Raw genomic sequence first — 114,274 nt, 5'->3', positions numbered from 1 at the left:
CTGATCAAGGGCGCAAGCCGTATCGCCATCAACCCCGTCGATCAGAAGGCCCGCATATCGCACGATGTCGATATCATGGTGCCCAGGGAGGACCTGAGGCGTGCCGTGGGTCTTCTGAAGGCCGATGGTTGGGAATCCGCCTCCGGCCATAGCATGACCCTTGTGATGGCGCGGGCCGATTGGATCCGCTCTGCGAATTTCATGCTCGGCCATTTCGGCGATATCGACCTGCACGGCTTCGCCTTCCATTCTCAGAATGCCGACCCCGTACAGGACGAGGCGATCTGGTCTCATGCCCTCAAGGCAGACTTCTTTGGCGTTCCGGTTCTCGTCCCGGATGCCGCCGACCGTCTGGCGATCGCGCTCGCCCATGGCGGTCTGGACGCACACACGCACAGTGACTGGCTGGTCGATTGCGCGGCCGCGATCCGCGATGGTGCGGTCGATTGGACGCGGTTTCTGGAGATTGTTGCCGTGCGCCGGCTGACGGTCGTCGCCGAGGTTGCCTTTACCTACCTTGCGCAAAGAATGGAGGTTTCCATTCCCGCCCATGTGCTGGAGAGGTTGGCGTCAACCGGCGGCAGGCATTCCCTGTCGCGCTATTCGGCCCTGCTTCAGGTCAAGCCGCGTTCGGACTGGGGGCGCATGTCAGCCTTTGCCAGGGGCGTGGCAAAGCAGCTGCGGCTTCGCTCCGATCGGCGCCAAGTCGCGAGTACGTTTCCGAGAATCCCGAGGGGACGCCTTGCATGGCGTGGCATGCCGTCACCTGTGGAAGCCGCCGCGGATGTCACCACCGGCCTGTCGGTCGTAAACATTCCAGCCGGTGGCGGCTGGTTCGATCTGGTTGCGGAGATCGATGTGGAGGCCCCGGCGGTGCGCAGGCGCATGGAACTGGAGCTCAATTCCGCCACCCGGCACGTCGTTCGCCTGCGCGCCAGAAAATGGCGTCGATCGGAAGGATGGCTTAGAATTCGCTTTGCCGGAACCGTGTGGCTTGCGCCGGACGACGGCGAACTCACCCTTGAGTCCCGCCCCGGCAAATTCCTGCGGCAGGGCGAGACCGGACCCCTGGCCGACCGCTACCGCGCGTTGCCATTCGTTGTACGCCGTTTTGGGCTGACATTCGTCATGGATTGATTGGCAACTATGGAAATCGTTGCGTTGAATTTTGAATTCAACTCCTAAGCCCGCAAATTGAAGTAGAGAGGTTTGCTGTCTAGCTATTGCAGGGGCTGTATTGGGCATTCACCAGATCATCTAAAAAGCGGCGTCAGCTCTGACTGCAGTAGATATGATCGATGACGCTCCCTCAATGGAACGTGCAGTCGTAACCAGAACTCTTTTGTCCAGCCTTTCGTCGATATCTGTGCCCTTGAATTCGTCATACAGGTAACGCTGGAGCGCATTGATTATTGGTCAGATGGACGAGGATTTCACTTTGGTCTAGTGTCGTTGGCTTCTATTCCCGCCAATTCGAAGGTCCCCTATGCGACTGCAGAGCAGCACAAATCTCGCCGATGTTTTTTACGCTCTCGCTTCGCGTTATCAAGACCGGATCGCAATAACATCTGCGGGGAGGCAACTGTCTTTCGCAGGATTGACAGAGGAAGCTGCCCGATGGGGCAGGACATTGAGTCAAGAAGGCCTGGGGCCCGGCGACCAGATTGGAATCGCACTTCGCGACGGTCTGGAAACGATCGTTGCAATTCTCGCTACCTGGATGATCGATGCTGTTGCCGTTCCAATTGACTTTAGGACGCGCGGTGAGGAGCGGACGCGCTTGATGTCCGAATTCGATCTTAAGATCGTCGTGGAAGACAGGCGCCATCTGGCGGCCGATTATCAATCAATTTTATGCGACAAGGATTGGGCCGCGAGAGTGGCGAAGCAGTCTTCAACTCCTTTGGAAAGAAATTCTGATCAAAGTTATCCTGCGTTTATCTCGCTGACCTCAGGGACAACCGGTCGGCCGATCGGCATTGTTATGGGGCATCGAACTCTTTTGCTGCGGTCACTTGGTTATGGCCTGGAAACAAACTATCCCGCCGATGGCGCATTCCTGAATGCTTATCCACTTTCTTTTTCCGCATCGCGCAATCACACCCTCGGACAGCTTTTGCGTGGCGCTACAGTTCATTTCCACCCGCCCATATTCAGTCCGGGTGAATTGATCGAAAACGTCAATCGGATCGGTGCGACATTCCTGTTTGCAGTTCCGGCGACCGTCACGGCCATGCTTGGGGTAGCTAATACGACCAATGTGCCCGTGATGCCGAGTTTGCAAGTGCTATATTGTGGTGGGTCAGGAATGCTGCCAGATGAAAAACGAAGGGCTATTCAGGAACTCAGCCCTGGATTCCTGCACTGCTTTTCTTCAAGCATATCGGGCACCTGCTCCGTATTGTCCGGTCAGGATGTGCTAACGCACAGTCATACGGATGGCCGCGTGCTTCCTTCTGTGAGATTGGAGGTCGTGGATGAAGAAGATCGAGTCATGCCACCTGGTGAGGTTGGATCGATGAGGGTGCGAAGCCATGGAATGGCGGAAGGACTCTACCACAACACCGTACGCGACACCGGCGACAAACTAAGAGATGGTTGGGCATATACGGGAGATCTTGCCCGCCTCTCTGGAGATGGCTTTCTTTCCGTCGTTGGACGAACAACGGATTTGATTATCCGAAGCGGCGCCAACGTTCATCCCGCAGAGGTAGAGTATGTCCTTTCCGGCATGGATGGAATTCGGGAGGTGGCTGTCACTGGATTTTCCGTTGGGTCTGGGAATGAAGAGATTGCCGCTTTTGTGGTTTGCGATCCGGAACTGTCTCAGGGGGCACTTGAAGCCCATTGCCGAGTGCAGCTTGCCCCGGACAAGCGACCGAGGCATTTTATTTTTGTCGATACTCTTCCCCGCAACGCGAATGGTAAGTTGCTGCGCCGCGATCTTCGTGAGCGATTGGAAAAAGATATGCGCTCGGCGGATTGAAATCAGGGCGCTTGAAGGATTGCATCCATTCGAGCGGCAACCTCTTTCGCATTCGCATCGCCAATGTCGCCATGCTTGCGCGCAACAATCTCTATCGTCCGATTTGGAATAAGGCGATCCCAGATGGATCCTGGCGATTTTATCCTGCCCTCCCGTTGTTCAGACGCAAGAACATGAACGTGGCCATGATAGGTTGAAGGCCAAATGAACCGATAGGCAGCAATCAGCCATACGCGTGGTGCCAACTTGAGCTTAAGGTGTTGATATCGAGCCAGATCGCCGCGTCGAGCTATGTGCAATTTCCAGTGTTCCTGAATGTAATATGCAATGAAGCGTAAGGTCATTAGCAATGCGTCTCTGAGCCGGTCGAATAGATTGTTCTCGCCTTCCCCCAGAGGTCCATAATTAAGCCGGTACAGGATCTTCGGTGCGATCGCCTCAGGATTGCTCTCAACTTTGCGAAGAGCCTTGTGACGGTCGAGCAATCGTTCAGGGACCCGTGGATCCAGCAGCACAATGCCCGCGATATCTCTCTCCAGTGCCTGCAGCTGCCTCGCCATTTCAATTGCGATCACCCCGCCGACACAAAATGCAGCCAAGCGGACCGGTCCCACGGGATAATCGCGCTCAATCTGGGCCACATAGGCCTCGGCAACGTCACGTATCGTCCGAGGAGACTTTTGGCCACCATCGAGGCCCGGCAATTCGAACATCACCAGCTTCGTGCTCTCACTCAGGCCAGAGTAAAATTGTGGCCTTGGCGCCGTATAGCCACCACGTCCGTGAACAACGAAAATGACCTTTTTGTCTGCGCTAGTGTCCGCTTCAACAGTTTGACCACCCGCCAGAAAGTTCGAAATCAACCGGGGTGTGGGGCACTCGAACAATTTGGACATCGGAAATTCGCGGCCGGCCAGACGTTGGATTTCCATGCTTATCTGTTCGCCCATCAGGGAGTCGCCACCGAGATCGTAGAAATCGTCATCCATTCCTACCGGGGCAACCCTCGAGATATCGGAGATGATCTTGCAGACCAAGCGATCAACTTCGGTTTCGGGTTCCGAGTAAGCATTTGGCAGCAACAGTTCCGAACGGCTTGCCACGGATGCACGGCCAGGAGAGGAGATAACTTCGGATGCCATTTATTCAATCTCCCACATGTTAGCTGGTCCGTAGAAAAGCGTGATCAGAAAACAATGACACGCTTATATTTTTGCAGGGGCAGGACGCAATATGGACTTACGAATTTGCCTATAATAGACGTCAAATAGAAGTTGACGTGAGGCGTAAATGCCAAAAATTTCTTAATGGATAGATCAGGAAAAGTCGGATGATTTCACGTTTTGTCTGCGCTTTGATGGTTGCATCAATAGCATATGTAAACAGTGCTTGGGCAGAGCCTGTTACAATAGCAAGTGCTGGTCAAGGTTCTTCCACGTATAATTTCGCTGTCGCCATCAGTAAAGCCGTCAGTGAATACGCTGGCGATGTTGATCTGAGGCCGCAACCTTATGATAGCACCAGTCAGGCGAGTACATTCGTCAACGGTGGTCAGGTAGATTTTGGTTTGGAGAATGCGATCGCCATTCGGCAGGCCATGCTCGGGGAGGGGCGCTTCAAGGATCACAAATTGTCGGATCTGCGGCTCGTGGCGCGTCTGGTGCCACTCAGAATGACGCTGGCGGTTCGGGCGGACAGTGGCATCAAATCCCTCGCTGACTTAAGGGGCAAAAGGTTACCTGCCGGCTTTCCACAGGCCGTTACGGGGGAGGCGCTTATTACCGCTATGCTGTCAACGGGTGGACTTGGGTACGGCGACGTGCAGTCTGTACAGGTCGCCAATTTTACAGCAATGGCGGAAGCGTTCGTCGATGGGGATTTGGACGCCTTCATTCACGTAATCGGCACTCCACGCGATGAGCAGGTCTCGCGCGACGTCAACGGAATCCGACCATTACAGTTGGGGTCAACTAATAGTGCGCGCAGTGGCGTGAAGATGGTTTTGCCAGTAGCGGACCTTTATCTCCTTCAGCCCCAGCCTGGCTTGACGACGATCAGCGAAGCCACTGAAATCCTTCAATACGACTATTTCGTATACACAAATGCTGGAGAGTCCGAGGCCAATGTTATGGCTCTGCTAAACTCGCTTTATGATGGCAAGGCGACGATGGTACAGTCTGTCGCCAGTCTCAATTGGTTTCAGCCGGAAGACATGTATCTCGACATAGGTCTCCCCTATCATCCCGCTGCAGAAAAGTTTTACCGTGAGCACGGTATGCTGCAGTGAAGCGCGACAGTACGCCAGCGCAGAAGGGCGTTCGCGCTTATCACCCCCTTCCTGCGCTTTCGACTGCCGCCGGTGTCGTTCTCGGATTGCTGCCCTGCATATGGGCGGTTGATCCCTTTGGGGTGGTGCGTGCTGGGCTGGTCGAGGATCAGTTTCTTGCCGTCGAACTGTCCACCGCTTTTGCATTCCTGTTCTGGTCCATAGCGGAAACTGCGTCTTCTTTTGCCTACCGTGCCACTTTTTTCGCGGCAGGCCTCGTCTCCGTGGGGTTGGGCATATTTCTTTTCGGCTATTTCGGTAGCGAAGATGCGCTCTTCATTGCACCGACCGTAACACTCGTCGCGGTATCTTTGGCCGTTACGCTTCTATCTGTTGTCGGCACACGGCTCTCTAGTGGACGCGCGATGACGCTTTTTTTGATCGGAGTCCTCGCCTCTGGTTATGCGGCTCAATATTTCCCTTCGCCTTTCGATGCTCCGAGTATCGGTCTTGACCGGTACCTGGTTTATCTCGTTTTCGGTGGAAACGGGCTTATAGGCAGAGCTTTAGACGTCATCGCCGGTACCGTCGTCATCTATATGCTTTTTGGTGCGGCATACGACGTCTCGGGTGGAACGGAGGCGATTGATCGACTGGCAAGGCGATTGTCAAGCCGAGGAAACGGTGTGGCGATCCGTGCCACGGTGGTTTCCTCAGGTCTGTTTGGAATGGTTTCCGGGAGTGCGACGTCGAATGTGCTAACATCGGGAGCATTCACCATCCCTGCAATGCAGCGCCTTGGCTTGTCAGCGAACATGGCAGGTGGAATTGAGGCTGTCTCCTCGACGATGGGGCAGGTGACGCCGCCGATCATGGGGGCTGCGGCGTTTCTCATGGCAGATCTTACCGGTTTGTCCTATGGACAGATTGCTTTAGCTGCTGCGATCCCCTCCTTCATTTGCTACGCGGTGATGTTCCAGCAAGCGGGATGGATGGCACGTAGGCTGGAGCGGAATCCGGGAAGTTCGTCGGCACTGTTGGAAGAGGATTCGCTCCAGAGCGCTAACGCACGACTCCATATTACTGATTTGTGGCATGTGCTTCCCTTGGCAGTCATAGTGCTGCTGATGCTTGGCGGCGATAGAATGACGGAGGTGGCCGGCATCAGCGGGATTTGTGCGGCGCTTTTAAGTGGTCTCTGCCTGCACGGGCCAAAGGCACTTGCAGCAAGAATTTCTGCATCTTGGCAAAATTTCTGCAAGTCAACAGCAACGCTTGTCGTTGCTGGATCCGCGCTTGGAGTGGTGGTCGGAATTCTGGGTATGACGGGCTTGGACGTCCATCTTACTCTGGCTATCCGTGAAGTTGGCCAGGCAAGCCTGCTTCTTTCGCTGCTGCTGACGGCCTGTGCGTCACTTCTGCTTGGGGCCGCGATGGCAACCACAGGCGTTTATATTATCGTTGGCACACTTTTGGCCCCGGGATTGGTAGCCTTGGGCGTACAGCCGATTGCCGCACATATGTTTGTTTTCTATTATGGAATAGTGTCAATGGTCACGCCTCCCGTTGCGTTCGCGGCGCTGGCGGCAAGCGGCATATCCGGCGCTTCCTTCGTTGGGACTGCTTGGGCGGCTATGCGATACGGATGGATAATTTATGCAGTTCCGTTCGCCTTTGTTTATGCGCCGGAATTGCTCCTTGAAGGGGCGGCGACGGCTATTCTGGCTCGCATTGTTGCGTCGCTGGTGGTGATCGCTGCCTTCGGACGTCTCATTCAGGAGCCGGGTAGACGATTCTTTTACGCAGCGATTGCGTTTTTCGTCGGGATAGCGGCCTTCATCAGCGCTGGTGACGAAGACATCCTTTCAGTCATACTCACAGCCGCCGCCTTTCTGATGGTCTTCCTATCCTGCAGATCCGGCTCAAAGATGGTCCTCTAATCTGCTTCGTAAGCCGCCGATTCACCGGTGAATAATCTCGTGTGCAGCGAAAGTTTTACTTCCTTGCCTCTGAAGGCATCGACAAGGTTGATCGGAACGCGCTTGCGGAAATAGTAAACGCCGGACTTCGGATGTTTCCAAGGGGTAGCCATTCTGAGGCTCATGTGTACCACCTCTGTGTGCAACAAAGGAAGGTCAAAGCCCTGAATACGCAGCAAATAATTGATTTTCTTGGGAGAAAAATGGTGCTGCTAGAGAGATTTGAACTCTCGGCCTCTCCCTTACCAAGGGAGTGCTCTACCCCTGAGCTATAGCAGCTGACTGTGAAGCAGATTGCTTCGTTCCTTGCGGACGGGGCGGCTATTGCCACAGGTTTCGGGTGAGCGCAAGCCGCAATTTGTGCTTTGGGGGACAATTTTCGTTGTGGCGGTCACTTTCGGCAATCCTGATGTGACGTCTTTTGCCTGGCCGAATAATTCGCTAGAACGTCGCCAGGATAGGCGGTCCGGCCCCGGCGGCGCGGGCCTTGGGATTGGCAAATGAGGACGAAGCTTGGTGTCTTCGAAAAACGCAAAAAATGATGGAAAACCTGTGAAGACGGCGGCCGAGCGGGCGGCGGATGCGCGTAAGGCGCGCGCGGCGGCCAAGCTCAGGGAAAACCTGATGCGTCGGAAGACCCAGGCGCGCTCGCGCCGGGCGGGCGATGCCGACGAGACGGACGGGCTTCCCGCCGTAAAATCGGACGAATCGTGACGGACAACCGTGCCGCTTTCAATTGAATGCGCGGACTTAATCATCTAAAGACCCATCCCAATCTTTATGAATTAGGAAAGGCGGGCGCGAGAAACGGCCCGTAGGTTTACATGGATCGCATCAGGATCATCGGCGGCAATCCGCTCAATGGAATTATTCCGATCTCGGGCGCCAAGAACGCTGCGCTGCCGCTGATGATCGCCTCGTTGCTGACCAGCGATACGCTGACGCTCGAGAATGTCCCGCATCTCGCCGACGTCGAGCAGCTGATGCGCATTCTCGGCAATCATGGCGTCGACATAGCCGTCAACGGCCGCCGCGAAAGCCAGGGGGAGACATATTCCCGCACCATCCATTTCACCTGCCGCACCGTCGTCGACACGACCGCGCCCTACGATCTGGTCTCCAAGATGCGTGCCAGCTTCTGGGTGATCGGCCCGCTGCTCGCCCGTGAGGGTCAGGCCCGGGTTTCGCTGCCGGGCGGCTGCGCCATCGGCACACGGCCGGTCGATCTCTTCATCGAGGGCCTGACGGCGCTTGGCGCGGAAATGGAAATCGACGGCGGCTACATCAACGCCAAGGCGCCGAAGGGCGGTCTGGTCGGCACCCGCTACACCTTCCCGAAGGTATCGGTCGGTGCGACCCATGTGATGATGATGGCCGCGGCGCTGGCGCGCGGCACGACGGTGATCGGCAATGCGGCCCGCGAGCCGGAGGTCGTCGACCTCGCCAACTGCCTGAATGCCATGGGCGCCAAGATTTCCGGCCACGGCACCTCGACGATCACGATCGAGGGCGTCACTTCGCTCTCCGGCGCGCGCCACCGCGTCCTGCCCGACCGCATCGAGACGGGCACCTATGCCATGGCCGTTGCGATGACGGGCGGCGACGTTACGCTGGAAGGCACAAACGCGCATCTTCTCGATACCGCGCTTGAAGCCATCCGCCGCGCCGGCGCCGAAGTCACCGAGACGGCATCGGGCATTCGCGTGGTCCGCAACGGCGGGGGCATCAAGCCGGTCGACGTGGTGACCGATCCCTATCCGGGTTTCCCGACCGACCTGCAGGCGCAGTTCATGGGCCTGATGACGCGGTCCTCCGGCGTCTCGCACATCACCGAGACCATCTTCGAAAACCGCTTCATGCACGTCCAGGAACTCGCCCGTCTCGGCGCGCGGATTTCGCTCTCCGGCCAGACCGCGAAGATCGAGGGCGTCCAGAAGCTGCGCGGTGCGCCGGTCATGGCGACCGATCTGCGTGCTTCGGTGTCGCTGGTCATCGCCGGCCTTGCGGCCGAAGGCGAGACCACCGTCAGCCGCGTCTATCACCTCGATCGCGGCTTCGAGCGGCTGGAGGAAAAGCTGACCAATTGCGGCGCCACCGTCGAGCGGGTCAGCGACTGATCCGCCGCCACATTTCCACCTCTTGCCGCCTCCTGCTGTTGCGGTTTGCGCCGCAGCATCCTATGTGCTTCGCTAACGGTAAGTGACACGATGGAAACCTTGCAATGAGCGAATTGAAGCTTCTGGCACTGGATGAGGACGACCTGAAGGTCATCTCCGCCTGCATGCAGGATGCGGTGTTCAAGATCGGCGACATGTCCTTCGAGGCGAAGGCTGGGCAGTTCACGCTGGCCGCCAACCGTTTCGTCTGGGAAGAAGAGACGAAGAGGCGCAAGACGCACGAGCGCCGTCGCGCCGCGCTGGTCTTCAAGCGGGTCAGCGCCGTCCGGTCGATCGGCTTCAGCCGCAAGGATCGCGATGGAGTGCTTTCGCTCCTCGCCATCCGCTATGAGCGGGACGGCGAGGGGCCGGAAGGCTGGATCGAACTGACGCTTGCCGGCGGCGGTTCGATCATGCTGCAGGTCGAAGTGCTGGAGGCCCAGCTCGCCGATATCGGCGGCGCCTGGGAAACCGCGCACAAGCCCTTCCATCCGGAAGCCGGCTGAGGCACGGTTCCCTTTGACCGGGACCATTGGGGGAATGGCCGCCTTGCGGCCGGACATGAAAGGAAGACGACGTGGCAATCTGGCTTGAGGGCTCGGCGGCGGATTTCGAGGCGCGGTTCGCAGCCTTCCTGACGACGAAGCGCGAGGTCTCGCAGGACGTCAACGATATCGTTGCGCGCATCATCGCGGACGTCCAGGCGCGCGGCGACGCGGCGCTGGCCGAATACACCTCCCGCTTCGATGGTGTTGACGTGACCGCTGTCGGACTTGCCGTCTCCGCCGCCGAAATCGACAAGGCTTACGCAGACGTCGAACCGGCCGTCATCGGGGCCCTGACGCTCGCTGCCGAACGCATCGAGAAGCATCACAGCCGCCAATTGCCGAAGGACGATCTCTACGAGGACGCACTGGGTGTCGGCCTCGGCTCGCGCTGGACGGCGATCGAGGCCGTCGGTCTCTACGTCCCCGGCGGTACGGCTAGCTATCCGAGTTCGGTGCTGATGAATGCCATTCCGGCCAAGGTCGCCGGTGTCGAGCGCATCGTCATGGTCGTTCCGGCGAATGGCGGCAAGCTCAATCCCGCCGTTCTCGCCGCCGCCCGCATTGCGGGCGTCTCGGAGATATACCGCATTGGCGGTGCGCAGGCCGTGGCCGCACTCGCCTATGGCACCGAGACTATCCGTCCCGTCGCCAAGATCACCGGCCCCGGCAATGCCTTTGTGGCTGCCGCCAAGCGCCAGGTGTTCGGGACGGTCGGCATCGACATGATTGCCGGCCCTTCGGAAGTGCTGGTCATCGCCGACCGCAACAATAATCCCGACTGGATCGCCGCCGATCTTCTCGCCCAGGCGGAACATGATGCCGGCGCCCAGTCGATCCTGATGACGGATGACACCGCCTTCGGCAAGGCGGTCGAAGACGCGGTCGAGCGGCAGCTGAAGACCCTGTCGCGTGGCGAGACCGCGGCGGCCAGCTGGCGCGATTTCGGCGCCATCATCATCGTCGATACGCTTGATCAGTCGCTGCCGCTTGCCAACCGCATTGCCGCCGAACATCTGGAACTCGCCGTCGATGATCCGGACGCTCTGCTGCCGGGCATCCGCAATGCCGGCGCCATCTTCGTCGGCCGTCATACCCCGGAGGTCATCGGCGATTACGTCGGCGGCTCAAACCACGTCCTGCCGACAGCGCGTTCGGCCCGCTTCTCCTCCGGCCTGTCGGTTCTCGACTACATGAAGCGCACGTCGATCCTGCGCCTGGGACCGGAGCAGCTTCGCGCGCTTGGTCCCGCCGCCATCACGCTCGCCGAATGCGAGGGGCTCGACGCGCACGCCCGCTCGGTCGGCATCCGCCTCAACCTGGAGAGCTAGGCGATGGCGGGGGAGAAAAGGCTTTGCGATGTCACGTTGGACGAAAGCATCGGCCGCTCCACCCCCGATGTCGAGCACGAACGCGCCGTCGCCATCTTCGACCTGATCGAGGAAAACAGCTTCCATCCCGTTGGCCATGCGGGCGGCCCGTACAAGCTTAACCTGTCGCTGGTCGACGCCAAGCTGGTCTTCGACATCAAGACGGAAGCTGGCGATCCCGTGGCGACCCATATCCTGTCGCTGACGCCGTTCCGGCGGATCGTGAAGGACTATTTCATGATCTGCGAAAGCTATTACGAGGCGATCCGCTCCTCGACGCCGAGCCAGATCGAGGCGATCGACATGGGCCGCCGCGGCATCCACAATGACGGCTCGCAGACCCTGATGGATCGCCTGAAAGGCAAGATCGAGATCGATTTCGATACCGCTCGCCGGCTGTTCACCCTCGTCTGTGTGCTCTACTGGCGGGGATGACGGGCATGGCAGACCCGTCCGACGCCAAAGAGAACAGCCGGGCGCCGGGCGCGATCCTCTTCATGTGCGGCATGAACTCGATCCGCTCGCCGATGGCCGAAGCCATTGCCCGTTCGCTGCTGCCGCGCGGCACCTACATCGCCTCGGCTGGCGTGCGCACCGGCAAGCGCGACCCCTTCGTCGATGCCGTTCTCGAGGAAATCGGCCTCACGCTCGGCCGCCGCCAGCCGCAGACGCTGGAAGAGCTGGAAGACGACTATTTCGACCTCGTCATCACGCTGGCGCCGGAGGCCCATCATGCGGCACTCGAACTGACGCGCGCCAATGCCGTCGACGTCATGTACTGGCCGACGCTCGATCCGACGCTTGCGACCGGCACCCGCGAGCAGATCCTCTCGGCCTATCGCGACGTTCGCGACCACCTGACCCGTCAGATCAAGGCCCATCTCTCAACGGGCCGTGCGGCGGATCTCGCCTGAGGCGTGGGACAGGTTGGTCTCCCGGCGGTGCGTTGCGCGCAAAAAACAAAGTTCACCGTTTATTCCATCAAAATGGTTCACAAATGAACGGCGAGGGTGTAGTTTCCGCCGCAATTTCCGGAGGCTGCCGCTTCCGGTTCTTTTCAAGACAGGAAGAATACCACTAGATGGCTAAAGAAGAAGTCCTCGAATTTCCCGGTGTCGTCACCGAACTTCTGCCGAACGCGACCTTCCGCGTGAAGCTGGAGAACGACCACGAAATCATCGCCCACACGGCGGGCCGCATGCGCAAGAACCGGATCCGCGTTCTGGCCGGCGACAAGGTCCTCGTCGAGATGACGCCTTACGATCTGACCAAGGGCCGGATCACCTACCGCTTCAAGTAACCGGTTTCCGGTTTCCTCCTTCCGAAAAAGGGGCTCCATGGCGCTCAGGGAAAAGCTCATTCTGGCCTCCGGCTCGCCGCGTCGCGTCGACCTGCTTGCGCAGGTTGGGGTCACGCCCGATCGCCTGCTGCCGATGAACATCGACGAGACGCCGGAGAAGGGCGAGCATCCGCGCTCTCTGGCCAAGCGGCTGGCCGCCGAAAAGGCGTCGGCTGCCCATAAGGCCGTGAAGAGCGATCCGGAACTGCAGGGAAGCTACATCCTTTCCGCCGACACGGTGGTGGCCGTCGGCCGGCGCATCCTGCCGAAGGCGGAGACGGCCGGCGAGGCGACGAGCTGCCTGCATCTGTTGTCGGGACGCGCCCACTGGGTGTTCACCGGCATCTGCCTTGTCACGCCGGGCAATGCCAGCCGGATCAAGGTTGTCGAGACGAAGGTGCGCTTCAAGCGTCTCTCGGCACGTGAGATCGACGCCTATCTCGCCTCCGGCCAATGGAAGGGCAAGGCGGGCGGCTATGCCATTCAGGGGATTGCTGGCAGCTTCGTGCAGAAGCTGGTCGGTTCCTATTCCAGCGTCGTCGGCCTGCCGCTCCTCGAAACGGTGCAGCTGCTTTCCGGCGAGGGTTACGACGTGCAACACACATGGTTGAACGGATAGACTGAACTCATGCCGCGCGATGAAATAAAGGTGGGCGCCAAGGTGGAGCCCTTGAGAAAGACGCGACCGTGCCCCGAATGCGGGCGCTCGTCGTCCCGTGAAAACTATCCCTTCTGCTCGGACCGCTGCCGCAACATCGATCTCAATCGCTGGCTGAGCGGCTCCTACGCCATACCGGTCGCGGAGGATGAGGCGAAGGCGGACGGAAGCGACGAAGACTGACCGGATTTGCGCCCGTTTTTCTTGTGAATTCAGTTATTTGAAATTCTTGTCAAAAAAGTTTTGTTTGACGCTGGACATGGGCGAGCAAGATGCTATAACCCCGCTCGCTTCCGGGGCACACCAACTGCCCGACGCGCCAGACGGCAGGAAGCGACAAGGTTGCCCAGGTAGCTCAGTTGGTAGAGCAGCGGATTGAAAATCCGCGTGTCACTGGTTCGATTCCGGTCCTGGGCACCACTCCAAGCTTCAGCTGTACTTGATCTTCTCCATTTTTCCCGCTTTCTGGTTCGCAACCGTTTGCGCCGCGGCATCCTCGATCTTGCGCGAGCGTTGGGACGGGGGCAGCCGGATCTCTGCGGAGCTTCGAGGCTTGCTTTGGGAGAGCTTGAACTGTCGCAGTGACGATGATGGCAGGGGCCGGCTTGGGCATGAGGTTGCCCACCGTTCCGATGATGGCGAGAGAGTTCTCGTGTCAGATGACCGGATCCTTAGGCCGGCCAGGGAGCCCCGCCAACACGCCTCAAGGATAAAAATGCCTTCGGTGAGGCGTGGCCGTTTCCCATGTTGCAGAGCGGAGGTTTGGCATGGCGGCCTGTACCGGAGATGATCATCAGCCTCGATCGCGTCTGGGACGTCGCCCGCATCGTTGTTTCCTCAGGGAAAGGCGACATGCCCCGTGTTTCCTTTGCTCGCTGAATGCGGCCGTTCCTTGAAAGCCAGAAGAAGGGGGCTGGTCTACGGCATGGTGGGGCGTGAGGATTCGAAAAATGATGTGGACAGACGGGTTTGATGGCCCCGCAAGAAGAAGCGGGTTTCCTCGCGCGGTTTTGCGAAGGCTTTATAGAGCAAGTCCAAGAAGGTCGCATCGACAGGCCGCTCAGAGAAGCAGATCGTCAGGGCACACCAAGACTTACCATTGATTTTGCACGCATTGCGATTGGCAAACTGAACTGCTAGCAAACCGCCACTTGTGTACGGTCATCGGCGCTCGTCTCGTATGAGTCGGGAGCTTGTAGTGCGGTAAAATGATGAAGGCGGGGATAAAGCCTATGAAGGCGCTGCTGATCGGAAGCAGTTTCAGTGCAATGCCCATGTTAATGGCGCTGAAGGCAAGAGGCCTCACTGTAACGACGATAGGCAAGTTCGGCGATGATCCATGCCACAAATTTGCCGATGATGTCATTCTCGAAGATTATTCGGACGGTGCCACTCTTTACAGGATATGCAAGGATGGCAATTACGATTTCATAGTTCCGACCTCTAACGACTATTCATACCTTGCCGCAGCGTTCGTTGCAGACAAGATGGGTTTCCCGGGGTTTGACAATCCGGAAACCACTCAAATTTTGCATGTCAAAAACAAGTTCCGAGATTTTTGCAATCAAATCGGCGTGCCTGTTCCCCAAACCTATGGCAGCCTGAGCGCTGACCAACCATTCCGGTTGCCGGAGTTCGCCGGTCGGGCGCTCGTAAAGCCTGTCGACAGTTTTAGCGGAAGAGGTGTCAGTCTCGTGGCCAGTGCCGAAGAGGCGATGTCGGCGGCCGCGCACGCATTCACTGTGTCCAGGACGAGTTCCGCGGTTGTTGAGCAATTTGTGGACGGCGCGCTGCATAGTCATACCGCATTCATCGCGGACGGCGAGGTGATCTGGCATGATTTTGTGGATGAGTTCTGCGAGGTGTACCCCTACCAGGTTGACAGATCCACTTATCCCTCGCTTTTGGACGGGCGCAAACGTTCGGCGGTACACCAAGCAATAAGCAAGATCGTATCCGCTCTTCATTTGCAAACCGGCTTGCTGCACACACAATTTATCGCTTCCGAGAGGGACTTCTGGATCATTGAATGCATGCGACGCTGCCCGGGCGACCTTTATGGGCATCAGTTCAAATTTTCTTTCGGCTTCAATTATGAAGCAGCGTATGTTGCGGGCTTTCTTGGAGAGGTCGCCCAGTTCCCAGAGGTTCAGGGCCATTTGACCGCCGTGGAACGATGCGTCATCTCCACAGATGTCGAAAGTCCGTTTTTTGCAGCAGGTTTGCGAACCGGTGGCAGGGAACTGCGGTATGTTCCGCTGAAGGAAAGCGGCCAGAAACTGGGCGCGGCGCCGTTCGACAAGGCGGGTATTGCGTTTCTTACGGGAGACGCTGCACATCTCAAGACCGGCATGAGTGCCGATACGATATTTCTTGCCGGCTATGACGGATTTTGATCCGCCAAAATATATTTGAATTCATATGGGATGACATAATGAATGAGTTTGAAGGCAGCTGGAGCAGCCGTGAACGCGACGAGGCTGTCCGGTTTTGCCTAGATTTCCAGGCGGCTCCCCAGGAGAGACGCTTTGCTCTTGGACGGAATGTCTATTCTCGAGCGATCGTCGACAGGATCAAGATTGCGGCGCTTGTTGACGATTTTACGAGTGACCGTGAAATTGCCGGTGTGCCGATTATTCGCGCCACGGACTTGCCTGATGTCCACTCTGGCTGCAAGGCGCTCTTTAAGCTTTGCATCGAGTTCATCGACGCAACTGTGATGTGTTTGGTTCGGTACAGGGAGGCGTAAAAAGTGCCTGTAGAAGATTGCCGCATTTTAGACCTGCCGATTTTTGCCGATGCACGCGGCGACCTCGTCGTGGTCGAGGGTCATGAGCACGTGCCCTTTGACATCAAGCGCGTGTATTACCTCTGCGACGTGCCGGCCGGTTCCGTCAGGGGAGGGCACGCGCACAAGCAGCTGGTGCAATTGCTCATCGCCGTCAGCGGCGGTTTCGACATCACCTTGGATGATGGGCGCAATCGCAAACGGGTAAGGCTCGACAATCCGCAGCAAGGGCTTTTGATTTGCCCGATGATCTGGCGCGAGATTGACAATTTTTCGCAGGGGTCGGTCTGCCTGGTGCTGGCGTCCCTGCATTATGACGAAGCCGACTATTATCGCGACTACGACGAATTCATCGCTTCGGCAAAGGATAGAGCCCATGATCCCCTTTCTTGATCTCGGCGCGGCCTACAGGGAGCTGGAAGCGGAGATCAATGACTCCGTCAAACGGGTCCTGCAAAGCGGCTGGTACATTCTCGGGGAGGAGGTCGAGGCCTTCGAAAGCGAGTTCGCGGTCTATTGCAATGCAGCGCATGCCGTCGGCGTCGCCAATGGTCTGGATGCCCTGATTCTGTCCCTGCGTGCGGTCGGCATATCCCCGGGCGATGAGGTGATTGTCCCTTCCAACACATTCATCGCCACGTGGCTGGCCGTTTCGGCGGTCGGCGCAGTCCCAGTCGCCGTCGAACCTGATCCGCTGACACACAACATCGATCCGACGCGGATTCAGACGGCCATCAGCCCACGAACGAAAGCAATTATTGCGGTCCACCTATACGGCCAGCCGGCGGACCTGGATGCCATTTTGGATGTCGCGCGGCGCCATAAGCTGTTTCTGATCGAAGACGCGGCGCAAGCGCAAGGTGCCCGCTACAAGGGGCAGAGGATCGGCGCGCATGCCGATGCCGTTTGCTGGAGCTTCTACCCTGCCAAGAACCTTGGTGCGATGGGAGACGGTGGCGCCGTCACGACAAACAGCAGCGATGTCGCCGATGCGATCCGCATGCTGCGCAACTACGGCTCGCGCGAGAAATATAAAAATGACGTCAAAGGCCTGAACAGCAGGCTCGACCCCATACAGGCGGCGATCCTGCGTGTGAAGCTTTCATGCCTGGATGAGTGGAACGGGCGCCGCAAGGCGATTGCCAAGCTATATCTCGAACAACTGGCTGGCCTCGACCTGATCCTGCCTGCGGTACCGGATTGGGCCGACCCCGTTTGGCACCTGTTCGTCGTCCGGGTGCGAGAGCGGGAACGTTTGCAGGAGCGGCTTGCCGGCATGGGTGTATCCACGCAGATCCATTATCCGCTCGCTCCATTTCAGCAAAAAGCATATGCGGAACAGGCCCATGCATATACCGGGCTTGAGATCGCCGAGCGCCTTGCCGCTGAAGTTCTCAGTTTGCCGATCGGCCCGCACCAGGCGATCGAAGACACCAAGGCAGTTTTGAATTCCATTCGGAAGGCTGCGGAGTTGTAACCATGTTTAAAGCTGGTATTCCGTTATATCCCTTTTTGAGAACGAGTGAATATAAGTTGCGGCGTATTCTGTCTTCGCGCAATTATAGACTGTTGCCAATTTCAGAATTATTCGCTGATGATAATAAAAATGAGATTTTTACTCCTGAAAAATGGAGGGTAGAAGATGCATATTTTTTTGGGTCGAAAGAAAAAATTGATGAGATAATCAGCTCGGATGATTTTGTCTCCCCTAAGATTTTTTTCGGTACTGTTGAAGATGTCGAGGTGATGGGCTGGACGGATTTTGTTTTCCGAAATGATGTCGCCTACTATCCAGACGCAGCCAATCCCGCGGACGATATGTTTGTGGCCGAATTAGAGGGCCGTGCTCGTCTCTCAGGAAGTAAAAAAAAGATAAATATTCACGGTAGATCAGAACCTATACACTCTAAGCGCGCAGTATCATTGTTGGGACAGAGTTCAACAAACTATGCGCATTGGGTAACTGAGGCGTTGCCGAGGCTGATGCTATTGAAGGAAAAAATCGATACGAAGGAATGGGACGTTATAATAGATTATGATCTTCACCAAAATCACCTATCCGCTTTTGCTTCATTGGGTGTTGAGTTTAATAAGATCATTTTCGTGAAGTCTTGGCAGAGAGTTAAGGTGAAGGAGCTGTTGTACATTTCTTCGCCGGCATATACTCCGGCCGATAGTCGTATCCGCTTCCAGACTGGCGCCTTTCCGCAGCCTCAAAATCGAACCACATTTTGCCCCCCGCTGCTTCGCGGGTTGTCGTCACTGTTTCGAGAGCGAACTGGGCGTTTTGATGAACCTGCAAGGGTGAGGGAGATCATACGTCGCCAGGAAATCCTAGGTAGGCGTCAGGAGTGGTCGAGTTCGTCGCATATCGCCCGTGGTCGCCAGATGTCTGGGCAGATTTCAGGAGTTGAAGGACGCTCCTTGAATCCAGGCAGGAGGGGAGGGGCAAATCCTCGGCGGCTATTTCTGATGCGCCCATCTGATAGTCATAATGGCCGACAATGTGAAAATTTTTCGGCGCTTATACCTATTCTGGATGAGTACGGATTCTGTAAGGTCAATATTTCATCTTTGATGTTTGATGAGCAGGTGGCATTGATGCAGAATGCTGAATGTATAATTTCACCTATTGGTGCCACTTTGGCCAATCTGGTTTTCGCTCCTCGTAAGACCAGCGCCGTGATATTGGCGCCGATATATAAGAATGCGGATTTTTCTTATTTTCGTCATTTGATGTCTGCTCTTGATCACAAGGTCGCCTTTGTGTTGGGGGAGCAGATACCGTCTCCTAATCGCACTCAACTCACCAGGAATTACAAGATCGAGCCGGCTTGTTTGAGGGATGCGTTAGCAAAATTATTAGAGAATTAAAGGGAGGGTTGATCCAATGAATTTAGGCAAAGGAAGAAATCTGATCATCCACATTGGCAGCCCGAAGACCGGAACAAAGGGAGTTCAGGAGTGTATTTTAGAAAACTCGATTTATTTAATGAAGAATTTTGAGATATATTATCCATTTGAGCATGTTTTGCAGAGTGATCGTTCCTACAGGCCCGCGAACGGCTCTTTTTTATTGCCGGAGCATTTTAGTAGGCCATATGTAAATAATTATTTATTTAATTGTTTCTCTAAGTCAAAAAACATTTTGCTCTCTGAAGAGGTTTTGTTTGTTGATTATAATTCATCGTCATTATGTTTTTTGAATAACAACAAGATAGATTATAATATTTCGGTAGTTTGCTATCTTAGGGATGCGGCTAGCTACATTTGTTCTTTGTGGGCGGAATTCAATAAGTTTGAAAATGGAATGGATGTCGGTTCATTCGATGAATTTATGAGGGGCAATGTTTTATTCCGAAGCATAGGTGCGCTTCTAAGGTTGGTCGACCGAAATCCAGATTTTAATTTCTATTTTAGGCCTTATCCCGGCATTCGCGATGGCGGGGATGTGGTGAAAGATTTTCTGACACTTTTGAATGTCGAAATTGGGGGTGACGGAAAGAATAGAGAGCGAGCGAATTTATCCCTTTCGCGTAAGGTTGCCGACATAAGGCAACTACAGCTTCGCAACAACTGGCAATATTCACCGTCGCTAAACAGTCTGACGCTTCCCGCTATCGCTGCAGAAATCGAGAGTGGAGATGACCGTTCCGTAATCGAGACGCTCCCCGATGAGATGATAGAAAAACTGTGTCTCGAACATGCGCCTTATCTGAACCATTTGCTGAAGATTTCCGGAATAGATTATTTCGATTTTTCAAATGTATTTCCGAGCTGTTACGGTAAAGAGCGGCCCCCATACAGAGAAATTGACGTCTCAGAGTATGGTAAAATTCAAAAGTTGTTGAAAGAGGGCCTTTAGCAATTTGATCACAGATAAGACATATGAGAGCTGCGCCATGAAAAGCAGAATCATCCTCTCCGGACCGGGCCTTATCGGGCGACGACATGTGGAGTTGGTCGAGGAAAGGCCTGACTGCACGCTGGTAGGGATCGTCGCGCCTGATCGGCCGGAACATGTCAACTTCGCGCAAGATATCGGTGCTGCGTTCTTTTCCGATCTTTCCGAGGCTTTCGATGCGGTTGAGGCCGACGGTGTCATCATCAGTTCCCCAAACCGGTTTCACAGTGAGCAGGCATTGCTCTGCCTTGAAAGGGGAGTGCCCGCACTTGTTGAAAAGCCGGTCGCCGACAGTCTCGAAAGTGCAAGGGTTCTCGCGGAGGCCGTGGAAGAGAGCGGCGTTCCCATTCTCGTCGGCCATCATCGGACCTACAGTCCCTTGATCGAGGTGCTGCTCGACTATGTCAATTCGGAACGATTTGGACGTCTGGTCGCATTGCAGGGTTCGGCACTGTTCTTCAAGCCCGATCATTATTTCGAGGACGGTCCGTGGCGAATGCTAAAGGGTGGCGGTCCCATCCTCATCAACATGATCCACGAGATCGGCCTCATGCGAACATTTGCCGGCGAAATACGGTCGGTTCAGGCCGTCGCCAGCAACAGTCAGCGGCATTTTGAGGTCGAGGATACCGTTGCCATCGCGCTTGAGTTCGAGAGCGGTGCATTGGGCACATTTCTCCTGTCGGACGCGGCGGCGAGTTCGAAGAGCTGGGAGATGACGGCCGGTGAGAACCCCGCCTATCCGTTCTTTCCGGACGAGGCCTGCTATCATCTCGCTGGCACCATGGGGTCGATCGATTTTCCCAGCATGACCGTGCGCTCCTATCCGGATGCCGCGGATCGCTCATGGTGGAAGCCGTTTGAACTGGGCCGGAAGTCCATCCAGCGAGCCGATCCGCTCGAGAGGCAGCTGTCCCATTTCCTTGATGTGATCCGTCAGGAGGCAGCGCCAAGGGTGTCGGCATATGACGGCCTTCAAAACATGCGGGTCCTGCAGGCGATCTACGATGCGATTGAGACCAGGAGCTCGGTTTTGGTCAGCTAGGCGTGGAGATGCCGGCACCGGGCTTCAAATACAGCCTGGCGATCGCCAGCCTCGCGCGAAGCCGAAGAGACCAGGGGTGCTCGCGACAGCTCGCAAACGTTTGCAGAAAGGTCCTGTCGCCGCGCCTTCGTGCCTTCCGGATGGCAAGCCGGTCGGTGGTGTCGATCAGGCCTCTTGCATTCCTGTCTCCCAGGTACGCCTTGCTCAGGCGGTCAGCCTGAAGAAGGTCTTCGTGGTCGACGAAGACAACGCCATCCCAGGCAAAGTTTTGCCAGTAACGTTCTGGAACGAGGCCGGAGACGACCTCGATGATTGAGCGGAATTGCCGCATCGGATTGCGATGGATATTGTTGGAATGCAGCCTGTAATGCCAGGAGCTGTTCTCGTCAAAGAAGAACCGGTTTCCTCGATCGCGAAGGTGATCGAGCAGGCGGAGAACGAAAGCGTAGTCGTCCGCAATCATCCCCGAGTCGAACCCGCCCATATCTTCGATGGTCTGCCGGCGTATGACGCATCCTTGTACAAAGATCCGGGACACCCGCCGATAAAGATGGAGCCGGCAAAGGGTTTCGGGATCCGAGCTGCGTAGACCTTCAAGCAGGTTCCTGTCGTAAATTTCGGGCGGGGAGGCCGCTTGCCCGGACAGTAGAAACCGCAGCTTTGGAATGACGACATCTGCTCGCGGTTCGGTGTCCAGATGTGTCACAATGCGGTGCAAGCTGTAGTCTTCGGCCAGGAGATCATCACCAGACATGAAGAGAATATAGTCTGACGCAGAGGCATCTATGAGCTTTTGCGTGTTGACCGCAGGATTTCCCGAATTCTGTTGGTTGACGATCAGGTTCACATGCCGACTTGAAGCGCAAATATCTCGCACGACGTCTGCGGTGCGGTCTATCGATTTGTCGTCCAGGACCAAAATCTCCAAATCCGGAAAATTCTGAGCCTGAATGCTGCGGATACAATCAGCGATATAATGCTCGTGATTATAAGTCAGTACGATTGCTGTGACCTTGTTTTGATGGTCGGACCGCTTGTGGTTGCTCATGCCTGTTCCGCAAGCCTTTCCTGCATATGCTTTCTAACCAGTGCTCGGGCTCAAGGGTGTGGCATCGCAACATCCTGCAATCCGCCAGCGCCGGTCGGCCCGCATCTCGCCAGGATTTCATCGGCGAGATTCGGTGGGAAGCTCAAATAGCCGCCCTTCACGAGATATCTATTCCATAGAAATCCGAGAAACTGCCGGCGCAACCGTTCGTCCGGCAGCCAATCCCTCATCTCCAGTGCCTTGTTCAATTGCTTGCGATCGGGGGTATGGAGCACGAGATCCTGAATATTGTAACAGGCATCGCCTAAGGTAATGACCTGTTTTCCCGATAGCAGTGCTTCAATTCCCACGGTCGAATTCAAGGTCATCACCGACCTCGAATTCATGATCAATTGGCCAGTCGGATTGCCATTTGCAAAAATGATTCGAGGGTGCGATGGGCGCGATCCCACGACCGACAATTTGAAGCTTGGATGCTCCTTGATGACAAACGTGTCGTCCGGAAACGTCTCAGCCTGCTCTATAACCAGATCATAGAACTGATACATGTCCCGGATCCAAGGGGAGTGAACTGTAACCTGCATGTCGGAGGGGACTTGAAAGGGTACAAAAACATAGCCGGGTCGCATGTCTCTGGCGGGGTATTCGCGCTTGGGCCTGCGGACCGCCACAGTGTTTGGCGGCAAGCCGGCGGATGCAAAGTCCGGACCGGACAGGTAGAATTCCTTCGTTCTCGGTACGGAGTTTGCCGCATTTACCCCCTTTGCATCAATCTGAAGCGTATTGGGAAAGAATCCGCTCTCAACGAAAACGCGACGGAATCCGTGGGTAGCCCGCCCGAGAATGCTCTCCGGAAACAGTGATCCATTGAAGATGATCGCAACCAATTGATCCTTGTCCTGATGAGCAAGCCTGTCGGTCAGAACATCCAGAAGCAAAGTGGCCTGCACGCCTTTGATTGCGGCATAGAAGCGCGAAATCAACGGATTACCGAAAAGCGCGGGCAACCGTATCTTTTTCCGCAAAACGTTGCCGGCGACCAGCGAGACGATTTCGTCATTCCTGCGCACAACGGCAGAATATAGAGCTCGGGCTGCGTAGATCGGACCATGACGCTTCACAAGCGCGCTTAGGATGGCGACGATCGACGTATGCACCGTTTCGCAGCGTCCGCATAGCGCCTCGTCGAACCGTTCGATCACACGCGTATCAAGTTTAATGAAGCGGATGTTCTCGCTGTGCATGAAACTGTCCTTCGATGATTTCACGCAGGCGCCTTGCGACGAATCCTGGTGTCATCATCATCCCATTGCAATATCTCCCGGCGTATGACCGGTTCAACTCTATCAAGATAGCCGCCATCTATGATTTCTTTTCGCTGGATGACGTAGTTCAGATCTCTGCTCTTCTTTATGAAGGGTGACGAAAGTTCTCTTATGAATATTAATGGATGGGAATCTATGAAGTAATATATAAATCTACTGCCCAGTATATTTTTTCTTAAGTCGGATTGTTTGAAAGAATCGGTATTTTTAAAAATTGAATTATAGTTTATATTAAGATATGTTAAGTATGACTTATAAAATTCGCAAATTTCACTCAATTCCCAATCGTTTAGGCGGGTAATTGCTTCCTCGATGCTCTTTGAGCTGTGAGTGTAATCTATCGTGAATCCTCTTGCTTTAAGCTTGCCGGTTATTTTTTTCTCGAGTTTTATTATGACGTCCTGCTTTTTGTTCAGGAGCGGCATATTTTTCCACAAGGCGCGGAACTTTTTGCTCGAGACTACGGTGTGATTAAAGCGGTAGAAGTACGATTGCAGATGGTGGTGGGAATTCCGCTTGCTCTTGTCATTGTAGAAGATTCCATACACGTCTGCGTCGGAGGCGCGGGCTCTTTCGAGCACATCGCAGTCTCGAGACAGGGGGAACCAAATGCTATCGTTCAGCACAAAGAGATTTCTGGGCGGCTGAGGTTCGCTCAGGAGGAATAGAATGCCGTCTCGATATCCGCCAAAATCGTACCCGATATTTGGTCTCTCAATAATCTTCCAACAACGACCCCTTAACTCTTCACGGTATTCGGCTTTGAGTTCGTGATTGCACACGAGAAGAATGCCGATTTTCTTCGAATTCAAAAAATCCAATTGGAATAAAAGCGATTTAAGAATATGATTTGGCTGATAAATTAAAACCACAGCCATATCTTCGTGCTTCTCGCCGAAGCCATCGGTTACATGCATGGATGAATGCGATGTCGCATCGTAATGCATACGTCTCAGTAAGCCGAGGACAGGGCCTCCAATATTAAGTAGCTGCCATCCAATTCGCTTTATTTCACGAAGAATTTTGGGGCGGGAGTTCATACTCGCAGCCTCAGACGTAGAGTTCTGTCGTGAGCTTGCGCAAGTAATTTCCGTAATCGCCTTTGCCCGCTCGGTCTGCCATCTGAGCAAACTCTGTTTTGGATATGAAGCCTTTCGAGAGTGCAACTTCCTCGGGGCAGGCGATTTTGAATCCCTGGCGCTTTTCCAAGGTCCGAACGAATTCCGAAGCTTCAAGCAGGCTTTCGGGGGTTCCTGTGTCAAGCCAGGCATATCCTCGCCCCAGCACGGACACTTTCAGCTCGCCACGCTCAAGATAGACGCGATTGACGTCGGTGATTTCATATTCCCCTCTGGTGGAGGGCTTCAGATTGGCCGCGATATCCACGACGCCCGCATCGTAGAAATAGAGCCCTGTTACCGCCCAGCTCGATTTCGGCCTTATCGGCTTTTCCTCGATGCTGCGCACATTCATGTGCCTGTCGAACTCGACCACACCGTACCGTTCGGGATCGTTCACATGATAGGCGAAGACGGTGGCACCACTCTGCCTTTCCGTACCCTCCTTCAACAGCTCCGGCAAACCGTGCCCATAATAGATGTTGTCACCCAGAATGAGACACGACGATGAGCCGGCCACGAAATCGGCTCCGATGATATAGGCCTGTGCCAGGCCTTCGGGTCTCGCCTGAGTTTCATAGGCCAGAGAGATGCCCCATTGCGAGCCGTCTCCCAGGAGTCTTTGAAACAAAGGCAAGTCATGGGGTGTGGAAATGATCAATATTTCCCTTATGCCGGCCAGCATAAGTGTGGTGAGAGGGTAATATACCATCGGTTTATCGTAAATCGGAAGCATCTGCTTCGATACACCTGCAGTCATCGGATGCAGGCGCGAGCCGCTTCCTCCTGCAAGGATGATTCCCTTCATCGATCGTTCCCCGTCAACAACTTCAACACCACCTTGCGAGATGAACGCTTCCAATCCGGCAGGCGAAATCCATATAGGTTCAGAAGTTTGCTGCAATCAAGGCGAGAATTTGAGGGGCGATTTGCTGGTAAATTCAGTTCCCGAGATGTGATCTCGTTAACCTTTGTCGTCCTGCCGGTGATTTCCTCGGCGGTGGAGACTATGTGCGTCGCCAACCCCGCCCAACTGCACTCTCCTGCGCCGGCGACGTGGAATATTCCGCGCAGTCTGGGCGACGGATCGGACCTGAGACGCTCTGCGATCTGAAGGATCGCACCTGCGATGTCGTCAGCTGAAGTCGGGCAGCCAACCTGGTCGGAAACGACCCTCAGTTCGTCCTTTTCCCGACTAACGCGCAGGATCGTTTTCAAGAAGTTCTTGCCGTAAGGCGAATAGATCCACGCTGTTCTGAGTATGGCATGGTTGGGATTTGTATTGGCGACAGCCAACTCGCCTGCAAGCTTCGAGCGCCCATAGACCGAGATCGGGCCAGTGGGATCGCTTTCGTCATAAGGTTGTGGCTTTAGTCCATCAAAAACATAGTCGGTCGACATGTGTATGATGGGTATGTTCAAATTTGCCGTTGCCTCTCCAAGTGCGTGGGCAGCATCTCTGTTTACGGCAAACGCTCGGTCGCTATCTGTCTCGGCTTTATCGACATTGGTATAAGCAGCTAGGGAAATGACGATGTCGGGGGACAGCGCCGCCAACTGCTCCGTCAAATTCGTAGCCTTCTCCAGGTCTATTTCCGGCCGCCCAAGCGCTAAGACTTCAGTGCTCGTCCATGAAGCCGCTGTCTTGAGGGCAGTGGCGACCTGCCCTTCTTTGCCGGTTATGACAATTCGCATCACATCAACAATCGCTGAAGGCTAACGGCTGAGCTGCTGCATGTTGTCACGAAGTGGACGCCACCACCACGCATTCTCCAGATACCAGTTAACAGTCTTTTGGATACCTGTGTCAAAGGTCTCCAACGCTGTCCAACCAAGCTCGTTCCGAATCTTGGTCGCATCGATCGCGTAGCGCGCATCATGGCCAGGGCGGTCTTCGATGAATGTTATTAACTCGGAGAAAGACGAGGTGGATGGACGCATTTGGTCCAAAAGTTCACATATTCGCTGCACCACATCGATGTTGCGAACTTCGTTGTTCCCGCCGATGTTGTACTTTTCGCCGATTGTCCCGCGATTGATGATCAGCCAGAGTGCTCGAACATGATCGTCGACATAGAGCCAGTCACGAACATTCTCACCGGTGCCGTAGACAGGCAGCGGCTTTCTCTCGAGCGCGTTGAGGATGACAAGGGGGATCAATTTTTCCGGAAAATGGAATGGTCCGTAATTGTTGGAACAATTCGACACAATCAAGGGCAAACCATAAGTCCGATTCCATGCCGTGACCAGATGATCGCTGGCGGCTTTCGAGGCGGAGTAGGGGGAGGAGGGGTCATACGCCGTCGTTTCGACAAACTGTCCTTCCGCTCCAAGAGAGCCATACACCTCGTCCGTCGAAACGTGCAGCATTCTAAATGCTTTCCGCTTGTCGCCGCTCAATTTTTCCCAGTACTCCTTGACGACTTCGAGGAGGGTAAAGGTCCCCAGAATGTTGGTGTTTATGAAGTCAGCCGCGCCATAGATCGAGCGGTCGACGTGACTTTCTGCTGCCAGGTGCATCACCAGATCTGGTGAGAAACTCTCAAAAGCCTGCTTCATGGAGGCGCGGTCGCAGATGTCCGCCTTCAAAAAGCGATGGTTCGGCCTGTCCTCTATTGGCTTCAACGATGCGAGGTTGCCGGCATAGGTCAACTTGTCCACCGTGAGCACTTCCACGCCGACACTGCCGACCAAATAGCGTACCAGAGCGGAGCCAATAAAGCCCGCGCCGCCCGTTACCAAAACTCGCATTCGGTTACCTCGAAATCAATCTGCAAAGGGTGATGGAAGCTCTCTTAGCGGTGGCTGCTTTCTGTCCTTGTCAGATAGAAAATAACGCTCCAGCGTCGGCCACGTTATGCCAATTGCTGGGTCGTCCCACTTCACACCCCTATCGTGAGCCGAACTGTAGGGAGCTGTGACCTTGTAATTGATGATTGTGTCCGGCTGCAATGTCATGAACCCGTGGGCGAAGCCAGGCGGTATCCAGATTTGCTCCCCGGTTTCCGACGAAAGCTCGGTGGATACCCATTGTCCAAAGGTGTCGGAATCCGTTCTCAGATCCACGGCCACATCGTAGATCGAGCCACGCGAGCAGCGGATCAATTTGCCCTGCGAGTAAGGGGCGACCTGAAAATGAAGCCCACGGACTGTCCCTGCGCGGATGGAAAGCGATTCATTGTCTTGAACGAAATTCACGTTTGCGACGGTGCGTTGGAACCAATCAAGCTTGAACATCTCGCTAAAGTAGCCGCGTTCGTCGGACAGGATGTCCGGTATGATCCGCTTCACGTCCTGTATGGCAAGAGGTTCACATTCCACGATTTCTCTCCGAAGGCTCCCGATATTTCGTTGATACTGTAATGGTTCGATTCATCCTGCTTTTTCGAAATTTGCCGAATTTTGCTATTCCGTGCCTCGGAGCAATTGAAGCTCATATAATTGCCGATAGGGGCCGTCATTCCTGAGGAGCGTATCTGGAGGTCCCTGCTCTGCTATCGAGCCTTTCTCAATGAAGACAATGTAATCCGCGGCTGTAATCGAAGAAAGCCGATGTGCGATCATGATTGTGGTTCGATCTTTGGTGAGTTTCAGCAATGCCTCACGAATTTGAACCTCTGACTTGGAATCCAGGGAACTGGTCGCCTCATCGAGGATCAGAATCTCGGCATTTCTGAGAATGGCTCTTGCAATGGCAATTCGCTGCCTTTGGCCTCCGGAAAGATTCCCGCCATTTTCGTCCACATCGCTTTCGTAGCCATTCGGCAGATTGACGATGAATTCGTGAGCATTGGCTGCCTTTGCGGCGGCCACAATGTCGTCATCAGTCACATCTTCGTCCCCAAGGGCAATGTTATGCCTTATGGTGCCGCTGAAAAGAAATGTGTCCTGTCCCACATAGGCCATCCGCCGTCGAAGTGATGCCAAGGTGACAGTCTTTATGTCGTGTCCATCAATGGTCACGCTACCTGCGTCAGCGTCATACATTCGCATGATCAGGTTGATGATCGTGGACTTTCCACCTCCGGATGGCCCGACCAAGGCTGTCGCCTTGCCGGCAGGGAATGTCAAATTGAAATTCTTGAAGAGTGGGGGCGCACCCTTGTAGCCGAAGGTCAAGGCATTAAAGCTGATCTCGCCCGGGCCGACTGGCAAATCTACGGCCTGTGGATCGTCCTTGATGTCAATTGGGTGATCCGCCAGTTCAAACATCATTCGGACACCGATCAATCCGGCCTCCAGCGATATCCGCATGCGCGCGAGCCGCTTCGCCGGCTCGTATGCGAGCAACAAAGCGGTGACGAATGACATCAACTCGCCGGGCGTGTTGCCTTCCTGGAGAACCCAAATCCCGCTGAGGGCAAAAATGGCGGCGATCGCCAGCCCTGACAATGTCTCCATGATTGGACTTGATGCAGCCTCGAGGCGAGCAATGCTGTTTGCCCTCATTTCGACATCGCCGACGTATTTTTCCATGCGTCGCCGCATGTGTTCCTCAAGCCCGAAGGCCTTTATCACCTTTATGCCGGTCGATGTTTCTTGAACGCTGCGAATGATCATGGCGATGGATGCAAGCTCCTGCTCCATGATCTTCCGAACTTTCTTCGTCAGTATTCTGACGCCAAATATCGCTCCCGGGCCGATAATCAATGAGGCGAGGGATAGGATTGGCTGTTGAATTACCATAACGCAGATCAGGCCAATAAGAGAAAATAGATCTCTCACAAGGGAGGTGGCGATCAATTCAATTACGGCTCGGGCTGACTGTGCGTTGTTGGTTATACGCATCAGCAGCTCGGAAGAAGGGAACTTGGAATAAAAGGCTGCGCCCTGCTTCAGTATGTGCTCATACAGATTCTTCTGCGTTTCTGCGATGATATTGTTTCCAGCCTTGCTCAAGAATATCGACTGGACATAAGACGCGACGCCCTTAACAATGAAAATTATGGCGACGACGGCGGAGATTTCAAAGACGCGCTGAAGATCCTTGGAGACGACGGTCTCATTGACAATGTCCTTCATAATCCAAGCGCTGGCCGACGTCATAGCCGCGACCACAACCATCGCGGACATCGATATTGCGTACCAAGGCGCCTGGGCGCGGAAGTTCTCAGAAATCAACCTTACTAGAAGGCCTTTATTGGCTCTAGACAGGAATTTTTCTAACATTCAAACCAGTCTCTCGTCACATGTTTGGGTTCTGCGATCGCGTGCCGGGGCGGCGATTTGAAGAAATTTCTAGCGATAACAATTCGGCCCCTTTTGGACGCCAGCGTTTGGAATTGCAACAAACGATTGTTACCTCAAACATATGATCCCCGCTGCTGCCATGGACGCCGTTTGCCAGATAAACAAAGCCATGGCAGGTCTGGATGCAGATAACCTCCCGATCGCATACATATTCGCCCGCCAAGTGCTGCGGGAGGATTGCGCCGGGGGATTGCGTTGGTTTCCGGCAAATCGCATAGTGCCGCCTTCAATCCAAAGCCTGACGAGTACCGCGTGCATCACTTCGATCTCGACACACTTGCAACCTTCCTGGCGATCGTCGACACGGGCAGCTTCACCATGGCCGGCGAGCGTGTCGGCAAGAGCCAGGCGGCGGTTTCGACCTCCATTGCCAGGCTCGAGGAGCGGCTGGGCGTGCGCCTGTTGAACCGCACCGCGAGAACCGTCTCTTTGACGCCCGAGGGCGATCGGCTCTGCAGCCGGGCGAGGGAGCTGCTGGCGCTGGAGCAGCAGGTGCTGGAGGAACTCGGCAGCCTCGGCGACCGCAAGCATGTGCGGCTCGGCATGCCGGATGACTATATCGGCCTTTTCGGCGCCTGCGTCATGGAGAAGTTCTCAACGCGGTTCCGCGACATCTCCGTGGAAGTCGTCTGCGAGTTTTCCCATGACCTGGAGCCACTGGTTGCAAGGGGCGACATCGATCTGGCGATCGTCACGCGCCGCGACGGCGATACCCACGGCGAACTGCTGAAACGCGAAAAGCAGATCTGGTGTGCCTCCGTCAATGCGCAGCCGGAAAAGGCGGACGAGCTTCCGCTGGCCCTGTTTCCGGAAAACTGCCGGGCACGCCCGCACATCCTGCGGGTGCTGCAGGAGGTCAACAGGCCGTGGCGCATCGTCTGGGTGTCGTCGCACATGCAGTCGATCCAGTCTGCCGTCATGATGGGGTTCGGCGTCACGGCGCTGCCCCAGTCGGCATTGACCTTCGAACATCGCGTCCTGTCGGAAGCTGATGGCCTGCCGCCGCTGCCGGAACTCGAGCTGGCGCTGATCATGGCGCCCGGGGTCAGCCTCGCCGGGCGCAAGCTGGCATCCTTCCTGCGATCGGAATTCAGCCCTCTTGAAGCGCTGTCGCCGCCAGCCGGATTGCGCCTTCCATCTGCTCGATGACGGCGTCGTCATGGGCGAAGCTCAGATAGAGCCGACCATACCCTTGCGGCATGGTCATCACCCCTTGTTCCCTCAAGGCATAATGCAGCGCAAGCGACTTGTCCGGGCGGATGGTGGCCGCAGCCGCCTCGTAGGAGCGGGGGGCTTCTCCTGCGAACCAGGGCGTGAAGACCATGCCGAGACCTGAGGTCGAGATCTGCTGCGATTGGGCCGCAAAGGTGCTGGCGAGTCTGGCGCGCAACCGTTCGCCCCGGGCCGCGAGTGCCTCGTAGTCTGCCTTTGCCAGCTGCTCCAGCGTCGCCACCACGGCGGCGGTTGCCACCGGGTTGCCGCTATAGGTGCCGGCGCGCACCGCCCGGCCGTCGGCTGCGGCCGCCATGACTTCGGGCTGGCCGAGGACGGCGGCGACGGCAAAGCCGTTGCCGATCGCCTTGCCCACGGTCGCCATGTCCGGGTTCAGTTTCATGCCGTGACTGGCGAGTCCGAAGCGCGACCGGAACCCCATCAGCACCTCGTCGGCGATCAAGAGTGCGCCATGCCGGCGTGCGGTCGCCTGCAGCATTTCCAGATAGCCGGGTTCCGCCACCACGCAGCCGGCATTGGCGAGGAGGGGCTCAAAGATGACGGCGGCGATGTCGTCGTTTTCCTGAAACAGTCTCTCCACATCCGCCATATCGTTGTAACGCAGCAGCGTGACGCCGTTGCGCACCGGCCTCGGTCCGTTGCCAAGCAGGGCTTCGGCAGAGCCGGCATTGCCGAGCGCGACCGGGTCGAACCAACCGTCGAAACCGGCGGCGATCTTGGCAATCGTCCCGCGGCCGGTCACGGCACGCGCGATGCGGCAGGCCATGTGCACCGCTTCGCTGCCGGAATTGGTGAACATGGCGGAGGTGAGAGGACCGCAGGCTGCCGTCAATGCGTCGGCTGCCTCTTCCTCGGCGCGATGGGCGAATGCCGGCATCGATCCGCGCTCGATGGCGGCGCAGACCGCGGCATTGACCACGGGATCGGCATGGCCGAGCAGGATCGCGCCGAAGCCCAGCGCGGTATCGATATAGCGCCTGCCGTCATCGCCGACGAGGTAGGGGCCGAAGGCGTGATCGACCCGGAACGCCCGGTCGTTCAGCGCCGGAAGAGCCCGCCCGGCGCTTGAAATGCCACCAACAAGATGCTGCATCAGGAATTCCCAAAAATGCCCGGCAGCCATTCGCTGAGACCGGGGAATGCGACCAGAAGAACGATGACAACGAGGCTCGCGATCCAGAACGGCACGAGCTGCCGGGTAACGGCGCCGATGCTCACGCGGCCGACATTGCACACGACGAAAAGGTTGGTGCCGACCGGCGGGGTGTAAAGGCCGACGCCGAGTGCGACGGTAAACAGCACGCCGATCTGCAGCGGCTGCAGGCCGGCCTTGGCAAGCAGCGGCGCGAGGATGGGCGCGAGGATCACGATGGCCGGCCCGAGATCCAGCCATGTGCCGACGAACAGCAGCACGGCGAGGACAAGCGCAATCGTGCCGACCGGTCCGGCGCCGGTATGCTGGATGAAGTCGGTGGCCATCTGCGGGATCTGCTCGACGGTCAGGATCCAGGCGAAAGGTGTGGCGACGGCCACGATCAGCATCACCGAGCCGGTACCGGACACCGTCTCGACCAGCGCCGATCCGATCTCCTTCCATGTCAGTTCGCGATAGATGAACCCGCCGACGACCAGAGCATAGACGACCGAGAGAGCCGCCGCTTCCGTAGCCGTCGCCAGTCCGGACAGGATGGTGCCGAGGATGAAGATCGGCATGGCCAGCGCCGGCAGAGCTTTGACGAGGTCAGTGAGGAAGGCCCGCATCGACAGTTGCGACTTGTGGCCGCCATAGCCGGCGCGCTTGGCGACGATCCAGGAGGTTACCATGAAAGCGACTGCGATCAGCGTTCCCGGCACCACGCCGGCGAGGAAAAGTCCTCCGATCGAGGTGTTGGTCAGCACGCCGTAGAGAATGAAGATCACGCTCGGCGGGACGATGATGCCGAGCGTTCCCGACGCTGCGGTGATGGCCGCCGCATAGCTGCGGGGATAGCCCTGGCTTTCCATCGCCGGGATCATCAGCTTGGCCACCGCGCTGGTATCGGCGGTCGCCGAGCCGCTGATGCCGCCATAGACGAAGGCCGTGACGACGTTGACGAAGCCGAGCCCGCCGGTGAAACGTCCGAAGACGAAGTCAGCGAGATTGATCAGCCGTCGGGTCAGGCCGCCGCGGTTCATCAGTTCGCCGGAAAACAGGAATAGCGGGATCGCCGCCAGATAGATCGAGTCCGCGCCGCGTACGATCTGCTGCGCCAACCATGCAGGCGGCATCGAAACGTCGCCAAAGGTCAGGGCTGCGATCGTCGAGACACCCATCGCCCAGAGGATCGGCAAGCCACCCAGGAGGCAGAAGAGGAAGGTAGCAAACAGGATGAGAATGGTCATTGCGCCGCCTTGCCTCCCAGGCCCTGGAGGATGCGGAGGAAGGTGATCAGTGCGATGCCGCCGGCAAAGGCGATGAAGGGCAGGATCTGCACGAGGCGCGGCAATCGCAGAAGAGGCGTCGGCGCCATCCCGGATCGGGCCGCAAAGCCGATGCCGCTTCGCGTCAGCTCGATGGCGAGCCAGAGTGTCAACAGCGAGCAGATGAAGGCGGGGATGCGACCCCATCGGCTGTCGAGCTTGTCGACGAGAAAGGTGAAGGCGACATTCTCACGCCGCAGTTCGGCGACGATGACGCCGAAGAAACTGGTCCAGAGGAACAGGATGCCGGTGACTTCGAACGTCCACTCGACACCGCGCAGCCCCAGATAGCGGGCGGCAACACCCAGGAGCGTCGTGATCGTCATGCCGACGAAGGCGGAAACGGCGATGCCGGTGGTCAGCCAGCCGAACCAGCGCAGCAGCGTCGGGTCGTGAGGATGGGGGAGGGATGTGTCGTTCATGAACCGCTCGGATCGAAGAGCGTTCGCAGGGCGGCTGCCCCGCGAACGCATGCGCCTTGGGAGGCTTTGAAGGCTTAGTTGCCGGCAGCCGCGCTGCGAACCTTGGCAACCAGATCGTCGCCCCATTCCTTACCGAACTGGGCATAGACGGGACCGACCATGTCGCGGAACGGCGCCTGGTCGACGGTGTTGAAGGTCACGCCGTTTCCTTCGAGGGTCTTCTGGACCTCTGTGTAGGTGTCCGCCAGCTTGCCGCGATACCAGGCGGTCGTCTCGACAACGGCTTCATCGACGGCAGCCTTGTCCTTGTCGGACAGGCCTTCGTAACGGTCGTTGTTCATGAACCAGTAATTGGGCGTCCAGACATAGTTCGACAGCGACATGTACTTCGTCGTCTCATACCATTTCTGGTCGGCGAAATCGCGCATTTCCGGCTCGGTGCCGTCGACGACGCCCGACTGCAGGGCGGTGTAGACTTCGCCGAACGGGATGGACTGCGGCAGGGCGCCGAGCGCGTTCATCGTGGCCAGCAGCACGGGGTTGCCGGGCACGCGGATCTTGACGCCCTTCAAGTCCGCAGGCGTGTTGACCGGACCCTTGGTCAGCGCGAACTGGCGAAAACCGGAGTCGAGTGCGCCGAGCATGTGGAAGCCGTTGTCCGCGCCGGTGCTGAAGACTTCCTTGCCGACCGGTCCGTCGAGGAAGGCGTGTACGGCATCGAGATCCTTGAAGAGGAACGGCAGGGTGATGACATTGAGCTTCGGGTCGATGGGATCGACGACGCCGCCGAGACCGATATCGATCGAGCCGTTGCCGACGCCGTCGGCAATCGCGGCCTCATCGCCGAGCTGGCCGTCGGGGAAGACCTGGACTTCGATGTCGCCGCCGGACTTCTCCGCGACAGTTTTGGCGAAGAGAAGGCTCGCTTCCTGGATCAGGCTGTTGGACGAGGATTCATGCGCGAGACGCAGGGTTTCCGCATGGGCTGCGGTCGAAAGCAGCAGTGCGGCGATGGTGACGGAGAGATAGTTCAATCTTGATTTCATGGTTTCCCCTCGTTGTTCTTGGATGTGGAACTGATGATCCAATGACTACGAAAAGAGCGTCCCGCGCCAACGCAAAAAAGTTATGCATCCATCCGCCCCGCTTATGCCGTCAGTGAGCCGATGGATGTGATCCCTTCGATACCGGCTTGATCTCCGCCAGGTCGTTCAGGATGGGGCAGTCGGGACGGTTGTCGCCGGAGCAGCAATGGGCGAGGTGCTTCAGCGTTCCGACCATGTCCTGCAGTTCGGCGATCCGGCTTTCCAGCGCGTCGATGTGGGTCTGGGCCACGCGTTTGACTTCGCGGCTTTCACGCGTCTTGTCGCGCCATAGGCCGAGGAGCGTCGCCGTCTCCTCAAGCGAGAAGCCGAGGTTGCGGGCACGCTTGATGAAGCGCAGCGTGTGCACGTCATCGTCACCATAGACCCGATAGTTGTTCTCCGTCCGGTGTGCCGGGCGGATCAGGCCGACGGTCTCGTAGTAGCGGATCATCTTTGCCGATACGCCTGAAGCGCCGGCGGCGTCGCCGATATTCATCCTCTTCTCCCGGATTGTCGCGTCGGTATCATCTGATGCTGTGCATCATAGACCTTCCCATCGTGGCAAGGTCAAGCATGCTGCCATTTGGGCCGCGATCGTCGGTTTGCGGTTGCCAAACGCGGTCATCATGTTAACTTTTTGCGATGCAGCAAGAAACGCCTCCGCCAGATGCCGCCATGCCCGCTTCCGAAAGGACGGCTCCCCGGCGCCTCCGGGAGGGAATTCGGGTTCTTGCCAGCTCCATCTATCCCGATCTCGATGCCGACCTGCTGACCGACCAGATCGTCTCGGCCTTCTGGGGCACGGAACACAGTCCGCGCAAGCGGGGGCGTATGCTCCAGAACAATACGGTCTGGAACGAGCGTGACGCCTATGTCATCACCTACGGCAACAGCCTCGTCGATGGCGAGCACAAGCCGCTCGACCTGCTCTACGACTTTCTGCGCCGCTATCTGAAGGGCACGGTGAATGCGGTGCATATCCTGCCGTTCTTTCCCTATACCTCGGACGACGGCTTCGCGATCACCGATTACAGCGCGGTCAACAGCATTCTCGGCGACTGGGAGGATATCGAGCGCATTGCCGGCGAGTTCCGGCTGATGTCGGACCTGGTGCTGAACCATTGCTCCAGCCAGTCGCACTGGTTCAACGAGTACCGGCAGGGACATGCGCCCTACGACCGCTTCTTCTTCGAGGCCTCTCCGGAGGATGATCTTTCCGAGGTCGTGCGCCCGCGCGCCCATCCCTTGCTGCGCGAGGTCGAGACGGCGAACGGCATCCGCCATGTCTGGTGCACCTTCAGCCACGACCAGGTGGATTTCGACTTTTCCAATCCGGAGGTTCTGCTCGAATTCCTGCGCATCATGCGCATGCACATCGACAAGGGCGTACGCACGATCCGTCTCGATGCGGTGGCCTTCGTGTGGAAGGAAGTCGGCACGAGCTGCATCCATCTACGCCAGACCCACGAAATCGTCCGCTTGATGCGGCTGCTTGCCGATTTTGCCGAGGAACAGCTGGTCCTGATCACCGAGACCAATGTCCCCAATGTCGAGAACCTGAGCTATTTCGGCAATCGCAACGAGGCGCATGCGATCTACAATTTCTCGCTGCCGCCGCTGATCCTGCATGGATTGCTCAACGGCACGTCACGGTCGCTGAACGCCTGGCAGATGGCGATGCCGCCGGCGCAGCTCGGCTGCGCCTATTTCAATTTCACCGCCTCGCATGACGGCATCGGCCTGCGCCCGGCCGAAGGTCTGGTCCCGGACGAGGAGATCGCGGGGATGATCGAGACCGTCAAGGGTTTCGGCGGTCTCGTCAGCATGCGCAAGTTGCCGGATGGCGGCGTCAAGGCCTACGAGCTGAACGTCTCGCTCTATGATGCGCTGAAGGGCACGGTGAAGGGCGAGGACGAGTGGAACAGGGAGCGCTTCCTCTGCAGCCAGGCGATCACCATGGCGCTCGAAGGCATTCCCGCCTTCTACATCCACTCGCTCTTGGCAACGCCGAACGACTACGAGGGCGTCGAGAAATCCGACCACAACCGGGCGATCAACCGCCATCGCTGGCATTATCCGGATCTGCGTGACGCGCTCGCGGACGAGGGGAGCCGGCATGCGCAGGTGTTTGCGGAGATGAAGCGCATGCTTTCGATCCGCATCCGCCAGCCGGCCTTTCACCCGAATGCGACGCAGTTCACCCTGCATCTCGGCGAAAAGCTGTTCGGCTTTTGGCGTCAGAGCATGGACCGGTCGCAGAGCATTTTTGCCGTCAACAACATGACCGACGAAGAGGTCATAATACCGGCCATGTCGCTGAACCTGATCGGCGGCGCCAATTGGCAGGATCTGCTGTCCGGCGAAACGATCCGCGCGCAGGGCGGCGATATTGTCTTCGCGCCCTATCAATGCCGATGGATCACCAATCGCAGCGGGTAGGGGAGGCCGGGGCCTGCTGCTAGCCTATTTGCAGACGTCGATCCATTCCGCCCCTGTCAGATCCGCCATGCGGTTCGGCTCGATCTTGACGGCGGCATTGATCGCCCCGGCGGCCGGCACGACAATGTCGTAGGCCTTGAGCGACAGGTCGCAATAGACCTTCATCTGGTGCGGCAGACCGAACGGGCAGACGCCGCCGACCGGATGACCGGTTTCCGCCTCGACGTCCGAAAGATCCAGCATGCGCGGTTTGGTGCCGAACATCGCCTTGAATTTCTGGTTGTCGAGACGGGCGTCGCCCTTGGCGACGAGAAGGATCGTTCCGCCGTCCAGCTTCAGCGCCAGCGTCTTGGCGATCTGCCCGGGCTCGACGCTGTGTCCCTGAGCGGCAAGTTCGACGGTCGCCGTGCTTTGCTCCAGTTCGATGACGGAAATATCGGGGGCGTTTTCGGCAAAGAATGCTTTGACGGAAGTAAGGCTCATCTTGAAATACCTGCCATGTGAAATGTCGCGCGGACATTCCCAAGCAGGGCCGCCGATGTCAATTGCCCGACATCCGGCGGCAGACGTGCAGGCGGATCAGAAAATGTGAAAGCCGGGCAGCTCGCGCTTGCGCTCGATGCTGATCAGAAGCGTCATCGCGCCAAGCGTAGCCGCCGAGAGAATGAATGCTGCGATACCAAGAACAACCACCGTTACAACCCCCGATACTGTCTAACTGACATGCCCTTCTTGTCTGGATACAGCGATAAGCTTGCTTCTGGCTGTCGGTGCCTCCCTGCTGGAAAGTGACGAAGTGGTTAAATCTGACTAGTTCGGCAGAGGGCACCAAAAATTAACCTTCAAGCAAGGAATTAACCATAATGATTAGCTTGTACGTCGGGATGGGATATCTGCTGCCGAAATTCCCATAAGGCATGACGCCGCACCGTCGGAACCGGATCTGGGCCGGTATGTAAATCAAGCCAATATTTTGCGAGCATTTTGCGTGGTCGGAGACCGTTCCCCTCTGGAGCGTCCCCTCGACCGCCGGATTCCGGGATTTGGTTTATTCGGCCGACCGGCCATGGGCGATTGCGGGGACTGGACTTGAACAACAAGCCGACGACAGAACAGGCGAGCGGAGCGAGGGCTGGAAGCCTGCGCGAGCGCCTGCGTTTTGCCGGCTTGGGCGCCGATGAATGTGATCTCCTGCGCCGTCACCGTCCCCAGATGCAGGCGAGCGTCAACGCCGGCCTGCGCGATCTTTTCCACCGTTTCCAGTCGATTCCTGAAGCCTCCGCGAATTTTTCGAGCGAGCGTCAGGTCGAACGGCTGCACGACCTGCAGGCGTCTCATTGGGACGTTCTGACGGACGCCCGCTTCGACAGCCTCTACGCCGAGCGCGTGAAGGTGCTTTCGGATGCGGAATCGAAGATGGGGCTGGATCCGCGCTGGCACGTCGCCGGCCACGCGGTCGTCCTCGAACACCTGCTGTCTGCAATCATTGGCGAAGCCTCCGGCCGCTCGCTGCTCTCCTCGGGCAAGAAGCGCGCGCAGGAAATGTCAGAGCTGGCCGCCGCAATCATTCGTCTCGTTCTGGTCGATGTCGAGATCGCTGTCTCCCTGCGGTTCAACGCCCTGCGTGTCGAACACAAGCAGCAGCTCGCCGCACAGCGCAAGTCAGAGCAGGCGCAGGTCGAAGAGGTTTTCGGCTCCGTTCTGGCGGCACTGTCCCAAAATGACCTGACCGCCCGCGCCGATGTCGAAGACGCCGGCAACTATGCGCACCTCGCCTCGCAGCTGAACACGGCGATGGAAGCCCTGCAGGACAATTTCCTCCGCTTTTCCGGCGCGCTTGAGAAGACCGAGCAGCAGACCGGTTCGATCGCCACCGATGCCCGTGTCTTCGCCGCAAGGGCGCTCGACCAGTGTCAGTCTCTCGAAGGGTCGGTGCAGGCGCTTGGCGACCTGACGGCCGATGTCCGCCGCAACGCCGAGATGACCCGCGGCGCGGAAGAGGCCGTTGCGAAGACGCGGCAATCGGCGGAAACCAGTGGTCAGATCGTCGGCCAGGCGATTTCGGCCATGTCGGGCATCGAAAGTTCAGCAGACGAGATCGGCAAGATCATCGGCGTCATCGACGACATCGCCTTCCAGACCAATCTTCTGGCGCTCAATGCCGGCATCGAGGCAGCCCGCGCCGGCGAAACGGGCCGTGGCTTTGCGGTCGTCGCCCAGGAGGTTCGCGGCCTCGCACAGCGCTCGGCCGAGGCCGCGCGCGAGATCAAGGCGCTCGTCACCAATACCAAGGCCCAGGTCGACGAAGGCGTCGAAATGGTCGCCCGCACGCAGACCGCCATCGGCGAGATCGTCACCCAGGTCAACGGCATCAGCGATTCCATCGCCGGCATCGCCCGCGACACCGGCAGCCATGCAAGCGAATTGAAGCGCCTGTCGGACGAGCTGAGTTCCGCGCGTTCCGCCATCGCCCGCAATACCGAAGCTGCGGCCCGCTCCGGGCAGGGCGCCGAAGATCTGCACACCGTCATCGTCGAGCTCGGCGCGACGGTCAGGGAATTCCGCTACCAGCGGCAGTTCGCTGCGCCCCGGCCGACCGCACGCGTGGACATCGCGCCCGCCCGCGTCACCGAGGAAGCGCAGGACACGCTGGACAGGGAACTGGATTGGGAGGTCGCCGCGATGCCGGCGATCGCCATTGCCGGCGCTGCCGGAGGTTGAAGCACGCCGTCGCCGGCGAGCGTCGGGAACATGAATGCGGTCTGGAACAAGGAAGGTTCTGATGACGAAGAAAAAGAGTGAGACTGCGGAGCTGAAGCTGTCTGCCGTGCTCGACCTCAACGAAGCTTCCACCCTGCACGGGAAGCTCATGGAACTGCGTGGCAAGGACCTCGCTCTCGACGCATCTGGCGTCGAGCGGGTCGGTGCCCAGTGCGTCCAGGTGCTGATCGCCGGTTCCAGGGCCTGGGAAGAAGACAAGAAGGCCTTCGTGTTCAACAAGGTCTCGGACGTATTTTCAAAGACGCTGCAGCTCATCGGCGTCAACATTGATCACCTGCTGGCTAAGGAGATTCAGCAATGAAGAAGAGAGTGCTTACCGTGGATGATTCACGGACCATTCGTAATATGCTCCTCGTGACGTTGAACAACGCCGGATTCGAAACGATCCAGGCCGAAGACGGCGTCGAGGGACTGGAAGTCCTCGAAAATGCATGCCCCGATGTCATCGTCACCGACATCAACATGCCGCGTCTCGATGGCTTCGGCTTCATCGAGGGCGTTCGCAAGAACGACAAGTACCGCGCCATTCCGATCCTGGTCCTGACCACCGAAAGCGACGCCGAGAAGAAGAACCGCGCCCGCCAGGCTGGTGCGACCGGCTGGATCGTGAAGCCTTTCGATCCGACCAAACTGATCGATGCGATTGAGCGTGTAACCGCCTAACGGGATACTTCCTATGGATATGAACGAAATCAAAGAGATCTTTTTCCAGGAGTGCGAGGAGCAGCTCGCCGAACTGGAATCCGGTCTCCTGAAGATGAATGATGGCGATCGTGATCCCGAAACGGTGAATGCCGTGTTCCGGGCCGTCCATTCGATCAAGGGCGGCGCCGGTGCGTTCGGCCTCGACGATCTGGTGGCGTTCGCGCATGTTTTCGAGACCACTCTTGATTGCGTTCGATCCAACAAGCTTGAGCCAAACCTGGACGTCATGAAGGTGATGCTCAAGTCGGCCGACGTGCTCGCCGATCTGACCGCCGCCGCCCGTGACGGCGGCAGTGTCGATCCGAGCCGCAGCGCCGGGCTCGTCAAGGAGCTCGAGGCGCTCGCAAAGGGGGAAATGCCAGCACCCTCCGCCGCCGCGCCGACGCCTGTACCGACACCCGCCCCAGCTCCGGCCGCTGCTCCACAGCCGGCTGCTGGTGAGGAAGGTTTTGCGCCGATCCCGTTCTCCTTCGACGATTTCGGTGGCGAAGAAGAAGCTCAGGGACCGCTTCCCTCCTTCGATGTGAAGTTCAAGCCGCGTGCCGAACTGTACAACAAGGGCAACGAAGCAGCGCTTCTGCTGCGCGACCTGTCGCGCATCGGAACGATGAGCATCCGTTGCGACATGGAATCCCTCCCGGTCCTCGACCAGATGGATCCGGAAGGCGCCTACTTCCATTGGGATATCTCCATCGAAACGGAAAAGGGCGAAGAAGGCATTCGTTCGGTCTTCGAATTCGCCGAGTGGGATTGCGACCTCGAGATAACGGCGCACGCAACCGACGCCGAAGGCGACGCATCCGAATTGCCGATGATACCGGTTCCCTTCGACCTGTCTGCCCTCGACGGCGTTGACGAGGCGGATGAAGAGCCGGTCATGGAAACCGTTGTCGAGCCGGTGCGCCCGGCCCCCGCTCCGGTCATCGCAGCCCCGATTGCCGACGCCATCGCAGCCGCCCAGACGGCCCGCGACGTCGTACGCCAAACCGCATCCTCGACCTCCGAGGCCGAAAAGGCCGCCGCCCTTGCGGCTGCGGCCCAGGCACAGAATTCTGCCGGCGGCGGTGTCGCTCAGACGATCCGCGTCGACCTCGACCGCGTCGACCGCCTGATCAACCTTGTCGGCGAGCTCGTCATCAACCAGGCCATGCTGTCGCAGAGCGTCATCGAGAACGATGCCTCCGGCACCAACTCCATGAACATGGGTCTCGAAGAGCTGCAGCAGCTCACCCGCGAAATCCAGGACAGCGTGATGGCCATCCGCGCGCAGCCGGTCAAGCCGGTCTTCCAGCGCATGTCGCGTATCGTTCGCGAAGTGGCCGACATGACCGGCAAGCAGATCCGTCTGATCACCGAAGGTGAAAACACCGAAGTGGACAAGACGGTCATCGACAAGCTGGCCGAGCCGCTGACGCACATGATCCGCAACGCCGTCGATCACGGCGTGGAGACGCCGGAAAAGCGCGAAGCCGCCGGCAAGAATCCGGAAGGCACCGTTCGCCTCACTGCCAAGCATCGTTCCGGCCGCATCCTGATCGAGCTGGCCGACGACGGCGCCGGCATCAACCGCGAGCGCGTCCGCCAGAAGGCGATCGACAACGATCTGATCACCTCCGAAACGCCGCTTTCCGATGAAGAGATCGACAACCTGATCTTCCTTCCGGGCTTCTCGACTGCCGACAAGATCTCCGACATTTCCGGTCGTGGTGTCGGCATGGACGTGGTCAAGCGCTCCATTCAGGCGCTCGGCGGCCGTATCTCGATCTCGTCGACGCCGGGCAAGGGTTCCGTCTTCACCATGAGCCTGCCGCTGACGCTCGCCGTCCTCGACGGCATGGTCGTCACGGTCGCCGGCCAGACGCTCGTCGTGCCGCTGACGGCGATCGTCGAGACGCTGCAGCCGGAAGCGAAGTCCATCCACTCCTACGGCTCCAACCATCGCCTGCTTTCGATCCGCGATGGCTTCTGCCCGCTGGTCGATGTCGGCCGCATCCTCAACTACCGCGCCACCAGCGCGGATCCGGTCGAGGGCGTCGCGCTTCTCGTCGAATCCGAGAGCGGCGGCCAGCGCGCCCTCATGGTCGATGCGATCCAGGGACAGCGTCAGGTGGTTATTAAGAGTCTTGAGGCAAATTACTCCCACGTTCCGGGGATCGCGGCAGCCACGATCCTGGGAGACGGCCGGGTGGCTCTCATTCTCGATGTTGACGCGGTATGCGCCGCATCGCGGGGGCAGCCGCTCAGCCCGAACGCGGCATTGGCAGCGGCAGGTTAATATGCGGATGGTCTCGACGTCGGCAATGAGAAGCAGCAGTGCCTCAGGGCATCGCTCCAGGGTGTCCCGGACAACGTCCGGAGCAGGGGAGCTGGCTGTCGCGACCAGAAACAGACCTGCAAGCTGCCGCATCGGCAAAGACGGCATGGGAAGTGTGATCGTATGAGTTTAATGCGTGCTCCTGATTCAAGGCAGTCGGCGGACGATGTTCTGGCCAGTGGCGAATATCCGCTGACCCGGCGCGACCTGACCGAAATCGCCGCAATGATCTACGCAGATGCCGGTATCTTCCTCAATGAGACGAAGGCGTCGCTCGTCTATTCGCGGCTATCCAAGCACATCCGCAATCTGGGCCTCAGCGGCTTCCGCGAATATTGCGAACTGGTGTCGTCCGAACAGGGCGCACCCGAACGTCGCGAAATGCTGTCGCACCTGACGACGAACTTCACGAAGTTCTTCCGCGAAAACCATCATTTCGAGCACCTGAAGGCCGATGTCCTGCCGGATCTCATCCAGCGCGCCAAGTCCGGCGGTCGGGTACGCATCTGGTCGGCTGCCTGTTCTGACGGGCAGGAGCCCTATTCGATCGCGCTCACCGTTCTGGCGATGGCGCCGAATATCGCAGATTACGACTTCCGCATCCTCGCGACGGATATCGACCCGAAAATTCTGGCGATCGCCCGCGCCGGTGCCTACGATCATTCGTCCGCCGACACCATTTCGCCGGAAATGCGCCGCCAGTGGTTCAAGGACGTCGACGTCAACGGCCGCCGCAAGCTGCAGATCGACGACCGCGTCAAGAAGCTGATCACCTTCAACGAGCTGAACCTCATGGCGCAGTGGCCGTTCAAGGGCCAGTTCGACGTCATCTTCTGCCGCAACGTCGTCATCTATTTCGATGAGCCGACACAGGTGAAGATCTGGAACCGGTTTGCCGGCCTCATGCCGCTGGGCGGCCATCTCTATATCGGTCATTCCGAACGCGTGTCGGGTCCCGCCAAGGACGAGTTCGACAATATCGGCATCACCACGTATCGCTATATCGGCAAGAGCGGGAGGAAAACTGCATGAGCATGCCCGCTCGCGTCCTCGTCGTCGATGACTCGCCCACCATGCGCGGTCTGATCACTGCCGTCCTGAATGCCGATCCGGAAGTCTCCGTCATCGGTCAGGCCGGTGACGCAATGGAGGCCCGTCAGGCCATCAAGCAACTCAATCCCGATGTCGTCACGCTCGACATCGAGATGCCGAACATGAATGGCCTCGACTTTCTGGAGAAGATCATGAAGCTCCGGCCGATGCCGGTCATCATGGTCTCCTCGATGACCCATCGCGGTGCCGGCGCCACGCTGGCCGCCCTGGAAATCGGTGCTTTCGATTGCGTCGGCAAGCCCGCACCCGGCGAGCCTGTGCCGTTCTACGATCTCGCCGAGAAGGTGAAGGCCGCCGCCCGTTCGCAGCATCGCTACATACGCACCCCCGCCGCGCAGCCGCAGCCGCCGCGCGCCGTGTCGGAATATCATGTCGGCCGAAAGATCGTCGCGATCGGCTCCTCGACTGGTGGCGTCGAGGCGCTGATCACGGTGCTGCAGAATTTCCCGGCCAACTGCCCGCCGACGGTGATCACCCAGCACATGCCGGGAACCTTCACCACCAGTTTCGCCGAACGCCTGAACCGTCTCTGTGCACCGGTCGTCACAGAAGCGACGGACGGCGCGCGCCTCGAGATCGGCAAGATCTACCTGGCGCCGGGCGGCGAACGCCATCTGCAGATCGTCAATCCGTCGGCGCCGTGCTGCCGCCTGATCGACAGCGGTCCGGTCAACGGTCACCGGCCATCGGTGGACGTCCTGTTCAACTCGGTCGCAGAGATCGCCGGACGCAAGTCCGTCGGCGTCATCCTGACCGGTATGGGCCGCGACGGAGCAAACGGACTTCTGGCGATGCGCCGTGCGGGTGCCAGCACCATCGGCCAGAACGAGAAGACGTGCGTGGTTTATGGAATGCCGAGAGTTGCCTACGAGATTGGAGCCGTAGAGCAGCAGCTCCCCCTTGGCTCCATAGGGGAAGAGATATTGAAAATGACAGCCGCCCGGAAGGAAGGGATAGAATAATGTCGCTAGCGGAAAAGATAAAAGTGCTGATCGTCGACGATCAGGTCACGAGCCGCCTGTTGCTGAGTGATGCCTTGACCCAGCTTGGTTTCAAGCAGATCACGGCCGCAGGCGACGGCGAGCAGGGCATGAAGATCATGCAGCAGCAGCCGCATCACCTGGTGATTTCGGACTTCAACATGCCGAAGATGGACGGCCTCGGGCTGCTCCAGGCCGTGCGCAGCAATCCGGCGACGAAGAAGGCCGCGTTCATCATCCTGACCGCGCAGGGCGACCGTGCGCTGGTTCAGAAGGCCGCCCAGCTGGGTGCCAACAACGTCCTGGCGAAGCCGTTCACCATCGAAAAGATGAAAGCCTCGATCGAAGCGGTATTCGGAGCGCTTAAATGACAGTCGACGCACCAGTCAAACGAGTCCACATAATTCAAGGCGAGTACAAGATCTCGAATGATCCGGATGTCGTCCTGACGACCATCCTGGGCTCGTGCGTGGCTGCGTGCATGCGTGATCCGGTCGCCGGCGTCGGGGGCATGAACCATTTCCTCCTTCCGGGAAATGCCGCGTCCCTGGCCGCCGGTGGCGACGCCACCCGCTATGGCGTTCATCTGATGGAATTGCTGATCAACGGCCTGCTGAAGGCGGGCGCCCGACGCGACCGGCTGGAGGCGAAAATCTTCGGCGGCGCAAAGACCATTGCCTCCTTCTCCAATGTGGGGGATCAGAACGCGGCGTTTGCCACGCAGTTCCTGAAGGATGAAGGCATTCCGATCGTTGGCTCGTCGACAGGCGGTGACCACGGCCGGAAACTTGAATACTGGCCGATCAGCGGCCGTGCGCGCCAGCATCCGCTGACCGGCGCCGAAACTCAAAAGACGGTTGCGCTGGAGCAGCGTCGCCCGGTTGTCGCGCCGAAGCCGGTCGACAACTCCATCGAATTTTTCTGAGAACGAGGTTCCAATGCAGGTCAGCAACACCGACGAAAAAGCCTATGAGGATGCACTGCCGGACGTTCTCATGCGTGTGGTTTCTGAGCTGCATGACGTTGCCTATCTCATCGAGCGGATCGAACCGCAGCTCCACGAGCTTGCCGGCGTCGACTTCATGCAGCATCCCGATTGCATGAAGGTGCTGCAGGGTATCGATCTGGCCGTGCAGAAGACGCGCGGGCTCGCCGAATTCATCGACACGGTGACGGCTTCAATACCCGAGGGCCTGCTGGTTGATCTTGCGACGGCGCTGAACCTCGTCAAGCTTGCCGACATGCAGAGAGCGCTTGGCGGCGCCATCCGCCACGGGCATTCCCAGCCGCTGACCAAGGCGGTCGGTGACTGCGACCTCTTCTAATTCGAAGTCTTTCAAGCCACCGGTTTGACCCAACCGGAGCTTATGTGAACTTTCCTTTGAAAACGGCGTCTTCGGGCGCCGTTTTCCGTTTCCGGCTCCGTGCCTTGATCGCAGGTCGGCCACCCGAAACGTTCGCGCAAGTTTCACTGCCTAGTGTCCTATTTGAGCCAATAGCGCCGCTTGCAGTTTCCTAGCGTGAGAACAGAATGAATCTGTTGAACCAGTTACCCCAGGTACTTCGTAACCTAGCCTCCCTTGGCAAGACGCGGCTCCTCGCGCTGGCCGGTGTAGGTATCGTCTCGCTGGCGCTCGTGCTTGCTGCCGCCTTTTTCGTCAACAAGCCGGCTTATGAAAACCTCTACATCGGCCTGGATGCGCAGGACCTCAACCAGATCAGCCTCGTGCTCGCCGAATCTGGCGTCGACTTCGAGATCGGCTCGGATGGCTCCAGCATTTCGGTGCGGGCGGGCATGACGGGCAAGGCCCGTCTGCTTCTGGCCGAACGCGGCCTGCCCAATAGTTCGAATGCCGGCTACGAACTCTTCGACAATGTCGGTTCACTTGGCCTGACCTCCTTCATGCAGGAGGTGACGCGCGTCCGCGCCCTTGAAGGCGAAATCGCCCGCACGATCCAGGCCATCAACGGCATCACCGCCGCCCGCGTCCACATCGTCATGGCCGATATCGGCAATTTTCGCCGCGGCGAGCAGAAGCCGACGGCTTCCGTCATGATCCGCGCCAGCTCGTCGACCGGCCGCAAGGTAGCACCTTCGATCCGTCATCTGGTCGCAGCCTCCGTGCCCGGCCTCGAAGTCGATGACGTGACCGTGCTGGATTCGGCCGGCCAGTTGCTGGCGTCCGGGGCGGAAGGCGGGGACAATGGCCTCGGCCGCAATCTCGGCGTTGCCGAGAACGTCCAGAGCGAAGTCGAATCCAACATCGACAAGGCGCTGGCACCCTTCCTTGGCCTCGACAACTTCCGTTCCAGCGTGACCGTCGCGGTCAACACCGACACCCAGCAGATCCAGGAAACCACCTACGATCCCGAATCGAAGGTCGAACGGTCGGTCCGCGTCACTAAGGATACGCAAAAATCCTCGCAGAAGCAGGCAGACACCGCCGCCACCGTCGAGCAGAACGTTCCGCAGGCGGCCAATGCCAGCGGCGGCTCCGGTCCGGAATCGTCCGATCAGCAGGACAAGAAGGAAGAGCAGACCAACTACGAAATCAACAGCAAGACGGTCGCGACCGTGCGCAACGGTTACCGGGTCGAGAAGATGTCGGTGGCGGTTGTCGTCAACAAGAGCCGGATTGCTGCGATGGTCGGCCAGCCTGCCGATCAGGCCAAGATCGACGCCTATCTTGCCGAGATGCAGAAGATTGTCACCTCCGCCGCCGGCCTCGATACCAGTCGCGGTGACATCGTGACGGTCACCGCCATGGACTTCATGGAGAACGAACTGCTCAACGACGAGTCGGCCGCACCCGGCGTCATGGACATGCTGAGCCGCAACCTGGCCGGCATCATCAACTCCGCCGCCTTCGTGCTGGTCGCATTCCTGGTCGTCTGGATGGGCTTCCGCCCGCTGATGAAGTCGATCGGCGTCGGCGGTCAGGCCGGCATCAACCAGGCGGGCCTGGAAGAGGATCTCGGTCTCGAACTGCCCGATTTCTCGCCGGCTCTCGGCGATACCGCAGCCGGTCCCGGCGCGCTCATGGAAGGCTTCGGTTCGGACTTCGGCTTCGACAGCACCGAAGACCTGCTCACCATGGACACGGAAGGCGGCGGCTTCAACCGCAAGGTCAAGGAAGGTCCGGAACGGCGCCTGTCGCGCATGGTCGAAATCAGCGAAGAGCGCGCCGCAAAGATCCTGCGCAAGTGGGCGATCGATGAGGCAGCCTGACACGGCACGCTCCAGGAAGCAGGGTGGCGGCACATCGCCGGCGAGCCGTCAGCGGTGGATTGCTCGGGATTTCATTTGTGATGGCGGCGCAAGTGGCCTATTATTTGTCATTGATGGAATTTTGGGTTCCGGTGGCCGCCTGGCTGTCCGGTGAATGTGGAGGAAGCCTCAAAATCGAATCTGGCCTGTGATCGAGATCGTCCTACAATACGGTGATTCGATTATGGATTCGGACTTTTGTCGTGGGGGAATAAAGGGCGGCGACAGGATGAAGAGGCTGAGCGTGGCTTGCGGGTGGAGTTCAATTTTCAGCTGAGGCGGAATGATGGGGCAGTGGGACAGAACTGTGAACGATACTGATCCCGTTGGTGCGGATGCGGGTGTCGGCCGGGTCGACACGAAGGAAGAACTCGTCAACAAGCTTGCCCAGCTCTCCGTTTCATCCGACATCGCGACCGGCCTGCGCTATCTCACCCAGCATGTCGGCGCCTCCTGTTTTCTCCTGGCCCGCTACGATCTCGTCCAGGAGCAGGGACTCGACTTCATCGTGTCCTCGGACTGGCCCTTCGATCTCGTCCGTCGCCTGGCGACGGAGCTCGCCGGCGTCTATGCCCGCTCGACCGAACTCGACAAGTGTCTCTCCCTGTTCCAGCCTGCCTTCGCACTTCTGCCCGAAGACGCGGTCATCGGAACCGGTCTTAGCCGGGAATTCTGCAGCATGACGTTGAACGTCGGGCGGACCAGGCTGTCGCTGATGCTGCTCTACAGGGACGGCATGATCCTGTCGCCCGAGCGCCTGCGCAATATCGGCCTGCTGACAGGCTACTTCTTCAGCGTGACCGACAACGTCAACATCCGGCAGGAGCGCGATTTCGAGCTGACCGAGCGGGAGATCGAATGCCTGTTCTGGATATCCGAGGGCAAGACGAGCGACGAGATTGCCGTCATCCTCGGCATCTCGCGCAACACCATCAACAACTACATCACCAGCGTCATGCGCAAGACTGCGACGAAGACGCGGTCCGAAGCGATCGCCTATGCGGTCCGCAACAATCTGGTGTGAAGCGGAGAGGGCGTCATGGAATATCTGCCCGAAAAAAAACGCATGCTCTACGGCGACCTGCGACCGAACCGTCCGACACGCTCGGCGGCCAGCCGCTCCGACCTTTTTCCCGACCTGGTGTCCATGCAGCGCATGGTCAAGGCTCGCCACAGCGCCGTGTTCCGCATCATCGGCGGCAGCCAGCCAGGCAAGCGCAGCCTCTTCTGCGAGATGGAGAACTGGGGTTCGGTCGACCAGAACTACTCCGCCCAGTTCGTCGCCGCCTATGGCGACATCCTGCTGGCGCATATCGAGAATTCGCTTCTGCCGCTCCTGTGGAATGGCGCTGACGAGAGCAGTTCGGCGGAAGCGCCGGACGCCGGTCCCTTCGTCGTCCGGCTCAAGGCACGGCTCCTGCCGTTTTCAGGCGTCGCCTTTCCCGTGCGTCTCGGCGCAATCGGCAATGGATTCGTCATCTTCGCGGCCAACTACATCGACATCAGCAGCGACGTGCTGATCGATCTGCACGAGAAGTGCTGCATGATCATGATGGAACTGCTGGGCCAGGACGAGCGCCGCGCTGCGCCCTCCGAGGTGCTGTCCGAACGCGAAGTGGCCTGCCTGCAGCTGGCAGGAGACGGCCGCATCAGTGAAGAGATCGCCGACAGGCTGGGATTGTCGGTGCACACGGTCAATGCCTATCTCGGCTCGGCGACCGTGAAACTCGACTCGGTCAACCGCATCCAGGCAATCGCCAAGGCGATCCGCCTCGGCTACATCAGCTGATCATCGGAAATTGATCGAAGGGACATTGCCCTCAGCAGGCGATCGCCTGCGGCGGCGGTTCGGCCGACTTGACGAACTTGCAGTCGTTCAGCGCCTTTTTCAGGAACATCGTGTTGAGATGCGGATCGGCAGCCGGGCTCTGGAAGGCGATGTGGGTAAGTTCCACGCCGGCGAGCTTGTCCGTCAGGCAAAGGCGCGTATAGGCGGTGACGCCTGCGGCCTTGATCTCCAGGTCGAGCGTAACCTCCGGAACGCTGTTCCAGTCCATCTTGTAATCGCCGCCCACGCCGAGATTGACGGTGCCGGGATGAAAATAGAGCTCGGCCGCTGACGAAACGAGGTCGGAAAGGTTGCCGTAGCACTCGAGGTGCAGATAGGCGACGAGATTGGCCACTTCGATCATTCTCAGTTCCGTCGCAATCGGGCTGATCGCTTCGGCGATGATCTTTTCTCTTTCGGCGGAGTAAGGGCATTTTCTCATGGAGAACCGACCGTTTCGTAAAGTGGAGAAATATGGTTTTGGGGAACTGATGCGCTGAAGCGGTGTCAGGTCAGAACGCAAGGCACGGGGCAGGGCGATTGGTCGCCGCAGCGGTCCCGGTTGGCCGGAAGACCGCAAAAATTCGCCTGCTGCCATTGCTCGTTCATGCTGCGCTCCGCCCGGGAGGCTGCCACCGAACCGCTGGTTTCTACCGGCGCCTGTTCCGCATCTTGGCGGCGTTGACCCGGTGAATGAGTTCCGCGACAGCCTTGTAGAAGACTGATGGGATGACACTATCGACCGAGACTTGCGCAAACATGGAACGGGCGAGCGGCGGGTCTTCAAAAATCGGAATTTCGTTTTGCGTCGCGATTTCGCGAATGCGCAGCGCAATCAGGTCCTTGCCCTTGGCGACGACCACGGGTGCGTCGTTTTCGGCCCGCACATAGCGAAGCGCCACCGCATAGTGCGTCGGGTTGGTGATGACCAGGGTGGCGCGTGAGACGTTCTCCATCATCCGCCGGCGGGCGCGGTCGCGGGCAATCGAGCGCTGGCGTGACTTGACGATCGGGTCGCCCTGGGACTGCTTGTGCTCTTCCTTGACCTCCTGCTTGGTCATCTTCAGCTTTTCGTACCAGTGATGGCGCGTCCAGAAGATGTCGATGGCCGCGAGAACCGCGGTCGCCAGCAGGATGACCACCATGATCCGGCGCATGATGTTGGCCATCTTCACGAAGATGACCTGCGGATCGGAGAACATGGCATCGACGGCTGAAAAATACTCGCTCTTCAGCACGAAGAACATGATGATCGCGACGACCACGATCTTGAAGATCGACTTTCCGAACTCGACGAAGCCGGGCACGCTGAAGATGCGCGACAGTCCTGCGGCGGGCGAGATGCGTGACCATTGCGGGCGGATGCGCTCCAGCACAGGAGAGGGCAGGTTCTGCAGGATGGAGGAGCCCAGCCCGAAGATCATCAAGAGAAGGAAGGCCGGCACGATCACGCCGGCCGCAGCGCGGGCGATGAAGGCGAAGATCGACGTGACGTCCGGTCCGGTCTCGATGCGCCACTGGTCTGCCTGGCCGAAGAAGTCCTTCAGCGATTCTCCGAGCCGAAGCAGTCCGGTGGGCAGGAAGAAGATCAGGTAGACATAGACGGCGAGCGCCGCGGCAAACAGGGTCGCCTCCCGCGAGAAGGGGGTGTTGCCCTTCTCCATGGCATCACGGATTTTCTTCTCCGTCGGGTCTTCTGTTTTACTGTCTTTGTCCTGATCGTCAGACAGGGCTCGGTCCTTTCAGGGAGCCGGAGACAAGCACCGGACACCCCGGCCATGCCGTCGTCCTGCCTGTCAGCCGAATCAGGCGGCGGCAGCGCCGCCTTCACCCTCTTCTTTCAACTGTATCTGGTTCGCATCCGCAAGCCGCAAAGCTTCGCGGGCGACCGCACGGCGCGCCATGGCGATTTCGCGCGGGTTTACGCCGGCCGTGCCTGTGGAAAGATCGGATTCGATCATGCGGCGCTGCCGCGGGCTGATGGCGGAAAGCGCGCACTCGGCGATTTCCGGAGAGGCGCCCCGCAGTGCGAGCGTTAGCACGTCGCCGGCGATCTCGTTGAGCAGCATGGCGCGGCCGCGGGCCGGCATGGTGAGGATGTCTTCGAAGAGGAAGATCTTCGGACGAACCTTGCGGACGGTGTCGGCCGAGATCGTCTCGAGGTTCTGCAGCAGGCTTTCGACCTGCGGCTTTTCCATTTCGTTGATGAGTTCGGCGGCCTTGACCGAACCGGTCGAGTTGCGGTCGCTCTCCATCTCCTGCATCAGCTCCATGACGCGGTTCTCGATGATCTGCGCCGCCTTCGGGCTGACGGATTTGAGGTTGACCGTACGGTTCATGATGTCGGCGCGCTGCTCTTCCGGAATGCGCATCAGCACCTTCGCGCCGAAGGAGGACGGCATCATCGACAGGATATAGGCGATGGTCTGCGGATGTTCTTCGGAGAGGAAGCGCGACACGACGGCCGGATCCGCGTCCTGGAGATTGTCCCAGATGGATGTTTCCAGGCTCTGGAAGGTTGCGCGGCGGCCGAGAAGCCCGTCGACTTCCTCGGGCGTCAGGCCTTCCTCGAGGATGTCCTCGATCGCCTTGGCGTTGTCCATCAGGCCCGCGCCCTCGGTGAACAGGTCCTCGAACTCGTTGACGATGGAGATCAGCTCGTCCGGCGGAATGCTGCGCAGCGACTGGGCGGCGCTGATGATCTGCTGCAGTTCGCCCTGGGTGAAATACTTCAGGAGCTTGCCGGCAACACCCTTGCCCATGGCAAGCAGGACGGCCGCGGCCTTTTCCGTCTGTGACAGCGGCTGCGTCGAGATCGCGCTGCTGCTGAAATCGTCAAAGTCCATCATGGTCTTTATCCTTCAGTCCGGCGTCATGCCTTCCCGGTTGGCTGCTAGCTCTTCTTGGTAGAGATCACGTCGATGATCTTGACGCCGAAGCGCGTACTGTCGCTTTCAAGGACGGTGATCTCGCCGCGGGCGATCACCCGTCCGTTGACGGTGATGTCGACGGGATCGCCAATCTTCTTGTCGAGCGCGATCGTTGCGCCTTCGGCAAGGTTCATGAGGCCGGAGACCTGCATGCGGCTCGAACCGAGCACGATCTGCAGGTCGATCGGGATGTCCATGATGAGGTCGAGGTTGGAGGACAGCGCGCTGCCGGGCGCCTGGTCGATGCCGCCTTCCATCATCCCGAAATCGCTGCCGCCCATGTCCCCGCCAAACTCGTTGCCGAAGTCCGAACCGATGTCGGAAAGGTCATTGCCCATGCCGGCTGCGGGAAATTCCGCGCCGAAGTCGGAGCCGAGATCACTGCCGATATCGGAGGAAAACTCGCCGATATCCGGCAGGCCGCCTGCCTCGTCGCTCTGCAGCACGCCGCGCAGGTTGCCGATAGCTTCGTCCAGCTCGGCTTCGTTGCCGGCTTCGTTCATTTCATCAAGCGGTGTTTTCTTCGGTGCCATGAAGCTACTTATTCCATTCCAAGCTTGCCCTGAGCCTGCGTCGCCCGTCCACGAACATCATATTCGCAGCGCGCTAGGAGTTCATCAGATGCCGGAGCAGTTCGTCGTCGGAGTTGATGTTGTCCTTAACCCGCAGCATGTATTTCTCGCCGGCTCTCCCGAATTCGCACACATAGAGGTCCTTGCCGTTGGCATTGACCTCGACATGAACGTCCTTCTTGTCGAGAAACGGGATCACGTCGCCGGCAGCGAGCTTCGAGATCGTCTGCAGGGACAGGGCCTGGAGCTTGATGCGGGCTTCCAGCGTCACCTGCGAGCGCTTCACCTGCTCGTTGATGCGGTCGACCCAGTCCTGGTGGGCGGGTGAAACCTGGCCCGCGGCCTTCGGCAGGGCAAACGTGGTCTTCAGCATCACGCGTTGCGGAAGGATGACGCCGATTTCTGCCTTGACGGGGCCGAGCTCCATGCTCATCCGGATGAGAGCCGAATGCGGATCGTCATCCTCGTCGAGCGGCTTCGGACGGCTTGAAGCATTGTGCGGCTTTTCCAGCGTCGGCTCGTAACGGTTGTCCGCGCAGGCTCCGGATTTCAGCACGCCCGCCATCTTCTCGAACAGGGTGACGGAGAGGTCCAGTTCCATCTTCGACAGCGCCCGCTCCGCGGGCTCGCTGATGCTTTCCGTGACGGCGCCGAGCATCATTTCCATGAGCACGATCGAAAGCCGGTTGCCAACCACGAGCACGAAATGCGGGCACCAGTTGCGCAGCGCGGCGTCGGCGAGCGTTACCGTCTCGCCGAGATTGGCAATCAGTGCGTTCCGCCGGCCGGTCTGGCAGCCGACATATTCGACGACGATGTCGCGGCCCGTCTCGCTCTGGAAGACGTCGGGCAGGAATTCGGCAAACAGCGCGCCGATCTGTGCTGCGGTCTTCGCGACGGTTTCGGTGTCGCCAAGGTCGCCGACCATGCGGGCGAGCAGCGCCGGATCGAATGCCTCTTGCTTCTGTTCGATGGTCTCCGACATCTATCAGGCCGCCTTTTCGCCACCGCCGCCGGGGTTCATCATTTCCTGCTCGACCGCATCGATGGACGGGCGTTCGTAGGAAGAAATGGTCTTGCGTCCGTATTCCAGCGCCACCTGCGGCACGGAGCCGTTCATGTAGGCGAGCAGGGTCTGCTTGACGATGATATAGAGGCGGTTCTGCTTGGAGCGCACGCCCTTGATCGCCGCCGCAATCGGCTGGATGATCGAGTAGGACATCAGAATGCCGAGGAAGGTGCCGACGAGGGCTGCGCCGATCAGGTGGCCGAGCACTTCCGGCGACTCGTTGATGGCGCCCATGGCGTGAATAACGCCGAGAACGGCGGCGACGATACCGATGGCGGGCATCGCGTCGCCCATGCCGCTCAGCGCGTCGTAGGACTTCATCTTGTCATGCGCGATCGTTTCGATTTCCTCGTCCATCAGCGCCTCGATCTCGTGCGAGCGGGCGTTGCCGATGATGATCAGGCGAACGTAGTCGCAGATGAACGAAGTCAGTTCCTGGTTCTTCAAAACCGTGGGAGCCGACTGGAAAATCGAGGATTCCATCGGATTGTCGATATGGGCCTCGATCTCGTTGCGCGACTTCGTCCTGAGGTCGCGCATCAGCGAATAGAGCACACCGAGCGTATCGAGATAATGGCGTTCCTTTGGAACCGAATATTTGAACGCTTCGCCGATCGCCTTGCCGCTGTCCTTGATGACCTTCATCGGATTGGAGACGATGAAGCCGCCGAGCGCGGCACCGCCGATCTGCAACAGTTCGAACGGCTGAATCAGCACATCGACATGGCCACCGGCCGCCATATAGCCGCCAAAGATGCAGCCGAAGGTCACGACCAGTCCGATAATGATGTTCATTTTAAGCTCTCGGATACCGATTTATACATCTTTGAACCCTAGGATTCCTGCCTTGCGTGAGGCTGTACCTTGCGCACGGGCGGGATACAGTTTCGCACAAGCCTATCGCGGCACCTTCGCGGAAACCTGAAAGCCTGCCCTCCTTTGGGACCGAACCGGATTTGGGAAGGCGGACGAAGCGATGACAACGACTTACACGAGCTACAAGCTGATCACGCAGGACATGACGGCGTCGCTGAAACGCGTTGCCGCCGAGCCCAATGTTGCGCGCGATACCCAATACTATCTCGAGAACATCGGCAACGTGAAATCGATCGACGATTTCATGGCCGACGACCGCCTGTACAATTATGCGCTCAAGGCCCACGGCCTCGAAGACATGGGCTACGCCAAGGCCTTCATCCGCAAGGTCCTGACCGAAGGCAACACGTCCGACACGGCCTTCGCCAAGCAATTGAGCGACAACCGCTATTCCGAACTCGTCGACTCGCTGAACTTCGCCCAGTACAACACGGCGGCCACCGCTTTCGACCGCGCCCAGCAGGGCGTCGTCGACAAGTACATGCGCCAGACCCTCGAGCAGGAGGCCGGAGACGACAACACCGGCGTGCGGCTGGCGCTCTATTTCGAACGCAGCGCATCCGGCATCAACAGCGGGATGGACATCCTCGCCGACGAGGCGCTGTCGCAGGTCGTGCGCACCGCGCTTGGTCTGCCGGACGCGATGGCGGCAGGCGATGTCGACCAGCAGGCGGCCTATCTCGAACGCGTGCTCGACATCAAGGATTTCCAGGATCCCGAGAAGACCGGGAAATTCCTGGAGCGCTTCGCGGCGATGTGGGAACTCGACAACCCGTCGGAAAGCTACGATCCGCTCGCCGTGTTCGGCTCCTCGTCCCGCACCGGCATTTCCGCCGACCTGCTCATATCCATCAATTCGCTGAAGCTCGGAGGGAGTTAGTACCGAATGCAGACCGGACTTTACGTTGCGCTGTCTTCGCAGGTTGCCCTGGACCGTCGTCTGACGACGATCGCGGACAACCTCGCCAATGTGAACACGACGGGCTTCCGCGCAACGGAAATCAAGTTCGATGACGTCATGAGCCAGACGGCGGAGGCCAATGGCGGCAAGATCGCCTTCGTCTCGCAAGGGACCGACTATCTGGCGACCCGCCCCGGCGAACTGGCGCAGACCGGCGATACCTTCGACTTCGCCATCCGCGGCGACGGCTGGTTTGCCATCGACACGCCGGCCGGTCAGGTTCTCACCCGCGACGGTCGCTTCACCATCCGCGAAGACGGCAGCCTGGTTTCGTCCCGTGGCTATGCCGTGCTCGATCCGGGCGGCGGCGCCATCCAGCTGAACCGCGAAGGCGGACCGCCGCAGGTCGGCGCCGATGGTTCCGTCTTCCAGGACGGCAAGCTGGTTAACAAGATCGGCACTTTCACGATCGATATCACCAAGGGTTTCAGCCGCTATGAGAACAGCGGCATCATACCGGCCGACAGGCCGAGGCCGACGATCGAAGGCGAGTCCGGCAATATTCTGCAGGGCTATCTGGAAAACTCGAACGTCAACGGCATTCGCGAAATGACCCAGCTGATCGAGGTCAATCGCGCCTTCGAGAACATTGCGGCGCTGACCACCGACAGTGAATCGTCGATGGACGAAGCCATCAAGACCCTCGCCGGAACACGATGAACGGATAGAGCCCGATGGCGAGCGAACTCCTGAACAAGGACGCGATTTCACCGAAGCTCGGGCGGCTGGCCGAGCTTGCCAATCGCTTTGCCGATCCGGAGTTTGCGATTGCCCATGGCGGGCGCGTCAAGACGATCGCGGCCGGCCACTACACGGTATCCGGCCTGTCGCGTCAGGTCCGGCTTGGCGACTTCGTCGCCCATCGCTCGGCCACCGGCACACATCTCGGCGAGGTGGTGCGTGTCGAGCCTGAACTCGTCTATGTCTGCCCGATCGAGCCGGGCGAGCCGATCGCCATCCACGATATCGTCATCCGCAAGGGCGCCTTCCGCTTGGCGCCAACCGACAGCTGGTGCGGCCGGGCGATCAATGCGCTGGGCGATCCGATAGACGGCAAGGGGCCGCTTGAGGTCGGTGCGGCGCAGCGCTCGATTTCCAACAATGCGCCGCCGTCGATGACCCGTCGGCGTGTCGAAACCGGCTTCAAGACCGGCGTGAAGGCGGTCGATATCTTTTCGCCGCTCTGCCTCGGTCAGCGTCTCGGCATTTTCGCGGGCTCGGGCGTCGGCAAGTCGACGCTGCTTTCCATGCTGGCGAGGGCCGATGCCTTCGACAAGGTGGTGATCGCGCTTGTCGGCGAGCGTGGCCGCGAAGTGCGCGAATTCATCGAGGACACACTTGGAGCCAACATGGCGAAGGCCGTCGCCGTCGTCGCCACCAGTGACGAAAGCCCGATGCTGCGCAAGATGGCGCCGTTGAGCGCGATTACTATCGCCGAGCATTTCCGCGACAAGGGCGACAACGTCCTGATGATCGTCGACAGCGTCACGCGCTTTGCGCACGCCATTCGCGAAGTCGCCACCGCCTCCGGTGAGCCGCCGGTCGCCCGTGGCTATCCTGCCTCGGTATTCACCGAACTGCCGCGCCTTCTCGAACGCGCCGGACCCGGCGCCGAAGGAACGGGAACGATCACCGCGATCATCTCCATTCTCGTTGACGGCGACAACCACAACGACCCGATCGCCGACTCCACCCGCGGTATTCTCGACGGCCATATCGTCCTCGATCGCACGCTGGCGGAGGAGGGGCGCTATCCCCCCGTCGATCCGCTCGCCTCGATTTCGCGACTGGCCCGCAAGGCCTGGACGCCGGACCAGGAAACGCTGGTTTCCCGCCTCAAGTCGCTGATCCACCGCTACGAGGAAACCACGGACCTGCGCCTGATTGGCGGCTACCGGCCCGGTACCGATCCGGAACTCGACATGGCGCTCAAACAGGTGCCGATCATCTACGACGTCTTGAAGCAGACGCCGGGTGAGCCGCCTTGCCCCGACGCCTTCTCGGCGCTGGCGGCAGCGTTGAAGGCAGGGAACGCCAATCAGCAGGGACAGGGCGGAATGCGCCAGAGGGGGAACGGATGACGGAACGCGAGGGCGAAGGCAAGGCTGAAGAAATCCGCATCGACGACGTCCGCTTCGACGACATTGGCGAGGCGTTTGGCGAAAAGCGCGTGTCCCGCCGCAGCATCTCGAAGGTCGACAGGGCGCTGGCGATCACCGGCTTCCTCATGGCGCTCGCGGCCGCGTCCTTCCCCTGGTACGTCTTCTTCAACGAAGACAAATTCAAGGTCGAGGTTGCAGAGGGACCGAGAACGCGCGACCTGCCGGAAACGCCGCCGCGCCGGGTCTTGAGCGTCTCGCCCCTCGCCATGACCGACAATGACAACATCGCGCCGCCTTCCAGCAAGCTGCCGGATGCCGATCCGCTGCAGACGGCATCGGTGCCGAAGGTGGCGCCACCGGACAATTCGGCGGGCCTCGATCAGCCTTTTCCGGTCAGGAGCAGCTTTCAGCTCCTCCATGTCGCCAATGGTCAGGCACTGATCGAGGATCTCCACGGCGTCTACATGGTCCGTGTCGGCTCGGTCCTGCCGGACAACAGCCGGTTGGCGAGCCTGGAGCAGCGCGAGGGCAAGTGGGTCCTCATCACCTCGAACGGCGACGTGATCGGCGACGAATAGGCGCTAAAGATCGGATCCCGGTCTCCGTAAGTCCCACGCAAGATTAGCTGCGTAGTTTTTCTCCGAAGATCGGAGTTAGGCCTATGCAACCAATCCAACTGTTTGAACTGGCGTCAAAACAGGCTGAATGGCTGTCTGTCCGCCAGGAACTCGTCGCCAACAACATCGCCAACGCCAACACGCCGAAATACGTCGCCAAGGATGTGACGCCGTTCGCCGCTGTACTGTCGCAGGCAAGCAGTGGCATGGCGCGTACCAATTCCAAACACATCTCCGACAACACCGTCAGCGAGGACTTTTCGGTCATCGATGCGGCTCTGTCGGATGAGGATGGCGTCAAGGAATCCGGCAACACCGTCAGCCTCGCGGGCGAACTGACGAAGAGCGGTGAAATCCGCCGCGAATTCGAGCTGAACGCCGCACTGGTCAAATCCTTCCACCGCATGATGCTGATGGCAGTTAAGAGGTAGTAAGACATGGATCCTTTGGTCGCGGCCCAAAAGATCGCCGGAAGCGGGCTGGACGTGCAGTCCGCCAGATTGCGCGTCGTCTCGGAAAACATTGCCAACTCCCGCTCGACCGGCGACACGCCGGGTGCCGATCCCTATCGCCGCAAGACGGTCACCTTCGGAAGCGAGCTGGACAAGTCGTCCGGCATCGACCTCGTCAAGGTCAGCAAGGTCGGTGTGGACCGTTCGAACTTCGGCCAGGAATACGATCCGGGCAGCCCGGCCGCGGATTCGCGCGGCATCGTCAAGATGCCGAACGTCAACGTGCTGATCGAAATGGCTGACATGCGCGAAGCCAACCGAACCTATGAGGCGAACCTCCAGACCATCAAGCAGTCGCGCGACCTGATCGCCGCGACCATCGACCTCCTGAAGGCCTCGCAATGATAGACGGTATCCAGAAGATCAATTTCCTGTCGTTCGGCCGCGGCCTCGACACGGACAACACCACCTCTGCCAGCCAGGGCGTCACGCCCGGCACCCAGACGGGCACGGGCTTTCTCGACGCGTTGCAGGACGCGGCGACGGACATGACCGACAATCTCAAGCATGCGGAAAAGATGTCGTTTGACGGCATCACCGGCAAGGCGAACACCCGCGAAGTGGTGGACGCGATGCTTCAGGCCGAACAATCCCTGCAGACCGCCATGGCAGTGCGCGACAAGATCGTCTCGGCCTATCTCGAAATCACCAAGATGCAAATCTGATCCATACGAGGACGTTGAAACATGAGAGCGCTTGCCATTGCAGCAACCGGTATGGATGCCCAGCAGACGAACCTCGAAGTCATCGCGAACAATATCGCCAACATCAACACGACGGGCTACAAGCGCGCCCGCGCCGAATTCTCCGACCTTCTCTACCAGACGGAGAAGAGCCAGGGCGTCGCCAACAGCGGCAATTCGGCAATCGTTCCGGTGGGTACGAACATCGGTCTCGGCGTTCAAGCCGCCGCTGTTCGCAACATCCATATCCAGGGCGAACTGGCGCAGACCGAAAACTCGCTCGACCTCGCCCTGATCGGACGCGGCTGGTTCCAGGTCGCCAATCCTGACGGCTCCACCGTCTACACACGCGCAGGGTCCTTCAACACCAATGCCGATGGCCAGCTCGTGACGATCGACGGTTACGAAGTCGTGCCGGGGATCACCATCCCCGACGATGCCGTCAACGTGACGATCAGCCGGACGGGCGTCGTTTCCGCGCAGCTTGGTGGTGCCACCACTTATACCGAACTCGGCCAGCTGACGCTTGCAAACTTCGTCAACGAAGCCGGTCTGGCGCCGCTCGGCGACAACCTGTTCGCAGCGACCGCGGCCTCCGGCGATCCGATTGTTGCAGCTCCGGACGATCCGGGCTTTGCCTACGTGAAGCAGGGCTATCTGGAAACGTCGAACGTCGACCCGGTTCGCGAAATCACCGATCTGATCACCGCGCAGCGCGCCTATGAAATGAACTCCAAGGTCATTCAGACGGCAGACGAAATGGCCTCGATCGTCAGCAAGAACTTGAAATAGACCTAAACTAAACGGGTGAGGGCAAACATGATGTTTCGCCGGAAGACTGGAATGACAGCAGCGCGGGCGTTCGCAGCCGGCGCCTGCCTCTTGACGTTCGCTTCGGCTGGCATGGCCGAGGAAGCGATGGGCCGCGCCGTCATCCCGATTTCCATCATCTATCCTGGCGAGACCATCGTCGCGAGCAAGCTCGATATCGTCGAGGTGACCAATCCCAATCTCAAGGGTGACTACGCCCACGAGGAAGGTCAGGTCGTCGGCATGATCGCCAAGAAGACCGTTCTCCCGGGCCACGTGATCTACGTTTCGGACCTGCGCGAGCCTTTCGCGGTTCAGCGCGGTTCGCAGGTGCAGTTGCGGGTCAGGATCGGCAATCTCGTCATCACGGCCAAGGGATCGCCGCTCGAAGATGCGGCGATCGGAGATTTCATCCGTGTCCGCAATCTCGATTCCGGTATCATCGTCTCCGGTACGGTGATGCAGGACGGAGCCGTCGAGGTGGCTGCGAAATGAGACTTGGCCGCATCGCATCCCTGTTCGGACTGGCGCTTCTGGTCTGCCTCGGTGAGGCAGCGCCGGCCGCGGCTGTCGCTTCGCGCATCAAGGACATCGCCTCGCTGCAGTCCGGCCGCGACAACCAGCTGATCGGCTACGGTCTGGTCGTTGGCCTGCAGGGGACCGGCGACGGCTTGCGTTCGTCTCCCTTCACCGACCAGTCGCTGCGCGCCATGCTGCAGAATCTCGGCATCTCCACCCAGGGCGGTCAATCGTCTGCGCGCAACGTCGCCGCCGTCATGGTTACGGCGACGCTGCCGCCATTCGCCAGCCCGGGAAGCCGGATCGACGTTTCGGTGAGCTCGCTCGGCGATGCCACGTCGCTCCGTGGCGGTACGCTCGTCATGACATCGCTGACCGGCGCTGACGGGCAGATCTATTCGGTCGCCCAGGGCGCCGTCGTCGTCTCCGGCTTCACCGCCCAAGGCAATGCGGCTTCGGTGACCGAAGGCGTGACGACGGCCGGCCGCATCCCGAACGGTGCGATCATCGAGCGCCAGCTGCCCTCGCGCTTCATGGATGCCGTCAATCTCGTCTTCCAGCTCAGAAACCCCGACTTTTCCACCGCGGTCCGCGTTTCCGACGTGATCAACGCCTATGCCGGCAAGCGCTTCGGAGGCCCGATCGCGCAGGCGCAGGATTCGCAGGAAATCGTCGTCGAAAAGCCGAAGACGGTCGAGCTGGCTCGGCTGATGGCGGACATCGAAAACCTGATCGTCGAAACCGATACGCCGGCCAAGGTGGTCGTCAACGAGCGCACGGGCACGATCGTCATCGGCGCCGATGTCCGTGTCTCCAAGGTCGCCGTCAGCTACGGGACGCTCACGGTTCAGGTGACGGAGTCGCCGCAGGTCATCCAGCCCCTGCCGTTCTCGGACGGGACGACCGAGACGCAGCAGCAGACCGACATCCTCGCCTCGAAGTCCGGCGGACCGGTCGCCATCCTTGATGGACCCAACCTGCGAACCCTGGTCGCCGGCCTGAACAGCATCGGCGTCAAGCCGGACGGTATCATTGCCATCCTCCAGGGGATCAAATCTGCCGGCGCCTTGCAGGCTGAGCTGGTGCTGCAATGATGATGGTCGTCACCAGCGGAACGGTTCGGAAAAAACTGCGGCAGATCGGCCTGCCGCTGCTCTTCACCGTGCTTGCCGCCATTCCCTACGCCGTCGCGGCCGAAGAGCCGGCAATGCCGCCGCTTCCCGGATCCGACAACGAAATCCGGCAATTCTGCTCCAACATCGCCGACGCCGCACGCGACCGGCGCTATCTCATCCAGAAGCAGGAGCTCGAGAAACTGCAGTCGGACGTCAATGACCGCATCACGGTTCTCGAACAGAAGAAGACCGAATACGAAGAGTGGCTGAAGAAGCGCAACGACTTCCTGAAGAGAGCGGAAGTCGGTCTGATCGACATCTACAAGAACATGAAACCGGATGCGGCGGCGCCGCAGCTGGCGGAACTCAATGTGCAGATCGCAGCCGCCATCATCATGCAGCTGCCGGCACGGCAGTCCAGCCTCATACTCAGCGAGATGGACGCGCAGAAGGCTGCGATGGTCGCGGCGATCATCTCCAGCGCGGCCGACACGAACACAGGCAAGAAGAAGAATCCGACATGATAAAGCCTATTGTGGCCCTGATGGCCTGCCTGTCTCTCGCAAGCTGCGGAACCAAGGCGTTCCAGGAGGTCAACCGTGCGCCGGCGATGAGCCCGGTCGGCAGCGGTCTCGCCTACGGCCAGGCGCCGCAGCAGATGGTCATGTACCCGCAGCAGACCGCACCGGTCGCACAGGGCTTCTCGCTCTGGAACGATTCCCAGGCGGCGCTCTTCAAGGATGCCCGAGCCCTGAAGATCGGCGACATCCTCACTGTTTCGATCACCATCAACGACAAGGCGAGCTTCGACAATTCGACGAGCCGCAGCCGCACCAATTCCAGTGGCATGAACCTGTCCTCCGCAATCGATCTGTTCGGCAAGTTCCAGCCGGCCGACTCCAATGGTGACGTGAAGTATGGCTCCGACACCAGCACCGACGGCAAGGGCACCATCAGCCGCAAGGAAGTGCTCGACCTGAAGGTTGCTGCCGTCGTCACCGGCACGCTGCCGAACGGCAACCTGATCATCAGCGGTTCGCAGGAAGTCCGCGTGAACCAGGAAATGCGCATCCTGAACGTCGCCGGTATCGTCCGGCCGCAGGATGTCGATGCCGACAACACGATCTCCTACGAGCGGATCGCCGAGGCCCGTATCTCCTACGGCGGACGCGGTCGTCTGATGGAGGTCCAGCAGCCGCCGATGGGCCAGCAGCTCGTCGATGTCTATTCACCGCTTTGACCTGAGGATAGCGCATGGCTGACCAGGAAGAGGAAGACGGCGGAAAGAAGAAAAAGTCTGCAATGATGCAGATGATCATCGGCTTTGCCGTCCTGACGATTGTCGGCGGTGGAGCGGGCTGGGTGATCGGCAACATGTCCGCCCAGAAGATATTGAGCGCGGAGAAAGCGGCGAACGAGCAGAAGAAGGCCGAAGCGCCAAAGGCGGGGGAGGGTGACCAGGCGCCAGCCGAGGGCGAGGCCGGTGCCAACACGCTCGAGAAAATCTCGACGGAAGCCAACGGTGTCGTCCAGCTGGAGCCGATCACCACCAACCTCGCATACCCTTCTGAAAACTGGGTGCGGATGGAAGTGGCGCTGCTCTTCAAGGACAAGCCGGATGTCGCCCTGGCGGAGGATATTCACCAGGATATTCTTGCCTATCTGAGGACGGTTTCACTGCAACAGATCGAAGGTCCACGCGGCTTCGAATATCTCAAGGAGGATATTCAGGAGCGGGTTGACCTGCGTTCGGAGGGACGGGTATCCAAGGTTCTGTTTAGGACCTTCGTGCTCGAATGATTCGGCTCATCTCCATCTTGAGCGGACTGCTGCTTCTGCCGGCGGTCGCGCTCGCGCAGCAGCTGCCCTCCGATCTGTTGAACACACAGATTGATGGATCCGTTGCCGCATGGATCATCCGCACCTTCGGCCTGTTGACGGTCCTGTCGATCGCGCCGGGCATCCTGGTGATGGTCACCAGCTTCCCGCGCTTCGTAATTGCCTTTTCGATCCTGCGTTCCGGCATGGGGCTGGCATCGGCGCCGTCGAATATGGTCATGCTGAGCCTTGCCCTGTTCATGACCTTCTATGTCATGGCGCCGACCATGCAGAAATCATGGGATGACGGGCTGCAGCCGCTTCTTGCCAACCAGATCACCGAAGCCGAGGCGATAGGGCGGATCGCCGAACCGTTCCGGACCTTCATGTCCGCCAACACGCGAGACAAGGATCTCAACCTCTTCGTCGACCTTGCCCGCGAACGCGGCCAGACCGTCGTCGAGACCGACGGCAAGGTCGACTATCATGTGCTGATCCCGGCATTCATGATTTCGGAAATCCGGCGCGGTTTCGAAATCGGCTTTCTCGTCGTCCTGCCGTTCCTGGTCATCGACCTGATCGTCGCCACCATCACCATGGCCATGGGCATGATGATGCTGCCGCCGACCTCGATCTCGCTTCCGTTCAAGGTGCTCTTCTTCGTGCTGATCGACGGCTGGAACCTGCTTGTCGGCAGCCTCGTGCGCTCCTTCTCGTAAGCCGCACATTCCCTTAAACCGCTGGTAACCATATACTATCTTACTCCAATGCGAGGCCCGAAATTAAGGTCTTGGCAAGGAGTGAATCCCTAATGTCAGATCACTTGACGGGCACGGTTTTGAATAACCAAGTGGCATGATGCCGGACCGTCATGACCGGAAAATCAGTCCGGTATGTCCCTCTTTGTATTTCGTAACCAAGGGACGATCCCATGACCAGTCTTATGACGAACAACTCCGCTATTGCGGCTCTGAACACTCTGCGTGGCATCAATTCCAAGATGGAAGAGACGCAGAACCACATTTCCTCCGGCTACCGTGTCGATAACGCGTCCGACAACGCCGCTTACTGGTCGATCGCGACCACCATGCGTTCGGACAACGCCGCGCTCTCCACCGTGCAGGACGCACTGGGTCTCGGCGCTGCCAAGGCAGATACCGCCTACACCGGTATGGACTCCGCGATCAACGTCGTGACCGAGATCAAGTCCAAGCTAGTTGCCGCCCGCGAACCGGGTGTCGACAAGGACAAGATCAACTCGGAACTGACCGAACTGAAGTCGCAGCTGTCCTCGATTGCCGAGTCCGCTTCCTTCTCCGGCGAAAACTGGCTGTACAACGACACCACGACCGCACCGGGCACCAAGGAAATGGTTGCCTCGTTCACGCGTGGCTCGGATGGTTCCGTTTCGCTGCAGACGATCTCGTTCGACACGTCCAAGTCGGTTCTCGTCGACACTGACGATGCTGACCAGGGCCTTCTGACGAAGGACTACACCGCGACCATTCCGTCGGGTACCGGCACGACGACGGTCCAGTACTTCCTCATCGATGCCTCCTCGACAACGTCGGCGGCAGGTTCGGAAGTCGAACTCTACACCACGACAACCGACGATCAGGTCGAAGGCATGATCAGCGCCGTCGACTCGATGCTCTCCGACATGACGGATGCAGCCTCGACCCTCGGCGCCACCAAGTCGCGCATCGACATGCAGACGGAATTCGTTTCCGACCTGATGGACGTGATCGACACCGGTGTCGGCCGTCTCGTCGATGCCGACATGAACGAAGAGTCGACCAAGCTGAAGGCGCTGCAGACGCAGCAGCAGCTCGGTATCCAGGCGCTCTCGATCGCCAACAGCGATAGCGGAAACGTGCTGTCGCTCTTCCGTTAACGAATCACCTGAAAGAGCGCTGAAAAGCCCTCCGAAAGGCCAAAAATTAAGGTCGCACCCCCGCGGTGCGGCCTTTTTCGCGTTAGGATTAATTAAAATTACCAGGCAATTAAGAAAAATCCGTCGCTATTTATGCTTTGTTAACCATGACGGTGCATTTGTTAACAAATCAGAGCGGTGAATTAATTTCTTGTATGGCGCAAATTAATTGGCATGACGCAGATCACCCTCGCCGGTAATTGCAAATCCGGCATGTCCCGCTGCCAAACGGAATAAACAGGGGCAATGCCAAAATGACTAGTATCATGACGAACGCAGCGGCAATGGCCGCGCTCAACACGATGCGCTCCATCGACAAGTCCTTGGAGCAAACAGAAAACCGCATTTCGTCCGGCTACCGGGTCGAATCGGCTTCCGACAACGCGGCCTATTGGTCGATCGCCACGACGATGCGCTCCGACAACAAGGCGCTCTCGACGGTCGAAGATGCTCTCGGCCTCGGTGCCGCCAAGGCCGACACCGCCTACACCGCGATGGACTCGGCGATCAACGTGGTCTCCGAGATCAAGGCCAAGCTGGTTGCCGCCCGCGAACCAGGCGTCGACAAGGAAAAGATCAACTCGGAACTGACCGAGCTGAAGGCCCAGCTGTCCTCCATTTCCCAGTCCGCCTCCTTCTCCGGTGAAAACTGGCTCTACAACGATACCACGACTGCGCCCGGCACCAAGGAGATGGTTGGTTCCTTCATCCGCTCGACGGACGGTTCGGTCTCGATCCAGACCATCAGCTTCGACACGTCGACCTCAACCCTCGTCGACACCAACGATGCCGGCGATGGCCTGCTGACGAAGGATTATACGGCGACCATTCCGTCGGGCACCGGCACGACCACGGTCCAATACTTCCTGATTGACGCCTCATCGTCCACATCGGCGGCTGGTAGCGAAGTCGTTCTCTACACGACCAGCAGCGACACGGATGTCGAGGGCATGATCAGCGCGGTCGACGCGATGCTGTCCGACATGACGGACTCTGCCGCGTCGCTCGGCGCCACCAAGTCCCGCATCGACATGCAGTCGGAATTCGTCAAGGATCTGATGGACGTGATCGACACCGGTGTCGGTCGCCTCGTCGATGCCGACATGAACGAAGAGTCGACCAAGCTGAAGGCGCTGCAGACGCAGCAGCAGCTCGGCGTCCAGTCGCTGTCGATTGCCAACAGCAACTCCGAAAACATCCTCTCGCTCTTCCGGTAAGGGCGGCGGTTAATATAAAATTAATAAAGCCTATCCGTTGGCAGTATAATCCGCACCTTCCCCTGGGTGCGGATTTTCTTTTTATGGCTGGTTAAGCATAAAAATCTGCCATTTATCCTATCTTAACTATAATCGTGTCTGATCAGGTCATCAAACGGCGGGTTGACCTGAAAAGTCGGCTTGCATGATGCTAGCCGCCGTTGCCGGTAATTCCGGAATGTCCCTTCCATTTGTTTACGTCCAAAAGGGGCAGTACCAATGACGAGTATCATGACCAACGGCGCAGCAATTGCGGCGCTGAACACCATGCGTTCGATCAATTCGAGCATGGAAGAAACACAGAACCGTATCTCTTCCGGCTACCGGGTCGACACGGCTTCCGACAACGCCGCCTACTGGTCGATCGCGACCACCATGCGTTCGGACAACAAGGCTCTCTCCACCGTTCAGGACGCTCTGGGTCTCGGTGCCGCGAAGGTCGACACCGCCTACACCGCAATGGATTCGTCGATCGACGTCGTATCCGAAATCAAGGCCAAGCTTGTTGCAGCCCGCGAGCCGGGCGTTGACAAGGAAAAGATCAACTCGGAACTGACCGAGCTGAAGTCGCAGCTGTCCTCGATCGCCGAGTCCGCTTCGTTCTCCGGTGAAAACTGGCTCTATAACGATACGACGACCGCTCCGGCCACCAAGGAAATGGTCGGCTCTTTCGTCCGCGCGTCTGACAACTCCGTCTCCGTCAAGCTCATCAGCTTCGATACGGCGGAATCGACCCTGGTCGACACCAACGACGCAGGCGACGGCCTGCTCACGAAGGACTATACCGCGACGATCCCGAGCGGCACCGGCACGACGACGGTTCAGTACTTCCTGATCGACGCCTCCTCGACAACGTCGGCAGCGGGTTCGGAAGTCACGCTCTACACGACCACCTCCGACGACGAAGTCGAAGGCATGATCAGCGCCGTTGACGCGATGCTTTCCGACATGACGGATGCGGCTTCTTCGCTCGGCGCGACCAAGTCCCGTATCGACATGCAGAACGAGTTCGTCGCCGACCTCATGGACGTGATCGACACCGGCGTCGGCCGCCTCGTCGACGCCGACATGAACGAAGAGTCGACCAAGCTGAAGGCGCTGCAGACGCAGCAGCAGCTGGGTATCCAGTCGCTGTCGATCGCCAACAGCAACTCCGACAACATCCTCTCGCTCTTCCGTTAATCGGAGCGGAGCATGGCGCTCCTGGCGCCCGACCAGTGATCAGGCAAAAGGCCGCATTCTCCGGAATGCGGCCTTTTCCGCGTCATGAAGGCCCGAAACTTGCGTGAGGCATGCGCGTTAACGCTTTCTTCATATCTGCCGGCCGTTTCCCCGTTGCGTTAACTATTTGTTAACTATATCAACCTTAACAAATTATTAATGAACGTCGGGTTGACCATAGGGCAAACAGGTCAATTGGCATGAAGCTGTCCGTCGTTCCCGGTATCAGACTCCGGGATGTCCCTTGCAGAAACGGGGCAATGACCAATGACCAGCATCATGACCAACACCGCCGCAATGGCGGCGCTTCAGACACTCAGATCCATCGACAAGAACATGGAGATGACCCAGAATCGGGTTTCCTCCGGCTACCGTGTCGAGACCGCGGCGGACAACGCCGCCTACTGGTCGATCGCGACCACCATGCGCTCGGACAACGCGGCGCTGTCCACCGTTCAGGACGCACTCGGCCTGGGCGCCGCCAAGGCTGATACCGCCTATACCGGTCTTGAATCCGCCATCAACGTGATGACCGAGATCAAGTCCAAGCTGGTCGCCGCGCGCGAGCCCGGCGTCGACAAGGACAAGATCAACAAGGAACTCCACGAGCTCAAGCTGCAGCTCTCCTCGATCGCCGAATCTGCCTCCTTCTCCGGCGAGAACTGGCTCTTCAACGAATCGAGCACGCCGCCGGGTACCAAGGAGATCGTCGCCTCGTTCAACCGCGGGACGGATGGATCCGTCTCCGTGACGACGCTGCCCTTCAATACCGCGGAATCGGTGCTGATCGATACCAATGACGCGTCCTACGGCTTGCTGACGAAGGATGTCACGGTGACGATCCCGAGCGGTACCGGCACCACGACGGTTCAGTACTTCCTGATCGATGCGTCATCTGCCACCACCGCGTCCGGCAGCGAAGTCACGATCTACACCACCTCCAGCGACACCGATCTCGACGGCATGATCAGCGCCGTCGACGACATGCTGCAGAACCTCACGGATTCGGCCTCTGCGCTCGGCGCCATCACCAGCCGCATCGACATGCAGACGGAATTCGTCGCCACGCTCATGGACGTGATCGACCAGGGCGTCGGACGTCTCGTCGATGCGGATATGAACGAGGAATCCACCAAGCTGAAGGCGCTGCAGACGCAGCAGCAGCTCGGCATCCAGTCGCTGTCGATCGCCAACACCAACGCGGAAAACATCCTCAGCCTCTTCAGGCAGTAAGCCGGCGCGCTGAAAGTCTGACGCCATTCCATTCTGCCGCGCCTCTGGTCATTGGCGATTGGCGGAAACGGCGGGTCGCGCCAATTGCCCTGGCGCGACCCGATACCTTCATCCTCGCACAAGTTTGACACCCTAGCTTCGGCCATGCCGCGTTTCCCGGCCGGGCCGCGGCATGGCCGTCGATTCGCCGAATCGAACGCGCCGGCAATCCGGGTGAGGCGATGTTAACGAACGATTCAGTCAGTCCAGCAATTGGTTTTGTATCCGTGAGGCTGCCCGGTGTTTCCTCCGTAGAGGAGGTCTGCCGATGAATGCGTCCCTCGCGCGTCTGCTGAAGGATTTCAGCGAGCCGGTCCCGCCTGCACCCGATGAGATGGCATTCGGCCTGGACCTCATGGGCGAGGCGGACGAGCTGCAATTCCCGGAGATCGACTTGCCGCCTCCCGTCGATGTCGAGGCGGAGCGGCGCGAGGCCTTCGAAGACGGCCAGGCTGCCGCCCGCGAGCAACTTCTGACGGAATTTGCCGAGGAACGTGAGGCGCTTAAGGCTGCCCATCAGACCGAAATGGCAGCCCTTCAGGAGCGCCTGCATGGTGAAATGGCATCCCTTCTGCTTGCGAAGATCGAGCAGGCGGCAGGCGAGATCGCGGCCGTTTTGAGCGACCAGCTGGCATCCGTGATCGCACCGCTGCTGAGCGAAGTCGTGACGGCCGCAGGCGTCGCCGAGCTGTCCGGCATGATCAAAACGGCGATCTCCGATGGCGAGTTCGGGCGCATTACGGTCAAGGGACCAGGACCATTGCTCGACCGGATCAAAGCCGAACTCGGCGACAGCGCCGAAAAAATTCACCTGGTTGAAGACCAGAGCCTCGACCTGAAGGTCGACATTGACGGAAGCCTGATGACCACGAAGCTCGAAGCGTGGGCCGATGGGCTTCGGAGAGCGATTGCATGAGCCAGGAATCGGGCAGCCACGACAAGCACGAAATCATCATCGTCAAACGCGGTGGCGGCGGACATGGCGGTCATCACGGCGGCGCCTGGAAGATCGCCTATGCCGACTTCATGACCGCGATGATGGCCTTCTTCCTCGTCATGTGGCTCGTCAACGCGGCCAATGAGGAAACGACCACGACGGTCGCCAGCTACTTCAACCCGATCCAGCTGACGGAGCAGAAGCCGACCGAACGCGGCCTGAAAAAGCCGACCTCGCAGGCCGAGGGCGAGGAAGAGCGCGACAAGTCGAAGAGCAAGGAAAACGAGGACCAGTCCGGCAATACGCCCGAAAAGGGTCAGGACCAGTCGGCCTCGGCAGGGGAATCGGTTGCCTATTCGCAGGCCGACTATTTCGAAAACCCCTATGCTGTCCTGGCCGAGATCGCCCAGGAAGTCGGTCAGCAGGCCAATGTCAGCGCCAAGGGTGACGGCGGCGCAAGCGATTCCGGCCCGGCGACCGGCGCCAATGGCGGTGAGGCCTATCGCGATCCCTTCGATCCGGATTTCTGGACGAAACAGGTGGAAGTGTCGCGTGCCGACCAGACGCCTGTGCAGGTCACCGACGAAACCAAGAAAGCCGCGGAGGACAAGGCCCAGGAAATGGCTGCCCTCCATGCCGGCGATACCGAGGCCAAGGGCGGTGCGGCCGACGGCACGGGCATGCTGGACGGCGACAAGAAACCGGGCGACGCCGAACAGGGCATGACCGGCAAGGCGCAGGGCGGACAGATGCCGGACAAGGCGGGCGATGCCGAGGGCGCAAAAGCCGCGACGGGTGCGCAGCAGGACCGGCAGACCCCGGCCCTCGACCATCCGATGACGGCCGAGCAGAAGGCCAAGCTCGAAAAGGAGGCGGCGGACATTCGTTTCGAGTTGCAGGCGCAGTTGCAGGGCACGGCCGGCAAGCTGGCGGAAGGCCTGGTGGTTACGCCGGCCGAAGGTGGCGTGCTCGTCAGCCTGTCGGATCAGTCCGGCGCGCCGATGTTCAACGTCGGCTCCGCGGTGCCGCAGCGCGACATGGTGCTTGCCATGGAAAAGATCGGCAAGGTGCTGCAGGAGCGCAAGGGCCGCATCGTCATTCGCGGCCATACCGATGGCCGCCCCTTCGCCGAAGGCACCGGCGACAACTGGCAACTGTCGATGGATCGCGCCCATAGCGCCTATTTCATGCTCGTGCGCGGCGGGCTCGACGAAAAGCGCGTCGAACAAGTCTCCGGTTTTGCCGACCGGCGTCTCGAAGTGCCGAGCGATCCATTGGCCGATGCCAACCGGCGCATCGAAATCCTCATTGAGGGAGGGCAGGGCTAGGCGATGGGCATGGCTGCGCGCAGCATAACCCTAGCGCTGGTCGTCCTGACCGGCGTCTTCTGCGTGCGTCCGGCCTCAGCCGCCGGACCCGAGGAAGAGCTCGCGCCCTACAAGCTGCTGCGCTCCCTGCAGTTCATCCAGGATTCGGTCGTGCTCGGTGACCACTCCGCCGTCGAGATGCAGCGCTTCATGCTGAAGACGGTCGACAAGCGGCTGCGCGAAGCCTCGTCCGACGTGTTCGAGGACCCGCATAACGTCGACGCGGCGCTCATCTACGCCATGAGCGGCGGCAATCCGGATACGCTTGAATATCTCGTCGCCCGCGACGTCGACGGCAATTTCGACAGCCGCGTCGCCAATGTCTTGCGGCAGTATCTGCGCGGAAAGGGCCTTCTCGTCCAGAAGGACATCGCCGGGATGATGCCCGAATATCGGGACACGACCATCGGCCCCTATCTCGCCCTTGTCGCGGGCAATGTCACGCAGACCAAGGATCCCGCCAAGGCGCTCGAATTCTATGCCTGGGCCCGGCTCAAGGCGCCGGGAACGATCGTCGAGGAGGCGGCGCTCCGACGCTCGATCCTGATTTCCATGGATGCCGGTTTCGTCCACCGGGCCATGCGCTATGCGCGGCAATATTCCAGGCGCTTCCTGCATTCGCCCTATGCCAGCCAGTTTGCCGACCTGTTTGTCACGCTCGCCGTCGACTACAACGGCGAGGTGACGGAGGACGAGATCAACATGATCCTTGAGCCGATGGACAAGGACCGCCAGCGTGAGGTCTTCCTGCGGATCGCGAGACGCGCCGCGATTTCCGGCCGGGACGATCTCGCCAAGGCCGCGGCGGAAAAGGTCAAGCAGCTTTCGGACGGTCCAGGCAATCCGGAGGATCATCTCGCCGATCTCTACAGCGGGTTTGCGAGCATTCCGTCGGATGGGGTGGAATCGGCACTGTCGACCATTCTGGAGACGCCGAATGCGGTTCTCACGAGCCGCGACAAGGCGCTGAAGGACGCCGCCGCCTATGTTGCCAAGGAGGTCACCCGTCCGCCGGACCCGGCCCTGCTGGAGCAGAAGGCCGATCCCCAGAAGCCTTTTGCCAACCCGATCGATGGCGCCTCTCCCGGCTCGCCAGACAGCCTCGCACAAGGCAATCCTCCTACTGATCAGCCTCAAGATGGGGGTGCCGCTGCCAGCGATATGCCTCAAGCCCCAGCGCAGGACGGAGCAATGACTGCTTCGGCGGAAGGCGGAGCGGACCAGGCTTCTCCGGACCGGCAGGAAAATGACAATCTTGATCCTTCCATCAAGGGTTTTCTGACGTCGGGCCAATCCAAGCTCGACGAGATCGACAAGATGTTGGACAAGGAAAGCATTTTGCCATGATGAATGCCGGATTTGCCGGGTTTATGCCAGTCGTCGACACATACGGTTCCGCCACTGCGAGCAAGGGATCGAGCGCGCCCGCGTCCGGCGATACAGGCTTTTCCGACACCTTGTCGTCGGTTGCGAGGAAGGACTCTGCTCCAAGCCAGCAGGATGAAGCCCAGCCACAAGCAACGGCTCCCGCTCCCCATTCAAGCTCTCAGGAAAAGACCGCAGCCGTACCGGGCGAAGCGAACGGTCAGGCCGACGATGCGGTCGCGGCCCAGGGCAACGACGCCAAACAGACCGAAGGCGAACAGCCAGAGGAAGCATCAGGCAAGGACGCCGAAAAGGTTTCGTCCAAGGCCTCGGACGAAAAGCCCAAGGACAATCATGGCAAGATCGTTGCCGAGGTTGCCAACCAGTCTGATGCCGGCAAGACCGACAAGGAGCAGCTGACGGGAAAGACGGACGCAACGGCCGAGCCGGTTGAGGAGACCAAGGGCGACAAGGATGCCGATCTTGCCGGTGCCGACGATGCGCCGAAGTCTGCAGATTCCGACGTGAAGAGCCTGCTCGCCCTCCTGTCGTCGTCCGCATCGAGCACGGCGATCGCCGCTGCAGCTCAGGAACAGCCCGCAGGCAAGGCGGTGGCAGGCGCAAATGTCGGCAAGCAGAAGGGTGACGACACCAGGTCGGCCGTTGAAGACGTGGTTGCCGATCTGAAATCGGATGCCAAGGCGCTTGGAACGCGTCAGAACGACAAGGCCGGATCGACCGAGACGGACCATGTCGTGCCCGGCCTTTCCGATTCCGCCGCCAAGCAGCAGGCGTCGACCTCGGATGGCCCGGGACTGGCAGGACTGTCGACCGCCAAGGGCGCCCGTTCGGGCAGTGAGAAATCGACAACCGGCAGCGCGGATCCCGCCATGAGTGTCGAGGTGCTCGACAGCCGGCGCTTTCTCGGCTTCACCCAGAACACCAACAGTTCGAACGTCCTGAAGACGGTGACCGGTGACCAGTCCTGGGCATCGGCGATGCAGACGGCGTCGGCCGACATGAAGACGGAGTCCGGCGCCGCCGCGTCGAAGGTGGTCAACACCTTGAAGATCCAGATGCATCCGATCGACCTCGGTTCGGTGACCGCAACCCTGAAGCTCGTCGGCGAGCAGTTGGTGGTCGATCTCAAGGTTGAAAACAGCCATGCCTACCGGCAACTCAAGGACGATCAGCAGAACATGGTGAACGCGCTCCGGTCGCAAGGCTATGCCGTGGACCAGATCAGCGTCAGCATGGCGCCGACGCCCGACAAGTCGGGAACCAGCACCGGACAGAACACGGCTCAGGGGCAGGGCTTCGCGCAGCAGCAGGCCGGCCAGGGCAGCACCGGAGGCAGTGGTCAGGGCGGCGGGAATTCGCGAAACTCGAGCGGCGAAGACCAGCGCTACGCCGCCCAGGAGAGCGTCACAACGCCTTCTTCTTCCAGCCAGCAAGGTCGCGGCAGCGGTCAGGTTTACCTCTGACGCTAACCTCATCCACGACCCGGAGCGAGGCCGGAGTGGAGCGAAGACGAGGGCGGATCACGGCTTTCAGTCTGCTGGACCGTCCCTCCCATCCCGGAATATGACATTCCAACACCCGAAAACGGCACGCATGATGACGCTCTCCTGCGAGGGGAAGGCGTGGAATTGTGCTGCTCAAATGACCGGAATTGACGGTTTCGGCGGGTGAAATGCGGTGGCGTGCATCCCGTTTACCGCTGAGGCGAAATTGTGATTCATCAGTTTTCGCCATAAAGCGGCCACTGAGTGCACAACCATAAATGGAATTCCATCCTGATTTCTAAGGATGTCATATTTATGCCGGATTCCAGCGAGGAGAATTTGGCAATTCCGTAATTAAGCATAAGTTAACTTTTCCAAAGGAAAATTGTGCCAATTTTGGAGAGGTGCCACTATATGTAGTTCAAATCAGTACACTATGGTTAATCAACTATTAATTTCCGCCATTGATAAGAGTTAGTTGCTGCCGATTCGCCCGATTCGTATCGATAAGTCATCGAGGCACCACACTGATTCGGAGGCGGACGAATGATCGTAGTGGTTGATGAGCGAGAGCTCGTGAAAGATGGCTACACATCCCTTTTTGGGCGCGAGGGAATTCCCTCGACAGGTTTTGATCCTGAAGAATTTGGCGAATGGGTGAACACCGCGGCGGAATGCGACCTCGCGGCAGTTGAAGCGTTTCTGATCGGGCAAGGTGGTCAGACCTGCGAGCTGCCGAGGGCGATCCGTGATCGGTCTCAGGCACCTGTCATCGCCGTCAGCGACCAGCACTCGCTGGACGTCACTCTGGCATTGTTCGACAGCGGCGTTGACGACGTGGTGCGCAAGCCGGTTCATCCCCGCGAAATTCTCGCTCGGGCTGCGGCGATCCGCCGTCGCCTGAAGGCAATTTCCAACTACACCGAAGTCGGCCCGATCCGGGTCTTCTCCGATGGTCGTGATCCGGAGATCAGCGGCGACACATTCCCGCTGCCGCGCCGCGAGCGCCGCATCCTGGAGTACTTGGTCGCCAACCGTGGCCGCCGCGTTTCCAAGACGCAGATCTTCAGCGCAATCTATGGAATCTTCGACGATGAGGTCGAGGAAAATGTGGTCGAAAGCCACATCAGCAAGCTTCGCAAGAAGCTGCGCCGGAAGCTGGGTTTCGATCCGATCGATTCCAAGCGCTTTCTCGGCTACTGCATTGATTGGAATTAATTTTTAAATCGGCGCGGGCCTTCCGTCTGTCCTCTTCGGATTTGTTTTAAAATCGCGAAAACCCCTCGACAGACAGCTTCACACAAGGCCCGCTCCCTACTCTTCAAAATCAAGATGGTCATGAGGATCCAAGATGAGTCTCTTTGGGACGATGAAGACTGCTGTCTCCGGCATGAGTGCACAGGCAAACCGCCTGAGTACCGTTGGTGACAACATCGCGAACTCGAGCACGACGGGTTACAAGCGTGCGTCGACGTCCTTCTCTTCCCTCGTCCTGCCTTCGACCGCCGGTGCCTACAATTCCGGCGGCGTGACCACCAGCATCCAGTATTCCATTTCCGAGCAGGGCGCTCTGGAATACACGACGTCCGATACCGATCTCGCCATCCAGGGCGACGGCTTCTTCATCGTGCAGGACGATGCCGGAAACTCTTATCTGACGCGTGCCGGCTCGTTTACGATCGACGACAACGGCAATCTGGTGAACTCGCAGGGCAACAGCCTGATGGGCTATTCCTACGCTGGTGGCGATCCGGCGGTCGTCGTCAACGGCTATGCGGGGCTGGAGCCGATCAATATCAGCGGCAGCGGCCTGACGGCGTCCGAGTCGACGACCGGCGTCTTCGCCGCCAACCTCGATGCGGACTCGGAGGTCGTCACCGGCGACCTGCCGAGCGCCAACCTGTCGACATCCACCTATACGCACAAGAGCTCTCTGGTCGCCTATGACAGCCAGGGCCGCGAAGTGACCTACGATTTCTACTACACCAAGACGAACGACAACGAGTGGGAAGTCTCGGTCTACCTCAATTCGGAAGCCACCGACCAGACCGGCTTCCCCTATTCGCCGACGGGTCAGATCGGCTCGGCGACACTGATCTTCAACGATGACGGCACGCTCGACACGACCAGCGGCGACAGCGGTGTGGCGATTGCCGACAGCGTCAACAACATGGATGTCGATATCGACTTCAGCGATATGACGCAGCTCGCCACCGACTTCGCCGTCAACAAGGCGAACGTCGACGGCAGCGCGGCCTCCGCGGTCAAATCGGTCGAAATCGACGGCGACGGCGTCGTCTATGCGAAGTATTCGGACGGATCGACAACGGCAATCTACCGCATCGCGCTTGGAACGGTGCAGAGCCCGGACAACCTCAAGGTCGTTTCCGGCAACATGTATCTGGAAACGGCCGATTCCGGCGTCGTGACCATCGGCTACGCCGAGACCGGTCAGTTCGGCACGATCATCTCGGGCGCGCTGGAAAGCTCCAACGTCGACTTGGCCAGCGAACTGACCGAAATGATCGAATCGCAGCGAAGCTACACGGCGAACTCCAAAGTCTTTCAGACAGGGTCTGACCTGATGGACGTCCTCATCAACCTGAAGAGATAAGCTAGAACGGTAAGGCGCGTCCAATGTCGCTCTCGGCAGCAATCAACACGGCACAGAGTATCTTCACAAACACCGGCACGCAGACTGCCGTTGTTTCGAAGAACATTGCCAATGCTGGCAACGAGAACTACACGCGCCGCGATGCGACCGTCGTCGGCACGATCTACGGGTCCCAGACGGTCACCATCCAGCGGGCCGGCGATGCGACGATGATGGGCAAGCTGCTCGACAGCATTTCCCAGCAGAGTGGTCAGGATACGCTGCTGGACGGTCTGGAGAGCATGCGCAGCGTTCTCGGCGGCGACGATTACTCGCTTTCGCCGTCTGCCTACATGTCTACGCTCAGAGATAGCCTGCAGTCCTATGCCACGAAGCCGAACGAGGATGCGCTGGCGCAGACCGTCGTCACAAGCGCGCAGGATGTCGCCAACTCGCTGAACTCGGCCACCGACGAGATCCAGGGCATACGGACCCAGGCCGACAAGGATATCAAGACCGCTGTCGAGAAGCTTCGCGACCTGCTCAACCAGTTCAAGGAAGCAAATGACGCGGTCAAGAACGCCAGCTCCGCAGGGTCATCGGATGTCGATGCTCTCGACACGCGCGACGGACTTGTAAAACAGATTTCAGAGATCGTCGGCGTCAAGTCGTTGACCCGCGACAATGGCGACATGGTCCTCTACACGACCGACGGCGCCACGCTGTTTGAAAGCTCTCCGCGGGAAATCTCCTTCCAGCAGACGCTCGCCTATGACGCCTCGACCACCGGCGGCGCCGTCTATATCGACGGCGTGCCCGTGCAGCCGGGTGAAGGCGGCAACACCTCCGCCAGGGGTTCGCTCAGCGCGCTGCTGCAGATCCGCGACGAGATCGCCCCGACGTTCCAGAACCAGCTCGATGAGACCGCCCGCGGCCTGATCAGCATGTTCTCGGAAGTCGATCAGACCGGCATGACGGACAATCTGCCCGGCCTGTTCACATGGGACGATGGCACCGTGCCTCCGGATGGCACCCTGGTTCCGGGACTGGCCGCCCGCATCAAGGTCAACAGCGCAGTGGTCACCTCGCAGGGCGGTGATCCGACCCTGTTGCGCGACGGCGGCATCAACGGAAGCGACTTCGTCGTCAACACCAGCGGCGCGACGGGCTTCTCCGACCTCCTGGACGGTTACGTCACCTCCATGGACGGCGACATAAGCTTCGATGCGGTCGGCGGCATCGATACTTCGACCGACATCCTGTCTTATGCGAGCAATTCGATCGGCTGGCTGGAAAACCTGCGCAGCAACGCGGACGGCGCGGCGGAGAACAAGGCCGCACTCTATCAGCGTTCGCAGGAGGCATTCTCGAACAAGACGGGCGTCAGCCTTGATGAGGAACTGTCACGCCTCCTCGATCTCGAGCAGTCCTACAAGGCGTCGACAAAGCTTCTGAACACAGTCGACGAAATGATGAAATCATTGCTGGCGGCGGCGGGGTAATCCATGGACACTTCATCGATTTCCAACCTTTCCGTCCAGAATGCCATGCGGCTGACCATCCGCCAGTCGCAGAACGAGCTGGTCGATGCGCAGAAAGAAGTCGTTACCGGCACGCATGCCGATCTCGGCGTGGCGCTTGGCGCCAAGACCAGCCAGAGCATCGACCTCAACCGCGACGTCATGCGCATCCAGTCGCTGATGGACACGAATTCTCTCGTGTCGCAGCGCCTCGACGCTTCGCAGGCGGCGCTTGAGCAGATGTCCAGCAATGCATCCGACGTCATGGCGGCCCTCGTTGCCCTGTCCGGCAGTGACGACGAGAGCACGCTCTCAACCGCCGTCCAGTCGGCCAGCAATGCGTTGCAGGCGTTCACGGGGCTCGCCAACACATCGCTTGACGGCGAGTATCTCTTCGCCGGCATCAACACCGATGTGCAGCCGATGACCGACTACACGGCAAGCGGCAATCCGGCGAAGGCGGCGTTCGACGATGCGTTCCTGACCCGTTTCGGTTTCGCGCAGGACGATCCGGCGGCGTCGACGATCACCGCCGCAGACATGCAGGATTTCATTTCCAACACCCTGGAGCCGATGTTCACCGGCACGGACTGGCAGACGAACTGGTCCAGCGCCAGCGACCAGAACATGACGAGCCGCATTACCAAGTCTGAAGTCGTGGATTCCTCAACCAACACCAACACCGACGGGATGCGCTATTTCGCGCTTTCCGCGGTGCTGTCTGTCGAGTTGCTTGGCTCGAACATCTCATCCGATGTGCGTCAGGTGGTTTCGAATTCCGCCATCAATTACGCCGGTCAGGCGATCTCCGGCGTTGACTACCAGCGCACCCAGCTCGGGCTTTCCCAGTCGCGTGTCTCCAAGGCGGATGACACCCTGGCCGAGCAGAAAAACATCATCGAAACGCACCTCAGCGATCTCGAAGGGGTCGATGCGTACGAAGCTTCAACGCGCGTTAACAATTTGCTTGCTCAAGTTGAGGCATCATACACGCTGACATCCAGGATTCAGCAGTTGAGCCTGGTGAACTTCCTTTGATGACCAAGGGACGTCGATACGAATGAAGGACGTGTGAAATGTACCAGTTTTCATATGCCGAGATCATGGAGGACGGCGTCGCCGACGCCAAGGATCGCGAACGGCAAGTCCTGACCCGTTCTATTGAACTACTGCGGGCGGCGAAGGCCGCCGGTGGCTATAACCGTGATGCGATTGAGGCGCTCTTCTATACCCGTCGGGTGTGGATCCGTTTCATCGAGGACCTGAAGCAGCCGGAGAACCAGCTGAACCAGGAACTGCGCGCCAATCTCATCTCGATCGCAATATGGATACTCAAGGAATGCGACCGCATCCGGAAACGGGAGACGGACAATTTCCAAGGTATCATCGACGTGACCACCATCATCAGGGATGGCCTGCAATGAAAAGTACACTCAGAATTTCGCTGAAATCCGGCGAGCGCATCTTCATCAACGGCGCGGTTCTTCGCGTCGACCGAAAGGTGGCCCTGGAATTCCTGAACGATGTCACGTTCCTTCTGGAAAACCACGTGCTTCAGCCGGAAGATGCAACGACGCCGCTGCGCCAGCTCTACTTCATCTCCCAGATGATCCTCATCAATCCCGAGGGCGCCGAACAGACGACTGCGATGTTCCGCAAGTCGGTCACGATGCTGCTCGCCTGCTTCAAGAACGAAGAGGTTCTGGCAGAGCTGAAGCGCATCGACGGCCTGGTGTCGTCCGGTCGCGCCTTTGAAGCGCTGAAGGCCATTCGTCAGCTTTACCCGATCGAGGACCGCATCCTGAACGAACAGGAAATGTCGCCTTCGACCATCGAACAGATCCGCAAGGAGATCGCACCATGGCGGTAGACGCAGTCACATCGTCAACGACGACTTCCACAACGACTGCCGCCACGAAGGCTTCGGCTTCCGCGACGCTGAACTACGACAACTTCCTGCAGTTGCTGATCGCCCAGATCAAGAACCAGGACCCGACCGATCCGATGGATGCGAGCGAGCAGATCGCGCAGCTTGCGACGTTCTCGCAGGTCGAGCAGACCATCCAGACGAACACCAACCTGGAAAGCCTGATCTCGCAGACGGCGCTGTCGCAGGCGTCGAGCTATATCGGCAAGACGATCACATCCGCCGATGGCGAAACCACCGGCGTGATCGCCTCCGTTGCGGTCAGCAGCGACGGTTTGACGGCGGTCACCGAAGACGGCTCGAAGGTCACGATCGAAGCCGGCATCACCTTGGCCGCGACCCAGTGACCATTCGCCGCTGGCGGATGGCGCCGGCGACGGCAATAACATCAGTTCTGCGTCTTTAGAAGAATGCGTTCATCTGCCAAGATGATGGGCAGCCGATTCGGCGTGCCTTGACCTGCTGGAGCAGGGGAATGAAATGAACGAAGCCGACGCTCTCGACATCATGCAGTCCGCCATCTGGACGGTGCTCGCCGCCTCCGGGCCGGCCGTTCTGGCGGCCATGGTCGTCGGTCTGACCATCGCCTTCATTCAGGCGCTCACGCAGGTGCAGGAAATCACGCTGACCTTCGTGCCGAAGATCCTCGCCATCTTCGTCACCGTCGCGATTTCCGCCCCCTTCATCGGTGGCCAGATCTCGCTGTTCACCGACCTTGTCTTCTCGCGCATTCAATCCGGTTTCTGACCTCTCCTGCACGCGTCTCGCCTTATGACGGAGCCTTGCTGACGGGTGGTGTTTCACCCTCGCGCAAGCTTCGGCGGCTAACCCTGTCGGCACGATCGCGGGGCATCTGGCTTGCCCTTGAAAAAACCTCTCATGAAGAGACGGGACCGTAAATGGCGCAACCACCAGCTCTACCGCTACCCAAGGTCAATCCGAGCGGACGTGACGTCGGCTTTGCTGCCGGCATCGTGCTCATCCTTTGCATTCTCTTCCTGCCGATCCCGACCTTTCTCATCGACATGGGTCTGGCCTTCTCGATCGCGCTTTCCGTTCTGATCCTCATGGTGGCCCTGTGGATCCAGAAGCCGCTCGATTTCTCGTCCTTTCCGACCATCCTGCTGATCGTCACCATGACGCGACTGGCGCTCAACATTGCCACGACGCGCGTGATCCTGTCGCACGGCAATGAGGGCGACCATGCGGCCGGCGGCGTGATCGCCGGCTTTTCGAAGCTCATCATGTCCGGCGACTTCGTCATCGGTCTCATCGTCTTCCTCATCCTCATCGTGGTGAACTTCATCGTCATCACCAAGGGTGCGACGCGTATCGCGGAAGTCGGCGCGCGCTTCACCCTTGATGCCATCCCCGGCAAGCAGATGTCGATCGACGCCGACCTGTCGGCGGGCATCATCGACGAAAAGGAAGCGCAGCGCCGCCGCCGCGAGCTGGAAGAGGAAAGCTCCTTCTTCGGTTCGATGGACGGTGCCTCGAAGTTCGTGCGCGGTGACGCCGTCGCCGGCCTGCTGATCACCGGCATCAACATCTTCGGCGGCATCATCATTGGTTATTTCCGCCACGGCATGCAGATCGGCGAAGCGGCCGACGTCTTTGTCAAGCTCTCCGTCGGCGACGGCGTGGTCTCCCAGATCCCGGCGCTGATCGTCTCGCTCGCCGCCGGCCTCATCGTCTCGCGCGGCGGCACGCTCGGCTCGACGGACAAGGCCGTCGTCGAACAGCTGAGCGGCTATCCGCGCGCCCTCTCGGTTGCCGCAGCTCTGATGGGCCTGCTGGCGCTGATGCCGGGCCTGCCTTTCCTGCCCTTCACCTTCCTCGGCGGCGTCATGGCCTTCGGCGGCTGGTATATTCCGCGCCAGATCGAGGCGGAGAACAAGCTTGTCCGCGACCAGGAAGAAAAGAAGGTCATGCAGACCAAGGAGCAGGAGAAGGACTCCGTCAAGTCTGCCCTGAAGACCGCCGAAATCGAGCTGGCGCTCGGCAAGCTGGTTTCCACCCGCCTGCTCGGGCAGCATCAGGAACTCGCCTTCCGCGTCGGCAAGATGCGCAAGAAGTTCGCCTCGCAATACGGTTTCGTGGTCCCGGAAATCAAGGTGTCCGACGACATCGCGATCCAGGAAAAGACCTATCAGATCCGTATCCACGGCACGACGATCGCGTCCAATCAGCTGCGCGTCGGCGAAGTCATGGTCGTCACCGGCGCCGGCCGTAAGCCGTCGGTCCCGGGCGACGAGATCCGCGAGCCGGCCTTCGGCATGCCCGCCGTTTCCATACTCGAGACGTTTACGGAAGACTTGAAGCGCGAAGGCTTCCACCCGATCGACAACGTCTCCGTCGTGCTGACCCATCTGAGCGAGGTGATCCGCAACAACCTGCCGCAGCTTCTCTCCTACAAGGACGTCAAGGTTCTGATCGAGCGCCTCGACCCGGAATACAAGAAGCTCGCCGACGAGATCTGCACGTCGCACATGTCCTATTCCGGCCTGCAGGCGGTGTTGAAGCTGCTGCTGGCGGAGCGTGTCTCGATCCGCAATCTGCATCTGATTCTCGAAGCCGTGGCCGAACTCGCGCCGCATGTGCGCAAGACCGAACAGATCGTCGAACACGTCCGCATTCGCATGGCCCAGCAGCTTTGCGGCGACCTGGCCGACAACGGCGTCCTGCGGGTGCTGCGCCTCGGTCCGAAATGGGATCTCGTCTTCCATCAGGCCTTGAAGCGCGATGCCAAGGGCGAGGTCATCGAATTCGACATCGATCCGCGCAGTCTCGAGGAGTTCAGCGAGCAGGCGACCAAGGTTATCCGTGAATTCATGGACCGCGGGCTGCCCTTCGTGCTTGTCACGTCGCCGGAAACGCGCTCCTATGTGCGCATGATCATCGAGCGCCTGTTCGCGACGTTGCCGGTCCTGTCTCACGTCGAACTGGCGAAAGGCATAGAAATCAAGATCCTGGGCTCCATTTCATGATACCTGATCCGCAGGGCACTGTGCTGGCGCTGTTTCTGGTGTTCTGCCGAATCGGCGGCTGCATGATGGCCCTGCCGGGATTTTCCTCGATCCGCCTGCCGGCGACCATCCGGCTGTTCGTGGCGCTTGCCGTGTCGCTGGCGCTGCTGCCGCTGATCTGGGATGTGGTCTATCCCCGGGTGTCGGTTGCCACCCCCACCTATATCGGCATCATCTTTTCCGAAACGCTGATCGGCACGACCTACGGACTGATTGCCCGCTTCTTTGCCAGCGGCCTGCAGTTTGCTGGCTCCATCATGGCGATGTTCATGGGTTTCAACGCCCCGCCGTCGGCTCCCGACATCGTTGAAGGCAATCCCGAAAACCCGATGACCAGCATGCTGGTCTTTGCCGGGCTGATGATGCTGTTCGCCCTGAATTTCCACGAGATCGTCTTCCGTGCGCTGATCGACTCCTACAAGGTGATGCCCGTCGGCGTCTTCGGGCGCGACGAGACGCAGCGAATGCTGATCACGCTCACCGACACGATCGACATGACGTTCCACATCATGTTGCGGCTCGCCAGCCCCTTCCTGCTCTACGGGCTGATGTTCAACGTCTCGATCGGCATGATCAACAAGCTCGCCCAGCAGGTGCCGATCTTCTTCATTTCCATGCCCTATCACCTGATGGGCGGCCTCTTCCTGCTCTACCTCTGCATCGCCGCGCTGCTGCGCCAGTTCGCGGACGCTTTCCCGTCCGTCTTTCTCGGGCACTGAGGGGAGGGGGGTATGGCACCGAAGAACAAGTCGGAGAAACTGCAGCGACTCGTCGCGGTCCAGCGCCATCTCGAGCGCATGGCGGAGAACGATCTCGCCAAGACGGCCCGCACCCGCAGGGAGCTTGGCGAATCCATGGACGTCATCATGACGGCTATCGGTTCGGTCGATCCGATCCATCGGCACATGTCGCGCAACTACTCGGAACGCTTCTCGCGGCTGATGACCCAGGAGCAGCAACTCTCGGCAACGCAAAAGGTGCAGGAGAGCCGCGTGATGCGCGAACGCGCCAAGGCCGACCGCCTGGAGGACCGGATGCGCGAGGCCCGGACGGACGAAGCGCGAGAGGCGGATGACAACGCCATCTATGATCTGATTGACCAGGCGATCGCCTCCGCCGCATCACCAGCCTCCAGCAAGTTTCAAAAACCATAATCCTCCCGCTGGCCACGCATGGCCGAATCGCACGGGAGTTGCAGTTGGCAGACGGATATTCGACCGACATGACGCTGGATGCGCTGCGCGCTGTCGAGCCTGCCGTCATGAAGGTGCAGGACGATATTGCGCGCATGCAATTGCAGCGCTCGTCCGCGTCCGCGCGTGTCCAGGGCCAGACCTTCGACGCCTCGCTCGATGAGATGCGCCAGCTGGAAACGGAAGCCGGCCTCGATCACACCGCTCAGAACACCAAGCTCGGCAAGGTGCCGGAGACCTATCGCAAGTTCGAAGCGATGGTCCTGCAGCAGTTCGTTCAGTACATGCTGCCCAAGGAGAGCGAGCAGGTCTACGGCAGCGGCAATGCCGGCGAGATCTGGAAGAGCATGATGGCCGAACAGTTTGCCAACGTCCTCTCCAAGCGCGGCGGCATCGGCATTGCCGAGGAACTTTACGCCAAGGATCGGGCCAAGGCCCAGAACAACACCAGTGAATGAACGGTAGGTCATGGAAGTCATTTCCAACGAATACAAGATCAAGAGCACGCTCAATCGCCTCGAACTCATCATCGACGGCGAGAACCAGCGTATCGGCCGTGACCCTCAGTTCGACGTGAAGGTGTCGAACGACCACAAGAGCCGCTGCCTCTACGAACTGGCGATCCTGGTGCGCGACACCCGGATGAAGAGCCAGTCGGGGCTTTTTGCGGAAGACCTCAACCGGCTGAAGACCAAGCTTGCGCTGAATGCGCGCCGCGTCCACGCCCACATGGAGGCCGTCCGCTCGGTGGCCGATCTCATCAAGACCGCCGTCCAGGAAGAAGAAGCCGACGGTACCTACTCGCAGCAGCAATTCGGATATTGTGACTTCTGATGGGTAAGCTGATCTTCGCCGGTCTCTGGGCCTGTGCCTGCACGCTTGTCGCGGTTTTCTTCGCGATCAAGCTGGCAACGGCGCCGCCTGCGCCGGCCGAAGAGGAGCCGCGCATCGCCAATCTCGAACTCGTCAGCGGCGAGTCCCTGACCATCCCGATCATCGAGGACGGCAAGGTGACGGGATATTTCCTCGGCCGCATTTCCTTCATGATGGACAAGCAGAAGATCGAGGGCCTGCATCTTCCGATGACGCAGCTCATGACCGATGAACTGTTCACCGTTCTGGTCGGCGACAAGATGATCGATGTCGGCAAGATCAACGAATTCGACGTCGCCGGTTTTCGCGAGCGTCTGAAGACCGACCTGAACAAGCAGCTCGGCGGCGATTTCATCAGCGAAATCCTGGTGGAGCAGCTCGACTATCTCTCCAAGGACGACGTGAAGAAGAAGAACGAGGGCAACGGCCAGGACAAGCGGACGGTGACGAAGATCATCGACGAGCCGTCACCCTATGCCAAGAGCGTTCAGAAGGAAGGCCACTAGGCTCCGCTTAGGGCGCCGGGCCTGTCGAAGCCCTGACGATCAGCTCGGCCTTCCAGAGTTCGTGGTCGGGGGCCGACATGTCGCCGGCGATCCGGCCGATGAGCCGCTCCGCAATCCGCGATCCCGCAGCGCGCAGCGATGAGCGCGTCGTCGTCAGCGGCACACGGAAATTCTCCGGCTTCAGCATCGGCAGTTCGTCGTCATGGGCAATGAGCGAGATGTCTTGACCGAGGGTAAGTCCGGCTTCCCCGATGGCGCGGACGGCGCCCAGCGCCAGCACGGTACTGGCACACAGAACGGCCGTCGGCCGCTCCGAGGCGGGCACGGCGAGAAACGCGTTCATTCCCTTCAGTCCGGCCTCGTCGGTCATGTTGGAGTACTGGGTGAAACGCTCTTCCAGTACCAGCCCCCGCTCCGCCAGCGCGCGCTGCATCCCGAGACAGCGGCGGATGGCGAAATCGTGATAGCTGTTGCCGTTCAATAGGGCGAAGCGCCGGTGACCAAGCTGCAGCAGCAGCTTCGCCGCGTCGAAGAAGGCGGCCTCGTTGTCGACATCAAGGAAGGGATAGTCCTCCGGGTCGCCGAACGAGCGGCCGTGAACCAGGTAGGGAATGTTCAACGTGCGCACCAGCGCCAGCCGCCTGTCGTGCTCGCGCATGTAGGCGAGGAACACCGCATCCACGTTGCCGCTCGTTGCCAGCGCCCTGAGTGCTGCCGCTTCTTCGTCCGGATGTGCGGGGGTGATGATGAAATGGAAATCGTGTTTGACGGCCACCTCGGACAGGCCGTTGAGGAACTCGCCGAAATGCACGTCCGAATAATGGCCGGGTGCCACCGGCATCACCAGGCCGATCGAGCCGGCCTTGCCGGTCGCCAGACGCTGAGCCGTCCGGTTCGGGCGGTAGCCGGTCTGCTTGGCCACCTTCATGATGCGCTCGCGCGTCGCCTCGCTCACTTCGGGATAGCCGTTGAGAGCCCTGCTGACGGTGGTTTGCGACAGTCCGAGAAGCTCGGACAGCTGCTTCAGGTTCAAATTTGTGTTCCTCCCGGCGTCTTTAAAGCCCGTTTCCCACGCGGAAAACCGCTAAAAGCGCTTTGGGAAAGCGTAGCAAGCCCGTGGCATATCTCAACTGAAATTTCCAATGCTGCATTGCAAAAAACTTGCTGCAGCGCGAAATTCTTGCTCCAAACTTGCAAAGAACCTAAAAAAGCTTGACAGTTTGGCGGCAGACGTGGATTCAAATGTAATCCAAAGCGCTTTGACTATTGGGGCGTTTTCAATTTGGAGCTGGCAAAAATGCCAGAAAGCACGGGAGGCTTTGAAATCATGAAATATTCGTTGCTGATGACTGTTGCCGCTGTGGCGCTGACTGCGGGTGTGGCCGGTGCCGCCGACCTGAAGTTCAAGCCGGGCGAAGATAGCAAGTTCCATTGGGACAGCTATGAAGAGCTGAAGAAGACCGATCTGAAGGGTGAGCAGCTCACCATCTTCGGCCCGTGGCTCGGCCCCGACCAGGCGCTATTCGAGAGCGTTCTGGCCTATTTCTCCGAAGCGACAGGTGCTGACGTCCGCTATACAGGTTCCGACTCCTTCGAGCAGCAGGTCGTCGTCGACCTCGAAGCCGGGTCCGCCCCCAACATTTCCGTCTTTCCGCAGCCGGGCCTTGCCTCGGACATGGCCAAGCGCGGCTTCCTGACGCCGCTCGGCAAGGAAACGTCCGATTGGCTGGTTCAGAACTACGCTGCCGGTCAGTCCTGGGCCGACCTCGGCACCTATGCAGGCAAGGATGGCGAAAAGGCCTTTTACGGCTTCCCCTTCAAGGCCGACGTGAAGTCGCTGGTCTGGTATTCGCCCGAGAACTTCCAGGATGCCGGCTATGAAGTGCCGCAGACGATGGAAGAGCTGAAGGCGCTGACCGAGAAGATCGTCGCCGACGGCGGTACGCCCTGGTGCATCGGTCTGGGTTCGGGTGCTGCCACCGGCTGGCCGGCCACCGACTGGGTCGAAGACCTGATGCTGCGCACCACGACACCGGAAAACTACGACAAGTGGGTTTCCAACGAGATGAAGTTCAACGATCCGATCGTCATCAACGCGATCAATGACTTCGGCTGGTTCGCCAAGAACGACAAGTTTGTCGCCGGCGGCGCGGGCGCAGTGGCGTCCACCGACTTCCGTGACAGCCCGAAGGGCCTCTTCACCTCGCCGCCGCAGTGCTACATGCACCGCCAGGCTTCCTTCATCCCGTCATTCTTCCCGGAAGACGTGGTTGTCGGTGAAGATGCGGACTTCTTCTACTTCCCGGCCTATGCCGACAAGGATCTCGGCAAGCCGGTCCTGGGTGCAGGCACCACCTTCACCATCACCAAGGACAGCAAGGCCGCGGAAGCCTTCATCAAGTTCCTTGAAACCCCGATCGCTCACGAGATCTGGATGGCTCAGAAGGGCTTCCTGACCCCCTACAAGGGCGTCAACCCCGAAGTCTTCACCGATCCGACGGTGCGCAAGATGAACGACATCCTGCTCAACGCCACCACCTTCCGCTTCGACGGTTCCGACATGATGCCGGGTGCCATCGGCGCCGGCGCGTTCTGGACGGGCATGGTCGACTATGTGGGCGGCAAGTCTGCCGAGCAGGTCGCCGACACCATCCAGAAGGCTTGGGACGGCATCAAGAAGTAAGTCCTCGCGACTTGAAAAGACTTCTCCTGCCCGGCAATTTTGGCCGGGCAGGGGACAAAACAAAAAAAGTCGTGAGCAATGCCATATTGGTATCTCTTGGGAGGACACCATGAATCCGGCAATTCAGGCTGTGATCACCATCGTCATCGGCGTTGGTGGATGTCTTGGATACTTCTACTTGTCGAATGTCTTTCTCGACAAGGTTCTGTTTCCAGCCAAAGGCTCGAACGCCGGGCGTAACATCAACCGCGCCAACATGATCCGGCCCTGGTTGTTTCTCTTCCCTGCCATTTTCGCTCTCGGCCTCTATCTCGCCTATCCGGTTGTCGCCACCATCTGGCTGTCGCTGACGACCCGCGATGGCACGTTCATCGGCCTTGCCAATTACACCCGCATGGCCTCCGAGGCCAAGTTCTGGGAGGCGGTCAGCAACAATCTGCTCTGGCTCGTCATCGTGCCGGCGGCCTCCACCGCCTTCGGCCTCCTGGCCGCCCAGTTGACCGATCGCATCCGCTGGGGAAGCATCGCCAAGTCGCTGATCTTCATGCCGATGGCAATCTCCTTCGTCGGCGCATCGGTGATCTTCAAGCTCGTCTACGACGCCCGTCCCGCGGGACAGGACCAGATCGGCATTCTCAATGCCATGTGGCTGTCCTTCGATGGCGGCATCGGCTCCGTCATCGTCCTGCGCATCGTGCCGATGCTGCTGCTTCTCGCATTCTCGGCATTCGTGGCTTACGCCATCTTCAACCTCATCTGGCCGCTCGTCTCGCGCCGGCCGCATCAGCCCGATACGCCGGCATGGATGATCGGCCTGCGCGCCATCGCCGCATTGATCGGTGCATGGCTCATCTTCCTGTCGTTCCGCTCCATCATCGAATTGTTCTTCGTCGAATATCCCTATGGCGAGCCGCAGAACTGGCTGACGATCCTGTTCTGGAACAACTTCTTCCTCATGGTCGTGCTGATCTGGATCCAGACCGGCTTTGCCATGGTCATCCTGTCGGCTGCCATTCGCGGCATTCCGGAAGAAACGATCGAGGCGGCCGTCATCGATGGCGCCAACCCGTTCCAGATCTTCTTCAAGATCAAGGTTCCGCAGATCATGGGAACCGTGGTCGTCGTCTGGACCACCATCACCCTGGTTGTCCTGAAGATCTTCGACATCGTCTTTGCCATGACAAACGGCCAGTGGCAGACGCAGGTTCTGGCCAATTACATGTATTCCAAGCTGTTCGTTGCCGGCGACTGGGGCGTGGGCTCCGCTGCCGCCATCGTCATCATGCTGCTGGTGCTGCCGATCCTCGTCTGGAACGTCTACAGCGCCCGCAAAGAAATGCGATGAGGGAGGGCTAAGCCATGGCAACGTTCACAGCAAAGAAATCCGGTCTCGTCTGGGCGCTCCACATCTCCGTCGCGCTCTTGGTCATCTTGTGGCTCACCCCGACGCTCGGCCTGTTCATCTCCTCCTTCCGCACCTCGGACCAGATCGCGTCCAGCGGCTGGTGGGATTCGATCTTTCCCCAGCAGCAGAACATGATGCTGAGGACCGCCGAGCCCGCCAAGCAGAAGCAGGATGGCGCTCTCTTCGTCATCGAAGGCAATCTCTTCGCCGACAACAACGAGAATGCCAAGGCGGATATCTCGGCCTGGGGCACCTCGTCGCTGAAGATTTCCGAATACAGTCCCGGTGATACCGCCGACATGGGCAAGGACGGTCGCATCACCGTTCAGGGCAACGGCGACTACCGGCTGGAAAGCAATACCGAGTTCAAGGGCAGTCGCGGCGAGCGCGTCTTCCTCACGGCCTCCGCGCCGCCCAAGTTCACGCTCGACAACTATCGCCATGTGCTGTTTTCCGGAAACAACACGGACTCCATGGCCAAGGCCTTCTTCAACACGCTGACGGTCACCATACCCGCCACCATCATTCCGATCGTCGTGGCGGCCTTCGCGGCCTACGCTCTCGCCTGGATGCGCTTTCCGGGCCGCGCCCTGTTGATTGCGGCAGTCGTCGCCCTGCTGGTCGTGCCGCTGCAGCTGGCGCTCATCCCGCTGCTGCGCCTCCACCTGGAGATCGGCATCGGCAAGGGCTATCTCGGTGTCTGGCTCGCCCATACCGGCTTCGGCCTGCCGCTCGCCATCTATCTCCTGCGCAACTACATGGTCGGGCTTCCGCGCGACATCATCGAATGTGCCAAGGTGGATGGCGCAACCGACTTCCAGATTTTCACCCGCATCGTGCTGCCCCTGTCCTTCCCGGCGCTCGCGTCCTTCGCCATCTTCCAGTTCCTGTGGACCTGGAACGATCTGCTCGTCGCCAAGGTCTTCCTCATCGATGCGACCGGCGACACGACGGTGATGACGAACCAGATCGTCGAGCTTCTGGGAACGCGTGGCGGCAACTGGGAAATTCTGGCCACCGCTGCCTTCGTTTCGATGGCAGTTCCGCTCGCCGTCTTCTTCGCAATGCAGCGCTATCTCGTCCGCGGCCTTCTGGCCGGCTCGGTCAAGGGCGGCTGATTGCAAACCGAACCGTATTTAGGATTTTAGAGAATGAATGCAGTTTCCCCCACCGCTGGTGCCGCCGACAAGGATTGGTGGCGCGGCGCGGTCATCTACCAGATCTACCCGCGATCCTACCAGGATTCCAATGCCGACGGCATTGGCGACCTGAAGGGCATCACGGCGCGGCTGGCGCACGTCGCTGAACTCGGCGCCGACGCAATCTGGATTTCGCCCTTCTTCGCCTCGCCGATGAAGGACTTCGGTTACGACGTCTCGAACTATGTCGAAGTCGATCCGATGTTCGGTTCGCTCGCCGATTTCGATGCCCTGATCGCGGAAGCCCATCGCCTCGGCATCAAGGTGATGATCGATCTGGTGATCTCTCACACCTCCGACCAGCACGCCTGGTTCGTCGAAAGCCGCTCGAGCCGCGACAATGCCAAGGCCGACTGGTACGTCTGGTCCGATCCGCGTCCCGACGGCACGCCGCCGAACAACTGGCTGTCGATCTTCGGCGGGTCTGCCTGGCACTGGGATCCGACGCGCATGCAGTATTACATGCACAACTTCCTGACCTCGCAGCCCGATCTCAACCTGCACAATCCGGAAGTCCAGGAAGCCGTGCTCGGCGCCACCCGCTTCTGGCTGGAGCGCGGCGTCGACGGTTTCCGTCTCGACACCATCAACTTCTATTTCCACGACAAGGAACTGCGCGACAACCCGCCGCTGGCGCCCGAGCGCCGCAATGCCTCCACGGCCCCGGCGGTCAATCCGTACAACTTCCAGGAACATATCTACGACAAGAACCGCCCGGAAAACATCGCCTTCCTGAAGCGCTTCCGCGCGCTTCTGGAGGAATATCCGGCGATCGCTGCCGTCGGTGAAGTCGGCGACAGCCAGCGCGGCCTCGAGATCGTCGGCGAATACACCTCCGGCGACGACAAGATGCAGATGTGCTACGCCTTCGAATTCCTGGCGCCGGAGCCGCTGACGCCGGACGTCGTGCGCAAGACGCAGGACGCCTTCATGGCGGCCGCGCCCGAAGGCTGGGCCTGCTGGGCGTTTTCCAACCACGATGTCGTCCGTCACGTCACCCGCTGGGGTGCCGAGGTCGTCGATCGCGACGCCTTCGCCAAGATGCTGAATGCCATCCTGATGACGCAGCGCGGTTCGGTCTGCATCTATCAGGGCGAGGAGCTCGGCCTGACGGAAGCCGATATCGCCTTTGAGGATCTGCAGGATCCATACGGCATCCAGTTCTGGCCGGAGTTCAAGGGCCGCGACGGCTGCCGCACGCCGATGGTCTGGGATTCGCATGCGCTCAATGCCGGCTTCAGCGGCACGGCCGAAAAGACCTGGCTGCCGATCCCGGTGGAGCATACGCTGCGCGCCGTCGACACCCAGCAGGGCGTCGAAGGATCGGTGATGGAGCAATACCGCCGCTTCATGGCCTTCCGCAAGCAGCTGCCGGCGCTCAGCAAGGGCACGATCCATTTCGAGGATGCGGGCGATCTTCTCATGTACCGGCGCGAACTTGGCAACGAGAGCATTCTTTGCGTCTTCAACATGAGCGAGACGGCCACATCGGCGACGCTGCCGGCGGGCAACTGGGCGACGCTCGAAGGTCACGGTTTCGACAGCCCGCGCAATGACAACATGGTGGAACTGCCGGCGTGGGGCGCATACTTCGCCCGGCGGGCGTAAATAACAGGGAGGACGGCATGGCAGGTCTGGTTCTGAAGGATATCCGCAAGTCCTACGGGGCGGTGAAGGTTCTGCACGGCATCGATCTTGAGATCAAGCAAGGCGAATTCGTGGTCTTCGTCGGGCCGTCCGGCTGCGGCAAGTCTACGCTCTTGCGCATGATTGCCGGGCTGGAAGACATCACCGGTGGCGAGATGCAGATCGACGGCATGGTGGTCAACGATGTGCCGCCGTCGAAGCGCGGCATCGCCATGGTGTTCCAGTCCTACGCCCTCTATCCGCACATGACCGTCTACGACAACATGGCGTTCGGCATGCGGATCGCCGGCGAAAGCAAGGAAGAGATCGACCGCCGGGTGACGAAGGCCGCCTCCATGCTGCAGCTCGAGCCCTACCTGGACCGCCTGCCGAAGGCGCTTTCCGGTGGCCAGCGCCAGCGCGTCGCCATCGGTCGCGCCATCTGCCGCGATCCGAAGGTCTTCCTCTTCGACGAACCGCTGTCGAACCTCGATGCGGCGCTGCGCGTCGCCACCCGCATCGAGATCGCCAAGCTCAACGAGAGCATGCCGGACACGACGATGATCTACGTCACCCACGACCAGGTCGAGGCGATGACACTCGCCGACCGAATCGTGGTGCTTTCCGCCGGTCGCATCGAGCAGGTCGGTGCACCGCTCGAACTCTACGAACGCCCGGCAAACCTGTTCGTTGCCCGCTTCATCGGCTCGCCGGCCATGAACATCATTCCGGCCGAGATCACCGCAGCGGGCGCGCAGACGACCGTCCGCCTTCCCGACGGCAAGACCGTTGCCGTTCCGATCGCGACGAATGAAGGCGAGAAGGGCAAGAAGGCGAGCTTCGGCGTCCGTCCCGAAGACCTGACGATTGCCGAAGGCGATGACTTCCTGTTCGAAGGCCACGCATCCATCGTCGAGGCGCTCGGCGAAGTGACGCTGATCTATGTCGAGGGCCTGACCGAAGACGAGCCGATCATCGCCAAGGTGCCGGGCATTCTGAAGGTCAACAAGGGCGACCGCCTGCGCTTTGCCGCCGATCCCGCCAAGCTTCATCTGTTCACAGCGGACGGCAAGACCTACCGCAAGGATTGATCGCGGTGTTTCCACCTAACGGCTTTGAAGCGGCGGCGGATGATATCCGCCGCCGCTTTGTTTTATCTATCAAAGCAACAATCCAAGCCTCGACAGCGTCAGCCGGCATTGCCGGCAAAGCGCCTCGTTTTTCCCGCCGCGATAGTAGCTGAGCGCAATGACGGCACCATAGAGCGCCCAGCCCTTGGCCCGTTGCCAATCGCCGTCATCGAGTTCAAGTGCATCCCGGAACTGCTTCCTCGAACTCGGCTGTATCCACGTCCAGGCGGCGGCATGGTCCGCGGCAGGGTCGCCGACCGCCGACAAGCCCCAGTCGATCACGGCAACGAGTCTTCCGTCCTTTGCCAGCAGATTGTCGCCCTTCAGGTCACCATGCAGCCAGACGGGCTCGGAGCGATGGCGTTCATCGACAACCGAAGCCCAGAGGTCTTTCGCGGCGCGCGTATCGATCTCGTCGGCGAGAAGATTGATGGAGGAGAGCGTTGCCTGCGTCATCTCGGAAAGCGGCACGCCGCGCCGGGAGTTGAGCGGGCCGGACACCGGTGCTCCTTCAGTCGGTTGTCGATGCAGCGCCTTGATGAACACCGCCAGCGCCACCGCAGCTTCATCCGCATCGCCAATCGCCTCGGGCGTGGCGATCGCTCCGTCGATCCAGTCGAATATGCCGAACTCGCAGGGCTGGCCGAGGTTGATGCCCCCGCGATGCCGCAGCCGCGGGATCGCCAGCGGCAGGCCAATGAGGCGTGGCAGCCAGTCGAGTTCCTTGGACAGAAACGCGATCGCGCTTTCCCTCAGCGGCAGCCTCAACAGCAGTTCGTTGCCAAGGCGGAACAGGGCGTTGTCCGTGCCTGAGGAGTTGATGCGATGCATGGGCAGATCCGCCCATAGTGGCGTCTGTTCGGCAAGCTGGCGGCGTATCGCTGCCACGTCGATCGCAAGGCTGTCTGCGTGCATGCTCTTCGCTCTCCCGCGGACGAGGTTGTCGTTCCTGTGAGTGGCATCTCGCCTATGATTAACGCAGATGCCTAGCTCCTCCGGTGACCTTGTCTTCAAATGATCACGGCTGTGAGACATTAATGCCGCATTTCCGGCTATTCATCGGCGTCCATGATTGACGGGTTCAAATTCTCACGCAGCCGTAAAGACTTTGGTTACCAAGTTTCTTCATCCTTCAAGTCAGGTCCGAGGGCGTGACCGCGGTGATAGACAAGGCCGCATCCGCCACGAGTTTGAGTACCGCCGGACACGCGCGTCCTTTTAGCGCGGCGACGGCAACCTGTTTGTAGATGAGTTTCAGTATGGCGTTTGCGACCGATTACTACCCGGCGAAGCCGGGCTTCAGACTTCCGGTTCTGCCGGCCCTCCCGCGCCTGATGTCCGGCGCAGCCTTCGTCGGCGGCACGCTCGCCGTCGGCCTCTGGGTATCCGCGACGCTTGGCGCGCTGCACGGCATTTCAACGACATCTTCGGACCGAAGTGCAGACTTCAGGACAAGCCTGCTCTTGGCCGCGCCGCGCCAGTCTTCCGGTCCGGCGACATGGACACGCTACAGCCGGCCGGCCAACCGTGCGACGGGTGAAACGCTGGCGGCTCTGAAGACGCCGGACGCGCAACCGCTCGACACCAGCGGCCGCTCCATCGTCAAGCAGGCACTCGTCGCCGATATCGCCGAACGGGCGCTCGACAATCGCTGGGCATCTGCGGCTGCCGCAAAGCAGGGCGACACGCAGCTGGCTGCCGCCGAGACCACGCTCGGAACGGCGCTGAGAAATCATCTCGACCGCAAGATCACCACCGCCGCGCTGGCAAGCGCACAGGCACCCGGCGCACTGGTCTCCGGCCTGCCGCCGGCACTCAAATCGACGCCGGCGCAGATCGCCGCCGCCGCGGCCCAGCCGTCCGCGATCGAGCTTGCCATGCTGCCGGAAGCCGTACCCGCGCCGATGGTCAGGCCGCAGCCCGATCCGTTCAACGAAGTGCTCGCGGGTGGCAAGGCGAAAGCCAATGGTGACAAGGGTGACGCCAGCATCCCGCTGAAGCCGGCGCCGGAGAAAACCGGCCCGAAGACATTGCTCGCCTATGCCCGTCCAGATGAGCCGATGGACGACAGCGATGTCCGCCCCTCGCTCCTGCGCAAGCAGGCGGCTCTGCCGGGTCCCGTCAGCAAGGTAGCCGTCTACGATATCACCGCGCAGACCGTCTACATGCCTGACGGCCGCAAGATGGTCGCCCATTCGGGCCGCGGCAAGATGCGCGACAAGCCAAAATACATCAGCGTTGCAAGCTGGGGCCCGACCCCGCCGAACGTCTATCGCCTGAGCAAGCGTGAAGCCCTGTTCCATGGCGTGGAAGCCCTGCGCATGACGCCGGTCGGCGGTGAGAAGATGTTCGGTCGCAACGGCTTCCTGACCCACTCCTACCTGCGTCGCGTGCCGGGCGATTCCGCCGGCTGCATTGCCTTTGCGAACTACCCGGCGTTCCTGGCCGCCTACAAGCGCGGTGAGGTCAAGACCGTGATCGTGGTGCCGAGCATCGATGAGCTGCCGCGCTACATGGCGATGCTCTGAGGCAGTTTCGGGATTTCAATGAAAACGGCCGCGCCTGGAATGAGGCGCGGCCGTTTTCGTTGGTCTGGTTGCTCTGTCTGGCGATGCCTAGAACAGCACGCTGGCGCCCGTGTCGGCCGTGCCGGCGGCGAGGCGGAAGGGTGCGAAGAGTTCGCGGCCCATGCCAAACTCGTTTTCGGACAGGTCGGCGACCACCGGCTGGCGGGTGTCGAACTCGGCCTTGTCGACAAGCACTTCGACCGTGCCGGTGACGGCGTCGATGCGGATCATGTCGCCGTCCTTGATCTTGGCGATCGGTCCGCCTTCCGCTGCTTCCGGCGTCAGGTGGATGGCGGCCGGCACCTTGCCCGAAGCACCCGACATGCGGCCGTCGGTCAGAAGCGCCACCTTGTGGCCGCGGTCCTGCAGGACGCCGAGGGGAGGGGTGAGCTTGTGCAGTTCCGGCATGCCGTTGGCCTTGGGGCCCTGGAAGCGGACGACGGCGACGAAATCGCGGTCGAGCTTGCCGGACTTGAAAGCGTCCTGAATGTCGTGCTGGCTGTGGAAGACGACGGCCGGCGCTTCGATGACATGGCGCTCGGGCTTCACGGCGGAAATCTTGATCACTGCCTTGCCGAGATTACCGGTCAGCATCTTCAGACCGCCATTCGCCTGGAAGGGCTCGGAGATCGTCGACAGAACCTTCGGATCATGGCTGACGTCGGGTGCCTCGTAGCGGCCGACCGTGCCATCGGAATTGAGCTTCGGCTCGATCGTGTAGGCCTCGAGACCCTGGCCGTAGACCGTCCGCACGTCGTCATGCAGCAGCCCCTGCTTCAGAAGCTGCTTGATCAGGAAGCCGAGGCCGCCTGCGGCGTGGAAATGGTTCACGTCGGCAAGGCCGTTCGGATAGACGCGGGCGAGAAGCGGAATGGCATCGGAGAGATCCGAAATGTCTTCCCAGGTCAACACGATGCCGGCGGCGCGCGCCATGGCGACGAGGTGCATGGTGTGGTTGGTCGAGCCGCCGGTCGCATGCAGGCCGACAACGCCGTTGACGACCGAGCGTTCGTCGATCATTTCGCCGGCGGGCGTGAAGTCGTTGCCGAGCGCGGTGATCGCCAGCGCCCGCTTGGTGGCTTCGCGCGTCAGCGCGTCGCGCAGCGGCGTGTTCGGATTGACGAAGGAGGCGCCGGGCATGTGGAAGCCCATGATCTCCATCAGCATCTGGTTGGAGTTGGCGGTGCCGTAGAAGGTGCAGGTGCCCGGGCCGTGATAGGACTTGGATTCGGCTTCCAGCAGTTCCTTGCGGCCGACCTTGCCTTCCGCATAGAGCTGGCGGATGCGCGACTTCTCGTCGTTCGGCAGGCCCGAGGTCATCGGCCCGGCCGGAATGAAGACCGCCGGCAGGTGGCCGAAGGAGAGGGCGGCGATCACCAGACCGGGAACGATCTTGTCGCAGACGCCGAGATAGACGGCCGCGTCGAACATGTTGTGCGAGAGGCCGACACCGGCTGCCATGGCGATCAGGTCGCGGGAAAACAGCGACAGTTCCATGCCCGGCTGGCCCTGGGTGACACCGTCGCACATGGCCGGCACGCCGCCGGCGACCTGGGCGACCCCGCCCGCCTCGTGGGCGGCCTCGCGGATCAGCGCCGGATAGGTCTCGAACGGCTGGTGCGCCGACAGCATATCGTTATAGGCGGTGATGATGCCGAGATTGGCGACGCGGTCACCCGCAAGAGCCGCCTTCTCGGAGGGGGAACAGACGGCAAATCCGTGTGCGAGGTTGCCGCAGGACAGCACCGCGCGGTGCGGGCCCTTCGCGGCGGCGGCGCGCACGCGATCGAGATAGCGTTCGCGGGTCGGCTTGGAGCGCTCGACGATGCGGGCGGTGACGGCGGCAATGCGGGAGTCGGCAGTCATGGTCTTTAAATCCCATCCTGTTCGTTATCGTGTTTGCTGGCGGCGATCTCCGCCGCATGGGGCGCAATCCGGATTAAGGCGCCCAGTAAATCTCGACCGGCGAAGCGGCCCGGCGCAGGATCGCCCGGATCGGCATGTCCTCTTCAGCGCCGTCTTCCTCGGCCTTCTTGAGCACGGTCATCTTGCCGTCGCCCTCAATGTGCAGCACCAGAAGATCAGCATCCTGGAGCGCCGAGAAGGTGAAGGTCACGCGCGGTTCGCCGGCGCCTTCCGCCTGCATGGCGATGACGCCGCGCGGCGTATCGGCGGCAAGCGCGGTGGCGAGATTGTCGCCACCCGGGAAGAACGAGGCCGTATGGCCGTCGGTGCCCATTCCCAGAATAGCAGCGTCGAAAGGTCTTTCAATGACGGAAGCTGTTTCGGTGCTGGCGATCACGGCACCTGCCGCCGCATCGGCTGCTTCGTAATAGAGCGGCAGGAAGGTGGCAGCCGCCGCCTTGCCTGTCAGCAGGTTTTCCTGGACGAGCTTGTGGTTCGAGCGTGGATCGTCCGCCGGCACATATCGTTCGTCAACCAGCGTCACCGTGACATTGCTCCAGTCGACCGGACAGCCGGAGAGCGCCTTGAAAAAGGCCTTCGGCGTCGACCCGCCGGAAACGGCCAGCGTCGCCTTGCCCCGCGCGGCAATCGCCGCGGAAAGCACGCCGGCCACCTTGTCGGCCAGGGCGGCGGCGAGGGCGCTGCCATTCTCGAACGTGTGCAGTGTGGTCGGCATTGCTTCCCCTTCAGTCGGCTTCATGCCAGGTCCGGCCATCGCGCTCGATCAGCGCGATCGCCTGGCTCGGGCCCCAGGTGCCGGCGGTGTAGCCCTGAACCTTCTGGCCGGTCTGTTCCCAGGCCTTCAGGATCGGGTCGACCCACTTCCAGGCGGCCTCGACTTCATCGCGACGCATGAACAGCGTCTGGTTGGAACGGATGACGTCCATCAGCAGGCGTTCATAGGCGTCCGGGTTGCGCACGGCGAAGGCCTCGGCAAAGCTCATGTCGAGCGAGACATGGCGCAGGCGCATGCCGCCCGGGCCCGGATCCTTGATCATCAGCCACTGGCGAACACCCTCATCCGGCTGCAGGCGGATGACGAGCTGGTTGGCGGCAATCTTGCCGGCCGCATCGTCGAAGATCGAATGCGGGATCGGCTTGAAGGTGATGACGATTTCCGACATGCGTGCGGCAAGCCGCTTGCCGGTGCGGATGTAGAAGGGCACGCCGGCCCAGCGCCAGTTGCCGATCTCGGCCTTGATGCCGACAAAGGTTTCCGTATCGGACACGCCGCCTTCGAGTTCTTCCAGATAGCCCTTGACCGGGCCGCCGGCAGAGGCACCGGCGCGGTACTGGCCGCGCACCGTGTACTTCTCGACATTTGAAGCATCGATCGGCTTCAGCGAGCGCAGGACCTTGAGCTTTTCGTCACGAACCGCTTCGCCGTCGAGCGATGCCGGCGGTTCCATGGCCACGAGGCAGAGAAGCTGCAGGATGTGGTTCTGCACCATGTCGCGCAGCGCGCCGGCCTTGTCGTAATAGCCGGCCCGGCCTTCGAGGCCCACGGCTTCCGCGACGGTGATCTGGACATGGTCGATATGGGCGGAGTTCCACAGCGGCTCGTAGAGCGCGTTCGCGAAGCGCAGCGCCATCAGGTTCTGCACTGTCTCTTTGCCGAGGTAGTGGTCGATACGGTAGACCTGCTCTTCGTGGAAGACCTTGCCGATGGTGTTGTTGAGTTCGAGCGCGGAATCCAGATCGCGGCCGATCGGCTTCTCGACGACGATGCGGGTGGTCTTGGTGATCAGCTTGTGATCGCGGATCTTTTCCGAGATGTCGCCGAAGATGCCCGGTGCGACGGCGAGGTAGAAGGCGCGGACGCGATCCTTGCCCTCGTCCAGGAGCTTCTTCAGGCCGTCCCAGCCCTTGTCCGACTTGGCATCGACGGCGACGTAGAACAGCCGCGAGCAGAAGTCCTTGACGTCCTTGTCATTGTATTCGTCGGCCTTGAGATGCTCTTTCAGCGCCTTCTGGGCAAATTCGCGATACGCTTCATGCGTCAGTTCCGAACGCGATGCGCCGATGATGCGCGTCGGATCGGTGAGCTGGCCGGCCAGCATGCGATGGTAGAGGGCAGGCAGGAGCTTGCGTTCCGCGAGATCGCCGGTGCCGCCGAAGACGACATAGTCAAAGGGCTCGACGGGAATGATCTGGCTGGTCATGGGCTATCTTTCTATCAAAATAGAATTCGGCCTCCTTGTAATCTAATCGATTTAAAAAGGCCAGAGTGCGTTGCAAAAAAATGCGTTGGAAGGCCTTCGGGATCAGAAGCGATCCCTGAGTGCGTACCAGCTGAGGGCCAGGAACAGGAGTGGTTTGCGCAGATGCGAGCCACCCGGAAAGGCCGGAATTTTCAACGTTTTCAAAAGGTCGAGTTCGCCTGAGCCCGACAGGACGTCGTCTGCAAACAGCTTGCCGCAATAATTGGACAGCATCACGCCGTGACCGGAGTAGCCGCCGATCGCGGTCACGCCGGGCATGACCTCCCGGGCGAAGGGCTGGCGCGGCATGGTGATGCCCACGGACCCGCCCCAGGCATGGCTGATTTCGACGTCTTTCAGCTGCGGATAGAGCTCGGCGATCTGCCGGCGGATGTGCTGGGTGATGTCGCGCGGATTGTCCGCGGTATAGGCTTCGCGCCCGCCAAACAGCAGACGTCCGTCGCGTGACTTGCGGAAATAGCGCACGACGAAGCGGGAGTCGGCGATTGCTTCGTTGCCCGGAATGATCTCCGGATGATTGGCAAGCGGCACGGTCGCGCCGATGAACGAGCGGATCGGCATCACCCGTGCGGCGTTCACCGGTTCGAGATTGCCGATATAGCCGTTGCAGGCGATCAGCGCGCGGTCGGCGCGGATGTCGCCGCGATCGGTCTTCACGACGATCTTGCCGCCCTCGCGCGTCACCGATCGCGCCGGCGTCATCTCGTGCAGGCTGGCGCCTGCCGCAGCTGCCACCCGGGCGAGCCCCACCAGCAGCTTCAGCGGATGAATGTGGCCGGTGCCGGTGTCGCGCGTGCCGCAGAAGTAGCGCTTCGAACCGAGCCGTTCGCTAGTCTCCGCCTGGTCCATGAACGACATGTGCTTGTAGCCGTAGCGGGTGGCGGTGATCTCCACGTGGTCCCGGTAGTCCTTCTCCCACCCAGCCTTGTGGGCGACGTTGAGTTGACCCGGCAGGTATTCGATGTCGATCCCGTGCGTCTCGGCAAAGCCGAGAAGATGTTTCTTGGCATTTTCGGCAAGGTCGAACAGCGCCTTGGCCCGTTCGAAGCCGAGCGTCTTTTCCAGCTCCTCGACCTCGGTGCGCTGGCCCGTCCCCATCTGTCCGCCGTTGCGACCGGACGCGCCGTCGCCGAAACGCACCGCGTCGATCAGCACGACGCGGGTACCGGCCTTCGCGAGATTGTAGGCCGCCTGCAGACCCGTGAAGCCGCCGCCGACGATGACGACGTCGGCGGAAGCCGAGCCGTCGAGCGCCGGATATTCCGGCCGATCGGTAACGGTGGACTGGTACCAGGAAACTCCCGGCGCGATCGGGCTCTGCCAGGTCATGCAAACCTCTTTTTCATTAGACGTTCAGAAGCAGGAATTCGCGCTCCCAGGGGCTGATCACCTGCATGAAGGTTTCGAATTCGCCGCGCTTGATGCCGCCATAGATGCCGATGAATTCCGGATCGAACACGGCCTTGAAGTCCTCTTCTTCCTCGAGGAGCGAGACGGCCCTGAGCAGGTCGCGCGGCAGTTCGATGTCGCCTTCATTGGCGGTGTCAGCGGTCGGCGGCGTCGGTTCGATCTTATTGACGATCCCGAGATAGCCGGCGGCAAGCGAGCCCGCCAGCGCCAGATACGGGTTGGCGTCCGAGCTCGGCAGGCGGTTCTCCACGCGCCGGGCAGCCGGATCGGAAACCGGGACGCGGAAGGCGGTGGTCCGGTTGTCGAAGCCCCAGGCCGTATTGACCGGGCAGGACATGTCCGGCGAAAGGCGGCGGTAGGAGTTCACGTATGGAGCCATCATCACCAGGGCATGCGGCACGTATTTCTGCATGCCGCCGATAAAATTGTAGAACGCTTTCGACGGAGATCCGTCGGCATTCGAGAAAATGTTCTTGCCGCCGTCGATTTCAACCACCGACTGGTGAATGTGCATGGCGGAGCCCGGCTGGCCCTGCATCGGCTTCGCCATGAAGGTCGCGTAGATGCCATGCTTCAGCGCCGCCTCGCGGATCGTTCGCTTGAACATGAACACCTGGTCGGCAAGTTCCACCGGGTCACCGTGTCGCAGGTTGATTTCCAGCTGCGCCGGGCCTTCCTCATGGATCAGGGTGTCGATCTCGAGCCCCTGCTTTTCGGAGAAATGATAGATGTCGTCGATCAGATCGTCGAACTCGTTGATGCCGGCGATAGAATAGGCCTGTCCGCCGAGGATGGGGCGTCCCGAGCGGCCTTTCGGCGGGTGCAGCGGGTAGTCCGGATCGTCGCTCATGGCGACGAGGTAGAATTCGATTTCCGGCGCCACCACCGGCTTCCAGCCCTTGTCGGCATAGAGCCCCATGACGCGCTTCAACACATTGCGCGGCGCATAGGGCACTTCCCCGCCATCGGCATAGACGACGTCGCAGATGACCTGCGCGGTCGGATCGCTTTCCCACGGCACCGTCGACAGCGTCGAAAGGTCGGGAACGAGCTTCAGGTCGTTGTCGCGCGGCTCATAGCGGAAGCTGCCGGTCTCGTCGGGATATTCGCCCGAAATCGTGTGACGATAGAGTGCGGATGGCAGCGCCAGCGAGGTGTTGGAGGTGAATTTTGACGATGGCATCATCTTGCCGCGCGGAACGCCGGCGAGGTCCGGCGTGATGCATTCGATGTCCTCGATACCCCGCGACTTCAGCCATTGGGTCGCGTCGCGCCACGTCTTCACCCCGCGCGGATTGCGCAGGCTGGCAGGCGTGATCGGGGACTTGAGGGAGGCGCTGGAGGGTCTTTTGGATGTTTTCTTGGCAGGCATGATTCACCGGGTTGTGACGGATGATGGCCGCATCATAGCCGTAGTTTTCCAATTGGCGAGGGGGGAAACATTGACTTTGTGATCCGCGTGACGGACACGGAAGCATCTCAGCCAGGGGAAATGCGTGCGCGAACAGTTTGATGTGGTCATCCTTGGAGCAGGTGCCGCCGGCATGATGGCGGCCATCGAGGCTGGCCGGCGGGGACGGCGTGTCCTCGTCCTCGACCACGCCGCCGCACCCGGCGAAAAGATCCGCATTTCCGGAGGCGGGCGCTGCAACTTCACCAATATCGGGGCGGGCCCGAAGAATTTCCTCTCCGCCAATCCGCATTTCTGCAAGTCGGCGCTTGCCGGTTACACCCCGCGCGATTTCCTCGACATGGTGGAGCGCCACGGCATCGCCTGGCATGAGAAGACGCTTGGCCAGCTCTTCTGCGACAACAGCGCCAGGGACATCATCGCGATGCTGTTGAAGGAGATGCGCGACGCCGGCGTTACGCTGCGATTGAAGCAGGCGATTTCCTCCGTCACGCAGATCGGCGATCGTTTCGAGATCGAAGCCTCCGACGGCATCGCGAACGCCGATGCGCTGATCGTTGCGACCGGCGGCAAGTCGATCCCGAAGATGGGCGCGACCGGCCTTGCCTATGACATCGCCCGCCAATTCGGCCTGTCCATCATCGAGCCGCGGCCGGGGCTCGTGCCGTTCACGTTGGAGCCGGGACTTCTGGAGCGGCTCGCGCCGCTCGCCGGCGTTGCGGTCGACGCCGAGGTGCGGCATGGCAAGACGGCATTCCGCGAGGCGCTTCTCTTCACCCATCGCGGCCTCAGCGGCCCCGCCATCCTGCAGATCTCGTCCTACTGGCGGGAAGGGGACGCCGTCACTCTTGCGCTGGAGCCGGATGTCGACATCTTTACGGCCTTGAAGCAGGCAAAGGCCGCAAACGGCCGGCAGGCGCTATCGACCGCGCTCGCGCAGATCCTGCCGAAGAGGCTCGCGCAATATCTCGCCGAACAACATGGCGCCGCAGGCAATCTGGCCGACTTTCCGGATGCGAGGCTGCAGTCAATCGCCGCCTCCGTGCAGAACTGGCAGGTCAAGCCGGCCGGCAGCGAGGGCTACCGGACCGCCGAAGTCACCCTTGGCGGCGTCGATACCGCCGGGCTGAATTCGAAGACCATGGGGGCAAAATCCGTCCCCGGCCTCTATTTCATCGGCGAGTGCGTCGACGTCACCGGCTGGCTCGGCGGCTACAATTTCCAGTGGGCATGGTCCTCCGGCGTTGCCGCGGGGCGTGCGGCATAGGCCGATTTTCGGTCTTGTAGCCGGAAATCGCTATTTTTTGCGCCTTGGCGCCATTTAATGATTGTTAATTGAAGCAAGTCATCGTCTTATAGTGCAGTGCGTCAGGGTTTGTTATGGCATGACCTTCACGCCGGCAGGAGTACCGCAACGTCGTTACACGGAATTGAGGGAAGTCCATGAGAAACCGCAAGAGCAGAGCACGCGCCATTGCCATCGCCCGGACCGAAAACACCCGGTTCGTTCTTGCAACGAAAATTCTTCTGGCAACGCTTGCCGCCTGCGCCGCTATGGCAGTTCTTGCCCACTGAGCGCACAAGGCCGGTTTGATTGTCGCAAGCATCGGGCTTTGCATTCGCCCGGGCCTCACGCGCACGGTGAGCACGCCTCATCGTCCGAGCGGTAACTGCCGCAACCTGCCGCCTTGCGGCGAACCTGTTTCTCTTCTCTCCTGTAGCCAGATGCCAAGGTTTTCAGTGCAGCTGTAAGCCGCATCAGCGCGGTCGCCGCCTGCAGAAGGCCATTCGAGGCGTGCGTGCGGTAAAATTCCTCTTCCGCCTCCGGCCTGTTTCTGTCGGCACGGAGTTGCTCGGCACTCTTGCAGGCGATGTATGAACTAGGATCGATGACGATCATGTGATGTCTCCTTTCAATTTGGGACATCACGTCAAATACACACGGATTTTTGCTTTACATATATCAAAAAATACCGGCCATATTTCATTTATGAAAAACGCGCCGTGGGATCTCTATCAGATTTTTGTCGCTGTTGCCCGACAGGGAGGGCTGACGGGGGCGGCGTCCACCCTTGCGCTTAGCCCGGCAACGATCGGCCGGCGCATGCTGGAGCTCGAGGACATGCTGGCGACGGCCCTGTTCGTTCGAAGTCAGGCCGGTTACGCCTTGACGCCGGAAGGGCAGTCGCTGTTCGAACATCTTCGGGATATGGAGTCCGCCGCGCGAAAGGTCGATGGCTGGCGGATGGAAAAGCAGCAGGCCGTCACCATTCGCATCGCTGCGGGCACCTGGATGGTGAAACTGCTCTGCGACAATATCGCTGCGCTGTGTGCCGATACGGACCCGTTCCGGCTGGATTTTTCGATTTCCGAGCAGCGGGCGCGTCTCGCCTATCGGGAAGCGGACATCGGCATTCGTGCCTTCGCACCGGAGGAAGGCAATCTGGCGACGCGGCGGCTGTCGGACAGCGCCTATGCGCTGTATCGCTCGCGCGTCTCCCGGCCGGCCGCCGATCGCTGGGTGGCGGTCAATCGCGATGAGGCGGTGTCGGCCTATCTGCGCTGGCCGCACGACAATCACCCCGACGACATCGTCTTCACGGTCAACAGGCCGACCGCCCTGCGCGATCTGCTGGTCGCAGGCGCCGGGATCGGTCTTCTTCCCTGCATGATTGGCGATCGCGATCCGCAGCTCGAAAGGGTGGGGGAGTGCATTCGCGAGCTGCAGCACGGCCAATGGCTCCTGGTCAACAATGCCGATCGTCATCGACGGGAAATCCGCACCGTGACCGAGCGGATGGCCAGATTGCTGAAGGGCTATGCGCCCCTGATGACCGGCAAGCTTGGCGGGTTGTGACGAAGCCATCTCCGTATGCATGAAAACAGAGAAGACGCCCGGCGTGGCTCCATCAGGCCGGGCGTCTTCGTCTCCGTGGGCAGGGCTTGCCTGCCCCGGTCGGGTCCGGCGGGTTGGGCGCCGGGCCTGTATTGTTGTGGCGGATGCCTCAGGCCGCAGACCGCCCGCTGTTGGCGATGATGATCGGGATCAGCAGGTCGCCCCAGTTGCCGTCTCCGCCATGGTGGCGGGCCGAGCGGACGAGCTCGACGGATACGCCGGCGTCGACGGCCTTCATGACCGACTGGTTCAGCCGGTGCAGGTCGTTGGCGACCATGCGGATCATGGCCTGCTGGTCGGCCGTCATCGTGGTCGACTGCTCTTCTGCTCTTTCCTTGACTCGGGTCTGCGGTGTCATGGCATTTCTCCTCTTTAATCGGGGTTCGTGAAGGTCGTTGGGTTTGTCGGCGACGCGGAGGGCAGGGACCCCCGCGCCGCCGTCTCGAAGCCTGCTTATTCGGCGGCGGGCTTGAACTGCTCTGCCTCGGTCGGCTTGAACTGTTCGGTTTCGGTCGATTCCTTCATCGCCGTGGTCGACGACTGGCCGCCGGTGATCGCCAGCGAGACGGCGTCGAAGTAGCCGGTACCGACCTCGCGCTGATGCTTGGTTGCGGTGTAGCCGTTGACCTCGGCCGCGAATTCCGCTTCCTGCAGCTCCGAATAGGCTGCCATCTGGCGGTCCTTGTAGCCGCGGGCCAGTTCGAACATGCCGAAGTTCAGCTGGTGGAAGCCGGCGAGCGTGATGAACTGGAACTTGTAGCCCATCGCACCCAGCTCGCGCTGGAACTTGGCGATCGTCGCGTCATCCAGGTTCTTCTTCCAGTTGAACGAGGGCGAGCAATTGTAGGCGAGCTTCTTGCCCGGATAGACCTTGTGCACGGCTTCGGCGAACTTGCGGGCCTGTTCGAGATCCGGCTTGCCGGTTTCCATCCAGATCAGGTCGCAATGCGGCGCATAGGCGATGGCGCGGGCGATGCACGGATCGATGCCGTTCTTCACTTGGTAGAAGCCTTCCGCCGTGCGGCCGGCATCGTAGTCGACGAAGGGCCGGTCGCGCTCGTCGATGTCGGAGGTGAGCAACTTGGCGGCTTCAGCGTCCGTGCGGGCGATGATCAGCGTCGGCGTGCCCATGACGTCGGCGGCAAGCCGGGCGGCGTTCAGGTTGCGGATATGGGCGGCCGTCGGGATCAGAACCTTGCCGCCGAGATGGCCGCACTTCTTTTCCGACGCCAGCTGGTCCTCGAAGTGAACGCCGGCGGCGCCTGCCTCAATGAAGGCCTTCATGATCTCGAATGCGTTCAGCGGACCACCGAAGCCGGCTTCGGCGTCGGCGACGATCGGTGCAAACCAGGTGTCGACCGACAGGCCCTTGCCTTCCGCCGTCTCGATCTGGTCGGCGCGTTGCAGGGTGCGGTTGATGCGCTTGGCCAGTTCCGGAGCGGCATTGGCCGGATATAGTGACTGGTCCGGATACATGGCAGAGGCCGTATTGGCGTCGGCGGCAACCTGCCAGCCGGAGAGGTAGATCGCCTTCAGTCCGGCGCGAACCATCTGCATGGCCTGGTTGCCGGAAAGCGCACCCAGCGCGTTGACGAAGTTCTCTTCGCTGATCAGCTTCCACAGCCGGTTGGCGCCCATCTCGGCAAGCGTATGCCGGATCTGGACGGAGCCGCGAAGGCGCTTGACGTCGTCGGCGGTGTAGGGACGCTCGATGCCGTCGAAGCGGCCGGCGGGTGCATTCGGGATCAGTTTGTCAAAGTCAGTCATAATATTCTCCTCGTCTTCGCATTTACAACAATGACACGCCTTTGTCGGTGTGCTTGTTGCCGTGTTCGATGAAGGAGTTTTGGTCCGAATAAGCCGAATTGTCGAGATAAATATCTGAATAATAGGCGTAAAAGGGGTTAGGCTGTCTTGCCTTTGACAACGGTGTTGTGTAAAAATGTAAAAATTGTAATAAACGTATTCGGTGCTATTGCTGCGCTGCATTGTAAAGGCCTGTGACTAATGGCGGAAAACAAGATCTTTGCCGGCCCGCGCGTGCGCCGCATTCGCAATGCCCTGTCGCTGACCCAGACGGCGATGGCCGAAGCGCTCGGCATTTCGCCGTCCTATCTCAATCTCATCGAGCGAAACCAGCGGCCGCTGACCGTGCAGCTGCTCCTGAAGCTCGCCTCCGTCTACAAGATCGATATCGAGGAGCTGCAGGGTGCGCAGGGTGGCTCGCTGTCGCAATTGAAGGAGGTTTTCACCGATCCGCTGCTCGCCGGCGAAATACCGGGGGAACAGGAGCTGGTCGAGGTGGCGGAGGCCGCGCCCAATGCGGCGGCGGGCATCGTCAAGCTCTACCGCGCCTTCAAGGAGCAGGCGGCGCGCCTCAGCGACCTTTCGGAAGTGCTGGCGCGCGAGGGCCACGAGACGCTGCTCTCCGGCGCGCGGCTGCCGATGGACGAGGTGCGCGAGAAACTGGAGCAGCGCCCCAACTTCTTTGCACGGATCGAGGATGCCGCCGAAGCCTTCCATGCGGACCTGAAGCCCGGCGACGATCTCTCTGCCGCACTCAAGGAGTGGCTGAAGGCCAAGCACGGCATCGTCGTGCGCACGTTGCCGGTCCATGCCATGCCGACCCTGCGCCGCCGCTACGACCGCCATTCGATGCGGCTCTTTCTGTCGGAGCGTCTGTCTCCCTTCGATCAGTTGCGCGAAGCGGCGATGGAGGCGGCGATGCTGGCGCTGTCGGCGCCGATCGAGGCCGAGCTGGACGGATTGGCCCTGTCGTCGAACGAGGCCCGCCGCATTGCCCGCTTCGATCTCGCCCGCTATGCCGCGCATGCCCTGATGATGCCCTACGGCGCATTCCTGGCGGCCGCCCAGCGCGCCCGCTACGACATCGATGTCCTGCGCGCCCGCTTCGGCGTCTCCTTCGAGCAGGCGGCAAACCGGTTGACGACATTGCAGCGTCCGGGCGCGCAAGGGTTGCCGTTCTTCCTGCTGGAAGCCGATCACTCCGGCCGGCAATTGCGCCGCTCAGGGGCGGGCGGATTTCCGCAGTCGGCTTTCGGCGGCGGCTGTCCCAAGCTCAACATCCATGCCGCCTTCGCCCAACCCTCGCAGATCCTGGTCGATCACGTGGAGATGCCGAACGGGACGGGTTTTCTGACAGTGGCGCGAACCCTCGAAGGTCCGCAGACGATGTTCCACGAGCGTGTGCGGCGCACCGCTATCCTCCTGGGCCTCCCTGTCGAGCAGGCCGGCGACGTCGTCTACGGCGCGGCAATTGCCGGTAGCGGCATGCCCCCGGTCGCGGTCGGAGCCTCCTGCAGGCTGTGCGAGCGGCAGGGCTGCTTGTCGCGCGCCGAGCCGCCGGTGACCCGGCCGCTCGGTCTTGACGAGATGGTGACGGGCCTCAGCGCCTTCGACTTCCAGTAACGGAAGGTCGCGCATGCCGGGAAAGAATTTTTCCTTGTCGCCTCGCAAATTCCTTTCTAGTCTGTCGCAAAATAATCAAAGGGAACGGCTGGGGGAATTCCCCGGCATACTCGCGACAGGAGAATGTTGTGCAAAAATTTCTACTTAATGTATCGGCTGCTGCGATCGCCTCGGTGAGCTTCGTGGCTTTGGCCCATGCGGAAGACCGCGTGGTCAACGTCTACAACTGGTCCGATTACATCGACGAATCCATTCTTCAGGACTTTACCAAGGAAACCGGCATCAAGGTCGTCTACGACGTCTTCGATTCCAACGAGGTGCTGGAAACCAAGATGCTTGCCGGCGGATCCGGTTATGACGTCGTCGTGCCGACCGCCGACTTCCTGTCGCGCCAGATCAAGGCCGGTGTCTTCCAGAAGCTCGACAAATCCAAGCTGCCGAACATCTCCAACATGTGGGACGTCATCCAGCAGCGCACGGCGGTCTACGATCCGGGCAACGACTACGCGATCAACTACATGTGGGGCACGACCGGCCTCGGCTACAATGTCGACAAGTACAAGGAGATCATGGGCACGGACGCCAAGCCGGACTGGAACGTGCTGTTCGATCCGGAGATCGCCGCCAAGTTCAAGGATTGCGGCATCTACATGCTCGACGCGCCGACCGAGGCGATCCCGGCCGCACTCAACTATCTCGGCCTCGATCCGAATTCCCACAATCCGGAAGACATGCAGAAGGCCGAAGATCTTCTTTTGAAGATCCGTCCCTTCGTGCGCAAGTTCCACTCGTCTGAATACATCAATGCGCTGGCGAACGGCGACATCTGCCTCGCCTTCGGCTGGTCCGGCGACGTCCTGCAGGCGCGTGACCGTGCAGACGAGGCCGGCGCCGGCGTTCATGTCAGCTACTCCATCCCGGCCGGCGGCGCGCTGATGTGGTTCGACATGATGGCGATCCCGGCCGACGCGCCGCATCCGCAGGAAGCGCTCGAATTCCTCAACTACATCATGAAGCCGGAAGTCATCGCCAAGGCGTCGAACTACGTCTACTACGCCAACGGCAACAAGGCCTCCCAGCAGTTCATCGACAAGGACGTCCTGGACGATCCGGCCATCTACCCGCCGGAAGAGACGATGAAGAAGCTCTACACCTTCGTCCCTTACGACCAGAAGACGCAGCGACTGGCGACCCGGATCTGGACCAAGGTCGTTACCGGCCAATAACAACAAGCTTCGAACAGCCCGGATAAATTCCGGGCTGTTTGCTTTTCAGAAGCAGTCATCGGGGAACTTCATGAAGTCGCTTGGCAGCATTCGCCGTTCTTTCGCACCCTGGAATGATCCGGCCGCAAAGCCGTTCATCTCCTTCCGCAACATCACCAAGAAATTCGGCGATTTCGTCGCCGTCGACAATCTGTCGCTGGACATCTACCACCGCGAGTTCTTCGCGCTGCTCGGCGCGTCGGGCTGCGGCAAGTCGACGCTCCTGCGCATGCTGGCGGGCTTCGAGCAGCCGACCTCGGGGGAAATCATCCTCGACGGGCAGAGCCTCGCTGGCACGCCGCCATATAGGCGCCCCGTCAACATGATGTTCCAGTCCTACGCGCTGTTTCCGCACATGTCGGTGGAAAAGAACATCGCCTTCGGCCTCAAGCAGGACGGCATGCCCGCCGCCGACATCGCCGCCCGCGTCAGCCAGATGCTGAAGCTCGTCAAGCTGGATGAGTTCGCCAAGCGCAAGCCGCACCAGCTTTCCGGCGGCCAGCGCCAGCGCGTCGCGCTCGCCCGCTCGCTCGCCAAGCGGCCGAAGGTGCTGCTGCTCGACGAGCCGCTCGGGGCGCTGGACAAGAAGCTGCGCGAGGAAACCCAGTTCGAACTGATGGACCTGCAGCAGGAACTCGGCCTCACCTTCATCGTGGTCACCCACGACCAGGAGGAGGCGATGACCATGGCGGACCGCATCGCCGTCATGTCGCGCGGCAATGTCATCCAGGTTGCGACACCTGCCGAAATCTACGAGGCGCCGAACTCCCGTTTCGTCGCGGACTTCATCGGCGACGTCAACATCTTCGACGGCAAGGTGACGTCGAACACGGACGGCGTGACGGAGATCGCCATCGGGGAGGGCTTCTCGGTCCGCGCCGAGCAGTCGGAACCCGTCACCGGCAATGCCGGTTTCGCCGTGCGTCCGGAAAAGATCCGTGTTTCGCGCAATATGCCGGAGACGCCGGGCATCAATTCGGCCGAAGGAGAGATGTGGGACATCGCCTATCTCGGTGACGTCACCGTTTTCCATGTGAAGCTCAAGAACGGCAAGGTCGTGAAGGCGACCAGCCTGAATGCCCAGCGCGAGGTGCAGAACCCGCTCGGCTATGATGATCAGGTCTGGATCTCGTTCGATCAGAACGCCGGCGTCGTGTTGAGGGATTGATGACATGACACGCTTCGGTTCGGCCATCTTCAATCGCCTGGTCATCGCCATTCCCTATACGTGGCTGCTGGTCCTTTTCCTCGTTCCCTTCTTCATCGTTTTCAAGATCTCGCTGTCGACCTCCGAGATCGCGATGCCGCCCTATTCGCCGACCTTCTCGTTCGCCGATACGTTCGAGACCTTGCGGCAGAAGCTGTCGGAACTCTCTCTCGACAATTACATCTGGTTGTCTCAGGATTCGCTCTACTACAAGTCCTATCTCTCCAGCCTGACGATCGCCTTCTTCTCGACGTGCCTGACGCTGGCGGTCGGCTATCCGATCGCCTATGGCATGGCGCAGGCGCCGCGGACCGTTCGCCCGACGCTCTTGATGCTGGTCATTCTGCCGTTCTGGACGAGCTTCCTGATCCGCGTC

The 114,274-nt window shown here is 59.9% G+C and carries 115 protein-coding genes and 2 tRNA genes (2 of these 117 running past the window's edge); 84 read left to right on the top strand and 33 right to left on the bottom strand.

The features are described from left to right. Positions 1-1,137 carry the 3' portion of a nucleotidyltransferase family protein gene (locus tag NN662_RS16105; protein WP_261931242.1) on the top strand. The gene continues 348 nt to the left of window position 1, outside the view, so only the last 1,137 of its 1,485 coding nucleotides appear in the window; its start codon lies off the left edge, out of view; its stop codon occupies positions 1,135-1,137. A 349-nt stretch (positions 1,138-1,486) separates the two neighbouring features. Continuing rightward, positions 1,487-2,986 (top strand): class I adenylate-forming enzyme family protein, encoded by a 1,500-nt coding sequence (locus NN662_RS16100; protein WP_261931241.1) that lies wholly within the window; start codon positions 1,487-1,489, stop codon positions 2,984-2,986. A 2-nt stretch (positions 2,987-2,988) separates the two neighbouring features. Here the strand turns inward: NN662_RS16100 and NN662_RS16095 are convergent, their stop codons facing one another. Further along, positions 2,989-4,128, bottom strand: a complete 1,140-nt coding sequence (locus NN662_RS16095; protein WP_261931240.1) for an alpha/beta fold hydrolase — start codon at positions 4,126-4,128, stop codon at positions 2,989-2,991. 188 nt (positions 4,129-4,316) lie between these two features. Between NN662_RS16095 and NN662_RS16090 the strand changes: the two genes are divergently transcribed. Continuing rightward, positions 4,317-5,273 (top strand): TAXI family TRAP transporter solute-binding subunit, encoded by a 957-nt coding sequence (locus tag NN662_RS16090; protein ID WP_261931239.1) that lies wholly within the window; start codon positions 4,317-4,319, stop codon positions 5,271-5,273. Then, positions 5,270-7,192: a TRAP transporter permease gene (locus tag NN662_RS16085; RefSeq protein WP_261931238.1), complete on the top strand. Its 1,923-nt coding sequence runs from the start codon at positions 5,270-5,272 to the stop codon at positions 7,190-7,192. The genes NN662_RS16090 and NN662_RS16085 overlap by 4 nt, the downstream gene beginning before the upstream one ends. On the opposite strand, the gene NN662_RS16080 is transcribed toward NN662_RS16085, so the two are convergent. Both NN662_RS16080 and NN662_RS16075 read right to left on the bottom strand, forming a co-directional pair. Further along, on the bottom strand, positions 7,189-7,356 hold the full coding sequence (locus tag NN662_RS16080) for a DUF6538 domain-containing protein (RefSeq protein ID WP_261931237.1): 168 nt from the start codon (positions 7,354-7,356) through the stop codon (positions 7,189-7,191). The genes NN662_RS16085 and NN662_RS16080 overlap by 4 nt on opposite strands. Positions 7,357-7,435: 79 nt before the next feature. Then, positions 7,436-7,510 (bottom strand) — tRNA-Thr (locus tag NN662_RS16075). A 237-nt stretch (positions 7,511-7,747) separates the two neighbouring features. Between NN662_RS16075 and NN662_RS16070 the strand changes: the two genes are divergently transcribed. The 17 genes from NN662_RS16070 to NN662_RS15990 all read left to right on the top strand — a co-directional run bounded on the left by NN662_RS16070 (position 7,748) and on the right by NN662_RS15990 (position 21,036). Next, positions 7,748-7,945, top strand: a complete 198-nt coding sequence (locus NN662_RS16070; protein ID WP_261931236.1) for a hypothetical protein — start codon at positions 7,748-7,750, stop codon at positions 7,943-7,945. 110 nt (positions 7,946-8,055) lie between these two features. Continuing rightward, positions 8,056-9,348 carry a UDP-N-acetylglucosamine 1-carboxyvinyltransferase gene (gene murA, locus NN662_RS16065; RefSeq protein WP_261931235.1) on the top strand — a complete coding sequence of 431 codons (1,293 nt, stop codon included), beginning with the start codon at positions 8,056-8,058 and terminating at the stop codon, positions 9,346-9,348. 104 nt (positions 9,349-9,452) lie between these two features. Then, complete coding sequence (locus NN662_RS16060) at positions 9,453-9,893, top strand: DUF2948 family protein (protein WP_261931234.1); 441 nt, start codon at positions 9,453-9,455, stop codon at positions 9,891-9,893. Between the two features lie 71 nt (positions 9,894-9,964). Next, complete coding sequence (gene hisD / locus NN662_RS16055) at positions 9,965-11,263, top strand: histidinol dehydrogenase (protein WP_261931233.1); 1,299 nt, start codon at positions 9,965-9,967, stop codon at positions 11,261-11,263. A gap of 3 nt (positions 11,264-11,266) precedes the next feature. Next, positions 11,267-11,737: a UPF0262 family protein gene (locus NN662_RS16050; protein WP_261931232.1), complete on the top strand. Its 471-nt coding sequence runs from the start codon at positions 11,267-11,269 to the stop codon at positions 11,735-11,737. A gap of 5 nt (positions 11,738-11,742) precedes the next feature. Continuing rightward, a complete protein-coding gene (locus tag NN662_RS16045) occupies positions 11,743-12,216 on the top strand; it encodes a low molecular weight phosphatase family protein (RefSeq protein ID WP_261931231.1) in 474 nt (157 codons plus the stop codon). 167 nt (positions 12,217-12,383) lie between these two features. After that, positions 12,384-12,602 (top strand): translation initiation factor IF-1, encoded by a 219-nt coding sequence (infA, locus tag NN662_RS16040; protein ID WP_014327290.1) that lies wholly within the window; start codon positions 12,384-12,386, stop codon positions 12,600-12,602. 37 nt (positions 12,603-12,639) lie between these two features. Beyond that, the gene (locus NN662_RS16035) at positions 12,640-13,260 is read left to right on the top strand and encodes a Maf-like protein (protein ID WP_261931230.1); all 621 of its coding nucleotides are present in this window, start codon (positions 12,640-12,642) and stop codon (positions 13,258-13,260) included. Positions 13,261-13,269: 9 nt separating this feature from the next. Next, positions 13,270-13,482 (top strand): DNA gyrase inhibitor YacG, encoded by a 213-nt coding sequence (gene yacG, locus NN662_RS16030; protein WP_261931229.1) that lies wholly within the window; start codon positions 13,270-13,272, stop codon positions 13,480-13,482. A 161-nt stretch (positions 13,483-13,643) separates the two neighbouring features. Beyond that, positions 13,644-13,719: transfer RNA gene (locus NN662_RS16025), tRNA-Phe, on the top strand. Between the two features lie 812 nt (positions 13,720-14,531). Continuing rightward, positions 14,532-15,695 carry an acetyl-CoA carboxylase biotin carboxylase subunit family protein gene (locus tag NN662_RS16020; protein WP_261931228.1) on the top strand — a complete coding sequence of 388 codons (1,164 nt, stop codon included), beginning with the start codon at positions 14,532-14,534 and terminating at the stop codon, positions 15,693-15,695. A 38-nt stretch (positions 15,696-15,733) separates the two neighbouring features. After that, positions 15,734-16,048 carry a hypothetical protein gene (locus tag NN662_RS16015; RefSeq protein WP_261931227.1) on the top strand — a complete coding sequence of 105 codons (315 nt, stop codon included), beginning with the start codon at positions 15,734-15,736 and terminating at the stop codon, positions 16,046-16,048. Positions 16,049-16,051: 3 nt separating this feature from the next. After that, positions 16,052-16,480, top strand: a complete 429-nt coding sequence (locus tag NN662_RS16010; protein ID WP_261931226.1) for a sugar 3,4-ketoisomerase — start codon at positions 16,052-16,054, stop codon at positions 16,478-16,480. Continuing rightward, positions 16,464-17,564, top strand: coding sequence for a DegT/DnrJ/EryC1/StrS family aminotransferase (locus NN662_RS16005; protein ID WP_261931225.1), 1,101 nt, complete (start codon positions 16,464-16,466; stop codon positions 17,562-17,564). Before NN662_RS16010 ends, NN662_RS16005 begins: the two co-directional genes overlap by 17 nt. 2 nt (positions 17,565-17,566) lie before the next feature. Beyond that, a complete protein-coding gene (locus NN662_RS16000) occupies positions 17,567-18,961 on the top strand; it encodes a glycosyltransferase family 61 protein (protein ID WP_261931224.1) in 1,395 nt (464 codons plus the stop codon). Between the two features lie 16 nt (positions 18,962-18,977). Next, positions 18,978-19,952 carry a hypothetical protein gene (locus tag NN662_RS15995; RefSeq protein ID WP_261931223.1) on the top strand — a complete coding sequence of 325 codons (975 nt, stop codon included), beginning with the start codon at positions 18,978-18,980 and terminating at the stop codon, positions 19,950-19,952. A gap of 37 nt (positions 19,953-19,989) precedes the next feature. Then, positions 19,990-21,036: a Gfo/Idh/MocA family protein gene (locus NN662_RS15990; protein ID WP_261931222.1), complete on the top strand. Its 1,047-nt coding sequence runs from the start codon at positions 19,990-19,992 to the stop codon at positions 21,034-21,036. Here the strand turns inward: NN662_RS15990 and NN662_RS15985 are convergent. The 8 genes from NN662_RS15985 to NN662_RS15950 form a co-directional block, all read right to left on the bottom strand. Continuing rightward, complete coding sequence (locus tag NN662_RS15985; RefSeq protein WP_261931221.1) at positions 21,029-22,084, bottom strand: glycosyltransferase family 2 protein; 1,056 nt, start codon at positions 22,082-22,084, stop codon at positions 21,029-21,031. The genes NN662_RS15990 and NN662_RS15985 overlap by 8 nt on opposite strands. A gap of 50 nt (positions 22,085-22,134) precedes the next feature. After that, a complete protein-coding gene (locus NN662_RS15980; protein ID WP_261931220.1) occupies positions 22,135-23,328 on the bottom strand; it encodes a nitrogen fixation protein FixF in 1,194 nt (397 codons plus the stop codon). A gap of 20 nt (positions 23,329-23,348) precedes the next feature. Next, positions 23,349-24,449, bottom strand: a complete 1,101-nt coding sequence (locus NN662_RS15975) for a rhamnan synthesis F family protein (protein ID WP_261931219.1) — start codon at positions 24,447-24,449, stop codon at positions 23,349-23,351. A 10-nt stretch (positions 24,450-24,459) separates the two neighbouring features. Continuing rightward, a complete protein-coding gene (rfbA, locus tag NN662_RS15970) occupies positions 24,460-25,335 on the bottom strand; it encodes a glucose-1-phosphate thymidylyltransferase RfbA (RefSeq protein WP_261931218.1) in 876 nt (291 codons plus the stop codon). Then, positions 25,332-26,222 carry a dTDP-4-dehydrorhamnose reductase gene (gene rfbD / locus NN662_RS15965; RefSeq protein ID WP_261931217.1) on the bottom strand — a complete coding sequence of 297 codons (891 nt, stop codon included), beginning with the start codon at positions 26,220-26,222 and terminating at the stop codon, positions 25,332-25,334. Before rfbD ends, rfbA begins: the two co-directional genes overlap by 4 nt. Positions 26,223-26,243: 21 nt before the next feature. Then, positions 26,244-27,278, bottom strand: coding sequence for a dTDP-glucose 4,6-dehydratase (rfbB, locus tag NN662_RS15960; protein ID WP_261931216.1), 1,035 nt, complete (start codon positions 27,276-27,278; stop codon positions 26,244-26,246). 15 nt (positions 27,279-27,293) lie between these two features. Then, positions 27,294-27,848 carry a dTDP-4-dehydrorhamnose 3,5-epimerase gene (gene rfbC / locus NN662_RS15955; protein WP_261931215.1) on the bottom strand — a complete coding sequence of 185 codons (555 nt, stop codon included), beginning with the start codon at positions 27,846-27,848 and terminating at the stop codon, positions 27,294-27,296. An 84-nt stretch (positions 27,849-27,932) separates the two neighbouring features. Further along, complete coding sequence (locus NN662_RS15950; protein ID WP_261931214.1) at positions 27,933-29,696, bottom strand: ABC transporter ATP-binding protein; 1,764 nt, start codon at positions 29,694-29,696, stop codon at positions 27,933-27,935. Between the two features lie 333 nt (positions 29,697-30,029). On the opposite strand from NN662_RS15950, the gene NN662_RS15945 reads away from it, so the two are divergent. Further along, complete coding sequence (locus tag NN662_RS15945) at positions 30,030-30,926, top strand: LysR family transcriptional regulator (protein ID WP_261931213.1); 897 nt, start codon at positions 30,030-30,032, stop codon at positions 30,924-30,926. Here the strand turns inward: NN662_RS15945 and NN662_RS15940 are convergent. The 5 genes from NN662_RS15940 to cueR form a co-directional block, all read right to left on the bottom strand. Further along, positions 30,868-32,103, bottom strand: coding sequence for an aspartate aminotransferase family protein (locus NN662_RS15940; protein ID WP_261931212.1), 1,236 nt, complete (start codon positions 32,101-32,103; stop codon positions 30,868-30,870). The two genes, NN662_RS15945 and NN662_RS15940, sit on opposite strands and share 59 nt — an antisense overlap. After that, entirely contained in the window at positions 32,103-33,392 is a 1,290-nt protein-coding gene (locus tag NN662_RS15935; protein ID WP_261931211.1) for a TRAP transporter large permease, read from the bottom strand. The genes NN662_RS15940 and NN662_RS15935 overlap by 1 nt, the downstream gene beginning before the upstream one ends. Then, complete coding sequence (locus NN662_RS15930) at positions 33,389-33,892, bottom strand: TRAP transporter small permease (RefSeq protein ID WP_261931210.1); 504 nt, start codon at positions 33,890-33,892, stop codon at positions 33,389-33,391. The genes NN662_RS15935 and NN662_RS15930 overlap by 4 nt, the downstream gene beginning before the upstream one ends. A 74-nt stretch (positions 33,893-33,966) precedes the next feature. Then, positions 33,967-34,938 (bottom strand): TRAP transporter substrate-binding protein, encoded by a 972-nt coding sequence (locus tag NN662_RS15925; protein WP_261931209.1) that lies wholly within the window; start codon positions 34,936-34,938, stop codon positions 33,967-33,969. Between the two features lie 109 nt (positions 34,939-35,047). Then, a complete protein-coding gene (gene cueR, locus NN662_RS15920) occupies positions 35,048-35,473 on the bottom strand; it encodes a Cu(I)-responsive transcriptional regulator (protein WP_261931208.1) in 426 nt (141 codons plus the stop codon). Between the two features lie 179 nt (positions 35,474-35,652). Between cueR and NN662_RS15915 the strand changes: the two genes are divergently transcribed. After that, entirely contained in the window at positions 35,653-37,416 is a 1,764-nt protein-coding gene (locus NN662_RS15915) for a sugar phosphorylase (protein ID WP_261931207.1), read from the top strand. A gap of 24 nt (positions 37,417-37,440) precedes the next feature. Here the strand turns inward: NN662_RS15915 and NN662_RS15910 are convergent, their stop codons facing one another. Beyond that, positions 37,441-37,899: a YbaK/EbsC family protein gene (locus NN662_RS15910; protein ID WP_261931206.1), complete on the bottom strand. Its 459-nt coding sequence runs from the start codon at positions 37,897-37,899 to the stop codon at positions 37,441-37,443. Positions 37,900-38,505: 606 nt separating this feature from the next. Here NN662_RS15910 and NN662_RS15905 point away from each other — a divergent pair. The 13 genes from NN662_RS15905 (at position 38,506) to visR (ending at position 50,366) form a co-directional block, all read left to right on the top strand. Continuing rightward, positions 38,506-40,137 carry a globin-coupled sensor protein gene (locus tag NN662_RS15905; RefSeq protein ID WP_261931205.1) on the top strand — a complete coding sequence of 544 codons (1,632 nt, stop codon included), beginning with the start codon at positions 38,506-38,508 and terminating at the stop codon, positions 40,135-40,137. Between the two features lie 61 nt (positions 40,138-40,198). Beyond that, positions 40,199-40,498 carry an STAS domain-containing protein gene (locus tag NN662_RS15900; protein WP_261931204.1) on the top strand — a complete coding sequence of 100 codons (300 nt, stop codon included), beginning with the start codon at positions 40,199-40,201 and terminating at the stop codon, positions 40,496-40,498. Next, a complete protein-coding gene (locus tag NN662_RS15895; protein ID WP_261931203.1) occupies positions 40,495-40,860 on the top strand; it encodes a response regulator in 366 nt (121 codons plus the stop codon). Before NN662_RS15900 ends, NN662_RS15895 begins: the two co-directional genes overlap by 4 nt. A 13-nt stretch (positions 40,861-40,873) precedes the next feature. Then, complete coding sequence (locus NN662_RS15890; RefSeq protein WP_261931202.1) at positions 40,874-43,177, top strand: chemotaxis protein CheA; 2,304 nt, start codon at positions 40,874-40,876, stop codon at positions 43,175-43,177. Between the two features lie 162 nt (positions 43,178-43,339). Next, positions 43,340-44,248, top strand: coding sequence for a protein-glutamate O-methyltransferase CheR (cheR, locus tag NN662_RS15885; protein WP_261931201.1), 909 nt, complete (start codon positions 43,340-43,342; stop codon positions 44,246-44,248). Beyond that, complete coding sequence (gene cheB, locus NN662_RS15880) at positions 44,245-45,291, top strand: protein-glutamate O-methylesterase CheB (RefSeq protein WP_261931200.1); 1,047 nt, start codon at positions 44,245-44,247, stop codon at positions 45,289-45,291. Before cheR ends, cheB begins: the two co-directional genes overlap by 4 nt. Next, positions 45,291-45,680 carry a response regulator gene (locus NN662_RS15875; RefSeq protein WP_261931199.1) on the top strand — a complete coding sequence of 130 codons (390 nt, stop codon included), beginning with the start codon at positions 45,291-45,293 and terminating at the stop codon, positions 45,678-45,680. The genes cheB and NN662_RS15875 overlap by 1 nt, the downstream gene beginning before the upstream one ends. After that, positions 45,677-46,234, top strand: a complete 558-nt coding sequence (gene cheD / locus NN662_RS15870) for a chemoreceptor glutamine deamidase CheD (RefSeq protein ID WP_261931198.1) — start codon at positions 45,677-45,679, stop codon at positions 46,232-46,234. The genes NN662_RS15875 and cheD overlap by 4 nt, the downstream gene beginning before the upstream one ends. A gap of 13 nt (positions 46,235-46,247) precedes the next feature. Continuing rightward, positions 46,248-46,634 (top strand): hypothetical protein, encoded by a 387-nt coding sequence (locus NN662_RS15865; RefSeq protein WP_261931197.1) that lies wholly within the window; start codon positions 46,248-46,250, stop codon positions 46,632-46,634. Between the two features lie 206 nt (positions 46,635-46,840). Then, positions 46,841-48,538, top strand: coding sequence for a flagellar basal-body MS-ring/collar protein FliF (gene fliF / locus NN662_RS15860; RefSeq protein WP_261931196.1), 1,698 nt, complete (start codon positions 46,841-46,843; stop codon positions 48,536-48,538). 23 nt (positions 48,539-48,561) lie between these two features. Beyond that, the gene (locus NN662_RS15855) at positions 48,562-48,729 is read left to right on the top strand and encodes a hypothetical protein (RefSeq protein ID WP_261931195.1); all 168 of its coding nucleotides are present in this window, start codon (positions 48,562-48,564) and stop codon (positions 48,727-48,729) included. Between the two features lie 155 nt (positions 48,730-48,884). Next, on the top strand, positions 48,885-49,601 hold the full coding sequence (gene visN, locus NN662_RS15850; RefSeq protein WP_261931194.1) for a transcriptional regulator VisN: 717 nt from the start codon (positions 48,885-48,887) through the stop codon (positions 49,599-49,601). Between the two features lie 42 nt (positions 49,602-49,643). After that, positions 49,644-50,366, top strand: a complete 723-nt coding sequence (gene visR / locus NN662_RS15845; RefSeq protein WP_261931995.1) for a transcriptional regulator VisR — start codon at positions 49,644-49,646, stop codon at positions 50,364-50,366. Between the two features lie 31 nt (positions 50,367-50,397). Here the strand turns inward: visR and NN662_RS15840 are convergent, their stop codons facing one another. The 6 genes from NN662_RS15840 to motA all read right to left on the bottom strand — a co-directional run bounded on the left by NN662_RS15840 (position 50,398) and on the right by motA (position 55,771). Continuing rightward, complete coding sequence (locus NN662_RS15840; RefSeq protein WP_261931193.1) at positions 50,398-50,847, bottom strand: hypothetical protein; 450 nt, start codon at positions 50,845-50,847, stop codon at positions 50,398-50,400. Between the two features lie 208 nt (positions 50,848-51,055). Then, positions 51,056-52,135 carry a flagellar biosynthesis protein FlhB gene (gene flhB / locus NN662_RS15835; RefSeq protein WP_261931994.1) on the bottom strand — a complete coding sequence of 360 codons (1,080 nt, stop codon included), beginning with the start codon at positions 52,133-52,135 and terminating at the stop codon, positions 51,056-51,058. Positions 52,136-52,210: 75 nt separating this feature from the next. Beyond that, a complete protein-coding gene (gene fliG, locus NN662_RS15830; RefSeq protein ID WP_261931192.1) occupies positions 52,211-53,254 on the bottom strand; it encodes a flagellar motor switch protein FliG in 1,044 nt (347 codons plus the stop codon). 44 nt (positions 53,255-53,298) lie between these two features. Further along, a complete protein-coding gene (gene fliN / locus NN662_RS15825) occupies positions 53,299-53,868 on the bottom strand; it encodes a flagellar motor switch protein FliN (protein WP_261931191.1) in 570 nt (189 codons plus the stop codon). 73 nt (positions 53,869-53,941) lie between these two features. Then, positions 53,942-54,892 carry a FliM/FliN family flagellar motor switch protein gene (locus tag NN662_RS15820; protein ID WP_261931190.1) on the bottom strand — a complete coding sequence of 317 codons (951 nt, stop codon included), beginning with the start codon at positions 54,890-54,892 and terminating at the stop codon, positions 53,942-53,944. A gap of 3 nt (positions 54,893-54,895) precedes the next feature. After that, positions 54,896-55,771 carry a flagellar motor stator protein MotA gene (gene motA / locus NN662_RS15815; protein ID WP_261931189.1) on the bottom strand — a complete coding sequence of 292 codons (876 nt, stop codon included), beginning with the start codon at positions 55,769-55,771 and terminating at the stop codon, positions 54,896-54,898. A gap of 181 nt (positions 55,772-55,952) precedes the next feature. Between motA and NN662_RS15810 the strand changes: the two genes are divergently transcribed. The 36 genes from NN662_RS15810 (at position 55,953) to NN662_RS15635 (ending at position 87,483) form a co-directional block, all read left to right on the top strand. Further along, complete coding sequence (locus tag NN662_RS15810; RefSeq protein WP_261931188.1) at positions 55,953-56,732, top strand: DUF1217 domain-containing protein; 780 nt, start codon at positions 55,953-55,955, stop codon at positions 56,730-56,732. A 6-nt stretch (positions 56,733-56,738) separates the two neighbouring features. Continuing rightward, positions 56,739-57,473 (top strand): flagellar basal-body rod protein FlgF, encoded by a 735-nt coding sequence (gene flgF, locus NN662_RS15805; protein WP_261931187.1) that lies wholly within the window; start codon positions 56,739-56,741, stop codon positions 57,471-57,473. A gap of 14 nt (positions 57,474-57,487) precedes the next feature. Next, positions 57,488-58,894: a flagellar protein export ATPase FliI gene (fliI, locus tag NN662_RS15800; RefSeq protein WP_261931186.1), complete on the top strand. Its 1,407-nt coding sequence runs from the start codon at positions 57,488-57,490 to the stop codon at positions 58,892-58,894. Beyond that, positions 58,891-59,493 carry a flagellar protein gene (locus NN662_RS15795; protein ID WP_261931185.1) on the top strand — a complete coding sequence of 201 codons (603 nt, stop codon included), beginning with the start codon at positions 58,891-58,893 and terminating at the stop codon, positions 59,491-59,493. Before fliI ends, NN662_RS15795 begins: the two co-directional genes overlap by 4 nt. 83 nt (positions 59,494-59,576) lie before the next feature. After that, positions 59,577-59,963 (top strand): flagellar basal body rod protein FlgB, encoded by a 387-nt coding sequence (gene flgB, locus NN662_RS15790; protein ID WP_261931184.1) that lies wholly within the window; start codon positions 59,577-59,579, stop codon positions 59,961-59,963. Positions 59,964-59,969: 6 nt separating this feature from the next. Next, positions 59,970-60,389, top strand: a complete 420-nt coding sequence (gene flgC, locus NN662_RS15785; protein WP_261931183.1) for a flagellar basal body rod protein FlgC — start codon at positions 59,970-59,972, stop codon at positions 60,387-60,389. Continuing rightward, positions 60,386-60,709: a flagellar hook-basal body complex protein FliE gene (locus NN662_RS15780; RefSeq protein WP_261931182.1), complete on the top strand. Its 324-nt coding sequence runs from the start codon at positions 60,386-60,388 to the stop codon at positions 60,707-60,709. The genes flgC and NN662_RS15780 overlap by 4 nt, the downstream gene beginning before the upstream one ends. Before the next feature lie 21 nt (positions 60,710-60,730). After that, the gene (gene flgG, locus NN662_RS15775) at positions 60,731-61,519 is read left to right on the top strand and encodes a flagellar basal-body rod protein FlgG (RefSeq protein WP_261931181.1); all 789 of its coding nucleotides are present in this window, start codon (positions 60,731-60,733) and stop codon (positions 61,517-61,519) included. A 27-nt stretch (positions 61,520-61,546) separates the two neighbouring features. Next, positions 61,547-62,032, top strand: coding sequence for a flagellar basal body P-ring formation chaperone FlgA (gene flgA / locus NN662_RS15770; protein ID WP_410010942.1), 486 nt, complete (start codon positions 61,547-61,549; stop codon positions 62,030-62,032). Next, a complete protein-coding gene (locus NN662_RS15765) occupies positions 62,029-63,150 on the top strand; it encodes a flagellar basal body P-ring protein FlgI (RefSeq protein WP_261931179.1) in 1,122 nt (373 codons plus the stop codon). Before flgA ends, NN662_RS15765 begins: the two co-directional genes overlap by 4 nt. Then, entirely contained in the window at positions 63,147-63,695 is a 549-nt protein-coding gene (locus tag NN662_RS15760) for a MotE family protein (RefSeq protein WP_261931178.1), read from the top strand. The genes NN662_RS15765 and NN662_RS15760 overlap by 4 nt, the downstream gene beginning before the upstream one ends. Further along, positions 63,692-64,411, top strand: a complete 720-nt coding sequence (flgH, locus tag NN662_RS15755; RefSeq protein WP_261931177.1) for a flagellar basal body L-ring protein FlgH — start codon at positions 63,692-63,694, stop codon at positions 64,409-64,411. Before NN662_RS15760 ends, flgH begins: the two co-directional genes overlap by 4 nt. A gap of 14 nt (positions 64,412-64,425) precedes the next feature. Then, positions 64,426-64,971 (top strand): flagellar basal body-associated protein FliL, encoded by a 546-nt coding sequence (fliL, locus tag NN662_RS15750; RefSeq protein ID WP_261931176.1) that lies wholly within the window; start codon positions 64,426-64,428, stop codon positions 64,969-64,971. Continuing rightward, on the top strand, positions 64,968-65,708 hold the full coding sequence (fliP, locus tag NN662_RS15745) for a flagellar type III secretion system pore protein FliP (RefSeq protein WP_261931175.1): 741 nt from the start codon (positions 64,968-64,970) through the stop codon (positions 65,706-65,708). The genes fliL and fliP overlap by 4 nt, the downstream gene beginning before the upstream one ends. Positions 65,709-65,920: 212 nt before the next feature. After that, complete coding sequence (locus NN662_RS15740) at positions 65,921-66,883, top strand: flagellin (protein ID WP_261931174.1); 963 nt, start codon at positions 65,921-65,923, stop codon at positions 66,881-66,883. 293 nt (positions 66,884-67,176) lie between these two features. Continuing rightward, on the top strand, positions 67,177-68,139 hold the full coding sequence (locus tag NN662_RS15735) for a flagellin (RefSeq protein ID WP_261931173.1): 963 nt from the start codon (positions 67,177-67,179) through the stop codon (positions 68,137-68,139). 258 nt (positions 68,140-68,397) lie between these two features. Continuing rightward, positions 68,398-69,360 (top strand): flagellin, encoded by a 963-nt coding sequence (locus NN662_RS15730; RefSeq protein ID WP_261931172.1) that lies wholly within the window; start codon positions 68,398-68,400, stop codon positions 69,358-69,360. Positions 69,361-69,666: 306 nt separating this feature from the next. After that, positions 69,667-70,632 (top strand): flagellin, encoded by a 966-nt coding sequence (locus NN662_RS15725; RefSeq protein WP_261931171.1) that lies wholly within the window; start codon positions 69,667-69,669, stop codon positions 70,630-70,632. A 307-nt stretch (positions 70,633-70,939) separates the two neighbouring features. Continuing rightward, entirely contained in the window at positions 70,940-71,587 is a 648-nt protein-coding gene (locus NN662_RS15720) for a hypothetical protein (RefSeq protein WP_261931170.1), read from the top strand. After that, on the top strand, positions 71,584-72,936 hold the full coding sequence (locus tag NN662_RS15715; protein ID WP_261931169.1) for a MotB family protein: 1,353 nt from the start codon (positions 71,584-71,586) through the stop codon (positions 72,934-72,936). The genes NN662_RS15720 and NN662_RS15715 overlap by 4 nt, the downstream gene beginning before the upstream one ends. A 9-nt stretch (positions 72,937-72,945) precedes the next feature. Continuing rightward, positions 72,946-74,322: a chemotaxis protein MotC gene (gene motC / locus NN662_RS15710; RefSeq protein WP_261931168.1), complete on the top strand. Its 1,377-nt coding sequence runs from the start codon at positions 72,946-72,948 to the stop codon at positions 74,320-74,322. Next, the gene (locus NN662_RS15705) at positions 74,319-75,824 is read left to right on the top strand and encodes a flagellar hook-length control protein FliK (protein WP_261931167.1); all 1,506 of its coding nucleotides are present in this window, start codon (positions 74,319-74,321) and stop codon (positions 75,822-75,824) included. Before motC ends, NN662_RS15705 begins: the two co-directional genes overlap by 4 nt. A gap of 567 nt (positions 75,825-76,391) precedes the next feature. Next, a complete protein-coding gene (locus tag NN662_RS15700) occupies positions 76,392-77,063 on the top strand; it encodes a response regulator transcription factor (protein ID WP_261931166.1) in 672 nt (223 codons plus the stop codon). 133 nt (positions 77,064-77,196) lie between these two features. Continuing rightward, positions 77,197-78,459: a flagellar hook protein FlgE gene (locus NN662_RS15695; protein WP_261931165.1), complete on the top strand. Its 1,263-nt coding sequence runs from the start codon at positions 77,197-77,199 to the stop codon at positions 78,457-78,459. Positions 78,460-78,482: 23 nt separating this feature from the next. Continuing rightward, positions 78,483-79,940, top strand: a complete 1,458-nt coding sequence (gene flgK / locus NN662_RS15690) for a flagellar hook-associated protein FlgK (protein WP_261931164.1) — start codon at positions 78,483-78,485, stop codon at positions 79,938-79,940. Between the two features lie 3 nt (positions 79,941-79,943). After that, positions 79,944-80,996 (top strand): flagellar hook-associated family protein, encoded by a 1,053-nt coding sequence (locus NN662_RS15685; RefSeq protein ID WP_261931163.1) that lies wholly within the window; start codon positions 79,944-79,946, stop codon positions 80,994-80,996. Positions 80,997-81,034: 38 nt separating this feature from the next. After that, entirely contained in the window at positions 81,035-81,382 is a 348-nt protein-coding gene (flaF, locus tag NN662_RS15680) for a flagellar biosynthesis regulator FlaF (RefSeq protein WP_261931162.1), read from the top strand. After that, positions 81,379-81,828 (top strand): flagellar biosynthesis repressor FlbT, encoded by a 450-nt coding sequence (flbT, locus tag NN662_RS15675; protein WP_261931161.1) that lies wholly within the window; start codon positions 81,379-81,381, stop codon positions 81,826-81,828. Before flaF ends, flbT begins: the two co-directional genes overlap by 4 nt. Next, positions 81,819-82,232, top strand: coding sequence for a flagellar hook assembly protein FlgD (gene flgD, locus NN662_RS15670; RefSeq protein WP_261931160.1), 414 nt, complete (start codon positions 81,819-81,821; stop codon positions 82,230-82,232). The genes flbT and flgD overlap by 10 nt, the downstream gene beginning before the upstream one ends. 133 nt (positions 82,233-82,365) lie before the next feature. Beyond that, a complete protein-coding gene (gene fliQ, locus NN662_RS15665) occupies positions 82,366-82,632 on the top strand; it encodes a flagellar biosynthesis protein FliQ (protein WP_261931159.1) in 267 nt (88 codons plus the stop codon). 152 nt (positions 82,633-82,784) lie between these two features. Continuing rightward, positions 82,785-84,872: a flagellar biosynthesis protein FlhA gene (gene flhA, locus NN662_RS15660; protein ID WP_261931158.1), complete on the top strand. Its 2,088-nt coding sequence runs from the start codon at positions 82,785-82,787 to the stop codon at positions 84,870-84,872. Continuing rightward, a complete protein-coding gene (locus NN662_RS15655) occupies positions 84,869-85,630 on the top strand; it encodes a flagellar biosynthetic protein FliR (protein ID WP_261931157.1) in 762 nt (253 codons plus the stop codon). The genes flhA and NN662_RS15655 overlap by 4 nt, the downstream gene beginning before the upstream one ends. A 12-nt stretch (positions 85,631-85,642) precedes the next feature. Further along, positions 85,643-86,065, top strand: coding sequence for a hypothetical protein (locus tag NN662_RS15650; RefSeq protein WP_261931156.1), 423 nt, complete (start codon positions 85,643-85,645; stop codon positions 86,063-86,065). A gap of 44 nt (positions 86,066-86,109) precedes the next feature. Further along, positions 86,110-86,562 (top strand): rod-binding protein, encoded by a 453-nt coding sequence (locus NN662_RS15645; RefSeq protein WP_261931155.1) that lies wholly within the window; start codon positions 86,110-86,112, stop codon positions 86,560-86,562. Between the two features lie 10 nt (positions 86,563-86,572). Further along, entirely contained in the window at positions 86,573-86,938 is a 366-nt protein-coding gene (locus NN662_RS15640) for a hypothetical protein (RefSeq protein ID WP_261931154.1), read from the top strand. Next, complete coding sequence (locus tag NN662_RS15635) at positions 86,938-87,483, top strand: hypothetical protein (RefSeq protein ID WP_261931153.1); 546 nt, start codon at positions 86,938-86,940, stop codon at positions 87,481-87,483. Before NN662_RS15640 ends, NN662_RS15635 begins: the two co-directional genes overlap by 1 nt. Before the next feature lie 7 nt (positions 87,484-87,490). Here NN662_RS15635 and NN662_RS15630 read toward each other — a convergent pair whose 3' ends face one another. Next, positions 87,491-88,516 (bottom strand): LacI family DNA-binding transcriptional regulator, encoded by a 1,026-nt coding sequence (locus NN662_RS15630; RefSeq protein ID WP_261931152.1) that lies wholly within the window; start codon positions 88,514-88,516, stop codon positions 87,491-87,493. Positions 88,517-88,810: 294 nt separating this feature from the next. Here NN662_RS15630 and NN662_RS15625 point away from each other — a divergent pair, with 294 nt between their 5' ends. The 5 genes from NN662_RS15625 to NN662_RS15605 all read left to right on the top strand — a co-directional run bounded on the left by NN662_RS15625 (position 88,811) and on the right by NN662_RS15605 (position 95,487). Continuing rightward, positions 88,811-90,166 (top strand): ABC transporter substrate-binding protein, encoded by a 1,356-nt coding sequence (locus NN662_RS15625; RefSeq protein ID WP_261931151.1) that lies wholly within the window; start codon positions 88,811-88,813, stop codon positions 90,164-90,166. A 109-nt stretch (positions 90,167-90,275) separates the two neighbouring features. Further along, positions 90,276-91,511: a carbohydrate ABC transporter permease gene (locus NN662_RS15620; RefSeq protein WP_261931150.1), complete on the top strand. Its 1,236-nt coding sequence runs from the start codon at positions 90,276-90,278 to the stop codon at positions 91,509-91,511. Between the two features lie 14 nt (positions 91,512-91,525). Next, a complete protein-coding gene (locus tag NN662_RS15615; protein WP_261931149.1) occupies positions 91,526-92,689 on the top strand; it encodes a carbohydrate ABC transporter permease in 1,164 nt (387 codons plus the stop codon). A gap of 33 nt (positions 92,690-92,722) precedes the next feature. Beyond that, positions 92,723-94,378: an alpha-glucosidase family protein gene (locus NN662_RS15610; RefSeq protein ID WP_261931148.1), complete on the top strand. Its 1,656-nt coding sequence runs from the start codon at positions 92,723-92,725 to the stop codon at positions 94,376-94,378. Positions 94,379-94,395: 17 nt separating this feature from the next. Next, positions 94,396-95,487, top strand: coding sequence for an ABC transporter ATP-binding protein (locus NN662_RS15605; protein ID WP_261931147.1), 1,092 nt, complete (start codon positions 94,396-94,398; stop codon positions 95,485-95,487). Between the two features lie 69 nt (positions 95,488-95,556). On the opposite strand, the gene NN662_RS15600 is transcribed toward NN662_RS15605, so the two are convergent. Next, the gene (locus NN662_RS15600; RefSeq protein ID WP_261931146.1) at positions 95,557-96,441 is read right to left on the bottom strand and encodes a phosphotransferase; all 885 of its coding nucleotides are present in this window, start codon (positions 96,439-96,441) and stop codon (positions 95,557-95,559) included. A gap of 344 nt (positions 96,442-96,785) precedes the next feature. On the opposite strand from NN662_RS15600, the gene NN662_RS15595 reads away from it, so the two are divergent. Beyond that, entirely contained in the window at positions 96,786-98,054 is a 1,269-nt protein-coding gene (locus tag NN662_RS15595; RefSeq protein ID WP_261931145.1) for a DUF2778 domain-containing protein, read from the top strand. An 87-nt stretch (positions 98,055-98,141) separates the two neighbouring features. Here NN662_RS15595 and edd read toward each other — a convergent pair whose 3' ends face one another. The 5 genes from edd to NN662_RS15570 all read right to left on the bottom strand — a co-directional run bounded on the left by edd (position 98,142) and on the right by NN662_RS15570 (position 105,062). Further along, on the bottom strand, positions 98,142-99,959 hold the full coding sequence (gene edd / locus NN662_RS15590) for a phosphogluconate dehydratase (protein WP_261931144.1): 1,818 nt from the start codon (positions 99,957-99,959) through the stop codon (positions 98,142-98,144). Between the two features lie 73 nt (positions 99,960-100,032). After that, entirely contained in the window at positions 100,033-100,734 is a 702-nt protein-coding gene (pgl, locus tag NN662_RS15585) for a 6-phosphogluconolactonase (protein ID WP_261931143.1), read from the bottom strand. 10 nt (positions 100,735-100,744) lie between these two features. Next, positions 100,745-102,220, bottom strand: a complete 1,476-nt coding sequence (gene zwf, locus NN662_RS15580; RefSeq protein WP_261931142.1) for a glucose-6-phosphate dehydrogenase — start codon at positions 102,218-102,220, stop codon at positions 100,745-100,747. 102 nt (positions 102,221-102,322) lie between these two features. Further along, positions 102,323-103,609, bottom strand: a complete 1,287-nt coding sequence (locus NN662_RS15575) for an NAD(P)/FAD-dependent oxidoreductase (RefSeq protein WP_261931141.1) — start codon at positions 103,607-103,609, stop codon at positions 102,323-102,325. A gap of 16 nt (positions 103,610-103,625) precedes the next feature. Next, positions 103,626-105,062 carry a glutamine synthetase family protein gene (locus NN662_RS15570; RefSeq protein ID WP_261931140.1) on the bottom strand — a complete coding sequence of 479 codons (1,437 nt, stop codon included), beginning with the start codon at positions 105,060-105,062 and terminating at the stop codon, positions 103,626-103,628. Positions 105,063-105,234: 172 nt separating this feature from the next. Between NN662_RS15570 and NN662_RS15565 the strand changes: the two genes are divergently transcribed. Beyond that, positions 105,235-106,368, top strand: coding sequence for an NAD(P)/FAD-dependent oxidoreductase (locus tag NN662_RS15565; protein ID WP_410010983.1), 1,134 nt, complete (start codon positions 105,235-105,237; stop codon positions 106,366-106,368). A 363-nt stretch (positions 106,369-106,731) separates the two neighbouring features. Here NN662_RS15565 and NN662_RS15560 read toward each other — a convergent pair whose 3' ends face one another. Further along, positions 106,732-107,001: a hypothetical protein gene (locus NN662_RS15560; protein WP_261931138.1), complete on the bottom strand. Its 270-nt coding sequence runs from the start codon at positions 106,999-107,001 to the stop codon at positions 106,732-106,734. A gap of 90 nt (positions 107,002-107,091) precedes the next feature. Between NN662_RS15560 and NN662_RS15555 the strand changes: the two genes are divergently transcribed. Continuing rightward, on the top strand, positions 107,092-107,958 hold the full coding sequence (locus NN662_RS15555) for a LysR family transcriptional regulator (RefSeq protein ID WP_261931137.1): 867 nt from the start codon (positions 107,092-107,094) through the stop codon (positions 107,956-107,958). 148 nt (positions 107,959-108,106) lie between these two features. On the opposite strand, the gene NN662_RS15550 is transcribed toward NN662_RS15555, so the two are convergent. Further along, on the bottom strand, positions 108,107-108,355 hold the full coding sequence (locus NN662_RS15550) for a hypothetical protein (RefSeq protein WP_261931136.1): 249 nt from the start codon (positions 108,353-108,355) through the stop codon (positions 108,107-108,109). 95 nt (positions 108,356-108,450) lie between these two features. Beyond that, a complete protein-coding gene (gene aceA, locus NN662_RS15545; protein WP_261931135.1) occupies positions 108,451-109,764 on the bottom strand; it encodes an isocitrate lyase in 1,314 nt (437 codons plus the stop codon). 240 nt (positions 109,765-110,004) lie between these two features. Here aceA and NN662_RS15540 point away from each other — a divergent pair, with 240 nt between their 5' ends. The 4 genes from NN662_RS15540 to NN662_RS15525 all read left to right on the top strand — a co-directional run. Continuing rightward, positions 110,005-111,426: a short-chain fatty acyl-CoA regulator family protein gene (locus NN662_RS15540; protein ID WP_261931134.1), complete on the top strand. Its 1,422-nt coding sequence runs from the start codon at positions 110,005-110,007 to the stop codon at positions 111,424-111,426. Between the two features lie 128 nt (positions 111,427-111,554). Then, a complete protein-coding gene (locus NN662_RS15535) occupies positions 111,555-112,652 on the top strand; it encodes a polyamine ABC transporter substrate-binding protein (RefSeq protein ID WP_261931133.1) in 1,098 nt (365 codons plus the stop codon). Between the two features lie 70 nt (positions 112,653-112,722). After that, on the top strand, positions 112,723-113,859 hold the full coding sequence (locus NN662_RS15530; protein ID WP_261931132.1) for an ABC transporter ATP-binding protein: 1,137 nt from the start codon (positions 112,723-112,725) through the stop codon (positions 113,857-113,859). 4 nt (positions 113,860-113,863) lie between these two features. Next, positions 113,864-114,274, top strand: partial view of an ABC transporter permease subunit gene (locus NN662_RS15525; protein ID WP_261931131.1) — the start only. 495 nt of this gene lie beyond the right edge of the window; only the first 411 of its 906 coding nucleotides appear in the window; its start codon is at positions 113,864-113,866; its stop codon lies beyond the right edge, outside the window.

Source organism: Rhizobium sp. NRK18 (genome assembly GCF_024385575.1).
GTDB lineage: Bacteria > Pseudomonadota > Alphaproteobacteria > Rhizobiales > Rhizobiaceae > JANFMV01.
The sequence above is the reverse complement of the archived record's forward strand: the minus strand, read 5'-3'. Positions and strand labels throughout refer to the sequence as shown.

Bases quoted from the DNA above. Each gene is read 5' to 3' on its own strand.
- zwf (WP_261931142.1), bottom strand. From the start codon at position 102,220: ATGACCAGCCAGATCATTCCCGTCGAGCCCTTTGACTATGTCGTCTTC.
- flgD (WP_261931160.1), top strand. From the start codon at position 81,819: ATGGCGGTAGACGCAGTCACATCGTCAACGACGACTTCCACAACGACT.
- NN662_RS15565 (WP_410010983.1), top strand. From the start codon at position 105,235: ATGATGGCGGCCATCGAGGCTGGCCGGCGGGGACGGCGTGTCCTCGTC.
- flgC (WP_261931183.1), top strand. From the start codon at position 59,970: ATGGATCCTTTGGTCGCGGCCCAAAAGATCGCCGGAAGCGGGCTGGAC.
- visR (WP_261931995.1), top strand. From the start codon at position 49,644: ATGCTCTACGGCGACCTGCGACCGAACCGTCCGACACGCTCGGCGGCC.
- flgH (WP_261931177.1), top strand. From the start codon at position 63,692: ATGATAAAGCCTATTGTGGCCCTGATGGCCTGCCTGTCTCTCGCAAGC.
- NN662_RS15625 (WP_261931151.1), top strand. From the start codon at position 88,811: ATGAAATATTCGTTGCTGATGACTGTTGCCGCTGTGGCGCTGACTGCG.
- NN662_RS15685 (WP_261931163.1), top strand. From the start codon at position 79,944: ATGGACACTTCATCGATTTCCAACCTTTCCGTCCAGAATGCCATGCGG.
- NN662_RS15940 (WP_261931212.1), bottom strand. From the start codon at position 32,103: ATGCAGCATCTTGTTGGTGGCATTTCAAGCGCCGGGCGGGCTCTTCCG.
- NN662_RS15925 (WP_261931209.1), bottom strand. From the start codon at position 34,938: ATGAAATCAAGATTGAACTATCTCTCCGTCACCATCGCCGCACTGCTG.
- fliQ (WP_261931159.1), top strand. From the start codon at position 82,366: ATGAACGAAGCCGACGCTCTCGACATCATGCAGTCCGCCATCTGGACG.
- NN662_RS15640 (WP_261931154.1), top strand. From the start codon at position 86,573: ATGGAAGTCATTTCCAACGAATACAAGATCAAGAGCACGCTCAATCGC.
- NN662_RS15735 (WP_261931173.1), top strand. From the start codon at position 67,177: ATGACTAGTATCATGACGAACGCAGCGGCAATGGCCGCGCTCAACACG.
- flaF (WP_261931162.1), top strand. From the start codon at position 81,035: ATGTACCAGTTTTCATATGCCGAGATCATGGAGGACGGCGTCGCCGAC.
- NN662_RS15915 (WP_261931207.1), top strand. From the start codon at position 35,653: ATGCCCGCTTCCGAAAGGACGGCTCCCCGGCGCCTCCGGGAGGGAATT.
- NN662_RS15605 (WP_261931147.1), top strand. From the start codon at position 94,396: ATGGCAGGTCTGGTTCTGAAGGATATCCGCAAGTCCTACGGGGCGGTG.
- yacG (WP_261931229.1), top strand. From the start codon at position 13,270: ATGCCGCGCGATGAAATAAAGGTGGGCGCCAAGGTGGAGCCCTTGAGA.
- flgB (WP_261931184.1), top strand. From the start codon at position 59,577: ATGCAACCAATCCAACTGTTTGAACTGGCGTCAAAACAGGCTGAATGG.
- NN662_RS15810 (WP_261931188.1), top strand. From the start codon at position 55,953: ATGACAACGACTTACACGAGCTACAAGCTGATCACGCAGGACATGACG.
- NN662_RS15650 (WP_261931156.1), top strand. From the start codon at position 85,643: ATGGCACCGAAGAACAAGTCGGAGAAACTGCAGCGACTCGTCGCGGTC.
- NN662_RS15620 (WP_261931150.1), top strand. From the start codon at position 90,276: ATGAATCCGGCAATTCAGGCTGTGATCACCATCGTCATCGGCGTTGGT.
- NN662_RS15840 (WP_261931193.1), bottom strand. From the start codon at position 50,847: ATGAGAAAATGCCCTTACTCCGCCGAAAGAGAAAAGATCATCGCCGAA.
- flgG (WP_261931181.1), top strand. From the start codon at position 60,731: ATGAGAGCGCTTGCCATTGCAGCAACCGGTATGGATGCCCAGCAGACG.
- infA (WP_014327290.1), top strand. From the start codon at position 12,384: ATGGCTAAAGAAGAAGTCCTCGAATTTCCCGGTGTCGTCACCGAACTT.
- fliI (WP_261931186.1), top strand. From the start codon at position 57,488: ATGGCGAGCGAACTCCTGAACAAGGACGCGATTTCACCGAAGCTCGGG.
- rfbA (WP_261931218.1), bottom strand. From the start codon at position 25,335: ATGAAGGGAATCATCCTTGCAGGAGGAAGCGGCTCGCGCCTGCATCCG.
- NN662_RS16015 (WP_261931227.1), top strand. From the start codon at position 15,734: ATGAATGAGTTTGAAGGCAGCTGGAGCAGCCGTGAACGCGACGAGGCT.
- NN662_RS15990 (WP_261931222.1), top strand. From the start codon at position 19,990: ATGAAAAGCAGAATCATCCTCTCCGGACCGGGCCTTATCGGGCGACGA.
- cheD (WP_261931198.1), top strand. From the start codon at position 45,677: ATGACAGTCGACGCACCAGTCAAACGAGTCCACATAATTCAAGGCGAG.
- flgA (WP_410010942.1), top strand. From the start codon at position 61,547: ATGATGTTTCGCCGGAAGACTGGAATGACAGCAGCGCGGGCGTTCGCA.
- rfbD (WP_261931217.1), bottom strand. From the start codon at position 26,222: ATGCGAATTGTCATAACCGGCAAAGAAGGGCAGGTCGCCACTGCCCTC.
- flgF (WP_261931187.1), top strand. From the start codon at position 56,739: ATGCAGACCGGACTTTACGTTGCGCTGTCTTCGCAGGTTGCCCTGGAC.
- NN662_RS16100 (WP_261931241.1), top strand. From the start codon at position 1,487: ATGCGACTGCAGAGCAGCACAAATCTCGCCGATGTTTTTTACGCTCTC.
- NN662_RS15575 (WP_261931141.1), bottom strand. From the start codon at position 103,609: ATGACCTGGCAGAGCCCGATCGCGCCGGGAGTTTCCTGGTACCAGTCC.
- cheR (WP_261931201.1), top strand. From the start codon at position 43,340: ATGAGTTTAATGCGTGCTCCTGATTCAAGGCAGTCGGCGGACGATGTT.
- flgK (WP_261931164.1), top strand. From the start codon at position 78,483: ATGTCGCTCTCGGCAGCAATCAACACGGCACAGAGTATCTTCACAAAC.
- NN662_RS15600 (WP_261931146.1), bottom strand. From the start codon at position 96,441: ATGCACGCAGACAGCCTTGCGATCGACGTGGCAGCGATACGCCGCCAG.
- NN662_RS15910 (WP_261931206.1), bottom strand. From the start codon at position 37,899: ATGAGCCTTACTTCCGTCAAAGCATTCTTTGCCGAAAACGCCCCCGAT.
- NN662_RS15985 (WP_261931221.1), bottom strand. From the start codon at position 22,084: ATGAGCAACCACAAGCGGTCCGACCATCAAAACAAGGTCACAGCAATC.
- NN662_RS15975 (WP_261931219.1), bottom strand. From the start codon at position 24,449: ATGAACTCCCGCCCCAAAATTCTTCGTGAAATAAAGCGAATTGGATGG.
- NN662_RS16080 (WP_261931237.1), bottom strand. From the start codon at position 7,356: ATGAGCCTCAGAATGGCTACCCCTTGGAAACATCCGAAGTCCGGCGTT.
- fliN (WP_261931191.1), bottom strand. From the start codon at position 53,868: ATGGCACCGAAGAAAACACCGCTTGATGAAATGAACGAAGCCGGCAAC.
- NN662_RS15635 (WP_261931153.1), top strand. From the start codon at position 86,938: ATGGGTAAGCTGATCTTCGCCGGTCTCTGGGCCTGTGCCTGCACGCTT.
- NN662_RS15895 (WP_261931203.1), top strand. From the start codon at position 40,495: ATGAAGAAGAGAGTGCTTACCGTGGATGATTCACGGACCATTCGTAAT.
- NN662_RS15655 (WP_261931157.1), top strand. From the start codon at position 84,869: ATGATACCTGATCCGCAGGGCACTGTGCTGGCGCTGTTTCTGGTGTTC.
- NN662_RS15560 (WP_261931138.1), bottom strand. From the start codon at position 107,001: ATGATCGTCATCGATCCTAGTTCATACATCGCCTGCAAGAGTGCCGAG.
- NN662_RS15730 (WP_261931172.1), top strand. From the start codon at position 68,398: ATGACGAGTATCATGACCAACGGCGCAGCAATTGCGGCGCTGAACACC.
- NN662_RS15900 (WP_261931204.1), top strand. From the start codon at position 40,199: ATGACGAAGAAAAAGAGTGAGACTGCGGAGCTGAAGCTGTCTGCCGTG.
- NN662_RS15875 (WP_261931199.1), top strand. From the start codon at position 45,291: ATGTCGCTAGCGGAAAAGATAAAAGTGCTGATCGTCGACGATCAGGTC.
- NN662_RS16020 (WP_261931228.1), top strand. From the start codon at position 14,532: ATGAAGGCGCTGCTGATCGGAAGCAGTTTCAGTGCAATGCCCATGTTA.
- NN662_RS15935 (WP_261931211.1), bottom strand. From the start codon at position 33,392: ATGACCATTCTCATCCTGTTTGCTACCTTCCTCTTCTGCCTCCTGGGT.
- NN662_RS15890 (WP_261931202.1), top strand. From the start codon at position 40,874: ATGGATATGAACGAAATCAAAGAGATCTTTTTCCAGGAGTGCGAGGAG.
- NN662_RS16060 (WP_261931234.1), top strand. From the start codon at position 9,453: ATGAGCGAATTGAAGCTTCTGGCACTGGATGAGGACGACCTGAAGGTC.
- motA (WP_261931189.1), bottom strand. From the start codon at position 55,771: ATGAACATCATTATCGGACTGGTCGTGACCTTCGGCTGCATCTTTGGC.
- NN662_RS15610 (WP_261931148.1), top strand. From the start codon at position 92,723: ATGAATGCAGTTTCCCCCACCGCTGGTGCCGCCGACAAGGATTGGTGG.
- fliL (WP_261931176.1), top strand. From the start codon at position 64,426: ATGGCTGACCAGGAAGAGGAAGACGGCGGAAAGAAGAAAAAGTCTGCA.
- NN662_RS15725 (WP_261931171.1), top strand. From the start codon at position 69,667: ATGACCAGCATCATGACCAACACCGCCGCAATGGCGGCGCTTCAGACA.
- NN662_RS15765 (WP_261931179.1), top strand. From the start codon at position 62,029: ATGAGACTTGGCCGCATCGCATCCCTGTTCGGACTGGCGCTTCTGGTC.
- NN662_RS15595 (WP_261931145.1), top strand. From the start codon at position 96,786: ATGGCGTTTGCGACCGATTACTACCCGGCGAAGCCGGGCTTCAGACTT.
- cueR (WP_261931208.1), bottom strand. From the start codon at position 35,473: ATGAATATCGGCGACGCCGCCGGCGCTTCAGGCGTATCGGCAAAGATG.
- NN662_RS15615 (WP_261931149.1), top strand. From the start codon at position 91,526: ATGGCAACGTTCACAGCAAAGAAATCCGGTCTCGTCTGGGCGCTCCAC.
- NN662_RS16045 (WP_261931231.1), top strand. From the start codon at position 11,743: ATGGCAGACCCGTCCGACGCCAAAGAGAACAGCCGGGCGCCGGGCGCG.
- NN662_RS15760 (WP_261931178.1), top strand. From the start codon at position 63,147: ATGATGATGGTCGTCACCAGCGGAACGGTTCGGAAAAAACTGCGGCAG.
- NN662_RS15700 (WP_261931166.1), top strand. From the start codon at position 76,392: ATGATCGTAGTGGTTGATGAGCGAGAGCTCGTGAAAGATGGCTACACA.
- aceA (WP_261931135.1), bottom strand. From the start codon at position 109,764: ATGACTGACTTTGACAAACTGATCCCGAATGCACCCGCCGGCCGCTTC.
- NN662_RS15530 (WP_261931132.1), top strand. From the start codon at position 112,723: ATGAAGTCGCTTGGCAGCATTCGCCGTTCTTTCGCACCCTGGAATGAT.
- NN662_RS16000 (WP_261931224.1), top strand. From the start codon at position 17,567: ATGTTTAAAGCTGGTATTCCGTTATATCCCTTTTTGAGAACGAGTGAA.
- NN662_RS16005 (WP_261931225.1), top strand. From the start codon at position 16,464: ATGATCCCCTTTCTTGATCTCGGCGCGGCCTACAGGGAGCTGGAAGCG.
- NN662_RS15705 (WP_261931167.1), top strand. From the start codon at position 74,319: ATGATGAATGCCGGATTTGCCGGGTTTATGCCAGTCGTCGACACATAC.
- rfbB (WP_261931216.1), bottom strand. From the start codon at position 27,278: ATGCGAGTTTTGGTAACGGGCGGCGCGGGCTTTATTGGCTCCGCTCTG.
- edd (WP_261931144.1), bottom strand. From the start codon at position 99,959: ATGACTGCCGACTCCCGCATTGCCGCCGTCACCGCCCGCATCGTCGAG.
- NN662_RS15995 (WP_261931223.1), top strand. From the start codon at position 18,978: ATGAATTTAGGCAAAGGAAGAAATCTGATCATCCACATTGGCAGCCCG.
- NN662_RS15555 (WP_261931137.1), top strand. From the start codon at position 107,092: ATGAAAAACGCGCCGTGGGATCTCTATCAGATTTTTGTCGCTGTTGCC.
- pgl (WP_261931143.1), bottom strand. From the start codon at position 100,734: ATGCCGACCACACTGCACACGTTCGAGAATGGCAGCGCCCTCGCCGCC.
- NN662_RS15950 (WP_261931214.1), bottom strand. From the start codon at position 29,696: ATGTTAGAAAAATTCCTGTCTAGAGCCAATAAAGGCCTTCTAGTAAGG.
- NN662_RS15550 (WP_261931136.1), bottom strand. From the start codon at position 108,355: ATGACACCGCAGACCCGAGTCAAGGAAAGAGCAGAAGAGCAGTCGACC.
- NN662_RS16095 (WP_261931240.1), bottom strand. From the start codon at position 4,128: ATGGCATCCGAAGTTATCTCCTCTCCTGGCCGTGCATCCGTGGCAAGC.
- NN662_RS15740 (WP_261931174.1), top strand. From the start codon at position 65,921: ATGACCAGTCTTATGACGAACAACTCCGCTATTGCGGCTCTGAACACT.
- fliP (WP_261931175.1), top strand. From the start codon at position 64,968: ATGATTCGGCTCATCTCCATCTTGAGCGGACTGCTGCTTCTGCCGGCG.
- NN662_RS16050 (WP_261931232.1), top strand. From the start codon at position 11,267: ATGGCGGGGGAGAAAAGGCTTTGCGATGTCACGTTGGACGAAAGCATC.
- flhA (WP_261931158.1), top strand. From the start codon at position 82,785: ATGGCGCAACCACCAGCTCTACCGCTACCCAAGGTCAATCCGAGCGGA.
- NN662_RS15780 (WP_261931182.1), top strand. From the start codon at position 60,386: ATGATAGACGGTATCCAGAAGATCAATTTCCTGTCGTTCGGCCGCGGC.
- NN662_RS15695 (WP_261931165.1), top strand. From the start codon at position 77,197: ATGAGTCTCTTTGGGACGATGAAGACTGCTGTCTCCGGCATGAGTGCA.
- murA (WP_261931235.1), top strand. From the start codon at position 8,056: ATGGATCGCATCAGGATCATCGGCGGCAATCCGCTCAATGGAATTATT.
- NN662_RS15820 (WP_261931190.1), bottom strand. From the start codon at position 54,892: ATGTCGGAGACCATCGAACAGAAGCAAGAGGCATTCGATCCGGCGCTG.
- NN662_RS15980 (WP_261931220.1), bottom strand. From the start codon at position 23,328: ATGCACAGCGAGAACATCCGCTTCATTAAACTTGATACGCGTGTGATC.
- NN662_RS16090 (WP_261931239.1), top strand. From the start codon at position 4,317: ATGATTTCACGTTTTGTCTGCGCTTTGATGGTTGCATCAATAGCATAT.
- NN662_RS15540 (WP_261931134.1), top strand. From the start codon at position 110,005: ATGGCGGAAAACAAGATCTTTGCCGGCCCGCGCGTGCGCCGCATTCGC.
- cheB (WP_261931200.1), top strand. From the start codon at position 44,245: ATGAGCATGCCCGCTCGCGTCCTCGTCGTCGATGACTCGCCCACCATG.
- flbT (WP_261931161.1), top strand. From the start codon at position 81,379: ATGAAAAGTACACTCAGAATTTCGCTGAAATCCGGCGAGCGCATCTTC.
- NN662_RS15715 (WP_261931169.1), top strand. From the start codon at position 71,584: ATGAGCCAGGAATCGGGCAGCCACGACAAGCACGAAATCATCATCGTC.
- NN662_RS16035 (WP_261931230.1), top strand. From the start codon at position 12,640: ATGGCGCTCAGGGAAAAGCTCATTCTGGCCTCCGGCTCGCCGCGTCGC.
- NN662_RS15930 (WP_261931210.1), bottom strand. From the start codon at position 33,892: ATGAACGACACATCCCTCCCCCATCCTCACGACCCGACGCTGCTGCGC.
- NN662_RS15865 (WP_261931197.1), top strand. From the start codon at position 46,248: ATGCAGGTCAGCAACACCGACGAAAAAGCCTATGAGGATGCACTGCCG.
- NN662_RS15720 (WP_261931170.1), top strand. From the start codon at position 70,940: ATGAATGCGTCCCTCGCGCGTCTGCTGAAGGATTTCAGCGAGCCGGTC.
- motC (WP_261931168.1), top strand. From the start codon at position 72,946: ATGGCTGCGCGCAGCATAACCCTAGCGCTGGTCGTCCTGACCGGCGTC.
- NN662_RS15795 (WP_261931185.1), top strand. From the start codon at position 58,891: ATGACGGAACGCGAGGGCGAAGGCAAGGCTGAAGAAATCCGCATCGAC.
- fliG (WP_261931192.1), bottom strand. From the start codon at position 53,254: ATGATGGACTTTGACGATTTCAGCAGCAGCGCGATCTCGACGCAGCCG.
- fliF (WP_261931196.1), top strand. From the start codon at position 46,841: ATGAATCTGTTGAACCAGTTACCCCAGGTACTTCGTAACCTAGCCTCC.
- NN662_RS15570 (WP_261931140.1), bottom strand. From the start codon at position 105,062: ATGCCTGCCAAGAAAACATCCAAAAGACCCTCCAGCGCCTCCCTCAAG.